This window comes from Bartonella rattaustraliani AUST/NH4 (assembly GCF_000312565.1).
GTDB classification, from domain to species: Bacteria; Pseudomonadota; Alphaproteobacteria; order Rhizobiales; family Rhizobiaceae; genus Bartonella; species Bartonella rattaustraliani.
This window is the reverse complement of sequence record NZ_CALW02000031.1, coordinates 115,343-230,685: the sequence shown is the minus strand read 5'-3', so window position 1 is coordinate 230,685 and position 115,343 is coordinate 115,343. Positions and strand designations below refer to the sequence as shown.

Genomic DNA, 115,343 nt, shown 5'->3' with positions numbered 1-115,343 from the left:
AGAGATGTTTCTTTAAAACAAGCCCGTGAAACTGCAACACGGTGGCGTTCTGTTTTACGTGAAGGACGTGATCCCATTAAAGAACGTGAGAAACAAAAGCGTGAAGCAATGCGCAATCTTCATTATCTTAAAGATATTGCTGTGGATGCTTTTGAAAGCCATAAAGCTGAATTAAAAGGGGATGGGAAGGATGGAAGCTGGTTTTTGCCTTTACAACTTCATGTACTCCCTAAATTAGGCTGTCTACCCATTTCAGAAATCATACAAACAGAGATACGCAATACCCTTGCCCCCATATGGCATACAAAAGCTACAACAGCAGAAAAAGCACTAAACCGTCTTAATCTTTGTCTCAAACATGCGGCTGCATTAGGATTGAATGTTGATTTACAAGCAACAGAGAAAGCACGCGCTCTTTTAAGAAAACAACGCCATAAAATGCAAAACTTTCCAGAAATGGATTGGAAAAATGTGCCGGCTTTTTATCAAACACTTTGCCAAACAACAACCCTCACACCATTGGCTTTGCGTTTACTTATCCTTCTGGGTGTTCGCACCAATCCTTTGCGTTATATTCGTGAAGATCAGATTGAAGGGAATATACGGACTATCCCTCCAGAAAATATGAAAGGACAACGTGATGCGACAACAGAGTTTCGCGTCCCTTTATCACCAGAAGCACTCAAAGTGATAGAACAAGCGCGTCCTCTCATACGCAATGAGTTCCTTTTTTCTACGCGCGGTCGTGATCCTCTAGAGAACACCGTAGACCCGTTGAGAACAAAGGCTTGTGTGGATAAAAGTCAGCAATAATGTGCTTCATTCCCTCATGAAGGCTGTTGCTCTTTTCACTTGCGAATTGCCACTCCAAAAGAGAACAAACCACAAGAAAATTTGTACGCTGGATACGTAAAGACCAGATTGCCTTCCCAAAAACTGCTCAAGGTGCTGACTATACTATTACTGACACAATTATCACCGAAAAATGGTTTCTATGGGATAAAAATTCGTGCCCACAGTCATTCTATTTTTTAACCCTATCACATCAATGAAGCTTTCATGAAATTAGCCAAACCCTATGCCCCTTTTTTATTGTCTTCCCGCACTCATCGCATTGAAGAAGTTATCAATGGCGTCACAAATGAATCACCTCGCGTTGTTTCAAACGAAGTTGAAAATCATTTTCATGCCTAAAAAGCAATTCTTTCCTGGTGTTTACAAAATACGTTTTTCTCTCCACAATACTCCCTTAAAATAAATCATAATAAAAGGCAAAAATATGAGCGAACAAGCCACAGATGAAACCTCTCTCAACACTCTCTATCCAAATGAAGATGATACTGTGATTCCTTTTCAAGTCGAAGAACTTGATATCCGCGGACGTGCTGTGCAACTTGGAGAAACTTTAAACTCTATTCTTACAAGGCATCAATATCCTGAACCGGTTTCTTACCTTTTAGCAGAGGCTTTAGTTTTAACTGTTTTGTTTGGAACTTCTCTAAAATTGCAAGGAAAGTTTATTTTACAAACCCATTCCGATGGACCAGTTAATATGTTGGTGTGTGATTTCTCTCCTCCTTCCAATCTCCGCGGTTATGCTCGTTTTGACAAAGAACGGTTAGAAAAAACTCTAGCCAATCATCAAACATCTTCAGAAGAACTGTTGGGAAAAGGAACTTTAGCCTTCACCATATACCAAGGTACCCACACGCAACCCTATCAAGGAATAGTAGCATTAGATGGATCAAAGTTACAAGAAGCCTCCCGTCTCTATTTTGATCAATCAGAACAAATTCCCACCGATATCCGTTTGGCGGTCGCTCTCTTAATCAACCGCGACAAAAATGGAAAACTACAGAAAAACTGGCGAGCAGGAGGACTTTTAACCCAACTCTTGCCCAAAGCATCACCTCCTCATAAAATAGATGCCCCCATTCAAAAACAAAACGAAACAAAAACCCCCGAACAACTTGAAAACCAATGGCAAGAAACCAAAGCACTGACAGCAACCATTGAAAATGTAGAATTGACTGATCCTCAAGTTAGCAGTAAACGGTTATTATTTCGTCTTTTTCATGAACAAGGTGTGAGAGTTTTTAATAGCCTTTCCCTTATGGATCAATGTTCTTGTTCACGGGAAAAAATTAAAGGAATGCTGATAGGTTTTCCCGCTGATGAACAGGACAAAATGGTTCAAGATGAATATATTTCCGTTACATGTGAATTTTGCTCAACAACTTATCGTTTTAAACCGCAAGAACTTTCTGAAAATAAAACCTAACGAACATTCCTTACAAACAATAAAGTGCCCACTGCATGCAATCCATATTTATAACACCACACTAAAAACAGCCAACACAAATCTTTAAAATATTTTGGCTATCCTACTTGAAAGTGCATTGCGTTTTCATTGTCTGCATACCTGTTCAAATCAGCCTGCACTCCATACGCTACCTCAAAAAGTGGATATTTAAACACGCTTTTTCATATAACGTATATTGCAAAACGAAACCCACGCTCTGGTTCAAAGCGTTCAACAGCTTGAGATACTCTATCCTTTTTGGCAGTATCTCTCTTTCGTTTTTGACATATCAAAGTTTGTTTCTAAAAATCGGCGCTATCATTCTCGTTGCTAGGATCCCAATTTATCTGCTCACTTTGCCTATCATAACAACTTTATATCGATGCAGTATACAAGAAACATTTTTAATCTCTTCTAAAACAAAAATAACGATCTAACGTGAAGTTTTCCTAACAAGGTGCGTACTTTCGCTGTTGCTTGTCAATCAACATCCTATCCCAACGCAGCTGCATGTTTGAAACAAAACTTAAGATGGTTCAGCACTTTCTCTGCTGTTACAGCTTTTATATACCATATGGGAGTGTATTGCGTATATATCTGTTTGCGTAATTGCTGAAATAAGAAAACAGCTTCGTTTGGCGAGTATATGAAGTTATAAAGGTAGCAAACCAGTCTCCAGCCTTACAAGCTCTTTTTAATTCGGTTTTATGATTTTCAAAAGTCTCTCAAGCAAAGTTTTAGGGATCATAGAGATTATCCATTGCCTCACATTTTTGTTTTTCATGTTCTTTAATGGAGTCACAACTCTCACGTAAAATAGAACGCCCCCTGTTGCATGTTCACGGGCTTATTTTAAAGAGATATCTCTTAGAGCCATTAAGCCCATTTCGCGGTGGTGTTTTAGTGAATTGTATAACGATAAATTCACTGCGCACCACCATATTCACGCCGATAAAGGGATAAGCTGGTACTATCATTTTCTTTATCCACTCATGGTATATTTACCAACGCATAAAGTATAATTTACTCGCCTCATGAGATTGCAACAGCTTTTGCATAAAGGCAGTTCATGAATGGTTTTTTTCTCCTTTCTTCTATAATTTTTATCCATACGCCACCCCCACTGATAGTGTGAAGCCAAGTGAATAAAATTGATTCAACAGAGAGAAGTTTGAAATAAGAGAATCTTAACAGTATTCAGAGGTATGATTCAAACTCGATAACGATAAATAATCATTATAAATCAATGTATTATCATGATATTTGCAGGATACATTTTCAAAAGTAATGCAAAAGCATGAAAGTCTTCCTCGTGATATTGGCACTCTTATTTTCAATTTTGACAAGTCGTTATCCTGTATAAGCTCTTTTATAAAGAGCTTACAGCTATCTTTAAAAAGTGTTTGTGAAATAAGACATCTGTATACAAAATGTTCAAAGCACTACAAGAGTTTTGAAAACTTCAGTTTTTAAATGGTTCAATATTTGTCTGTTCGCTTCATTTTGGGTGATTTGGTTTTATGAACAACGTGTTTGGATTTCTCACTGCTATCAGCAATGATATTATCAAAATCATTATTTTATTTTTTGCTGCAAAACATGCACAGTCATAATGGCTTGTTACCATTATTTTTTACATCTATAAAATAACGACTTAGAAGAATTATCCTATTTTAGGATTTCCAATGCTGCGTTTGTTTTCCCATTGAGATCTTCATAAGAACCCTTTTAGGTATTTTATCCTCATATTTTCTTCTTTTGTGAGAAGAAAATAAATGATTTTTTGCATTTTTAATAAGAAAAATGAGAATAAGAAATTATGACTCAAAGATCTGAGACAATGTGAACAAATCATTTATCCTTAAACACGCATCTAATTAAAAAAGAAAAAAATTTCTTAAAAATAGACTCATTAGACGTCATTCAATTGATTTATAAAAATAAGTGATTGTCCATGTTATGGTGAAAGCTTCAAAGATTGTGAGATTCTCTCATTTCAAACTTCTCTCTGTTGAATCAATTTTGTTCTCTTGGCTTTATACTATCAGCGGGATTGGCATATGAAAAAATTATAAAAGAAAAGAAGAAAAATGTCTCTCATGATCTGCCTTCATGCAAGGGGTACCACAATCTCATGAGGCGAGTAAATATACCATGGGCTGGTAAAGAGAATGGCGGTGCTAGTTTGTCTCTTGTATAAGTAAAAATGGTGGTGCGCAATGGGTTTATCTTTATACAATTCGCTAAAACACCGCCGTAAAATGGGCTGTGGAGTTCTAAGAGATATTTCTTTCAAACAAGCCCGTGAATGTGCAACAGAGGGCGTTCTATTTTGCGTAAAGGTAGCAACCCCATTAAAAACATGAGAAGCAAAAGCGTGAGGCGACAACAGAATTTCATGTTCTTTTATCATTAGAAGCATTATAAAATGATAGAATAAGCGCCCCCTCTCACGCACAATGAGTTTCTTCTTTCTGCGTACTGTCGTGGACCTCATTGCAGACAATAGCATGTCACAATACATGCAACGCAATAACGGATAAAATCAAGAGTGAAAAGATAACTCAAACAATATCATGTTCCCTTATTCGATACAAAACGGCGCAACAAAACATAAAGTGCACCTTCACCACCATGTTGGCGAGCGGCTTGCGTAAAGGCATGAATATAATATCGAAAAGCGGGAGTTGATAACCAATGGGAGACAAACTTATACAAAGCACCATCGCTTCCAGGTGAGCGACCTTTTCCTGTGATGACAAGCACATACCGCAATCCATTTTGCTGAGATAATTGTAAAAAATTCTTTAAGAAAAAATAAGCCTCTTCCTGCATACAACCATGAAGATCAAGACGCGCCTCAATAGGATAACGCCCTTTGGCAATTTTACGATGCACAGCACGATCGAAAAAATGAAGCTTATCTCCCTGTTTTCCCTTTTCTTTTTTTGCAACGGTTGATATCTTTTTGACTCCCTGAGACAAGAGAAAGCCTTGTGTTATGTGCTGTTTTTTATTGTCAGTATTTGCATTATCTGTTGTGATAGAAGAATGGAACTTATCATAAAGTGGTATTGTCGTACGACAGACCTTCTCCCATAAAAGACGATCTTGTGAAGATAATAAATCCTTTTTTTTGTCTCCATTCATTCGTGAGCGTTTCAATCTTTTATCAAATCTTATTTATACAACCTCACAGATAATAGAGATCTTAATTTTCATCTTCCGTTGCAAAAAGCTTCCAATTTGGATCTGACGATAAGCTATTGCGAACAAAAGTCCAAACATCTCTAATTTCTACAATAGCATCAGGATCCCCTTCTATACGCTCCCCTTGCTCATTATAGGTTACGGAAATCATTTCACTGATAATCCGCACAGTCACAAATTCATCCTTGTCTTGTACTGCTGCCGAAACAAACTCGATCTTACTTATCCCAATGAAAGTGAACTGAACTTTTTCATGGTTTTTTTCGCGATTTTCAATGGCAGCACAAAAGCTCTCAAAAACATTTTGAGAAAGCAATTTTTTAAGTTGATCACGATCTCCCTGAGCAAAAGCTGTTACGATCATCTCATAAGCAACCTGCGCACCCTTTATAAAAAATTGAGGAGAAAAACGGGAATCAACCTTACGAAGTGCCCGTAACCCCTCATTCAATACACTCCCTTTTGGGGCAACAGCATCAATTTCACTAAAATCACCTTTTTGCGAATTGTTTTTATGAGGGAACGAAACAATACTGTCAGCCGTTTCTGCCTCGACCTGTTTTTTAGAACGACCCGAATAAGGATCAAAGGGAGGCTTCTCAAAACCAATTCGTTTTCCTAATACATTACGTAGCTGCACAAAAATAACAACCATAATAACAAGAGCGATGACAAGTATAACGTCAAATTCCATAGGTGCTGTTAGTCTCCAAATCTTAGGATAATCTGTAATAAACATTGCAGTCAATATCATTTATCACTAAATATGTAAAATAGGGAATTGGCCATTTGAATATTTTTATAACTTTTATGCTTGTCTTTTCAAAAAGATATCATCTCTTATCATTTTTTACCATAAATCTTTAAGAAGGAAATTTTCATGTGATAAAGTCTTATTCGATAAATCCTCGTTTTTTTATCATTATCCTCCTCAGTGTGCTCTTGATTGAAATCGCTGGTTTTATCTTTGTTGGAGAAGAAATTGGAATTTTAGCAACTTTGTGCTTGATTGTTCTTACAACACTCATTGGCATTATTTTATTGCGAATTCAAGGATTGAGCCTCTTAAAAAATATACAACGCGAACTCATCCAAGGACAGGCATTAGAAAATAATGTAATCAATGATGCCTTTGTCATTCTTAGCGCAATTTTGCTTATTCTTCCTGGTTTTGTCAGTGATTTTTTAGGGCTCTTCCTCCTTATAAAGCCAATCCGTTCTCTTGCATGGCATTTCTTTTTATCCTTGAAAAACAAAAAAAATGCTCACAATAAAACCACTTCTCAACATGGTTCTGAAAAAACCATTGACCTTAAAGCAGAAGACTACAAAATCCATAACACCACAGAATCTCCACGGCGTAAAAATGATAGGCATCATTGAAATACTGAAAAAATCTGCAACATATTTTAAAAATCATGAACACAAGAGGTGCATTCCTTGCAACCTTTTGCAAGGCGTGGTAACCAGTTCGATCTTTAGATCTAAGATAGAAATAAAAATATTATAGTAATGAAAAGGTTTGTACTATGGCCGAAGGTGAAATGAATAACAGTGGTGGAGAGCCTGTTTTTGCTGTATTAACACAATATTTAAAAGATTTCTCATTCGAGAATCCAAGCGCTCCTAGTTCGCTGCGCCCACGTGAAAAAACACCACAAATTGATATTAACATTAATGTCAACGCTGATCCAATCGGAGATGATAATTATGATGTTGTTTTATCTCTTTCCGTCAAAGCCAATGATGATGCAGCAACCTTATTTCATGTAGAGCTCGTTTACGGTGGTGTTTTTCATCTCAAAAATATCCCGCAAGAGCATGTGATGCCTCTTGTTTTTATTGAATGTCCTCGTCTTTTGTTTCCATTTGCTCGGCAAATTGTCTCCGATGCAACCCAAAATGGTGGTTTCCCGCCTTTGTGGATTGATCCGATTGATTTTGCAGCGCTCTTTCAAAAGCGTCTTGCTGAAGAACAAAAGGAGAGTGAAAGTCAGCACCAACCCTCCTAAGAAATTGTTCTTTCATGATCATAAAGGCCCTGAAATCTCAGCGGCCTTTATTTTTTATATTATAACTTTTTTGCATGATAAGCGGCTAACATTGCAATATTGACAACGTCCGTATCAGTTCCACTAAACGGTACAATTTGAATGGATTTCTCCAATCCAATCAAAATAGGACCAATAATGGTTGCTTCACCAAGCTCTTGGAGCATTTTGCTCGCAATGGAAGAGGCATGATACCCAGGCATAACTAAAATATTTGCAGGTTCTGTTAACCCCATAAAGGGATATTGTTGCATCAATTTCAAATTCAGTGCCACATCAGCACTCATTTCTCCATCAAATTCAAAGCTCACCCCACGTTCATGTAAAATATGAACAGCGTCTTGAATATGTTGTGTAACCGGTCCTTTCATATAACCAAAAGTAGAAAATGCTACAAACGCCACTCGTGGTTGATATCCTAATCCGTGAACAAAAGCAGCTGTTTGTTCCGCTATATCAGCAAGTTCTTCAGCATTCGGATTCTCGTAAATAGCGGTATCTGCAATAAACACAGTTCGTCCACGGCAAATAGCCATCGAGATACCAATCAAACGTTCTTTTGGTTTCTCGCCAATCACTCGACGTATATCGATGAGGGCTGTTTCATAATTGCGCGTCACCCCTGTTACCATGGCATCTGCATCCCCTAATGCCACCATACAAGCAGCAAAATAATTGCGATCATTATTGATCCGGCGATGACAATCACGCAATAACCAGCCTTGGCGCTGCATCTTTTTGTAAAGATAATTCGCATAAGCATCCGTGCGAGAGGAAAGCTTAGCATTCATGATAGAAATACCTTCACGTTCAAGGTCAATACCAGCAACAGCCGCAGTTTCTCTCACTTGTTCTTCACGACCAACCAAAATCACTTTCCCAAGTTTTTGATGAACATAAGAAACAGCAGCACGCATGACAGGCTCCTCTTCACCTTCTGCAAAAACTATTTGTTTTGGTGCTTGACGAACATGATTATAAATTCCACGCATCATAGAAGAAATAGGGTCAAGTCTTGCATTTAAATCACGCCCATAAGCTTCTAAATCATCAATGTTCTTCTGAGCAACACCACTTTCCATCGCTGCTTTTGCGACCGCCATTGAGACAACCGTGAACAAACGCGGATCAAAAGGAACGGGAATGATATAATTTGGTCCAAACTTCAATCGCTTTCCGCGATAGGCTTCCGCAACACTGTCAGGGACTTCTTCGTGCGCCAAATTTGCAAGAGCCCTTGCAGCAGCAATTTTCATGTCTTCATTGATAACCGTCGCACGCACATCAAGTGCACCACGAAAGATATAAGGAAAACAAAGAACATTGTTAATCTGGTTTGGATAATCCGAACGACCTGTTGCTATAATAGCATCGCTACGCACTTTCCTCACCTCTTCTGGTGTAATTTCTGGATCGGGATTAGCCATAGCAAAAATGATAGGTTTAGGCGCCATTGACTTTACCATTTCAGAGGTAATAGCACCTTTAGCAGACACCCCAAAAAATATGTCAGCACCCTCCATTGCTTCAGCAAGCGTGCGCTTATCGGTTCGAACAGCATGAACCGACTTCCATTGATTCATTCCTTCTTCACGCCCTTCATAGACAACACCCTTCGTATCACATAATATGATATTTTCAGGTCGAAATCCCATTGCCTTAATCAATTCAATACATGCAATTCCCGCAGAACCAGCGCCATTACACACCAACCGCGTATTTTGCATATCCCGCCCCGTTAAATGCAAAGCATTCAACACACCAGCAGCAACAATAATTGCTGTACCATGTTGATCATCATGAAAAACAGGAATCTTCATGATCTCGCGTAAGCGCCTTTCAATAATAAAGCACTCGGGTGCTTTAATATCTTCCAAATTGATACCGCCAAAAGAAGGCTCTAAATAACGCACTAAATTGATAAAATTTTCTGTATCATTCGTATCAATTTCTAAATCGATTGAATCAATATCTGCAAAGCGCTTAAAAAGGACAGCTTTGCCTTCCATCACTGGCTTAGATGCAAGTGCACCCAAATTGCCTAAACCCAAAATAGCTGTTCCATTGGATATAACAGCCACAAGATTGCCCTTTGCTGTGTAGTCATAAGCCAACACTGGATCTTGAGCAATGGCTTTCACCGGAACAGCAACACCTGGAGAATAAGCAAGTGATAAATCATGCTGTGTTGCCATGGATTTTGTTGCAACAATTTCAAGCTTGCCAGGACGACCTCGCCTATGAAAATCAAGGGCTTCTCGCTCACTAGCACTATCAATTATTTGAGGTACTTTTTGATCCTGTTCAATTTTTTTCATTTCACTCAATTGTCTCCAAAAACGGTGTAAATTCTACCCTATAGTGTATATTACTGCCCGATTTTAAAATTTGATTCATATATCAAAAATCGCTATGCTTAACGAATAGATCTGGTTATACGTTTCAATTTAGAGATAATAAAGACAGACGTTGAAGTAAACAAAAAAGGATGTCAAAGACTCGTTTGAAGGAGACGGGCGCGTAAAAATGGATAAGAAAATCAACCACAAAAATAATTTAATTCCACAGCCTGATTCTTCATCTGCTCCCCACCAACAACGCCCCACACCTATGATGGAGCAATATATAGAGATCAAAGCAATGAACAATGATTCTCTGCTCTTTTACCGAATGGGTGATTTCTATGAATTGTTTTTTAATGATGCCATTGAAGCGGCTCAAGCTTTAGGAATCACACTCACAACACGTGGCAAACATTTGGGTGAAGATATTCCTATGTGTGGAGTCCCTGTTCATGCTGCTGATGATTATTTACAAAAACTTATTGCACGCGGTTATCGCGTTGCTGTTTGTGAACAAACAGAAGATCCAGCAGAAGCAAAAAAACGTGGATCAAAAGCAATCGTTCAGCGTGATGTCATCCGCCTTGTGACACCTGGCACAATAACAGAAGAAAAACTCCTTGATCCAACACGTGCAAATTATCTCATGACACTTGCACGCATCAAAACCAGCGACGGAGAGGAATTTTCCCTTTCCTGGATTGATATCTCAACAGGCGTATTTCGTGTAGCAGAAAGCCACTCTGAAAGGCTTTTAGCAGACATTATGCGTGTAGACCCACAAGAAATCATTGTGGCGGATTCTTTTTTTCATGATAAAACCCACAAGCCACTTTTTAATGTTTTAGACCGCATTATTTCACCTCAACCTGCTAATATTTTTGATACAATCACTGCTGAACGTGATATTTGCGGTTATTTTAAACTCTCAACCCTTGAAGGTGTTGCTGATTATTCACGCTCAGAACTTTCTGCAATTGCTGCTGCCATTCGCTATATCGAAAAAACACAAATCACACACCGCCCACCTCTCATGCGCCCTGAACGCCAAAATGAAAATGCGACCCTTTTCATTGATGCCGCAACAAGACAAAGTCTTGAGCTTGTTCGAACCACATCAGGACAGCGCGATGGAAGCCTCCTCAAAGCTATTGATCGTACCATAACGGGAGGTGGATCACGTCTTCTTGTTGATCGCCTCATCGCGCCTCTCACCACACCCTCAGTTATTGATCATCGCCTTGATTCAATTGACTTTTTTTTAAAAAATCCCTCTCTTGCAGAAGCGATAAAACTCATTTTAAAAAGGGGCCCCGATATGCCCCGCGCAGTTTCACGTTTGGCTCTTGGACGTGGAGGTCCTCGTGATATGGCGGCAATTCAACGCGGCTTTGACATCATTCATGAACTTCATCAACTTCTTAACAATGAATTACTTCCTCAAGAAATAAGTGATGTACAGCAGGTTTTCTCACATTTGCCTACTGCTTTACATTGTCATTTAGAGCAAGCATTGGCGGATGATCTTCCATTGCTTAAACGTGATGGTGGTTTTATTCGCCCTCAATATCATCAAGAACTCGATGAAATGCGTGCTTTACGTGATGAATCTCGCCGTATTATTGCTGAACTCCAAGCACAATATTCTCAAGAAACAGATATTAAGGCGCTTAAAATCAAACATAATAATATTCTAGGCTACTTTATTGAAGTCACCAATATACAAGCCTCAGCACTTATAAATAGTCCACAAGTCAAAGCCCGCTTCATTCACCGCCAAACAATGGCAAATGCTATGCGCTTTACCACAACAGAACTTGCCGACCTTGAAAGCCGTATTGCCCATGCTGCCAACCATGCCATGATGCTTGAACTGGAAATCTTTGATACTCTTGTTCATGAAATTACCGAACAAGTTGATTTCATTCGTAAAGCAGCTGAAGCGCTTGCTATTTTAGATGTATCAGTGGCATTAGCACAACTTGCTGAAGAACAAGAATATTGTCGTCCTAAAGTTGATCAATCTCTTACTTTTCATATCACCGCAGGACGTCATCCTGTCGTAGAACAAGCATTACGCAAACAAGCAGCAGAACCTTTTGTTGCCAATAACTGCGATCTCTCTATACAAGAAAATCATCAATATGCAGCCATTTGGCTTTTGACAGGTCCCAATATGGGGGGAAAATCAACTTTTTTACGGCAAAATGCTCTCATTGCTATTATGGCACAAATGGGCTCCTTTGTTCCGGCAACTTCGGCCCATATCGGCGTTGTTGATCGCTTATTTAGTCGTGTTGGTGCGTCCGATGATCTTGCACGGGGGCGCTCAACTTTTATGATGGAAATGGTTGAAACAGCAACGATTCTGAATCATGCAAGTAACCACTCCCTTGTTATTCTTGATGAAATTGGACGAGGAACCTCCACCTTTGATGGACTTTCAATCGCCTGGGCCGCTGTTGAATATCTTCATGAAGTTAATCGTTGTCGTGCAATTCTTGCGACACATTTTCATGAAATGACCGCACTGACCGAAAAACTTAACCGCCTTCATAATGTAACAATGAAAGTCAAAAATTGGGATGGTGATGTTGTTTTTCTTCACGAAGTTACACCAGGAGCTGCAGACCGCTCTTACGGTGTACAAGTTGCAAAACTTGCTGGACTTCCCAAAGCAGTTATTACACGTGCTACAGATGTTCTCCATCAATTAGAACAAGGTGAAATGGCTGGAAAAGGCAATAAATTAATTGATGACTTACCACTCTTTTCCCTTAAAGTAGAAGCGCCCGTAAATAAAAAAACACAAAAGCATTGCGCACTTCATGAAGCTTTAGAAAACATCCACCCTGATGAACTTTCCCCTAAAGAGGCGTTAGAAGCACTTTATCGCCTCAAACAACTAGAAAAAACAAAGCCCTTTAAATGAAAAAGGGCGCTCTTTTTTTATTATTCCCACCCACAGTGATTATTCATTGCACTATCAAAGCTTCTCTTAAAAAGGGCTCTAGATATAGCTCTTCTCGTCTTGCATTCAACTTTTGAGCAATGAAAAACCCGTGACATAGCCGGCAATCTTGTTTCATCTCACAATATGTTTTTACATCTTTACACAGTATGTCTTTAAAAGCATAAAAATTAATACCAATAAGGCAAATAGAGAACCTTTCCTGAAACCAATTATTTGTTTTTATACAAAAAAGAAACTTGTCACAGCCAATAATCTTATCATCACACTTTTCTTAAAAAAATAATCCCCTTCAGCCAAACTACTCTCCTCCCACAATGATGAAATCCGAGATGAAATCTGGTTTGCTTTCCTGCGTTGCATTTTTTCATTGCAAACCATTTTCCAAAACATTTTCATTGTAAAACAGCCCCGTAGAGAACTGTCACTTTCCCTGAAAAATGGGGAAATTTCATCAAAAATCAGCACCGTTACACCACTATTTTTATCATAAAGATTATGTATCAGTGTAAGATTTGGCAAATTTCTCACCAGCCTTTTCATTTTCCACAAACTAGCTGCTTCACTCGATCAAATACTACGAACTGCACCCTTTGCAGCAGAAGTTGTGAGTGCTGCATAGGCTTTAAGAGCCTTTGAAACTTTCCGCTTACGCTCTTCAACAGGTTGCCAAGCTGTTTTTCCCTTCTCTTCCATTTTTGCACGACGATGCATCATCTCAACGTCATTGACTAACATTTGAATGGTACGATTAGGAATATCTATTTCTATGATATCACCTTCTTCCACCAAAGCAATTTCTCCTCCTTCCGCAGCTTCTGGAGAAATATGCCCGATAGAAAGCCCTGAAGTTCCCCCTGAAAAACGGCCATCTGTGATAAGTGCACAAGCCTTTCCCAATCCTTTGGATTTAAGATAGCTTGTTGGATAGAGCATTTCTTGCATGCCAGGTCCACCGCGGGGACCTTCATAACGGATTAAAACAATATCACCTGATTTAATTTTATTGGATAAGATCGCTAAAACCGCAGAATCTTGGCTTTCAAAAATTCTCGCAGGACCTTTAAAAGTTAAAATTGATTGATCAACACCTGCTGTTTTCACAATACAGCCATCTTTCGCAAGATTTCCATACAAAACAGCCAATCCTCCATCTTTCGAATATGCATGTTTGCTATCACGAATCACACCCTTTTCACGATCAAGATCAAGGGTTTCATAGCGACGAAATTGGCTAAAGGCTGTTTGTGTTGAAACCCCGCCTGGCGCAGCACGATAAAATTCATGAACTGTTGATTCATGGGTTTGTTTCACGTCCCAGTGATTAAGAGCTTCTTTCATCGTTTTTGCGTGAACTGTATAAGTGGATGTATCAATGAGCCCCGCTGAATTCAATTCACCTAGAATCCCCATAATACCACCTGCCCGATGCACATCTTCCATATGCACATTCGCAACAGACGGTGCGACCTTACACAAAACAGGAACACGGCGCGAAAGGCGGTCAATATCCGTCATGGTAAAATCCACCTCACCCTCTTGCGCAGCCGCTAAAAGATGCAACACAGTATTGGTTGATCCTCCCATGGCGATATCCACCGTCATGGCATTTTCAAAAGCTTTGCGTGAAGCAATAGAACGCGGTAAAACTGTCTTATCATCTTCTTCATAATAACGTTTAACCAATGTCACGATCTGTCGTCCAGCTTTTTCAAAAAGAACTCGACGATCCGCATGGGTTGCGAGCATGGACCCATTTCCTGGAAGAGCAAGCCCTAAGGCTTCAGTCAAACAATTCATAGAATTCGCCGTAAACATTCCTGAACATGAACCACATGTTGGACAAGCAGCACGCTCTATTTCAGCAACTTCTTCTTCTGAGTTCTCATCAGACGCTGCAGCAACCATTGCATCAACCAAGTCAATAGTCAGATCTTTATCTTTCCATCTAATCTTACCGGCTTCCATAGGACCGCCTGAAACAAAGATTGTTGGAATATTCAAACGTAACGCAGCCATTAACATGCCAGGTGTAATTTTGTCACAATTAGAAATGCAGACAAGTGCATCAGCACAATGCGCATTGACCATATATTCAACAGAATCAGCAATAATTTCACGTGAAGGCAAAGAATAAAGCATTCCATCATGTCCCATTGCGATTCCATCATCCACAGCAATCGTGTTAAATTCTTTCGCAACCCCACCAGAAGAAACTATTTCTTGTGCGACCAATTGTCCAAGATCTTTTAAATGAACATGTCCTGGTACAAATTGTGTGAAAGAATTTGCAATGGCAATAATGGGTTTGCCAAAATCAGTATCTTTCATCCCTGTTGCACGCCAAAGACCACGGGCTCCTGCCATATTGCGCCCATGAGTCGATGTTCTTGAACGGTAAGAAGGCATTATTTTTTTCCCCTCAAATATTCCATTTTTTCTGTTGTGCTGCAATAACGCCCTAAAAACAAGAGCTCATGCATTAAAATAAGAAAAAGGCATCTCTTGAAACAATTAAATCACAAAAATCTGAAAATCTCTATAAGCAACATTCGACAGCTACTTTTCGTCACCCAAGAAACTTCCTTCATAACCAAATCATTTTTTTTCACGCAATGTTCTCTGAACCATTTATGGAATCGATAATAACGACTTCTTAACATTGAGATTTAAAGAAGATGAGAACAAGCGTTCACTGAGCTTATAGAAATCCTAGCTGGACACTTTAATCATATGAAGATAATCCTCATCAGTAATACCTCTTCATCCCAATCCTTTTTTATCCTTTTGTTGCATTGATTTATTTTTACTGCTTTAGAAAACCTCTAACATCGTGATCAAGCTAGAAAGCTTAAGATCCATGCTTTTTTTACTTTAAACGCGATATCATGCATTCACAATTTGTTTTCTTTGTCTCTCAGGTACTCTATTTGAACGCGAGCAACGGTATTGAGAGCATCGATCATAGAAGCAATATCACCTATTTTGAATGTTTTATTGAAAAATATGTATTGTTCCTAAGCTGTTTCACAAGCCAGCACCATCATTCACTTTACCAGCGCATGGGTGTTGCAACAACCCTTGCATGAAAGCGATTCATAAGAGGCATTTTTTCTCTTTTCCTCGCTAACTTTATCCACATACCAATCCCACTTATGGTGTAAAGCCAAGTGAATAAAATTGATTCAACATAAAATGGTTTGAGATGAGAAAATCTTACAATATTCGAGATTGTTTCTCAAAGTGAGAGACGACGAAAAAACATTATTAATCAATATGTTACTACAATATACTGCTCTAAATTCAATGAGGTTGCTTTTATTCCTGCACATCTCTTCTGCATGAAATGAACATATTGATTTCTCTCGATAAATAATTATCCATGTTATAGTGAAAACTCCAAAGATCGTAAGGCTTTCTCACTTCAAACCTTCTTTTATGACGAATCAATCAAGAGCATTCCTTTGCACATCAAAAAATAGGTATGGGAATAAAATTGCATGAGATAAAGAGAAAAATGTTTTTTATACACCGTGATAAATGCAGAAATTGTTGTAACACTCGGAAAGTGAGAAAATAAATTAGGCGCTAGAAATGAGAAAAATAGCATCAGCTTGTACTTTGCAATCAAAATGGTGACGCACGATTTTACATTATTTTCTTCACAGTTGTGTTGCAAAATAAACTTTTTGCGGAATGAAAGATATTTTTTAAAAAACGACACGGCATAAGGCATATTAAAAAGCGATATGGATGAGCAACATAACAATATTTTCTGCTTTGTGCAGCGGCGTGCCCCTCTTTAAAGAACGTGACAATAAAAAGTGGCTAACCTTTACATCATAAACAGCCCACAATTCATTTACAATATATTGATTTATAATGATAAATATTTTTTATATATCTTGAATCACCAACCAAAAATACCCGTAAGATTCTCTTATTTCAAACTTCTCTCTGTTGAATCAATTTTATTCACTTGGCTTCACACTATCAGTGGGGGTGGCGTATGGATAAAAATTATAGAAGAAAGGAGAAAAAAACCATTCATGAACTGCCTTTATGCAAAAGCTGTTGCAATCTCATGAGGCGAGTAAATTATACTTTATGCGTTGGTAAATATACCATGAGTGGATAAAAAAAATGATAGTACCAGCTTATCCCTTTATCGGCGTGAATATGGTGATGCGCAGTGAATTTATCGTTATACAATTCACTAAAACACCACCGCGAAATGGGCTTAATGGCTCTAAGAGATATCTCTTTAAAATAAGCCCGTGAACATGCAACAGGGGGCGTTCTATTTTACGTGAGAGTTGTGACTCCATTAAAGAACGTGAAAAACAAAAATGTGAGGCAATGGGTAATCTCTATGATCCCTAAAACTTTGCTTGAGAGACTTTTGAAAATCATAAAGCCGAATTAAAGGATGATGGTAAAGCTAGAGATTGGTTTTCGCCTTTACAACTTCATGTCCTCTCCAAATGAGGCTGTATTCCCATTGCATGTATTCCATATGCATTACAAAATATTGCCCGCTGCTTTCTCATTCGTTGCAGATAAAGCCTATAAATACATAAAAATGCATAGCAGATCATTGTAAACCAACGCACTGTGAAATCACTAAGATGAGAAAAATGACTGCTGAAGCAATTACTGCGAAGAACAAAACGTTTTTGGTTTTTACACAGTCGATATTTTATCTTGAAAAATCATCCTTTTGGTGGAGCTAAGCGGGATCGAACCGCTGACCTCTTGCATGCCATGCAAGCGCTCTCCCAGCTGAGCTATAGCCCCACATAAAGAAAATATCTTCTCTTAAAAAGTAAGATAATCTTAGAAAAATTTCTTAAAACGAGAAAATCCGAAGATCAAGAAGAATTTGTATTTTACAAAAAAGAACACTTTTTCGTTTCTTTTTTAAGAATCATCATCGTTAGAAACACCACCACCTCCGAGAATATCAGAAACATCATCATCATCTTCTTCTTCATCATGAGATAAAAAGGTATCATCATCACCCAGATCAACATCACCATCTTCTAAGTCAGGAAGATCATCATCTTTAGAATCATCCCCATCCTCTTCAAGAAGCATGAAAGCTGATTTTTCAAGCGCTGTATCAAGCTCTTCAGCATCAATATCTTCTTCACCATTTGCTTCAGCTGCTGCAACTTCAAAATAAGAACGTGGATAAGAAATTCCTGTATAAGGCGACACAATAGGGTCGCGGTTAAGGTCATAAAATTTCTTTCCCGTTTCTGGATCAACACGTTTAGTTCCAAGTTCTTGTTTTGCCATGAAGCGTGCCTCTTTAGTTAACTATAATTCCAACAAAAAATGAATTTCATGGTGCTTAATCAAAAAATAGTGTCTTTGTCAAAGATAAATATATCATAAACAATGGATTTCCTCATGACGCCCTCCAAAGCATGTGTTAAAGAATGCTTCATTTAATAACAATGTACGAGAGAATTAAATAGAACTTCCATGCAAAAAACAATTCCCATAACCGCCTATAAGTCTACCAGTCTTTCTGGAAGAATTAAAATCCCAGGAGATAAATCCATTTCCCATCGATCTCTTATATTAGGGGGATTAGCAAGCGGTAAAACATATATTCATGGACTGCTTGAAAGTGATGATGTTTTCAAGACAGCAGCTGCTATGCAAGCTATGGGAGCCCATATTTATAAAGAAAATAATCTCTGGATTGTTCATGGAACCGGAAATGGTTGCCTTTTAGCAGCACAAAATCCTTTAGATTTTGGCAATGCTGGAACAGGTGCCCGCCTGATCATGGGAATGGTTGGTCCTTATCATATGAAAACGACCTTTATTGGTGATGCTTCTCTCTCTAAACGCCCAATGGGACGTATCCTCGAACCATTGCGGTTAATGGGTGTTGAAGTTGAAGCAACACGTGGCGACCTTCTCCCTTTGACACTTTATGGCCCCAAAATGGCTAACCCAATTTGCTACCGTACTCCCATGGCTTCTGCTCAGGTTAAATCAGCAATCCTGCTTGCCGGACTCAATACAGCCGGCATGACAACGGTTGTTGAACCCATTCCCACGCGAGATCATACAGAAAAAATGTTACAAGCGTTTGGCGCTCAACTTGAAATAGAAACAGACGCAAAAGGAACACGTTTTATTCATCTCCATGGTCAACCGCACCTGACCGGACAAACTCTTGATATTCCAGGCGACCCCTCTTCTGCTGCTTTTCCACTTATTGCTGCCCTTCTCGTGGAAGATTCTGACATCACCATTGAAAATGTTCTCATAAACCCTTCTCGAATGGGGCTTATCGAAACATTATGGGAAATGGGAGCCAAAATTACACTTTTCAATCAATGTCAAACAGGTGGAGAAACTGTTGCTGACCTGCGGGTACAATCATCAACACTAAAAGGTGTCACAGTCCCCAAAGAACGCGCCCCCTCAATGATTGATGAATATCCCGCTTTAGCGGTCGCTGCAGCCTTTGCTGAAGGCAAAACAGTTATGCTCGGAATTGAAGAATTGCGCGTTAAAGAATCAGACCGACTCTCTGCACTTGCTCAAGGGCTCAAAGTCAATCATGTAGAATGTGAAGCGGGACAAGACTTTCTTATTGTTCATGGAAAAAGCTCTACAAAAGGATTGGGAGGTGGAAATGTCATTACACATCTTGACCATCGAATTGCCATGTGTTTTCTCGTCTTTGGATTGGTCTCAGAAAAACCTGTTACCATTGATGATAAACGAATGATCGCCACAAGCTTTCCAGAATTTATCCCTTTTGTACAACAACTTGGGGGGAAAATCTCTTGAAACCTTTTGTGATTGCCATTGACGGACCAGCCGCCTCGGGAAAAGGAACATTAGCGCGAAAAATTGCTGCGCATTATCATCTTCGTCATCTTGATACTGGTCTTACTTATCGCGGTGTAGCGCATGCGCTTTTACAAAAAAAATGGGCTCTCAATGATGAAAAAGAAGCTCTTGCTTGTGCCACAGAACTTGATTTTGATACTTTAAATCCAATTCTCCTCTCTTCCCATGAACTGGGCGAAGCCGCTTCAAAAATAGCAGTTATGCCTACTGTACGTAAAGTTCTTGTCACTAAGCAACGTAACTTTGCAAAAATTTTGCCTGGCAGTGTGCTTGACGGTCGCGATATTGGCACGATTGTCTGCCCTGAGGCCGATATTAAATTTTATGTTCTTGCGAATGTTCAAACGCGCGCAAAACGCCGTTATCAAGAAATTTTAGAAAAAGGTGCTCAAGCTGATTATCATGAAATCCTAACGCAACTTGAACAACGTGACAATCGCGATATAACCCGCAAACAAAGCCCACTAAAACCTGCCCAAAACGCCCACTTGCTTGATACGTCAGAATTGAGTATAGAAGCAACATTCGCAATTGCATGCACTTTTATTGATCCAATCATAAAAGAGCGTATAATTGGATAAAGTCGTTAAGGTGATTTCCGGCTGAGCGCTGATTTTTCTTCCTGTATTAAGGAAAAAGGCAGGAAGTTACCGTGTGTTAACACTAACCTAGCGCTTATACCTTTATACAAGGTATGTATCAGGAGTTCTTATGTCACAATACAATCCCACAACAGCGGATTTCGAAGCTCTTCTCATGGAATCCTTCCAAACCAATAACCTTAATGAAGGATCCGTTGTTAAAGGCCGTATCATTGCCATTGAAAAAGACATGGCCATTATTGATGCCGGACTTAAAGTCGAAGGACGCATTCCACTTAAGGAATTTGGAGCTAAAGGAAAAGATGGTTCCTTGCAAGTTGGAAATGAGGTTGAAGTTTATATTGAGCGCATTGAAAATGCGATGGGAGAAGCTGTTCTCTCGCGTGAGAAAGCACGCCGTGAAGAAAGCTGGATCCGTTTGGAAGAAAAATTCAATGCCGGTGTGCGCGTTGAGGGAATTATCTTTAGCCAAGTAAAAGGTGGTTTTACAGTCGATCTCGATGGTGCTGTTGCTTTTTTGCCTCGCAGCCAAGTTGATATTCGCCCTATTCGCGATGTTTCACCTCTCATGCACAATCCACAATCCTTTGAGATTTTAAAAATGGATCGTCGCCGTGGAAATATCGTTGTTTCACGTCGTACGGTCTTAGAGGAAAGCCGTGCCGAACAACGCTCAGAAATCGTACAAAATCTTGAAGAAAACCAAATTGTTGAAGGTGTTGTTAAAAACATTACTGATTATGGTGCCTTTGTTGATCTTGGTGGAATTGATGGACTCTTGCACGTCACAGATATGGCTTGGCGACGTGTGAATCATCCATCTGAAGTCCTTACAATTGGCCAAACGATTAAAGTTCAAATCATTCGCATCAATCAAGATACACACCGTATCTCTCTTGGTATGAAACAGCTTGAAAGTGATCCGTGGGAAAGCATCAGCGTTCGATATCCGATTGGTAAAAAAATTACCGGATCTGTTACCAATATCACTGATTACGGTGGTTTTGTTGAAATTGAACCAGGAATTGAAGGACTCATTCACGTTTCCGAAATGAGTTGGACGAAGAAAAATGTCCATCCAGGAAAAATCCTCTCTACATCACAAGAAGTAGAAGTGGTTGTTCTTGAAATTGACCCCTCTAAACGGCGTATTTCCCTTGGCTTAAAGCAAACATTTGAAAATCCATGGGTTGCTTTTGCTAATAAATTTCCTGTTAATTCACAAATCGAAGGAGAGGTTAAAAACAAAACAGAATTTGGTCTCTTCATTGGGCTTGAAGGCGATGTTGACGGTATGGTTCACCTCTCCGATCTTGATTGGAACCGCCCTGGTGAACAAGTCATTGATACCTATAATAAAGGTGATATCGTTAAAGCTGTGGTCCTTGATGTTGACATTGAAAAAGAACGTATCTCTCTTGGAATTAAACAACTTTCTAGTGATAAAGTTAGAGAAGCAGCAACCTCTGGTGAACTTCGCAAAGGTGCTGTTGTAACATGTGAAGTTGTCGCTGTGAATGATAATGACATTGAAGTCAAATTGATTGACCACAATCTTGAAACAACCATTCGCCGTGCTGACTTAGCACGTGATCGTGATGAGCAACGTCCTGAACGCTTCGCAATTGGTCAAAAGGTTGATGCCCGCATTACTGCTTTTGATAAGAAAACACGTAAACTTTCAGTGTCTATAAAAGCTTTAGAAATTGCAGAAGAAAAAGAAGCTGTTGCACAATATGGTTCTACAGACTCAGGTGCTTCTCTTGGTGATATTCTTGGTGCAGCCTTGAAAAAACAAGAACAAGAATAAGTGTAAATTGTTAGAATAAACACTAAAATTGAGGTCGCTTCTTTCTTGAGCGACCTTTTTTATGTTTTAAAGTGATTGCCTATTTTTTCTTCAAACAACTTTTCAAAAAGTAGCAATATTCCCCCAATAAAAACAAAAAATTTATTTTTTCCTATGAACTGCCCATGAATTAAGATAAGCTCTTCATAGTCTCTTAAATTATAAAGATACTATGGAATAAAATAACAAGAGAATTATTACGGTACTCATAACATCATTTATATGGCACTCACAACATCATTTATAAAGTATTTTTTTTCTAGAAAAATAGCAATTCCCTTTCTTACTGAACCTACCTTTCCTATTCGTTCAACTTATAAATCACAGAATGAATTCTACAAATTAGGCTATGATATAGCCTCAAGCAAAAACATCCTCCTTCCTGAATATAAAGGAGAGCAAGACTTTCATAAACGATTGAGTGAAAGTGCTCAATTTATTCTTCATGTTTTTCATGTCTGCAATGCCGCGGCTCAAAATGATGAAACGATTTCACCATCTGCTCAATGGCTTATTGATAATCATTATACCATTGATAAAACGATACAACAGCTACGGCGTAATTTATCCAAAGCCTTCATAAAGAAACTTCCTCTTTATCAACAAAAGGAAGGAATACCACGTATCTTTGCTTTAGCTTGGCTTTATATTGCGTATACAGATAGTAGGTTTTCACAAAAAACACTCACAGCGATGATCAATGGATTTCAAGAAGTTTGTGTCTTGAAAATTGGTGAGTTATGGGCTCTTCCTTCTGTCATACAAATGCTTTTAATTGAAAATGTCTATCGTCTTTCACTGCGGATTGAACAAAGACGGCATATGCGCATTCTCGCTTACCAAGCCGCTGATATAATTTCTCGCACCGATAATGAAACAAAATTACATGCTCTTTTTACTCAGTTTGAGCCTTTCACTGTTGATACAACCTTTTCAGCACGTTTATTTTATCGTCTACGTGGTGCATCTGTTTCAACCGCGGCATTAACTTGGCTTGAAAAGCAATTACAGAAACGAGACTGTAATTTAGAAACTGTCACAGCCAATGAACATGACCGCCAAGCCGCAGATGGCACAACTATGGGCAATATTATCCGTGCCTTTAACGTTATTGAAGATGTTGATTGGACGGTGTGGTTTGAAACAGTAAGCTCTGTAGACTCTATTTTACGTGAAAATAGTGATTTTTCCAAAATTGATTCTCATTCCCGCAATATCTATCGACAAGTGATTGAAAAAATTGCACGCTTTTCACCTTTCAATGAAGTAGAGATTGCGCAAAAAGCTATAGAAATGGCACACTCTTCCTCTAAAGAAAGCCCTCATCATAAAAAATCCTCTGTTGGGTGGTATCTTGTCGACGAAGGACGTAATGCTTTTGAAAAAGCCTGTTATTACAATCCACCTCTTTTCACAAAATGGGCAAAAGCTCTTTTTTGTTCAAAGATAAGAATTATCGCAATTCCTGTTTCTCTGTTAACACTTGTTTTTCTGCTTGCAGTTTATGCTCTTTTACGGACAAGCAGTATCACACCATGGATGCTTATTCTTTTCACCGCATTAGCGCTTTTTCCTGCTATGGAGGTTGCTTTTGCCTTCTTTAACACAGTTGTTTCATGGCTTATTCCATCAAAACAGCTCATTGGTTATGAATATAAAGAGGGTATTCCTAAACAGGCACGTACAATGGTTGTTGTGCCGACTTTAATCACATCACGCGATGATATTGATGAGCAAGTGCGCAATCTTGAAATCCATTATCTTTCTAATCCCAAAGGTGCTATTCATTTTGCCCTCATTACGGATTGGGTCGATGCCCCCTTGAGAGAAACGCAAGATGATCTTGATCTGTTGCATTATGCGCAAGGGTGTATTGATAAACTTAACCGCCGGTATCATCGTGATGATATCCCTCTTTTTTTCCTTTTACACCGTCAGCGTCTTTATAATGCAAACGAAAAATGCTGGATGGGATGGGAAAGAAAGCGTGGCAAACTTCACGAACTCAATCTGTTATTAAGAGGCGATAAAAATACAAGTTTTTACCCGACAAATCCACATCTTCCCATGGATTGTCGTTTTGTTATGACTCTTGATTCAGATACAAAGCTTACCCCTGATAGTGTTACAAAACTCGTTGGAAAACTTAACCACCCACTCAACCACCCCATTTTCGATCCACAAAATGAGAAAGTTGTAAAAGGCTACAGCATTTTGCAACCCCGTATCACACCTTCTCTTACAACAGAAAAAGAAACTTCAATTCTGCAACGCGTTTTTTCTACCGATCGTGGCATTGATCCTTATGTTTTTGCTGTTTCTAATACGTATCAAGATCTTTTGGGAGAAGGGACTTTCATCGGCAAAGGCCTTTATCATATTGATGCATTTGAACAAGCGCTTAATGGTAAAATTAAAGAAAACACCGTTCTTAGTCATGATCTTTTAGAGGGTGGTTATGCACGCACTGCCTTGATAAGCGATGTAGAAGTCATTGAGGATTATCCTATAGCTTATAATGTTGATGTTGCGCGTCATCATCGTTGGGTACGCGGTGACTGGCAGCTCTTGCCTTATCTCTTCTCACGCCATAAAATTAGTTCTACGACACGTTGGAAAATGCAAGATAACCTGCGTCGTTCTCTCACACCACTTATGTGGTTGATTGCAGCAATTGCAGGGTGGTTTCTTTTAACGTTACCAATAGCAATCATCTGGCAAATATTCTTGCTGTTTAGTCTTTTTGTCTCACCCATTTTAGGTGTATTACAAACCCTTATTCCATCCAGTCATGATTATTCTTTGCGCGAAAAAATCCCATTAATTGCGCACAAAATAACCACCGTAGTAGCGGATATCTTCCTCAAAACGACATTTCTTGCCCATTCCGCTTATTTTATGACTGAAGCGATTATACGCACACTCTATCGCCTGATGATTTCAAAACAACACCTCCTTGAATGGAAAACTTCCGCGGCAACAAAGGCAATTCCCAATAGTTTAAGATTCTATATTCTTACCATGTGGCCAGCATCACTTATTGGAATTATTGCCTTCACACTGCCTTTATCCTTTCATAGTCTTACGGCCTTTATTGCTTTACCCTTTGGGCTAGCGTGGTTTTTTTCACCCTTGATTGCTTGGATTGTCAGCAAAGCTTCAACATTTGAAGATATGCTTCATCTGTCTTTGGAAGATACAAAAGTACTTCGGTGCATCGCACGACGAACATGGCTTTATTATGCAACCTTTGTTAATGCTGAAAATAACCATTTGCCACCCGATAATTTCCAAGAAGATCCAGAACCTCTTGTTGCGCAACGCACATCCCCTACAAATATTGGAGTTTATCTTCTTTCCGTTATTGCTGCACGTGATTTTGGTTGGATTCATTTTAAAGAGACTCTTACACGCATCGAACACACACTCAAAACACTTACCAAAATGGAAAAATTCCGTGGTCACCTTTATAACTGGTATGAAACGAATACGCTCAAGCCTCTCTTACCGACTTATGTATCAACCGTTGATTCAGGAAATCTTGCAGGGCATTTGGTAACACTCTCCTCAGCCTTAAATGAATGGGCTGAAAAACCTGATATTTTCTTGAAAAGTGATCGAAAAGCCTTATCTGACGTCAATACTATTCTTGAAGAGGTTGTAAAAGAAATTCCAGATACTGAACCTATTTTACGTTCTTTGCGTCAACAAATCGAAGAACACATCACACATTGTCAGCGCTCCATCAATGCTTTTATAGAAAAGCCAGATGCGACCAATTGCTCCATCATAGATATTTCACTTATCGCCCGTGATCTTGTGGATTTAACAGACAAGTTTGATCAAAAAATCCAAACGGCAGAATCTGCTCATGCATTATCCTGGGCAAAATGCCTTGTAGAAACCTGTGAAGTTCACCATCACGATATAACGCATGATTATGACGATGAAAAATTACGCAAAAAACTAAACAGTTTGGCTATGAAAGCACGGCAAATAGCCTTTGATATGCAATTTGACTTTTTAGCACAGCCCGAACGACTTCTCTTGTCCATTGGATATCGTGTTCAAGAAAACAAACTCGATGAAAATTGTTACGACCTCCTTGCTTCAGAAGCACGCCTTGCAACTCTTTTTGCTATAGCAAAAGGAGATATAAAAGTGAAATATTGGTTTCACCTTGGTCGACTTCTCGTTCCTATTGGTTGGAAAGGTGCTCTCTTATCATGGTCTGGCTCCATGTTCGAATATCTTATGCCATCCCTTATCATGCGTGAACCATTGGGATCTCTCATGGACCAAACAAATCGGCTGATTATTCGTCACCAAATGGAATATGCTCGTAAACGAGGAGTGCCTTGGGGTATTTCAGAAGCTGCATTTAATGCTCGCGATCACTTAATGAATTATCAATATGCCAATTTTGGCGCCCCAAGCCTCGGACTCCAGCGTGGACTCTCACGTAATACTGTTATTGCCCCCTATGCCAATCTTTTAGCAGCACAATATGTGCCTCACCAAGCTGTCGTCAATTTAAAACGACTGCGTGATCTTGGCGCTCTAGGAACATATGGTTATTACGACTCTGTTGACTTTACTCCTTCGCGTGTGAAAATGGGAGAAAAATACGCTGTTGTGCGCAATTTTTATGCACATCATCATGGTATGTCTCTTCTTGCTGTCGACAATGTTGTTTTTCAAGGGCGGATGCGTGATCGTTTTCACCGTGATCCAGTCATTGAATCCGTACAATTGCTCTTACAGGAAAAAGCCCCACATCAAATTCCTATTATTCATACCAAAACCATTAATTCCAGAGGTTATCATTCTCGAGAATGGGATAATGTTCCTGTACGCATGATTACAAATCCGCTTCGCAAACCACGTGCCACTTTGCTCCTATCCAATGGCTTTTATTCTACACTGCTAACAGCAAACGGATCTGGATACAGCCGTTGGCACAACTATGCCATTACCCGCTTTATACCTGATGTAACAGAAGATCAACAAGGCACTTTATTCTTCCTACGTGATACGCATAATGGACATTGGTGGTCTGCAACTGGAGAGCCAACACGCATTCTCGAAGAAGAGACAACCTGTATTTTTACAGATGAGAAAGCTGAATATATAAAAACGGTTGATGGCATAAAATCAACACTTGAGTGTCTTATTACATCTGAAGGGTGCGGTGAAGGCAGACGTCTTCAACTTATGAATACAACAAACAAAGACCGCCTCATTGAAGTGACTTCTTATGGTGAATTGGCGCTCGCAACCATGGATAATGACAGTGCACATCCTGTTTTTTCTCGCATGTTTATAGAAACAGAAATCGCTGAAGAAAGAAAAACAATTTTTGCCACGAGACGGAAACGTTCTCCCAAGGACCCTGAAATCTGTATTGCCCATTTTGTTGCTGATCTCACAGGATCTCTCCAAGAAACAGAAGCGGAAACTGATCGGTCCTTGTTTATTGGTCGTGGGCGATCCATTCATCAACCAGCTGCATTTGACAAAAATGCGCGCTTTAGCAACAGTCAGGGCTGTGTTCTAGATCCGATTATCTCACTGCGGTGCCGTGTCAAAATTCCAGCACATGAAAAAGTTGAACTCATTTTTTGGACTTTTGCCGCACATACAAAAGAAACACTGCGTCATCATATTCAACATTATCGACAACCCAACATATTTCAGCAAGAACTTTCAATGGCATGGACGCGTTCACAAGTCTCATTGTACCAAAACGGTATTGATCTTAAAGCAGCGATTACTTTTCAAAAATATGCAACACCGCTTCTTTATCCTGACAAAACATGGCGTCTTCCTTCCGCAATATTGGCCAAAACTCTTGGAAAGCAATCTGATCTCTGGCCAATGTCCATTTCAGGAGACATTCCTATCCTTCTTCTTCGATTAGATAATGAAGGAGGCATCACTGTACTGCGTGAACTGCTTAAAGCGCATGAATATTGGCGTATGCGTGGGCTTATCGTTGATTTGGTCATTCTTAATGAACAAACATTTTCCTACATACAAAACACACAACGCAACATTGAATGGGTCTGTGAATCTTACCGCCACCACACTCATGAAACAAACAAACACCAACATATTTTCACGCTTCAGCGTAATCAGATAAGTGAACAAAGTTTTAAGACGCTTCTCGCAGCAGCCCGCATTATCCTCCATGCTCAAAATGGCTCTTTATCTGAACAACTTAAAGAGCTTGAAGAGAATAGATTTGAGTCAGCAATTGATAATCGTTATCAAGAATCTCGCTCTAAAATAAATGATGAAAGGCCTTATAAAGGAAGACTAGAGGCAACTCAAACCAAACAAAGCCTTTTTGCTTCCATTGGTCTTACCAGTCAACAAAAACCATCTCCTCTCTTCGTGAATGGAGACGATCTACGATATTGGAATGGTTATGGCGGATTTAATCAACACAACGCTTATGTAATACGTCTTCACGGAAACAACACGACACCACATCCATGGATTAATGTTGTTGCGAACAAAAACTTTGGCTTCCATGTCTCTGCTGAAGGAGCACTTTTTACCTGGGCAAACAATAGCCGCGATTACCAATTAACTCCTTGGAGTAACGATCCTGTTTCTAACCGTCCAGGAGAAGCACTTTATCTTGTGGACCGCTTGTCTTTAAAATGCTTCTCCCCCGTTTCTGCCGTTGAATGTGACGAAAATGTTGTTTATGAAGCTTGCCATGATTTTGGATTTTCAACCTTTAAATCCACACATTCAGAAATTGCTCTAGAGCTTACCCATACGCTTGATCAAGAAAAACCTGTTCGTTTTTCGCGTCTTATCCTTAAAAATGAGGGAAAAAAATCACGCAGTTTGCGCCTTTATTATTACGTTGAATGGATTTTAGGCAATATACGCACAAAATATGCCCCCTTTATATTGCCCTCTTATGATTCTAACCGTGGTGCACATTTTATTCAAAATCCTTATCACATCGAAAAATCTCAACAAGTCACATTTTTAGCAGCCTCTGAAATGCCAACCAGTACGACAGCTGATCGTACCGAGTTTATTGGTTTAACAGGAACGGTGATACATCCACACGCTATCCGCAAAGCTGGTACCCTTTCAAATACAGTTGAAGCTGGAGGTGATCCTTGTTCAGCATTTACCTATGATATTGATCTGTTGCCCGGACAAACGAAGGAGATCATTTTCTATCTCGGCAGTGCTGAAAACAGACAGGACGCTGAAAACCTCTTAGATCAGGTGCGTAAATGTAATTTTGAAACTCTTCTCACACAACAAAAACAACAATGGAATGATTTTGTTTCCCCATTTCAAGTAAAAACACCCGATCCCTCTTTTGATCTTATGGTCAATCATTGGCTCCCTTATCAAACCTATGCTTGCCGTATGATGGCGCGTGCCGCTTTTTATCAAGCGAGTGGCGCATTTGGCTTCCGTGACCAATTACAAGATAGTTTATCCTTGTTATCACTAAAACCAGAACTGGCACGTGAACAATTATTAAACGCTACAGAACATCAGTTTCTTGAAGGCGATGTACAGCATTGGTGGTTACCTGAGACCAATGCGGGTATTCGCACACGCATTTCTGATGACATTGTCTGGCTTGCCTATGGAACAGCCCTTTATGTCAATACAACTGGCGACTATGCACTTCTTGATACCCCAACCGCTTTTATTGAAGGAGCCTCTCTTACCGCACAACAAAACGAAGCTTACTTTCAACCCACACAGTCATTTCAAAGTGCTACCGTTTATGAGCACTGTGTTTTAGCTCTTGATCTTGCCATTAAACGCTGTGGACCACATGGACTTCCCCTTATTCTTGGCGGGGACTGGAATGATGGCATGAATTTAGTAGGCATTGAAGGAAAAGGAGAAAGTGTTTGGTTAGGATGGTTTCTGGGCACAACACTACAAGCATTTATTTCCCTTGCCCAAAAACGTGGTGATAACAATCATGTAAAAACATGGAGTGCATATCTTGAGCGTTTGAAGAAATCTCTCGAAAAAAACGGCTGGGATGGTGCTTGGTATCGTCGTGGTTATTTTGATGATGGAACGCCCCTTGGCTCTAAAATAAATGATGAATGCCAAATTGATACCATTGCTCAATCTTGGGCTGTTATTTCTCAAATGGCATCTCTCAAACGTCAAAAACAAGCAATGACCTCAATGCTTGAACATCTGTGTGATGAAACAGGCGGTCTTATCCGTCTTTTCTGGCCACCTTTCAATAAAACAACTCTCGAACCCGGTTATATAAAAGGTTATCCTCCAGGAGTTCGAGAAAATGGTGGTCAATACACCCATGGTGCTATTTGGAGCATTTTAGCACTCGCAGAAATGGATGAAAACGATAAAGCCTATGCTTTATTTTCTATGATCAATCCCATTACCCATGGATGTAATCCTGAAATTTATCGTGTTGAACCTTATGTTATGGCAGCAGATATCTATGCTATCGAACCACACCGTGGACAGGGCGGTTGGACATGGTATACAGGCTCAGCAGGTTGGTGTTACCGTGCTGCAACACAAGCCATCCTTGGAATTAAGCGTCAAGATGACCAGTTATTTTTGCATCCACATTTGCCTTCCTCATGGCCAAAATATGAAGCGAAAATGAAATTTCATGATGCTGTTTATACCATTAAAGTACAATGGGGTTCTGAAAATATGCTCAGTGTGAATGGAAAAACATATACCGAAATTCATGCAGGAATAGGGTTACAAAAAACAGGAAAACATGAAATTATACGTACCGTTAAATCTTAACAACGGAAAAGAGAAAAGGTTTTTTTATTCTTGCTCAAAACTTGAGAGTTGTTATAATTCTTCCAGCTCTCATATTGATCGTGTTGATACATAATCATTTAAATTGATACATCATCATTTTAAAGGCTGCGAGACTGAAAGAAAGAGGGTTATGAATCATCCAGATATTGCCAAACGTGTTTATAATCACACTTGGAAACTTGATCCCATTATCCGTTCACTCCTTGATACGGATTTTTATAAACTTCTTATGATACAAATGATTTGGGGACTTTATCCCAATGTCGATGTTACTTTTTCTCTCATAAACCGCACAAAAACAATCCATCTTGCTGATGAAATTGATGAAGGGGAGTTGCGTGCCCAACTTGATCACGCTCTCAGTTTGCGCTTTACGAAAAAAGAAATGATCTGGCTTGCTGGTAATACATTTTATGGACGTAAACAAATTTTCGAACCAGACTTTCTTCATTGGCTTGAGAATTTTCAACTCCCAGAATATGAACTCGCCCGCAAAGATGGACAATATATCCTCCACTTTCATGGTCCGTGGACCCATAGCTCTATGTGGGAAATCCCTGCTCTTGCCATTGTCAGTGAATTGCGTTCACGGGCTGCTATGAAAAAACTAGACCGCTTTGCTCTTGATGTGCTTTACGCACGCGCTAAAGCAAAAATGTGGAGTAAAGTTGAACGTCTTAAAAAATTACCTGGTATTAGAATATCTGACTTTGGGACAAGACGTCGTCATTCTTTCTTATGGCAACGCTGGTGTGTTGAAGCACTGAAAGAAGGAATTGGCAATTCCTTTACTGGAACTTCCAATGTTCTTCTCGCCATGGATACGGATTTAGAAGCTCTTGGTACCAATGCACATGAATTGCCCATGATCATTGCGGCTCTCGCCAAGAATGATGAAGAATTACGCAATGCGCCTTATAAGGTGCTGCAAGATTGGAACCGTTATTACAGTGGAAATCTTCTCATTGTTTTACCTGATACCTTTGGGACAGAAGCATTTTTACACAATGCTCCAGATTGGATTGCTGATTGGACCGGTTTTAGACCTGACAGTGCTCCACCTATCGAAGGCGGCGAACGCATTATCCAATGGTGGAAAGAAAAAGGAAAAGATCCACGCGAAAAACTATTGATTTTTTCCGATGCACTTGATGTTGAGACCATTGAAAAAACTTATCATCATTTCCATGGAAAAGTCCGTATGGGTTTTGGGTGGGGAACAGATCTTACAAATGATTTTGCAGGCTGTACGCCACAAGAAGCCGTAACCTTTGACACTCTTTCTCTTGTTTGTAAAGCCACCCATGCCAATGGAAAACCTGCCGTAAAACTTTCCGATAATCCTGAAAAAACAATCGGAAAACAAAAAGAAGTACAACGTTATCTCAACTTTTTTGGTAATGAAAAACGTATTGCTCGACCCGTAAAGAGTTGATTTTTAACCCATTTGCATAAAACGTAAAGATAAATGCTTATCACGTTCGTAACTGCTGATCTTCATAAACAAATACAAATTCTCTCAGATTGAATAAAAAGAATTTCTCTCCCCTCATTGTAGTCTATTATGACTCATCAAAATGATTTTACAAATATTTGCGTTAAACTGTTCGTGCAAAATATTTTCTACATGTAAAATTGTTTCAAAAACTTGCTATATCGCACCAAGATATTGATTTATAATAATTATTTGTTACTATATACCTTAAATCATAACCCCAAATATTGTAAGATTCTTTCATCTCAAACCACTTTATATTGAATCAATTTTGTTCTTTTAGCTTACCCTATCAGTGGGATTGGTATATGGATAAAATTAGTGAGGAAAGAAGGAAAAATGCCTTTCATGAACTGCCTTCATGCAAGGGTTGTTGCAGCACCCATTGAGGCGAGTAAATATACTGGGATCTGGTAAAGTGAATGATGGTGCCGGCTTGCCCCTTCATAAACGTAAAGATGGTGATGCTCAATGGATTTATCGTTATACAATTCATAGACAAACGCCTGAAAATAGGCTTAAGCGCTCTAAGAGAAATCTCTTTAAAACAAGCCTTTGAATGTGCAACACAGTGACATTCTGTTTTACGTGAGGGGCATGCGCCCATTAAAGAACGTGAGGAATAAAAGCGTGAGACAATACAACAATCTTTACTCTCTCAAAGACGTTGCTGTATAAGAGGTTTTTGAAAGCCGTAAAGCTGAATTAAAGGATGATGGTCAAGCTGTAGGTTGATTTTTTCCTTTATGCCTTTATATCCTTCCAAAATGAGGCTATCTTCCCATTTAAGAGATTACACAAACAGATAGATGCAAGACGTTTTTCCCTCCATATGGCGTACAAAAGCTGTAACAGCAGAGAGAGCACTAAACTGTCTTAATCTTCATTTAAAACATGCTGTTGCATTAGGGTTGATGTTCATTGACAAACACCAGCAAAAGCATACGCCCTCTCATAGTTCGCTCTCAAAAAGCTTATTATGGTATCTTATATACCCTAATATATGTGCGTTATTCCCCCATTTTTAGGCAACAAGCTCTTTTAACGAAAAAAGTATTGAATTTGCAAAGCCTTCAATTTTTGTCATTAGGAAGATGGACGGGTTACAATATAAAGGGCGATAAAGAGCAAAACAGTAGCAACAAACAAAGCAAACCATAAAGCAGGGCGCGCCATTACCGTAAAAGATAAAAAACCACCCGACATACTTACCACCGCAAGAACTTTAACAAATGTGGAAATAGCCCCCTTTTCTTCCCATTGCTTGATAGGCGGACCAAAAACACGGTGATTATTCAACCAACAATGAAACCGTGGTGACGAACGAGCAAAACACCATGAAGCAACCAATAAGAACGGTACGGTCGGCATAATAGGCAACATAACACCAACGATACCCAACAAAACCATTATCCATCCTACTGTAATGATAGCAATACGCCAAAAGTGAGATGTCCTAAACTCTTTTTTCATTCTCTAATACTATTTTTCCCATGAAAAAATGAACTCGCATAGCTTTTCAAACGCTTCTACGCTCAATTATTTCCCACACTGTCTTATTCGTCAGTATATTTTCGTGACTATTTCTTCTAAAGCGTAAAGCAGTTTACGAGATATGATAATCATTTAAAAATTTTCAAGAAACCAGCATAAATTTTTAGAAAAGATAAAAATAAAAAGGCTGCAGAATAAATCAATGCAGCCTTTTAATTAGAGATGCAGCTTATAGGGGGGAGAAAATACTGCACCCACTCGCTAGGCATTAGGAGGAAAATAGCCTAGCACTTTCTGTTGTTTAGTGAAAACAAATATATGAGACAACACATAAAAATGCATGGCTGCTATGCTAAATCGTATTGCACTTAAATTTCTTGAACATCCAAGCGACGAAAGAACATGGACGTAAAAATAGCGATAAAAATCAGTGTTAAAATAAGCACAATTGTGGACGCAGAATCTGAACCAATGAACAAGCTTAAATAAATTCCCAAAAAACCAGAAAAAGCCGCAACAAGCACAGCAATTACCAACATAGAAGCAAATCGTTTCGTAATGAGATAAGCAATCGCGCCAGGTGCTATCAAAAAAGAAATAACAAGAACAATCCCAACAGCTTTTAACGCTGCAACAATCGTAAGAGAAATCATCATTAAAAGGGTATAATGGAGCACAGATATACGCAACCCCATTGCACGACCTTGAATTGAGTCAAAAATATACAACATAAAATCACGCCATTTTGCTGCTAGAATAAAAGTAACAATCGCAGAAATGACCGCCGTCTGCGTAATATCAAGCCAATTAACCCCTAAGAGATTACCAAATAGAATATGGTTTAAATCTAAGCTACTATAAATAGATGTTGCCAAAACAAGCCCCAAACCAAACATTGATGAAAAAACAACACCCATCACTGTATCCTGCTTGATACGGCTATTACTCCCTAAAAAACCCGTCAAAAGAGCACAAACCATACCCGCAACAAAAGCACCACAAGCAATCAAAGCCATCGTCACATTAGCAGCGCGCATCTCTTGAAACCAAACAAATGGTAAAGAAGTTAAAATGGTTATCACCCATGGCGTTGTCATATAACCAAGAACAACACCAGGGAAAACTGCATGGGAAATTGCGTCACCTAAAAGCGCCCACCCTTTCAAAATAAGAAAACAAGACAGCATCGCCATGGGAATAGAAAGGATCATGACAATAAGCATACCCTTCAGCATAAAAGAAAATTGAAAAGGAAGTAGTAATTGATCAATCATGATAACATCGCACCTTTTTTTGCCGCATGTATACGCAAGCGTGCAGCAATAAAACCGTGTTTAGGAGCAAAAATAAAAGCTAAAATAAACAAAAACGCTTGAAAAAGCACAACAACACCACCTGTTTGTGCATTCAAAAAATAACTCACATAAACACCTAATATACTTGTGAATGTTCCAATAATAACCGCAATAATCAAAATATGTACAAAACGATCACTTAAAAGATAAGCGGTTGCTCCAGGCGTCACCACAAGGCAAATAACCAAAAATGCTCCAACTATTTGCATAGCAGCAACAGTACAAGCAGCAAGCAATGTAAAGAAAAGTATCTTCAAAAACTTTACATTTAACCCGATAGCACGTGCATGTGTTTCATCGAATAAAGAAACAAGGAGATCTTTCCATTTCAAAAGCAATATAAGCAAAGAGAAAAAACTAATAAAGGCCAATTGTAAAATATCTGATGAACTAACCGCCAAAATGTTTCCCAAAACGATCGTATCAATATTAACCGCCATCGGTTTTAATGATTTGAGAAAGAGCCCAAAAGCAAAAAAGGAAGAAAAAATAAGACCAATAATGGTATCTTCTTTTAGCTTTGTCCTGTTGTTAAAAAACAGCATCGCTGCTGCTGCAAGCCCTCCCGAAAAAAAAGCCCCGAGCGAAAAAGGTAAACCTAAAAGATAAGCGCCTGCTACACCAGGAACAATTGAATGCGAAAGCGCATCACCAATCAATGACCAGCCTTTTAACATCAAAAAAGCAGAAAGAAAGGCGCAAACACATCCAACTAATCCCGAAACCCACATCGCATTAACCATATATTGATAGCTCAATGGTTCAAGCAACCAAGAAATCATGCAACGTGCTCCATATTGTGTATATTTCTATGTGTGAGGGATTGTTTTCCCCCTGCAAAAACATCATCTTTTTTTGAACCTTGAAGATCAAAAATCTGGTGGTGCAAAGCACCACCAAAAGTTTTTTCAAGATTTTCCTTTGTAAAGACAGTTTCAGTGAGCCCAGAAGCCAAAACTGTTCCCTTTATTAAAATCGTGTGATCACAAAATTCACGAACAGAACCCAAATTGTGCGTAGAAACCAATATCACAGCGCCTTCTTTACGAAGGTCTTGTAACAAAGCAATAATTTTATCTTCTGTTGTGACATCAACTCCTGTAAATGGTTCATCTAATAAAATCGCTTTTGCCTGCTGTGCAAGAGCACGTGCTAAAAAAACACGCTTTTTCTGCCCACCAGAAAGTTCTCCAATTTGTCGCTTAGCAAATGCCAGCATATCAACACGTTCTAATGCAACACGGACAGCCTCATAATCTCGTGCCCGTGCATAGCGAAAGAAATTCATGTGACCATAGCGCCCCATCAAAACGACATCTTCAACGAGAACCGGAAAATTCCAATCAACATCTTCACTCTGAGGAACATAAGCAATCAGATTCTTTTTCAAAGCCGTATCAACAGGCAAACCCAAAATGCGAATTTTTCCTTTTGAAGGGCGTACAAACCCCATAATCGCTTTAAATAACGTTGATTTTCCTGATCCATTCACACCAACCAGCGCCGTAATGGAACCTGTCGGACTCTCAAAATTGACCTCCCGTAAAGCTGTATGTCCATTACGATAAGTAACTGTTGTTCCTTGAGAAAATATTCCAGATTTTGTCATTGGCTTTTTGCTCCCTCTAATAAGGCATCGCTAATACGCCCGCTGGTGACACGTAATAAATCAATATAGGTCGGCACCTCACCATTTTTCTCGCTCAAAGAGTCGACATAAAGAACACCACCGTATTTAGCTCCTGTTTCTCTCGCAACTTGTTTGGCTGGTGCAGGAGAAATAGTGCTTTCAGAAAAAACGACATGGATACCGTGCTTGCGAACCATATCAATAACATGCTTAACCTGCTGTGGAGTTCCTTGCTGATCAGCATTAATGGGCCATAAATAAAGTTCTTTTAAACCAAAATCATGCGCTAAATAGCTAAATGCCCCTTCACTCGTTACAAGCCAACGCTTGTCTTGAGGAACTGCCTCCAATTCAGATCTAATGGGATCAATCGTTGCACGGATCTTCTGTTTATAAATTTCGGCATTCTCTTTATAAATAGCAGCATTCTCAGGATCGTACTTTACAAAAGCATCGCGAATATTATCAATGTAAATTAAAGCGACAGTTGGCGACATCCATGCATGAGGATTTGGTTTTCCATTGAAGGGCCCCTCACCAATCATAATTGGGACAACTCCTTTTGAAACAACAACACTTGGAACATCTTTGATATTTTGAAAAAACTTTTCAAACCAAAGCTCCAACCCTAATCCATTCCATAAGACGAGGTTTGCTCCTTGCGCACGCATAAGATCACGAGGTGTCGGTTGATATTCGTGAATTTCAGCACCTGGTTTCGTGATGGATTCAACATCAGCAGCATCACCTGCAACATTCCGCGCCATATCAGCAATAATGGTAAATGTCGTAACAGCCTTAAATTTACCAGCACACAAAGCAAAATGAGGTGTTAAAAACACAACCCCCCCAAAAACTATGCTAAAAAATGTTTTTACATTCATGAATCTTCTCTTTCATTCACAGTCCCACTTATTGCTAATGATTTGCATTATCATTTACTAGTAACAATTATCTTTTCCTTTTGCAACGAGGAATTCTCACAAGAAAATAACTTTTCCTGCTATTGTTAAATTCCCTTTTTATCCTTGGAAAAACGAATGGTTTAAAAAGAATGTGTTTGGCACAATCATCCATTTCAAGAGGCTTTACAGATATTGAATGCCTCAAAAATAAAGGAGCACTCAGAAATGCTCCTTTTTCATAAAATAATTCTGTAAAAGAAATATATTTAGCAACGCAAATTTGCGCCTGTCATATGCGTGACATTTTCCACGATCTTTGAAGTGAGTTCTTCTAAATCTTCATCGGTCAAAGTCCGTTCCATAGGCTGAATAGAAATTTCAATTGCAACAGATTTTTTGTTTTCTCCAATACCTGAACCTTCGAAAATATCAAAAACCTGTACAGAATGAATAAGCTTTTTATCTGCGGCACTTGCAGCACGAACAATAAGGGAAGAGGCAACAGTTTTATCAACGATAAACGCAAAATCGCGCCGCACCAGTTGAAAAGGTGACAGTTTCAATGGAGAACGACTTTTAGTTGCTTTTTTCTTCGACTCTGGAATACGATCGAGAAAAATTTCAAAACCGCATATAGGACCACTGACATCTAACTTTTCTAATGTCGCCGGGTGAAAAACACCAAAAAAACCAAGAACAATCTTTGGTCCAAGCTTTATCAGCCCTGAACGACCAGGGTGGTACCAATCAGGTGCTCCAACTTCAACTTGCACTTTGCTGATATCCATACCGCACGCTTCTAAAACAGCCAATGCATCTGCTTTTGCATCAAACACATCAACTTCTGCCGCATGACCATTCCAAAAACGCCCCGCCCCTTCAAACTGTTCTGTTCCACGGCGAATCCCACCAGCAACAGATTGTTGTTTATCAGGTGTATCACCCTCATAGATGCTAGACACTTCAAACAATGCAAGATCTGGAAAGCCACGATCCGCATTTCTCTGCGCTGCCATAAGCAAACCAGGTAAGAGAGAAGGACGCAGCACCGACATATCAGCAGAAATCGGATTAACTAATTTAAGCTGCTCTTGCCCCCCTCCAAAAGCCAGCGCCTGATTTTCAGAAATAAAAGACCATGTCACAGCTTCTTTCATACCACGCTGAACTAAAGCCAAACGCGCAACACGGAGGCGAACTTGCGCGCTCGTTAAAACTGGACCTCTTTCCTCTGTCAAATCTGCTAACGGAATGGGCTTAATTTTATCCAGTCCATAAATTCTCATCACCTCTTCTACTAAATCAGCTTTTCCCATGATATCAGGGCGCCATGTTGGCACTTTAACCGTAAGAACAGCCCCTTCCCCTTCAATGCCAAACCCAAGCTGCGATAAAATAGTTATGACCTGTTCACGCTCTATTTCCAAATTTGTTAAACGTTTAATTTCCAAAAAAGGAAAAGCCTCTTGTTTCATTTCTGGCTGGTGATAACCAACAATCTTGGCTTTTGAATTGTCACCACCACAAAGACGCAGAGTTAATGCTGTTGCAAGTTCAAGCCCCGTTTCCATAAAAGCCGGATCAACACCCCGTTCAAAGCGATAACGGGCATCACTGATAAGCCCTAATGACCGCCCCGTTTGAGCAATACTATCTGCACTCCAAAGGGCTGATTCAATAATCACACGGCGCGTCGTTTCATCACAACTCGCTCGTTCACCCCCCATAATGCCAGCAATCGAAACAACGCCTTCTTCATCGGCAATAACACAATCTTTAACCCCCAAGTTATAAACTTTTCCATTCAAGGCCTGAAGCTGTTCACCTTCACGCGCACACCGCACATGCAAATTCCCTTTAATCTTATCTGCATCAAAAACATGCAATGGACGACCAAGATCAAAACTTATGTAATTGGTCATATCAACCAGCGCATTAATTGGTCTTAAACCTATCGCATTCAAACGCTGTTGCATCCATTGCGGCGAAGCACCATTTTGCACATTGCGTATTTCGCACCAGGCAAAACCTAAACATAACGTTGCGCTTTGCGAAAAGTCTAACGAGACATCAAGCAGTGTTTCAAAAGAAGCACCCAATTGTGGTACAGACAATTCTTTTAAACGCCCAATTCCAGCAGCAGAAAGATCACGCGCAATACCACGAATACCTGTGCAATCAGAACGATTCGGTGTCAAACCAATATCAATAATCGGATCATCTAAACCTGCATAAGCCGCAAACGAATCTCCTATAGGGGCATTCTCTGGAAGCTCTATAATTCCATCATGTTCACCTGATAGCTCAAGCTCCGCTTGTGAACACATCATTCCAAAACTTTCAACACCGCGAATTTTACCGACAGAGAGTGTCACATCAAGCCCAGGCACATAAGTCCCCGGTAAAGCAAGAACACCAACGAGCCCAGCACGTGCATTTGAAGCGCCACAAACAATTTGCTTAGGCGTATCAGCCCCCGTATCTACCGACAAAATCTGCAGTTTATCTGCATCAGGATGTTTTACAGCTGTTAAAACTTTTGCAATCACAAAACCTTTTAAAGAAGAACGATCATCAACATGATCAACTTCAAGGCCTATAGCTGTTAGTTTATCACAAATTTCATCCAAAGATGCATTTGTTTCTAAGTGATCTTTCAACCAGGACAATGTAAATTTCATTTTAAAACCTCATATGAAAACTGTGTTAAGATCACATATTGCTTAAGCTGAAAAAAAAGCCGGCATATCAAAAAAACGAAAACCATAATGATCTAACCAACGCAGATCAGCATCAAAAAAGGCACGTAAATCAGGCATTCCATATTTCAACATAGCAATACGATCAATGCCCATACCCCACGCAAAACCCTGATATTCATCGGGGTTAAAACCAACATTCTGAAGCACACGAGGATGCACCATTCCACACCCTAAAATCTCTAGCCAATCCTGCCCTTCTCCAAACCTTACTTCTGAACCAGAACGATCACACTGAATATCCACTTCCATAGACGGCTCGGTAAAAGGAAAAAAAGAAGGACGAAAACGCATCTTCACGGAAGGAACCTCAAAAAAAGCTTTACAAAAAGTTTCATGAAGCCACATCATATGTGCGATATTAGAGGTTTTATCAATGACAAGACCTTCTACCTGATGAAACATAGGTGAATGTGTTGCATCGGAATCCATACGGTACGTTTTTCCGGGAATAATGATACGTATCGGTGCTTTTTGTTTTTCCATCGTACGAATTTGTACCGGTGATGTATGGGTGCGTAATAATTTCCGCTCTCCCATTTCATCACGATCAAAAAAGAAGGTATCGTGCATTTCGCGCGCTGGGTGACCTTCAGGAAAGTTCAACGCTGTAAAATTATAATAATCTGTTTCAATGTCTGGCCCCTCTGCAAGAGAAAAACCCATTTTTGTATAAATGGCTATAATTTCCTCAATCACCTGCGAAATAGGATGAATACGCCCCCTCTCTAAAGGGGCAGAACGTACAGGCAGAGTTATATCAATCGTTTCACGAGAAAGGCGCTCATCCATTGCCTGGCGCTTGAGAAGATCACGCTTTTGCGCCCATAATTCTAAAACACGATTTTTTAACGCATTCAAAACTGGTCCAACTTTATGACGCTCTTCAGCATCCATCTTTCCTAATTCTTTTAATTTTTCAGAAATACTGCCTTTTTTGCCTAATGCCGCAATACGCACTGCTTCAAGTGCCTGTTCATCACACGCTTCTTCTAAAGCTAAACAAATTTCTTGTTCCAGACGCTCAATGTCGCTCATATTTTTGCCTATTTTTTGAATAGAAAAAAACCCGCACTAGTAGTAACCAGCACGGGATCCCGAATAAATAAATGCTTTTAAGAGAACACGACTGGCTTATTTGACAGCGCCTTCAAAAGCATTAGGCGTTGTGTCCTTTAAATATTCCAAAGCCTTCTTTGCTGAAACAATGAGAGCAGAAAATGCTTCCTTTTCGTGAATCGCTATATCTGAAAGAACTTTGCGATCAACCTCAATACCCGCTTTTGATAAACCATCAATAAAGCGCCCATAAGTCAAACCTTCTGCGCGAACAGCTGCGTTAATTCTCTGGATCCACAAAGCACGGAAAGTACGCTTTCTATTTTTGCGATCACGATAAGCGTACTGCTTTGAACGGTCAACTGCTGCTTTTGCTGCACGAATAGTATTTTTACGCCGACCGTAAAAACCCTCAGCCTGTTTTAGAACTTTTTTATGTTTAGCGTGCGCTGTCATACCTCTTTTTACACGTGCCATGTAATCTTCTCCTCAAAATCAAAAGCGTAAGGTTTAAAAACCATTTGGCAAATAATACTGGATAACTTTTTTAGCGTCCTGTTCGCTCAAAACCATCGTTCCACGTGCATCACGAATAAATTTATTCGAACGCTTAATCATACCATGACGCTTACCTGCAGCTGCTACTTTAACTTTGCCTGACGCAGTGATTTTAAACCGCTTCTTCGCGGATGATTTGGTCTTCATCTTGGGCATTTTGCTACTCCATACATTTCATTTATCTCAAATCTCATTCATGTTGTGAACTCGTTCATCCAAGCGGACCAACGCTTGAATAAGCATTTGAACAGCCACGGCATGCCCTGCCGGGCGGCTCTAAAAGATTTTTCATAAGCTAGTACACACAAAATAGCAAGAGCGTATCAAAAAAAAATGGGCGCTCCATTTCCTTGAATTTCAACCAAAGGTGCTGGAACTGCATTGGTTTTGATTGCTGCTTTACACAAATCAGCAATAATGCATTGCGTACATTGTGCTTTACGTGCTTGACAAATATAACGCCCGTGTAAAATGAGCCAATGATGTGCATGACGAAGATAGCGAACCGGTATAATATTCAGCAACTTTTCTTCAACAATTTCTGGCGTTTTGCCAGGCGCTAAACCAAGACGATTGCTTAAGCGAAAAATATGCGTATCTACCGCCAATGTAAGCTGCCCAAAAGCAACGTTTAAAACAACATTCGCTGTTTTACGCCCTACTCCAGGAAGTGTTATCAGTGCTTCACGATTATCAGGCACTTGGCCACCATAGTGCTCTATTAAAAAGTTACAAAGCGCGTAAACATTGCGTGCTTTTGCACGCCAAAGACCAATTGTACGAATATGGCGTGCAATCTCTTCTTCTCCTAATGCAACCATTTTTTCTGGTCTATCAGCAAGACGAAACAATTCCCTGGTCGCTTTATTCACGCTTACATCTGTCGCTTGGGCTGAAAGAACAACTGCAATTAAAAGAGTAAAAACATTCGTATAAATAAGATCACTCTTAGGAACTGGGCGCTGAACAGAAAAACGACGAAATATTTCTGCAATTTCCTCTTTACTATACAATGTTTCAAAAGATTTTTGCATTTTTGACAATTTTATTGTTCTTTGAGCCATTGAACTCTCTTAATCTTCTCTCTTGAAGTTATCACCCATACTCGCCATATGACAAAGATGCAGCAAACGCTTTTTTTAAATTTGGTCAAATAAAGCCGCTTTGAAGAGGATCATCACAATGACACATGTGACGCCTTTCTCCAATCCCTTTCTTTTAGGGTTTGAAACAGTAGAGAAAATATTACAACGCATTGGCAAAGCCGATGAGTCTTACCCAGCCTACAATATTGAGCGTTTACACAAAAATGACGACGCAAATCATATATGTATTACTTTGGCTGTTGCTGGATTTAAAGTCAACAACCTCAGTATCATGCTCGACGACAATCAACTGATTATTCATGGTAAACAGATGGATAATCAAAATCGTCAATATTTATATCGTGGTATAGCTGCGCGCCAATTCCAGCGTACTTTTGTGCTTGCTGAGGGAATGCACGTCACAAATGCGGAGTTGAAAAATGGTCTCTTATCAATTAATCTACAGCAACCAAAATCAAAAAAACAGATAAAGCAGATTCCTATCAAAGTGAGTAATAGTGTGTGATAAACGCTAAAACGTAAAGGAATAGTGAAATGGGAGAACATAAACAGAACTTGTTAGTACAGGATGAGTCCTACTCTGAAGTGGGACAAATTGCCTATTTAAAAAAGGTTTGTACAGATGATCTCGCTAAAAACTTTCCTGATCTTCCGCCAATGACTCCAGGTATTACAGTATGGGCTCTTTTTGGGGAAACAGGTTATCCGATCATTTTATCCGATGAGCGCTCTATTGCTCTAGCGGGAGCCAATGAACATGAACTTCAAATTGTAACTTTACACTAAATTACATTGTGCAAAAAATGGAATTATCTGTATAAATCCTATTCATTCTGCTTGAATTTTTTAAAAATATAAAAAAGATCAAGGAATTCTATGCACTAGAAGTTTAAGGAGCACATGATGTGCTTCCCAAACCGATAGGATATGATCATAGAATTTCTACCGACAAAGAAATGGGAAGGAGATCTCAGGCAGTTGAAGAGGGTCTCATGATTGTTTTTATCAAGAATATAACACCTTGATTTATAAGAATAAACTGTCGTTTCTTAGCTTGAATTACAACCCCGAATACTGTTAAGATTCTCTCATTTCAAATTTCTTTCATGTTGAATCAATTTTTTTACTTGCTTGTACACTATCAGCAGGGATTTGCATATGGATAAAAATCATGGAGGAAAGAAGGAAGAATGCCTCTCATGAATCGCCTCAAGGGCTGGCGCAACATTGGCGGCTGGTAAATATAATGGTGGCGCCAGCTTGTACTCTCACAAACGAAAAGATGGTGGTGCACAATGGCTTTATCAGTGTACAATTTACGGACAACGACGCGAAATGAGCTTAAGAAGAAACATCACTCTTAAACTTTATAACATTCCTCTTTTTGAGTGGAGGTGTTTGTTTATTCCTTTATATACTTTAGCCTTCTTAATATTACAGTGAAAATTCTTTATGAATCAGGCATTTTCACTTATTCTACTGTTTCGCTTGTATAGTGAGTTTTTACCTTTTGCTCTTGTATTTTCTTTTTAACAAAAGCCTTGAGAAAAAAACTTCCGCAAAAAATTCTTAAATCCTTAAGAAAAGTTTCTTAACTCTTCAATTTTTTCAATTCTTGTAACCAGAAAGATCAATATGGGCAGGAATCACAAAAACCCTATGTGCGCATACGCCATAAAAATCCTCCATTAAGATAACTCTTAAAACAAACGTAACCCTTGATCAGATCTTTTATACGCCCCTAACGGCGTCCACATGCTCTTAGTTGCCACTCATAGTGTTTAGCGAGATTTGCCATACGCTGTGCTGACTGTATCAGTGCACGACTTGCATACCCTCTCTTTCGTGCATACCCTCCATGACCCATACGATAATTTAAATACAGGTTATACGCATCATCAAACCGAACACCATTGCGTTGAACACTTTGGCGATGATACCAAGCAACGAAATCAGCAGCATCTGCAAAACTCGTACGCCGTGCAAAAGACTTCCCTGTAGAGCGCAAATAGGTTGTCCATGTACTATTGAGCGCTTGAGAATAACCATAAGCTGTTGATTGACGCTTCCATGGAATGAAACCAAGCAGCTTTGTGCGTGGAGGACGTGCATTATAACGAAAACCAGATTCCATATTAATGGTTGCAAGGATAATAGGCATAGGAATCCCATAGCGCATTTCTGCTCTTTTCGCCGCTTTTTCCCAATTGTCAAAAAAACCATCTTTTTGTGCTAAAATAGCACAAGCATTGTTTGTATAACGCGGTGTTGTTGTTGCACATCCCCCCAAAAAAAACACCAACATTCCTAAAAACAAAAAATTTCGCATATTCTTTTTTCCTCTCATTGGGAAATAATGAAATGAGAGTACTAAAAAATCATAACAAATCCAATAAAAGAGATGAACATACTTGTAAGTGTAAAAGTCCTCGCTTTATTCTTCATCAACCAAAGGCAATGCTTGTGGTTCAGAAGATGTTGTCACTTCCGTTGTCATAGAATTATTTTCTTTTAATTCAAAAGTTTCAATACGGTTAGCACGTTTCATAATTTTAGAAGATGATATTAAAATTCCTTCTATATCTTCATTTGCTTTGTAAAAATGCTTCTGTAATGCACGAACACGCGTATCCATTCGTCCAAAATCTTCCATAAGTTTTGTCACTTCCGACTGGATCAAATGCGCCTGTTCACGCATTCGCGCATCTTTCATAATAGTTTGTACAACCTGAACAGATAACATTAATAAAGATGGTGAAACAATAATCACATGTGCACGATTGGCTTTTTGTACTAATGGCTCAAAATCTTCATAAATTGTTGCAAAAATTGATTCCGATGGTACAAAAAGAAAAGCGGTGTCATGCGTTTCTCCAGGAATGAGATATTTTTGTGCAATATCACGAATATGCACCTCCATGTCGGTCCGAAATTGACGTTCTGCTTCTTGGCGTTCTTGCGCTGATGTTGCTTTACGCATAGCATTCCAAGCCTCTAGAGGAAATTTAGCATCAATAACAAGAGAAGGTGACTTGTTCGGCATATGAATGAGACAATCTGGCCGCTTTCCATTTGAAAGAACCGTCTGAAAAGCATAAGCATTCGCTGGTAGAGCATCGGTAATAATTGCTTCCATTCGCCCTTGACCAAAAGTGCCACGCGTTTGTTTATTGCTTAAAATAGCCTGTAACTGAACAACCTGACCCGTGAGCGATTGAATATTATTTTGTGCTGCATCAATCACCGCTAAACGCTCTTGTAAACGATTTAAATTTTCATAAGTCGATTTTGTCTGTACCTGAAGCGTTTGCCCCAAATTGGCTGTCATCCCATTGAGTTGCTCACTGAGTGATTTATTCAATTCAGCCTGTCTTTGACCGAAAATTTCTGCCATCGTTTGCATCCGCCCTTGCATTTCAGCCTGCGTTTTTAGCAATGTGGCCATCTGCATTTGTGCTTCACGAGCACGTTCAGCAATCTCATTTTCCAAAAATATTTTCTTTCTATGAGAATGTATCAAGATAAAAAGTACCAAGAAAACAAGCACAAATAAAAGTAAAGCCATCAGTTTAGCAAAAGGCTCAATCGAAAACATAAAGGAAAAAAACGAATCAAACATAAGAATAATATAACGCTCTTCCCATAAAAAAACGTAAGAATTCGTTATTCAATATTGACCCGTAACAAACCATTGATTAATCTAAGCTTATGCTAATAAAACCTTTAGTTATTTTACCTGATCCAATTTTACGGGAAGTGTCCAAACCTGTCGAACATATCGATAAGGAAGTTCAAAAGCTTGCTGACGATATGTTAGAAACCATGTATCATGCCCACGGTATTGGCCTTGCAGCTATTCAAATTGGTATCCCATTACGCATGTTGGTGGTTGATGTTTCTGGAAATGATGATCCCAAAAATCCACTTGTTATTATCAATCCTGAAATTTTATGGCATTCAGATGAACGTAATATTTATAAAGAAGGCTGTCTTTCTATTCCTGAATATTATGCAGAAGTTGAACGGCCAAAACGCCTATGTGTTCGCTATACAGACCGCGAAGGCAAACAAACAGAAATGGAAGCAGATCATCTCCTAGCAACGTGCTTGCAGCATGAGATTGATCACTTAAATGGCCGGCTTTTTATTGATCATATTTCAAAAATAAAGCGTGACATGGTAATACGGAAATTTAAAAAACGTGCCAAAGAAGAAAACACACTGGAAGCAATTTTATAATGGCATTACGATTAAGTTTTATGGGAACACCTCATTTTGCTGTCTCCATTTTACATGCTTTATTGGATGCGGGTCATGATATTGTTGCTGTTTATAGCCAACCCCCTCGACCAGCAGGACGTCGGGGGCTTCAACTGACCCCCTCACCTGTGCACAATGCAGCACAAGCAAGATCTCTTCCTGTCTTTACCCCTCAAACACTTAAAACAGCCGAACAGCAAGCTCAATTTAAAACACTTGCTGTTGATGCCGCTGTTGTTGTTGCCTATGGGCTTCTTTTACCAAAAGCCATTCTCGAAACACCGCGTTTGGGTTGCTTTAATGCCCATGCTTCACTCTTACCACGTTGGCGTGGTGCTGCCCCCATTCAGCGTGCCATCATGGCTGGTGATAAAAAAACAGGCATGATGATTATAAAAATGGATGAAGGGCTTGATACAGGACCTATTGCTCTCTCCCACTCCATTCCCATAACCGAAAATGAAACAGCCCCTGAGCTTTCAGAAAAGCTTTCACATATAGGTGCCAAACTCCTGATAGAGGCTTTGTCCGCCCTTGAGAAAGGACAATTGATACTCACTCCACAATCAGAACAAGGCATAACCTATGCCTCCAAAATCAAAAAGGAAGAGACCCATATTGATTGGACAAACCATGCAGAATTGATTCATAGACAGATCTGCGCTCTTTCTCCTGCTCCTGGTTGCTGGTGCAACATGACTATTGGTGGAAAAAAAGAGCGTGTCAAAATCTTGGAAAGCCGTTTAACAACAGGTCCTTCTCTCGAAATTGGTCGAATAGAGCCAGATTCTTTGATTGTTCATTGTGGACAAGGGCGCCTTGAAATCACCCAACTCCAAAGATCTGGTGGTAAAACTCTTGATAGCGCAACATTTTTACGAGGCGCTCATATTTCTGCTGTTTTTTAATATGCCACGTTTTAAACTCACTCTCGAATATGATGGTTCAAATTATGCTGGATGGCAACGCCAAGAAAAACTCCGCACCATACAAGGAGCCATTGAGCAGGCTATTTTTTACTTTAGCGGCCAACAATTGACCATTACAACAGCCGGGAGAACGGATGCTGGTGTCCATGCCACGGGACAAGTCGCGCATGTTGATTTTGCAAAAGACTGGTATCCCCACACTGTACGCGATGCCCTTAATGCGCATTTACGAAAAAATGGGGAAGATATTTCAATCTTGCATGTACAAAATGTTCCTGAGAGCTTTGATGCACGATTTTCTGCAACCAAACGCCATTATCTTTTTAAAATTCTTAATCGCCGCTCACCACCAGCCTTAAACGCTAAACGCGTGTGGTGGCTCCCAAAACCTCTCGATGCCAAAGCCATGCATGAAGCTGCACAAAAACTTGTAGGGAAACATGATTTTACAACTTTCCGCTCCGTGCACTGCCAAGCTAAAAGTCCTATTCGTACCCTTGAGCGTCTCGATATTGAAAGAAAAGGAGAAGAAATCTTTCTGTATGTACAAGCACGTTCTTTCCTTCAGCATCAAATCCGCTCTTTCGCAGGAAGCCTTATGAAAGTTGGTATTGGACAATGGACACCCCAAGACCTTGAGGCTGCTCTTCATGCAAAAGATCGCATACGTTGTGGTGTCGTCGCACCACCCTCGGGGCTTTATTTAACAAAAGTAGAATATTAATGATCCTTTCCTAAATTACTTTTCTCATAAGCTCTTAAGAAAGCCCGTAAAAAGAACAAATTTCTGCAAATGCTTCTGCTGCTGTATCAACAAATTTTATGAGCTTAACATCAGAAGGAGAGATTGTACCTTGCGCTGCCAAATAATCAAAATTGATAACATTTTCCCAAAATTCTTTGCCAAAGAGTAAAACCGGAATATGTTTCATACGTCCTGTCTGTATGAGAGCTAATGCTTCAAACAACTCATCCAACGTGCCAAAGCCTCCAGGAAAAATGGCTAATGCCTTCGCCCGCATTAAAAAATGCATTTTACGTACTGCTAAATAATGAAAATTAAAGCATAAATGTGGAGTTACATAAGAATTTGGCCTTTGTTCATGCGGTAAAATAACATTTAAACCAATCGTTGGTGCACCAACATCAACGGCACCACGATTTCCCGCTTCCATTATCCCCGGTCCTCCTCCTGTAACAACAACAAATTCACGATATTTGCTTATAGCAGAATAGAGTGAGCACAAACGAGAAAATTCCCTTGCCTCATCATAATAATGCGACAGTGCACGTAAGCTTTTCTGTTGCATTTCATTTTTCGCTGCCCAAGCTGCATGCCCAGGTTCAGGAATACGCGCACCACCAAATAAAACAACGGTTGAGTGAATATCACACTCTTGAAGTGTTATATCTGGTTTTAAAAGCTCAAGACCAATGCGTTGCGAACGTAATTCAGGACGCATGATAAAGTCCTTATCTAAATAAGCCAAACGATATGCAGAAGAATATCTTTGTTCTGTATCAGAAATTTCATGCCCCTGTTGGATAGGATCGTCTGCATGAGCAGAGAGTGTTAAGTTCTTCTTTTCTCTTTTTATTTCTTCTTTACAGCCTTTTTTCATACATCTGTCCTAGTTTCTTATCCTTTTATTGACTGAAGACATTTCTTCGCGTAGGTCATAAATGGTAAACCTTGAAGCTTTCAACTTGTTTAACGGAACTTTGGTCATGACTCATCTTACACAACTTGAAATGATTATTGAAAAGGCGTTTAATGAACGCGCATCCATTCATAGAACAACAAAAGGTGAAATTCGTGACAGTGTTGAATATGCATTAAATCTTCTCGATCAAGGTAAAGTCCGTGTCGCTGAACGCCAAGAAAATGGACAATGGCATGTTCATCAATGGTTGAAAAAAGCTGTTCTTTTGTCTTTTCGTCTCAATCCCATGCGCATTATTTCTGGTGGAGCACATGAATCCTATTGGTGGGATAAAGTTTCTTCGAAATTTTCTGGTTGGCAAGAAGACGATTTTAAAAAAGCTGATTTCCGTTCCGTTCCTGGAGCAATTGTACGTCATTCTGCCTATATTGCACCCAATGTTATTTTAATGCCATCCTTTGTCAATCTTGGTGCCTTTGTTGACGAGGGAACAATGGTTGATACATGGACCACCGTTGGTTCTTGTGCCCAAATTGGTAAATATGTTCATCTTTCTGGTGGTGTTGGTATTGGAGGTGTTTTGGAACCCCTGCAAGCAAACCCAACTATTATTGAAGATCATTGTTTTATCGGTGCACGCTCTGAAGTTGTTGAAGGGTGCATTATTCGTGAAGGCGCGGTTTTAGGAATGGGAGTCTTTATTGGAAAATCTACAAAGATTATTGATCGCACAACAGGAGAAACTTTTATGGGAGAAGTCCCTGCTTATTCTGTTGTTGTTCCAGGCTCTCTTCCTGGAAAACCATTACCAAACGGCGAAATAGGTCCGAGTCTCTATTGCGCTGTCATCGTGAAACGCGTTGACAAAAAAACACGAGAAAAAACATCCATTAATGATCTTTTGCGCGCGTAAAAAGTCATTTTCCAGAAACTTAGTAAAAGACAATTCATGGAAGGGCAATATGCCCTTTTTCTTTATTTATTTCATTTTGAGCGCTTGAATAAAAGCCGATTGCGGAATTTCTACCTTTCCGAATTGGCGCATACGCTTTTTTCCTTCTTTTTGCTTTTCCAAAAGTTTCCGCTTACGCGTTACATCGCCCCCATAACATTTCGCCGTTACATCTTTACGCAAAGCACGAATCGTTTCGCGTGCAATGACTTTCCCCCCAATGGCTGCTTGAACTGGAATCTGAAACATATGTTGAGGAATAAGATCTTTTAACTTCTCACACATTGAACGCCCGCGCTTTTCTGCAATTGTGCGGTGCACAAGCATTGACAATGCATCGATAGATTCTCCATTCACCAAAATAGACATTTTAACCAAATCGCCTTCAGAATAATCCGTCATCTGATAATCAAAAGAGGCATATCCCTTTGAGATTGATTTTAAACGATCATAAAAGTCAAAAACGACTTCATTGAGCGGTAAGTCATATGTCACCATGGCGCGCGTTCCAACATAAGACAAACTCACCTGCACCCCCCGTCTTTCTTGGCAAAGTTCCAAAATTGACCCAAGATAATTGTCAGGAGTCATTATGGTCGCTCGAATCCACGGTTCTTCAATGGAAGAAATTTTAACAACATCAAGCATATCTGCTGGATTATGTAATTCCTTGACAGAGCCATCATTCAGATTCATACGATAAACAACTGAAGGCGCTGTTGCAATTAAATCCAAATTAAACTCGCGCTCTAACCGCTCTTGAATAATTTCAAGGTGAAGAAGTCCTAAAAAGCCACAACGAAAACCAAAACCCAAAGCAGCTGATGTTTCCATTTCAAAGGAAAAACTCGCATCATTTAAACGCAATTTCCCCATAGCTGCACGCAAGTCATCAAAATCAGCTGCATCAATAGGAAAAAGTCCACAAAAGACAACTGGCTGAGCCGGTTTAAAGCCAGAGAGCGCTTCTTCACAAGGACGACGCTCTTCTGTAATAGTATCACCAACCCGTGTATCAGCAACCTCTTTGATAGAAGCCGTTATAAAGCCAATTTCCCCTGGTCCTAACGCCTCAACCTGAAGCATTTTTGGAGTAAAGACCCCCACCCGTTCAACTGGATATTTTGCCTCTGTCCCCATCATGCGAATGGTTTGGCCTTTTTTCAACACACCATCGATCACCCGCACCAAAACGATCACGCCAAGATATGCATCATACCAACTATCAACCAACATCGCTTTTAAAGGCTGGTTAATATCGCCTGTGTGCGGAGGTGGCAATTGTTTCACAATTGCTTCCAAAACATCAGGAACACCTAAGCCCGTTTTTGCGGATATCTCTACTGCCTCAGATGTATCAATGCCGATCACATCCTCAATTTGTTCTTTAACGCGCTCCGGCTCTGCGGCTGGAAGATCAACCTTATTGAGAACAACCACCAATTCATGAGAATTATCAATGGCTTGGTAAACATTTGCCAATGTTTGCGCTTCAACCCCCTGGCTCGCGTCTACCACCAATAATGAACCTTCACAAGCTGCTAATGAGCGCGAAACCTCATAAGCAAAATCCACATGACCAGGCGTATCCATAAGATTTAAAATATAGTTTTCACCATCTTTCGCTTTATAATGCAAACGTACTGTTTGTGCTTTAATTGTAATCCCACGTTCGCGCTCAATCTCCATAGAATCGAGCACTTGCTCTTTCATTTCACGGGTCTCAAGCCCCCCTGTCATTTGAATCAAACGATCAGCCAAAGTCGACTTTCCGTGGTCGATATGCGCCACAATGGAAAAATTACGGATATGATTACGATCTATTGTCATACAAGGCGATTTAGCAAAGAATAGCACAAAACGCAAAGACCAATTACGCTCCTTTGAAAACCTTCGAAAGAATATCCATAAAAGAGCTCACCAAAACATCGCTTTTTATAACTGAAAAAAGGCTTTTCTTCGTCATAAAAGACAAATACCTGAAGGTTTCCAAATGCTCTTCACTTCACCTATCTGTTGATCTTATCACACGCATGCCTGTATATTTATGAAAATATGCGATATTACTGCGACCTGCAATAAAATTTGCAAAAAATGCCCTTTTTTCCGTAACAAACCGGCATCATCATTCTCCGAGCTTGTGTATATTTACGAGTTCACAGCGCCGCGACAGCCCTCACGTGAAAGCGGCTCATGAGAGACATTTTTCCTTCTTTCCTTCTTTCCTCTCTCGTTACCCCCCTATATCAACCACACTTACGACATAAAGCCAAGTGAACAAAATTGATTCCAACATCGAGAGATGAGAGATTTTTACAATATTCTGGGTTTTAATTCAAGATGTATAACAATTATTTATCTTTATAAATCAATATTTGTTCGTAAATAATAACTCCTTTTTTACACAAAACAAAAATAAAAATCGGAGCAGTAAACATGTTAAACGGCCACATTGCAGAAATAGACTCTCTTAGGGCAGAAACAGGCTTTCTTGGGAAAGATTTCTTTTAAAAGACGACCTCTTCTATCAAATTCCCTGACTTTTCCTTAATGGCGAAAAAGCATTAAAAACTTCCTTTATTTTTTAAGGAAACAGAAAAAGTGCATCTCTTAAGTTAGTAAACTATTGATTTATAATCATAATCTATCGTTGTTCACCTTAAATCATAACCCCGAATATTGTAAGAGTTTCTCATTTCAAATCCATTTATGTTGAATCAACTTTGTTCACTTGGCTTTACGTCATAAGCCGGACTGGCATGTAGATAAAAATTATAGGGGAAATGAGAAAAAATGACTCCCATGCCCCGCCTTAATACAAGGTCTTTCGCAACACCATGAGTTGATAAAATATACTACGAGCTCGTAAAAAGAATAATGGTACCATCTTGTGAAACATTATGACAGATGAGGGGCAAATTAATCAATTTTTTCAATTCTTTTATCTTTTTTGCGCCATTGTGAAGGCTGTAATTCCGCCACGACAATTCCAATCAAGATAAGCCCTCCCCCCAATAAAGCTAAAGGAGATAAACGTTCACCAGCCAAACGCCCAACAATCCCTGCCCATACAGGTTCACCTGCGTAAATGAGTGTTGCACGTGTAGGAGAAATAGACTTTTGTGCCCAATTCATTGCCAGTTGAATAATCGCACTCATTAACGCCAATCCAATACCAATACTCACCCATATCCATGAAAATTCTGGAATACCCTCACCCATCAAAGGCATACAAAGAAATGAAAAAAGACCACTGAAAAATAACTGTATAATTGTTACACGCCGACTGTTTACTTTGCTGGCAAAAATTCCGATGAGTACAATTTCTGCAGCAATAGCCAAAGCACCAAACAAAGTCAGAATTTCACCTTTTGAAAACGCAATTTTCCTAGGCTCTTGTCCAGAGATAAGGACAAGACCAATAAAAGCGAAAACAATGCCAATCCAGCAAGCTAAACGCGGTGGTTTCTTAAAAAAAATCCACTGTAATATAGGAACGGTCGGAACATAAAGCGCTGTGATAAAAGCAGACTGACTGCTCATAAGCGTTTGAAGCCCTGCAGCTTGCAAAGAATATCCCAAAAACATTCCTAAACCAATGGCCATCCCTGCAAAAATCTCATAAACAGTCAAACCTTTCATAGAACGCCCAAAAATTGCGCCACAAATCAGAGAGGCAACAATAAAACGAAACCCAACAAAGAAAAAGGGACCACTATAGCGCACTGCAATGTGAATCACTAAAAATGTAATGCCCCACAATATCGTTGCAAAAAATAATGCCAATTCGGGCTTGCTTGATAAAGGATGCTTCAACTGTTTTATCATAAAAGGTCTTTCCCTCAAATTTATCCACACATCTTACGAAACAATAAGCGTTCCAGCGCCCTGTTCAGTGAACAGTTCTAGCAAGACAGAATGGGGTGTTTTGCCATTTAAAATGACAACACCTTCTACACCATTTTGAAGCGCCTTGATACAAGTCTCTACTTTTGGGATCATGCCGCCTGAAACTGTTCCATCTTTGATAAGAGTTTCAGCTTCAGAGATTGCTAATTTCTTTAAAAGTTGGCCATTTTTATCTAAAACACCCGGAACATCGGTCAGAAACAAAAGGCGTTTAGCTTCCAATGCTCCAGCAATGGCTCCAGCAAAAATATCAGCATTAATATTATAAGTTTTGCCATCGCGACCTGGAGCAACAGGTGCAAGAACTGGAATCATTTCAGAACATGCTAAAAGATCCAATAATGTACGATCAACTTCAACAGGTTCACCAACAAATCCTAAATCCAAAACACGTTCGATATGCGAATCGGGATCCATGACAGTTTTATAAGCCTTCTCAGCAAAAACCATATTGCCATCCTTACCGCATAAGCCTATTGCCCACTCACCCTCAGCATTGATGAGAGCAACAATTTCTTTGTTAATGGAGCCAGCTAAAACCATTTCAACTACTTCAACAATCCGCTCATCCGTCACACGTAAACCGTTCTCAAACCGTGACTCAATTCCCATTTTCATCAAAATTTTAGCAATTTGAGGTCCCCCACCATGAACAACAACAGGATTAATTCCTGACTGCTTTAATAAAGCAATGTCGCGCGCAAATGCACGCCCTAAAGCAGCATCACCCATTGCATGACCACCATATTTTATAACGACTGTTTCGTTTTCATATTTTTGCATATAAGGTAACGCAGACGATAAAAATGCTGCTTGTTTTTCAAAAATATCTGCCGCACCATTTTCAATATCATCCATAAAAAGGGCCTCCTCATCACTTTTTACCATTTCTTAGTGAGATTTAAGAAAAGTGAAAACAAACTTTACTCTATCTATCCTTCTGAAAATTAGCAATTTTTTAAAATTATGACAAAACCAACAACAAGATGAAACAAATGCAGCTTTCTTAAAAAAGGATAAACAGAGAAGAATTGAAAAATATAGATTTATAATACTTATGTTCTTAATGACCTTATGTATAAATTGAGAAGGATTTTTAAGCTACGCTGCACATTCAGCCCATTAACTTCACCCCATAGTAAAATCTTTAACAATGAATATAAAGATATACAACCATTGATTTTATAAGACGAAAACAAAATTGACTGATAAAGTGAACCGCTCTATCGCCAACATAAAAAATAACGAAATCACAATCCTCTTTTATTTCAGCTAAAGTTTTGACTTTAAAATTCACCCTTTTCCCAAGTGATCCGAAGTCAAAAAATATCCCATTGAACAATTGACAACAACACGAGCTATGAAAATAAAGGCATATGAAAAAAATATCATCATCTTAGGATTGCCATCTAAACAAATGACCAAACCACACGCACTCCCTTAAAGTGATCCATTCAATTGCTCTTGCATTTAATTGTTACTGGCCTTCGTCATAATGACAAATACTCATCGCTGATAAGAAAAGGACATTTCGAAAGAAACTTAATATCCTCTTCAAACAATTTCTGATTAAAAAATAAAAGTCGCTTCGCGCATAAAGAATAAAGCTCTCCTTACTTTTATGAAAAATGAGAGTTCCTTTCATTGAAAAAACAGCTACTTTATAGAGATAAAGATACAAAACCCTTCCCCAACAGGATAGAAATTAAGCCACTATAAATATTTGTTTTTAAAATTTTCACATGATGTAAATAGCATCTTTTGGTGAATGATCCCCCGCAAAGAAGTAAAATCAAAGAATGATTTTTAAACCAAAAACCAATTTCAGCTTGATCTATAAAATTAATTTCTGTCTTTTTGCTCACAAGTTATGCTTTTTCATCAATCTTGATAGACCTTCACTAATTTTGACCGGAAATATTCTCAAAAAACTCTCTCATACGTGAAAAAAAACCATGAGATTGTGGTGAATTTTCGTGATTTGAAAGTTTTTCAAATTTTTGCAACAATTCGCGTTGCTCTTGCGTTAATTTCTGCGGTGTTTCAATGGTTATATGGATATAAAGGTCACCCCTTGCTTGCTGACGACGTAACATAGGCATGCCTTTACCCTTGAGACGGAATTGGCGTCCATTTTGTGTACCTTCTGGAATCCGAACACGAGATTTCACACCTTCAAGGTCGGAAACTTCAAACTCCCCTCCTAAAGCAGCTGTCACCATTGAAATTGGAATGCGACAGTGGAGATCTGCCCCATCTCGCTGAAAAAACTCATGCGGTTTAATAGAAAGAAAAATATAAAGATCACCACTAGGACCACCACGAATACCCGCATCCCCCTCACCAGAAAGACGAATACGTGTCCCATCTTCAATACCGGTTGGAATATTTACGCTCAATGAACGGTTTTTTTCCACCCGTCTTGTCCCCTGGCATTTTGGACATGGGTCCGTAATGATTTCACCACGTCCATGACATGAAGAGCATGTTCGCTCAATGGAAAAGAAACCTTGCGCAGCACGCACACGACCAGAACCATGACAGGTGCCACAAACTTGTGGTTTAGAACCCTTTTTCGCACCTGATCCCTCACAAGCATCACAAGCAACGGAACTTAGAATATTAATTTGTGCGGTTTTTCCTGAAAATGCCTCTTCTAAGGTCACTTCCATGTTATAACTCAGGTCAGCACCGCGCTCACGTCCATCATTGCGCCTACGATGCCCCCCTCCCATCATTTCACCAAAAAAATCCTCAAAAATATCAGCAAATCCACCACTGGTAGAAAAACCACTAAAGGGATTTGCACCCTCTCGTCCATTATTCTCAAAAGCCGCATGACCAAATCGATCATAAGCAGCCCGCTTTTGAGGGTCTTTCAGAACCTCATAAGCTTCACCAATTTCTTTAAATTTCCGCTCTGCTTCTTTATCCCCCGCGTTGCGATCAGGATGATATTTCATTGCCAACTTACGAAAAGCAGACTTCAACTTCTTATCATCACATTCGCGAGTTACGCCAAGAATTTCATAATAATCAACCTTCATCATGTATTCCTGATATTTTTATCATCTATTTTCAATGTATATTCTTAGTCACAAAGTAGCAACTTATCCCAAATAACAAAGCCCAGCCTTATATTCCAAAGACCGGGTTTGTTTATTAATCTAGACATGTATCTAGATTATTTCTTCTTATCATCAACTTCTTCAAAATCAGCATCAACAACATCATCAGTCTTTGTATTATCTGTTTCAGGATCAGCTGCTGCTGCCTGTGAAGCCTCATACATAGCCTGTCCAAGCTTCATACTCACTTCTGCTAGTTTCTGCATTTTTGCTGTTACTTCTTCCGTATCAGTGCCATCAAGTGTGGACTTCAAATCAGATATTGCAGTTTCAATCTGTTCTTTCTCTTCAGAAGAAACCTTATCACCATATTCAGCCAAAGATTTTTCAGTTGAGTGAATGAGAGCTTCTGCCTGATTTCTCGCTTCAACACCTTCACGACGCTTTTTATCCTCAGCTGCATGCTCTTCAGCATCTTTTACCATTTTTTCAATGTCAGTATCACTCAAACCACCTGAAGCTTGAATACGAATCTGGTGTTCTTTACCAGTTCCTTTATCTTTTGCTGAAACATTCACAATCCCATTCGCATCAATATCAAAAGTGACCTCAATTTGAGGGATACCACGCGGCGCTGGTGGAATGCCAACAAGATCAAATTGAGCGAGTAACTTATTATCATTAGCCATTTCGCGTTCACCTTGGAAAACACGAATAGTCACAGCACTTTGATTATCATCAGCTGTTGAAAAAACTTGTGATTTTTTGGTTGGTATCGTGGTGTTGCGTTCAATGAGACGTGTAAAAACCCCACCTAATGTTTCAATACCTAACGAGAGAGGTGTTACATCCAAGAGCAATACGTCTTTTACATCGCCTTGTAATACCCCCCCTTGAATGGCAGCACCCATTGCCACAACTTCATCGGGATTAACGCCCTTGTGTGGATCTTTACCAAAGAAGCTTTGCACAACTTCTTGTATCTTGGGCATACGTGTCATACCACCCACTAAAACAACTTCGTCAATCTCACCAGCTTTCAGCCCTGCATCTTTCAATGCTGCTTTACAAGGCTCTATTGTACGTTGAACCAGATCATCAACCAAAGATTCAAATTTTGCCCGAGTTAACTTCATCGTTAAGTGTTTGGGACCCGACTGATCTGCTGTGATAAATGGCAAATTAATTTCTGTCTGTTGTGAAGAAGAAAGTTCAATCTTTGCCTTTTCCGCTGCTTCTTTCAAACGTTGCAATGCTAATTTATCACTTTTCAGGTCAATCCCTTGCTCTTTTTTGAACTCATCAGCAAAATAACCGACCAAGCGCATATCAAAATCTTCACCACCTAAAAAAGTATCTCCATTGGTCGATTTAACTTCAAAAACGCCATCACCAATTTCAAGAACAGAAATATCAAATGTACCACCACCAAGATCGTAAACAGCAATGGTTTTTCCATCTTTTTTATCCAAACCATACGCTAAAGCAGCAGCTGTTGGCTCATTGATAATCCGCAAAACCTCAAGTCCAGCAATTTTACCCGCATCTTTCGTAGCTTGACGCTGTGCATCATTGAAATAAGCCGGAACAGTAATAACCGCTTGCTCAACCTTTTCACCAAGATAAGATTCCGCAGTTTCTTTCATTTTTTGCAAAATCATGGCTGAAATTTGTGACGGAGAATACTTCTTGCCCTCTTCTTCAACCCATGCGTCACCATTATCACCCTTAACAATTTTATAAGGGACAAGGGCTTTATCTTTTTCAACCATAGGATCATCAAAACGGCGCCCAATCAGACGTTTAACTGCAAAAACCGTTCCTTCAGGATTTGTAACCGCTTGCCGTTTAGCAGGCTGCCCAACAAGCCGCTCTCCCCCATCAGTAAAGGCAACAACAGAAGGTGTTGTCCGCGCTCCTTCTGAATTTTCAATAACCTTTGCGTTTTTGCCATCCATCACAGCAACACAAGAGTTCGTTGTCCCCAAATCAATACCAATTACTTTTGCCATATTATAATCTCCATTCAGCAAGCTACCTCAACCTTCATAAAGCATCTTTCTAAGACAGCTCCTTCATAACACTTAAAGCCTGCATTTCACCGCAAGTTACATAAATCATAAACTAACAAGCCCAACAAGCCTTTCTGCTTCGTATATAAGAACGGGTTTTTATTGCTACAAGAGAATAATGAGAGAAACATCTCAAAATAAAATTTTTTTTAAAAATGAAGCATTCTACTTATACGTAGAAGCATTCTACTTATACGTAAACGCCATATTTGTTGAAGATGTGAACCTATAGCATCTCTTTATCTACAAATTCTCATAAACATATCAGATTCTAAAATCAAAAAAATAAAGAGAAAGAGAATGGCTGCACACTTTTCTTAGTTTCTCAAAATCACACGAAATGCTTGTTAAAAATAGCGTTCAGATACGCATCATTTACGTCATGAATATCACAATCTTTCTTAAACTCAACCTCTTATCATGACGCGCATAAACTTTATGCAATCAATAATCACGTTTCTTATATCATTCAATACATTGATTTATAATGATAAATCATCATTATCCAACTTGAATCATACCCCCGAATATTGTAAGATTCTCTCATCTCAAATCACTTCATGTTGAATCAATTTTATTCACTTAGTTTTACACCATAAGCGGGGTTGGCAGATGGGTAAATTATAGAGGAAAGGAGGAAAAATGCCTCTTATGAATCGCCTTAAGTGCCAAGGGCTGTCGCAACATTGGGGGCTGGTAAATATAAGATGGTGCCAGCTTGTACCTTCATAAGCGTAAAGATGGTGGCGCTCAATGGCTTTATCGTTAATCGTTATACAATTCACGGACGACGCCGTGAAATGGGCTTGGGGGCTCTAAGAGAAGTCTCTTTAAAACAAGCCCGCGAAACTGTAACACGGTGGCGTTCTGTTTTACATGAGGGTCGTGACCCCATTAAAGAACGTGAGAAACAAAAGCGTGAGGCAATGTGCAATCTTCATTATCTTAAAGATATTGCTCTAGAGACTTTTGAAAGTCGTAAAGCTGAATTAAAAGGTGATGGTAAGGCTGGAGGCTGGTTTTTGCCTTTACAACTTCACGTACTCCCCAAATTAGGCTGTTTGCCCATTTCAGAAATCACACAAACAGATATACGCAATACGCTTGCTCCTATTTGGCATACAAAAGCAAAAACAGCAGAGAAAGCCCTCATGCGTCTTAATCTTTGTTTCAAACATGCGGCTGCATTGGGATTAGATGTTGATTTACAAGTCACAACCAAAGCACGCGCCCTCTTAGGAAAACAACGCCACAAAGTGACTAATATGTCTGCAATGGATTGGAAAGAGGTGCCGGCTTTTTATCAAACACTTTGCCAAGCAACAACCCTAACACAATTGACTTTGCGTTTGCTTATCCTTACGGGCGTTCGCACCAATCCCTTTCGTCATATTCGTGAAGATCAGATTGAAGGGAACATATGGATTATACCTGCTGAAAATATGAAAGGAAGACGTGATGCGACAACAGAGTTTCGCGTCCCTTTATCACTCAACACACGAGATTAAACCCTATTGTACAAAATGTTTATATCTTTGGATATTATTTGTCTATCAACTCTCAACAGTTTATCTTTAATCATTTGTTTTTTTTATTTGAAAATCACGTTTTGAATACACCTGAACATGATCTGCTCAATTGCTTACAGACTTTTCAAATTTGCAAATAGAGTAAAGATATCTTCCTTGTTTTTCCATGTATTCTTACTTTTTATCACTTTCCTTAAAAGTAAGAAAACCCATGATCTTTATGCTCAGATTTAAATTTATACGACTCTCAAAATTCTTTCTTTTATTTTAGGCAAAAACTCTGGTAAAAGTGAAAAAATGTATTCATGAGATGAATCTAACGAAGGAGGGTAAATCAATGATGATATTTATCGTAGAAAAAACAAAGAAGCTCGCATCTCAATACACAACCCACATACAATATCCATTCAAAAAGGTTCTTTCAAATGCCATATTCGTTCTTCTCTTCGCTTGTATAGCTCTACCCGCAGCCGCTCAACAATATAAGGTTGGGAATATAGAAATTCTTCATCCTTGGACGCGTGCAACGCCTAAAGGTGTAAAAGTTAGTAGCGGTTATCTCTACATCATTAATCACAGTAATACCCCAGATCGTTTGGTTTCTGTATCCGCAAAAGGAATAAAAACAGCAGAAATCCACGCTATGACAGTCGTTAATAATATTATGAAAATGGAACACATGCAGCATGGCATTGAAATTCCAGGCAATGGTGAAGTTACACTTAAGCCTGGAAGCAATCATATTATGTTCATGGGACTTTCAAAACCCTTCAAAGCAGGTGACAAAATCACCGCAAAGTTGACATTTGAAAAAGCCGGAACGATTGACGTTGACTTTTCAGTGAACGCTATGGTGGAAAAATCACCTTCCAAACCAGATTCTGTACACTAAGTTTTTGCTTTAGTCCTTAATACACAATAGTAAAAAGCGTGGAAAAATTCTTTCACGCTTTTTTGTTTAATACCGTAAAAAAGACTTTATCTTTTGTTTGAATTAAGTGTGATTTATTTCAGGAATGCGCAACATTTGCCCGGGATAAATTTGATCAGGGGATTTCAGCATTGGTTTATTGGCTTCAAAAATAAATGTATTTTTATCGCCGTGCCCTTTTCCATACATTTCTTCAGCAATTTTCCAAAGATTGTCACCCGATTTTACTTCATAAAAGCGAGAAGCTTTTGTAGATGTGGTATTTGCAATTTTTAATTGGTCAACATCAACAGAAGAAATCCCCTGCGAATTGCCAACAACTAAAAGCGCTTTTTCAAGTGTCTCTCTATCTGGAACCTCACCACTTAAAATAGCTTTACCATTTTCAACCTGAATATTCACTTTTTCTGTGCCAAGTTGAAAGTTATCAAACGCAGCTTTAAAATCCTTTTCTTCTGGTGCATGATTCCCCATACCAAGCTTTTCACCAACTGTTTTCATAAAATTAAAAAATCCCATTATAGCCTCCTCCTTTTGTGCAATGAGAGCAATTTTTTTGCGTAAATGTCACCACACTCTTTCATTTCTCTCTTAAAAAAGATAGGCGAATTTTCTAAACTTCAACAATCAAAAATGGACCTGTTCAATTCTGAAACAGAGATGACAAGAAACTTTGGCAAAGCAAAAAAAAACTTTGACAAAAAACGTATTTATATAAATTTTCTCTCAAACGAAGGGATCTTTATGCGCATAAAAACATTATAAAATTGCAAAGATAAAACAAGCTTTTACCGTAAAGATGAAAGATTTTTTGCTTTGCAATAATTTGTATCATATTTGTTTTGCAAAAAAAATGCGAACTCCCATATAAATAAGTATGGATTGATTTGCTCATACGGCAATAGAAAGGTCTAAGAAGCCATGAAGGATACTCCAACAATCACACAAACGATTGTACTTGTTGATGATGACCGTAATATTTTGACATCTTTATCTTTTGCGCTTGAAACAGAGGGATATCGCGTTGAAAGCTATACAGATGGAGCATCTGCACTCAAAGGTCTCACACTCCATCCTCCACATTTAGCTATTTTTGACATTAAAATGCCCCGAATGGACGGGATGGAACTTTTGCGCAGACTGCGTCAAAAGTCTGATATTCCTGTCATTTTTCTCACCTCTAAAGATGACGAAATTGATGAACTGTTTGGTCTTAAAATGGGCGCTGATGATTTTATTACAAAACCTTTCTCTCAGCGTCTCCTTATTGAACGTGTAAAAGCTATCTTGCGTCGTTCTAATGCGCGCAACCAACCCCTTGCAACAGGAACCTCTCCCTCTTCTTCTCTCAAACGTGGGGATCTTGTTATGGACCAAGAACGTCACACCTGTACATGGAAAGATAAACCTGTTATTTTAACCGTTACGGAGTTTTTGATTCTGCAAACCTTAGCACAAAGACCTGGAGTTGTAAAAAGTCGTGACGCTTTGATGGATGCTGCATATAGTGATCAAGTCTATGTCGATGACCGTACCATTGATAGTCACATTAAACGTTTGCGTAAAAAGTTTAAACAAGTCGATGATGATTTTGCAATGATTGAAACACTTTATGGTGTAGGCTATCGTTTCCATGAAGTGTAAAACTATTGTAAAATTATTTTGTCGCAAGAATTTGAACGGCAATCAAATCAATGACACAAAACACTCAACAGGAAACGTTGCAAGAAACAGCACCAAATGATATCCCTCCAACATCATTTCCTAAGATTTTTCATTCGCATCTTCGAATACAGCGTCTTTTCAGACAATTGCTGTTTTCCAGCCTTACACGTCGTATTGTCATCTTAAATATTGCTGCCCTTGCCATTCTCGTGACAGGTATTTTATATCTTAATCAATTTCGCGATGGTTTGATTGAAGCAAAAATTAAAAGTTTATGCACCCAAGGAAAAATTATTGCTGGAGCTATTGCTGCTTCCGCAACAGTGGATACAAATTCTATTCTCATTGACCCTCAAAAACTTTTAGAATTACAAGCTGGAGAAAGCGTTACACCTGCACCTCAATCAACAGATTCTTGGGACTTTCCTATTAATCCTGAACAGGTTGCTCCTCTTTTACGACGGCTTATCACACCCAAAACAACAAGAGCGCGTATTTATGATCGTGATGCAACTTTACTTCTTGATTCGCGTGTTCTTTACTCTAGTGGTGAAGTTTTTAGCTATGATTTACCCCCTCTTAAAACAGAACAAACCATGTGGGAACGTTTCACTTCATGGTTTTCAAAAATCTTTTATGGCAGTGGTCTTTCTCTTGATAGAGAACAAGCACAAAACAGTGGGCTTGCTTACCCAGAAGTGTATAGAGCCTTAAATGGAGCTGTTGCGACTGCCAAAAGACGCAACAAACAAGGGCAATTAATCGTTTCTGTTGCTGTACCTGTTCAACGTTATCGTGCAGTGGTGGGCGCCCTTCTTCTTTCAACGCTCGGTTCAGATATTGATGACATTGTAAAAGGTGAAAGACTAGTCATTTTTAAAGTCTTTGCTGTGGTTGGAACTGTACTTTTGGTGCTTTCCATATTTTTAGCCCACACCATTGCCCATCCTTTGAGCAAACTATCTGCCTCCGCCGACCGTGTACGCAATGGCAATAATAAACGTGTAGAAATTCCTGATTTCTCAACGCGTGAAGATGAAATTGGTCATCTTTCAACCTCTATTCGTGATATGACCAATGCCCTTTATATGCGCATTGAAGCCATTGAACGCTTTGCTGCTGATGTAAGTCATGAGTTGAAAAATCCGCTTACCTCACTGCGTAGTGCTGTTGAAACACTCCCTTTGGCTAAAAATGAAGAAGCTCAAGAACAATTATATGAAATTATTCAACATGATGTACGTCGTCTTGACCGATTGATTACAGATATTTCTGATGCCTCAAGGCTTGATGCAGAGCTTGCTCGTGAAACTGCACAGATCGTTGATATGACACCGCTTTTGAAAAGCCTTGTTCATGCTGCTCAAGAAGTATACCGTAACACGCAAACTATTGATATAAATCTGAATATTCTTCCACACCCCCACGGAAAAACTTATCTTGTATTGGGACATGAGCTTCGTTTGGGACAAGTTATTTCTAATCTGATTGAAAATGCACGGTCCTTCATTCCCTATAATAGCGGTAAAATTCATATCACTATGAAAAGTCATGCGTCAACTCTCATCTTACTCATTGAAGATAATGGTCCTGGTATTCGTTCAGAGAATATTGAACGCATTTTTGAACGCTTCTATACTGATCGACCAAACGAAGATGCTTTTGGACAAAACTCAGGCCTCGGACTTTCTATTAGTCGGCAAATCATCGAAGCGCATAATGGAACAATTACAGCCGAAAATATTATTGACCCCAAACGTGGAAACCGTAAAACTGGTGCACGTTTTATTATTACACTTCCCTTCGCCAAATAAATCCTCTACCCAAAGCAAAAGGTATGAAAGCAACAAATGAAATATTACACGCGAATTGCCTTCAACTAGGGGGGAAAGGACTGTTGATTATAGGTCCTTCTGGTTCAGGAAAGTCAACACTTACCCTTGCTTTGATTGACCGTGCTAAGTGGTCAAAGCGTGAAGCAAAGCTTATCAGCGACGATTATACAATGCTGCGTGTGGAAAATGGAAAACTTCACGGATATGCTCCAGAAGGTTTGCATGGTGGTATAGAGATTCGTGGCGCTGGTCTTTATATGATAGAGTTTGAAAAACACACAATCGTCGATTGCGTTCTTACACTTGGTCCTGAATATGAACGTTTTTCCACAGGACAAACTTTTCAATTTGCAGATATACATGCCCCCCTTTTAAAACTCCCTAGCCTTCATGAAGCTGATTGTACAGCCATTTGTCAGGCCATTGAAGCATTCTTTTTTAGAAAAATATGGCGCAAATCTGTTTAATTTTTATCTAAAGATAAAAAAATCATTATTTTTGCCTTTTTTTGTAATTTTTTCTTGGCAGCAGGATAAAGCTTTGTAGAATATAGCTTTTACCAGTATAGTCAGATATTGAGTTAACAGGAGTTTATGTAAATGATTGGACTCGTGCTTGTAACGCACGGTGAGCTGGCTGTTGAATTTTTACATGCTGTAGAACATGTTGTTGGGACACAGGAAAAATTCGCAACAATATGCATCTACCCCGATGATGATTTGGATCAGCGCCGAAGTGATATTATGTCTGCAGTCTCCTCTACAGACACAAACAATGGTGTCATCATATTAACAGACGTATTCGGTGGAACTCCTTCAAATATAGCGATTCCTGCCATTGAAAAAGGGCGTGTTGAAATGATCGCAGGTGTCAATCTACCCATGCTCATTAAACTGATTTCTATTCGCCAATGCCCTGATATTTCATTAACAGAAGCTTTAAGAATAGCGCAAGAAGCAGGACGTAAATATATTAATGTGCCAGTATGATTTTATAGCAGGTAATTAAACATTCATGCTTTCCAAAGATCCTCTCCCCTCTCAACTAAGTCGTCATTTCAATATTTGTAATAAACGTGGGTTGCATGCACGCGCTTCCGCTAAATTTGTTCAAACTGTTGATAGTTTTAACGTTATTGTTGAAGTTGAAAAAGATGGAAAAGTCGTTGGTGGATCATCAATTATGGGGCTTATGATGTTAGCCGCTTCTCCTGGTTGTGACCTCACTATTCGCGTTTCTGGACCAGAAGCAAGTGATGCACTTGATGCTCTTGAAAAGCTCATCAATAATAAATTTGGAGAGGAAAACTGAAGTTTCTTACTTTCCAAATTATAATTTCCCCTGAAAAAACTTCTCATCATTATTATTTTAATTGGCTCTTTTTCGAAATAACACACCAAAAACACCATTCTCTTTTCCAACCCTTTATATTGCGTATAATACCTTGATTCATAATGGTTTTGTCTTTTCTCACCTTGAATCACAACCCTGAATATTGTAAGATTCTCTCATTCCAAACCACTTTATGTTGAATCAATTTTGTTCACTTGCTCGTACGCCATAAGCGGAGTTGGCACATAGATAAAAATTAGTAAGGATAAGGAGGAAAAATACAGCTCATGACCCGCTTTAATGCAAGGCTGTCGCAACACCATAAGTTGTTAAATAGAATGATGGTGCTGGCTTGTTACTTCATAAGCAGGGAACTGGAACTCCTACATTGAGACGGTTTATAAAAAGCGTTTCGTTCTTTCTTAAACAGTTTTTATTCATACACCAACTGTACTTGTGATGTACAAGCTAATCGTTTTTTGATTCAATATAAACAAATTTGAAATGAGGAAAACACATGATACTCAAAGCGCGAACATTTCATATAAAAATGATGAATTATTATTATAAATCAATGTGTTGTTTTTGAAATCATCCGTTTTCATATTCTTTACGGACCAGCATAACAATTTTTGATAGATAAACATTTTCGTTATTTATTGTAGGTGTCAATGCTTATAGCAGTTCTGTTGTGTATAATATGTCTCAATACCTTGATTTATAATGATTTTTGTCGCTATCTGGTTTGAATCACAGCTCCAAGTATTGCAAGTTTCTTTCACCTCAAACCCCTTTATCATGAAGCAATTTTTTCACTTGGCTTTACGCCATAAGCGCAGTTAGCGTGAGAGTAAAAACGAGAAAAGAAATACCTCTCATAAACCACCTTTATGCAAGGACTGTCGCAACACCATAAGTTGGTAAATATACACTATGCGTTAGCAAATATATTGGAAGTTGGTAAAGAGAGTAATGGTGCCAATCCTTCGTAAGTGTAAAGATGGTGGTGCTCAATAAAACGACACTCAACTTTTTCCTGTATATTCTTGTAATGAAGTCCACGAGAATACAGTTTTTAGTGTCATCATAACTCTCGTTTCTTGAAGTTTAATAAGCTTTATGAATTCAATCCATCAATATCGTAAAATATTTTTAGACACTCTTTTTCCACATTATTGTCTTCTTTGTAGTGGTAACTTAACTTTTTTTTAACTTATTCACCACCATATTTACGTGAGCATCTTTTCACTTTAAAGGAAATATTATGCCCCGTTTATTTAGTGCTCTTCAAATTCCCCAACAAATAACAGAAGCGCTTGTATCACTGCAGAATGGTTTACCGAATGCACAGTGAATTAATCCGCAAAACTTTCATGTCACTTTATCTTTCTTTAGTGAAGATGAAAGCTTTGTAGAAGATAAACTATACGTGCCTTTGATACGATAAAACTTCCTCCCTTTGTATTATGCACAAAAGATTTTGAAGTTTTTTGTTCAGAAAACATTCCACATTCTCTTGTTGTTCGTATTGAATCTTGTGAAACTCTTAATCTTTTACACGAAAAAATACACTATATCCGGAACGACCTGGGATTGCCCCCTAAAAAAACAATTTATTCCGCATATTACTCTTGCACGTCTGCTTAATATTAAACCTGATGATCTTCCTCTCTATCTTTCTTCTCGAAGTCATTTTTCTTTTCCTCCTTTTGAGATCGATCATTTTGTTTTATTATTATCGCCATCTCCTTTGAGCAGTGCTCCCTATATTGTGAAAGGAAGTTGGACACTTCGCAGCTAAAAGGGTGCCATCCACACCCTTTAGAACTCTCTTTTATCAAAGAACGCAATAAAATTGCGCTGTATGTGATATTATATTTTTCGCTAAGATCACTACTTGTATGTTTCAAGCAGAATCAGACGCAACAGGAGATTCTTTTATCCCCCCTTTAGCAACACCAACTATAGCAGGGCGCAAAACACGTTCACCAATAATATATCCCGCTTGAACAACTCGCTGAACAGTATTATCTGGTACGTCAGAATTAGGAATTTCAAACATTGCTTGATGGAAGTGAGGATCAAACTTTTGCCCTTCTGGATAAATTTTCTGCACTCCGTGGCGCTCTAGCGCTGCTATCATTGCACGCTCTGTCATTTCCACGCCCTCAACTAATGTTTTCAAGCCAGAATCTTTTTCCTTTTCCCCTTCTGGAATAGCCTCCAAAGCGCGATTGAGATTATCAGAAACAGATAACATGTCACGTGCAAAATTAGCGATTGAATAAGACTTTGCATCCGCCACATCACGCGCAGTGCGACGTCGAAGATTTTCCATATCTGCAGCAAGACGTAAAAGTTGATCTTTCAATTCTTTATTTTCAGCCTGCAAAGCGGTTAAAGGATCAAGAAACTCATTGCCTTCTTCTTCTACTTCTGCGCGTGCCTCTGCTTCACGTGTTTTTAAAAATTCGTCAGCAGCCTGTTTAAGCGCATCGCGATCAGCTGGATTTTTCAAATCACAATTTTCAAATGAAGCATCCGTAAATTTGTTTTTTTCGTCAGACATAAAAATTCTATTCCTTCATAAGATTTGTTATTCTCGATATTGAAATTTTACAGACAAAAATCAAGGGGTCCTTACGTATTTAATAAAATGAGTCTTTACTTATACAAATATCTACATAGTCATCTTAACGCAACAGTTGTGACACAAGTTGAGCCGTATAATCAACCATGGGAACGATTCTTGCATAATTAAGCCGCGTGGGTCCAATAACACCTAAAGCACCAATAACTCTTTGCTTTGAATCACGATAAGGGGCTACCACTAAAGAAGAACCCGAAAGCGAAAATAACTTATTTTCCGAACCAATAAAAATACGTACTCCCGAACCTTCATCTGCTAAATCAAGTAACTGCGCCATACTTTCACGCGTTTCTAGATCATCAAACAGATGTCGTAGTCGCTCTAAATCTTCTTCTGCCTTCACATCTTCAAGTAAATTGCTTCGTCCACGTACAATAAGATGTATTTTATGGTCAGCATCTTCTCCACCCCAAAGAGCTAATCCTGTTTCAACAAGATGATGAGACAAATGATCAAGTGCAGCACGCGTTTCTGAGCATAAACGTGCAATTTCTTCTTTAGCTTCACTCAATGTACGCCCCTGGATATGCGCATTAAGAAAATTCGTTGCCTCTGTCAATTGTGCATGAGTAACCCCTTCTGGTAAATGAACAATACGATTTTCAATCTCACCTTGTTGAGTCACTAAAACAGCAAGAGCATGTTCTCCATCAAGGCGTACAAATTCAATATGCTTCAATGTTCCTTCGTATTTTGTTGCTAAAACAAGCCCTGCCCCACGTGAAAGATCTGAAAGAACTCTGCTTGCCTGAATGAAAAACTGTTCAACGGATTGCGCATGGCCTGCCTCCTTGACTTGCATTGCAATATTTTCGCGCTCTTCATTTGGCAATTCACCCGCTTCCATAAATGCATCAACAAAAAATCGTAAACCTGATTGTGTAGGCATGCGCCCAGCAGACACATGAGGAGCATAAATTAAACCAAGATGTTCAAGATCACTCATGACATTACGAATTGTTGCAGGTGATAATGTCTGTCGTAAAAGCCGTGAAAGATTTCGTGACCCTACAGGTTCACCATCATTCAGATAAGCTTCAACGATATGACGAAAAATATCACGTGAACGCTTATCAAGACATTTTAGTGCATCATTAATAGGTTTATACTTCATTGTAATTATTTCACTACTTTAAAAATACTCTGTTCTTTATATAAGCTCCGCTATGGTCTCTTCAAATCATCTAAAGCAGTGTGAAAACATCTTACATATTTATCATAAAAAAATATTATCATCAAAGATAAAGGACCATTTAATTTCTTTTTTCAATCATTCTCCTTATCAAAAACAAACGATTTCATTTAAGTGAAAGTTCAATCAAGAGTATAAAAAGATTATATTGCATAAAATCCGGCAAAACGCGTATATGTGAATGTTTAAGCTGGTTTTTTAAAGCCCCCTTTCATTTCTGGAGAAATGTATATGAGAAGCATAACAGCCAAGAAACTTGTCATTGCTACACATAATATTGGTAAATTACATGAAATTGCCGTCTTGATCGCTCCGTTTGGTTTAACAATCCAATCAGCAAAAGAGCTCGGATTGCCTGAACCCAAAGAAACAGGAACAACATTTGAAGAAAATGCCTACATAAAAGCTTTTGCAGCAGCAAAAAATACAGAAATTCCTGCTCTTTCTGATGATTCAGGTCTGGAAGTCGAAGCATTAAATGGAGCACCTGGCGTTTATACCGCTGACCTTGCTCTTCAACCCGATGGAACACGTGACTTTCCAAAAGCAATGCAAAAAATAGAAGATGAACTCCAAAAAATCGGGGCTCATGAAAAAAGCCAACGAAAATGCCGTTTTATATCCGTCATCTGTATTGCATGGCCCGATGGTCACGCAGATTATTTCTGTGGCAGCGTTGATGGTACATTTGTTTGGCCTCCACGCGGAAACCAAGGTTTTGGTTTTGATCCTATTTTTTTACCAGATGGGTATGTTAATACCTTTGGTGAAATGTCAATGGAGCAGAAACATGGATGGAAACTCAATGATAAAACACCTCTCTCACATCGTGCACGCGCTTTCAAACTTTTAGCAGAAAACCTTTTGATACCGTCATGAATGAACCTTTTGGTATTTACATTCACTGGCCCTTTTGCGCGGCAAAATGTCCTTATTGTGATTTTAATTCGCACGTTCGTGTTCATGGCGTTGATCAACCACGTTTTGTCACCGCCTTTGAACGTGAAATAGAAACGCAATATTATAAAATAGGTCCACGTCATATCACGAGTATTTTTATGGGTGGGGGAACACCTTCTCTTATGACGCCTCAGACTGTTGATTCCTTGTTGCAAGCACTTGCAAAAAAGTGGACCATCGATGATAAAGTGGAAATTACCCTGGAAGCAAACCCAACAAGTGTGGAAGTAGAACGCTTTCGCGAATATCGTACAGCAGGTATTAACCGTTTGTCTCTGGGTGTACAAGCGCTTAATGACAAAGCACTGCGAAAACTTGGCCGTCTCCATGATGTAAAACAAGCTCTTCACGCTATTGCTTTAGCGCGAGAAATTTTTCCGCGTTTATCTTTTGACTTAATCTATGCCCGCCCGGAACAAACACTCGAACAATGGAAATGTGAACTTTTTCAAGCCATTGAATTGGCAGCAGACCACCTTTCTCTTTACCAACTCACCATCGAAGAAGGAACCGCTTTTAAACGGCTTTATGACGCAGGAAAACTTATTCTTCCCACTTCAGAACTCGCAGCAGACATGTATCATCTCACGCAAGAAATAACCGAACAGCGTGGTCTTCCCGCTTACGAGATCTCAAATCATGCAATTCCTGGTGCCGAATCAGCACATAATCTTCTCTATTGGCGCTATCATGAATATGCAGGTTTTGGTCCAGGAGCCCACGGTCGCTTTATTGAACACGAACAAAATCATTCCTCCGTCTCTTCAAAAACACCTTCTTCTTTGATTAGGCATCGTGAACGTTATGTCACTATAAATGAGAAATATCCTGAACATTGGCTTGAATTGGTAGAAACAACGGGGCATGGCTGTATTGAAACAGAACAATTGACCGCTGAACAACAAGCAAATGAAATGCTCCTTATGGGCTTGCGTCTTGGCGAAGGTTTAGATCTTTCGCGTTATGAAATCTTAAATCCTAAGAGCTTACCACAAGAAAATCTTATTGATTTACAAAAGCAAGGGCTCGTGGAAATGTCTGGAAATCAGCGTTTAAAAGCGACAAGCAAAGGACGGATTCTGCTGAATCACATCATCAGTCAATTAGCAAACTAAAATCTCTATGATTCTTACCTACTATCATAGTAATAATATTTACGGTCTTTCATTTACAATAAAGGTATTTTTGAAAAAATAATTGCTGCCGTTCTCATTGCAACAAATTGATTTATAATAATTATTTGTCGTTATTCACTTATGAGTCATAATCCAAAATACTGTTAAGATTCTCTCATTTCAAACCTCTTTATGTTGAACCAATTTTTCACTTGGCTTTACACTATCAGCGGGATTGATGTGAAGATAAAATGAGTGAAAAAAGCAGGAAAAATGCCTCTTATGAACCGCCTTCATGCAAAGGTTGTCGCAACAGCATGCGCTGGTAAATAGGGTTTATTTTACTTAATGAGTTCTCTATGAGAGTGATAGGGGCTACCCTTTATAAGCGAAAAGATGGTAGTGCTTAATGGCTTATCGTTATGCAATTCATAGAACGCCACCGTAAAATGGGCTTAGAAACACTGAGAGATATCTTTTTAAAACATACAGCATATTGATTTATAATGATAATCTGCCGTTATTCATATTAAATTAAGAATCTCGAATATTGTAAAACTTTCTCATTTCAAGTCTGTTCATGATGAATATGAAGCAGCCGAAATCTTCTGCCTGCACATTATAAGCATGGTTGGCATGTGGGTAAAAACGTTTGAGCAAGGGATAAAAATCCTCTCAATGCAAAAACTATCGTAACACTATGAATAGGTAAACATACCATGAGTTGGTAAAAAAATGATGATGTTGATTTATGCTTTCACAAACGTAAAGAGTGTAGTGCACAATGGTTTTACAGTATATCATTCACGGACACAGCGTCGTGAAATGGAATTAGGGCTTTGAGAAAGCTCTCTTTCAGGCAAGCATGTACAATGCAGGAGAACACAGCTACCTCTCTCTTCTTTATCTCAAACTTTATTGAAATATCTAAAAACTAGGACATGTCCTTTTTGAATTGGATATTATGAAGCTTTTTGTAAAAGCCATTTTTCTTTGCGAGCAATTCTTTTTGGGTCCCTTGTTCAATCAGTTGACCATTTTTCACGACAACAATTTTATGAGCGCGAACAATTGTTGAAAGGCGGTGCGCAATGACGATAGTTGTGCGTCCTTTGGTGAGATGATGCAGAGCTTCATTAATTTGTTCTTCATTATGGGAATCCAATGCGCTTGTTGCTTCATCAAGAATCAAGATTTCACTATCATGAAGCATTGCCCTTGCGATAGCGAGTCGTTGTTTTTGTCCGCCTGAAAGATTACAGCCATTATCACCTATCTGTGTATCATATCCATTTGGAAGATCCATAATAAAGTCATGAGCATTGGCTGCTTTTGCTGCGTTGATAATGTCATCATCGCTGGCTTCTACTTTTCCAAGCCCAATATTATACTTGACCGTTCCTTGAAAGAGAAAAGTATCTTGCCCTACATAGGCTATCAGATTTCTCAGAGAGCGAAATGTAGCATAGCGAATGTCTTGATCATTAATGAGTATGCGTCCCTCTACAGGGTCATAAAGGCGCATAATAAGGTTAATAAGAGTTGATTTTCCTGAACCAGACGGTCCTATCAACGCTGTCATTTTTCCAGGTTCTATTTCTAGATTGATGTCTTTTAACACCATTTGGTTATCTATATATGCAAAAGAAACATGTTCGAAACGGATAGGTCCTTGTGTTTTCTTCAGATCTTTAGCTTTTTCATGTTCTATCACCGTAAGAGGATGATCCAGGATTTCAAACATCGTACGGATATTAACCAAACCAGATTCAATTTTGACACGTATATTGGCTAATCTTTTTGCAGGTTCGTAAGCAAGAAGCAAAGCGACAATAAAAGACATGAATTCACCTTGAACGCCTGCTCGCTGAGTTGCAAGATAGCCAAAAAAACAGATGATACCTGCAATGGAAATACCCGTGAGTGTTTCCATGATCGGGTTTGTAATTGCTTGGAGTGTTGCAATAGTGTTTGCTTGTTTTTCGGCATCGCAAATGGCTTTGTTCATACGTTTTTTCATGAGTTCTTCTAATGAAAAAGCTTTGATAACGCGAATACCAAGAGAACTTTCTTGTACAATTTTGATAATTTCACCAAGTAAGAGGAGTTCTTTTTCCACAAGGCTGCGAACGCGTTTTAAAGCCATTCTAACCCCTAAAAAAGCCAGTGGACCGACTATTAAAGTAATGACGATTAACGTAAAACTTTGAATAAACATGACAAGCAATAGACCACTTACGGAAAGCAAATCACGCACAAAAGTTGTAATAATTGTATCAATAACATTACGTGCTACTGTAGCGTTGTGGGTGACTCGAACAAGGAGATCAGATGAAGTGTTATCATGATAAAAAGAAACACCCTGTTCCATAAGGCGAGCATAAATTTTACGCTGTTGTTCTGCAACAATACTGTTTCCTGCTTTTCTCAAAAAGTAAGTTTGTGCAAAGGCGGCAACTCCTTTGAGAATAAAAATGAAAGCAATGATGCTAGAAATTAAAACAATCATTCCAAAATTTTTTGCATCAACAATATAATTGACAACATCACGCATAATCCATGCACTGGCTGCAGTTGTGCAAGAAATAATGATCATTGAGAAAATAGCTGCACTGTACCAGCGCACGTGTTTATAAAAATTTTCTCGCAAAAGACGGATGATAAGATGTTTATCAAAAGCGGAAATTTGTTTTTTCACCATAGAGCGCTTCTATATTTTACCGTTATTTTATGCAAGACTGAAGCATTCTAATAATGAAGGACCATTCTTATAATAAAACAGAGAGCCTTTTTGACAAAAAAGCAACTTCTTAAGGTAGAGGTTTTCAGTATCTTGTATATTTTTATTCTGAAAAGACGGAACGTTCAACATGGAATCCCATCTTTATTAGAAATAGCAACCATAATAGATGTTAAGCCTGCACACATAATTTAAAAGCACTGCACCAACCCTATGCGGTACTCTTAAATCATATTTATACACATCATTCTCGATGAGTTGCACTCCATAGAATATTCCAATGGAAGAATTATTTAGCTGCTATCACCATCATCATCTGACGGCCTTCAAGTTTTGGTTCAGACTCAATTTTAGCAATTTCACTTGTGTCTTCTTTAACGCGCTGAAGAAGCTTTAATCCAAGATCTTGGTGTGCCATTTCACGACCCCGGAAGCGCAAAGTAATTTTCACCTTATCACCATTGCCAATGAAGCGATGAATAGCCTTGAGCTTTACACCATAATCATGAACATCAACATTTGGACGCATCTTAATCTCTTTGATTTCGATAACCTTTTGTTTTTTACGTGTTTCAGCTGCTTTTTTTTGGGTCTGATATTTTAATTTACCCAAATCGATGATTTTACACACAGGTGGCTCTGCATTTGGTACAATTTCAACCAAATCAAGCCCCGCATCTGCAGCCATAGCAAGTGCTTCTTGTATTGCAACAATTCCCTGATGCTGCCCTTCATCATTAATAAGTTGAACACGAGGAACCCGAATATCTTGATTTGAGCGTGGTCCATCTTTCTGAGTAGGTGTCATTTTAAACGGTTTGCGAATGGTCAATGCTCCTTAGATTTTTATGAATCTACAACGTAATTTAATATACAATTCTATACAAAAAAACAACTATGTTTCGTGCTTTTTTCATATTTGATTTATAACTTTGAGATTTAATTTGGAAGAGAGAAATTTTCCTTGTATAGTAAGGGTGTTTTATAAGGGAAAAGTATAATGGATCAAAATATTCCGTGTCAGTTTTTTTCGTTTGAAGGCACTTCTCTTGCAGTGCGTTATCGCAAAGGCAAGAATTCTCTTGGTGTTGTTTGGCTTCCTGGTTATCTCTCTGATATGTTAGGGGATAAGGCGAGTTTCGTTGATAATTTTGCTCAAAGGAATGATTTGTCCTGTTTGCGTTTTGATTATTCTGGTAACGGAGAATCTGGGGGTGATTTTTTTCAAGGGACAGTTTCACGTTGGGTTCAGGAAAGTTTAGCGGTTTTTGAAGCTTATTGTGAGGAGCCGCAAATTTTGATTGGGACCTCTATGGGGGGGTGGATTGCCTTAAAGCTTGCTCTGCTGCTAGCACAGAAGAATAAGAGACTTGCTGGCATGATTTTGATTGCCCCAGCGCCTGATTTTACAAAAACATTGATAGAATCAGGAAGGGGTGTGAAGCAGTGGAAAATTTTAGAAGAAACGGAATATCCTGAACGATCTGAGATAAGTTATACGGAGCCCGTTCCTTTTACAAGAGCGTTTATTGAAGATGGCAGAGACAACTGTGTTATGACGGGATGCATTGATGTTGGATGCCCAATTCATATTTTACAAGGAATGGAAGATGTGGAGATACCTTATCAGCACACATTGACTTTACTGAACCATTTGCCGTTACATGATGTGACACTGACACTCGTTCGTGATGCAGACCATAGTTTTTCGCGTCCGCAAGATTTGGAGTGTCTCAGAACCGCATTGAAGTCATTGATTGACCAAATTAATGCAGAATAAAAATCAAATTTACTGATAATTAAAGACATAATGTATGACAGAACAGTCTTTTATGATTTCTAATCGCGTTGTCCCCCTGCGAGTACGGGAAAATAAGTATGCGCGTCGTCTCATCTTACGGATTGAAGCAAGCGGCCAAGGAATTTGCGTGACAAAACCACCAGAGGTCAATCTTTGTGCAGTTCAAGATTTTGTTGAGAAGCACCGGTCTTGGATTGAGGCGCACCTTGCTCGTGTACAAAATTTTTGTGAAAGTTCTTATCTCAAAGATGGTGCAACGATTCCTATATTGGGCGTTAAGCATACTATCAGGCATAAAGCAGGCCGTGGAATCACAGAAATTATGACAGAAAGTGAGGACCAAGAGCCTCACATTATCGTTTATGGCCAATTAGAATATTTACCAAGACGCGTTGCTGATCTTTTAAAAAAACAGGCAGCCGCCATTATAACGCCCCTTGTGGAATATTACGCAGATAAAGTAGAACGTAAAGTAAAATTAATTTGTTATAAAGATACGAAAAGTCGTTGGGGTTCTTGCTCGATAAGAGGGCGCCTCTCTTTTTCTTGGCGTCTTATTATGGCACCAAAAGAAATTGTTGAATATGTCGTTGCGCATGAAGTTGCCCACCTTATCGAAATGAATCATGGACCAAGATTTTGGGCTCTTTGTGAAAAACTTTATCCTAACAGTCAAACGCATCGCGCTTGGTTGAAAAAAAATGGTCGTATGCTGCAGAAAATCAATTTTGATTCATATAAATTAGAAACATGAAAAAAACGCGAAAAAATAATCTTTCACGGAACTTTTTATGAAGCATTTCATTATAGATGTGCTTCATCACAGGATGAAGAGTTCATTGAAGCCTCAGCAATATTGTCTTCCCCTGCTTGATTTGCTGAGTGTCTTCAATGTTTTTTCTTTATCTTTTGTGTAATTCAGCGTAATAATCTTCAAGAGTTCTTAAATTCAAATTGGAAGAGCGCTGATGACTGTCCTTACAAATCCTATTGAATTATTACAAACGCTTATCCGCTGTCCCTCTGTTACACCGCATGAAGCAGGTGTCTTATCCGTTTTAGAACAGTTTCTAACTAAGATAGGGTTCCATGTTGAACGTCCTATTTTTTCAGATAAAAATACACAAGACATTGAAAATCTCTACGCTAAGATGGGGCAAGAAGGTCCGCATCTTATGTTTGCAGGTCATACAGATGTTGTGCCACCAGGAGCTCTGGAAGACTGGACTTATCCTCCTTTTGACGCTGTCATAAATCAGGGAAAACTGTATGGGCGAGGTGCCGTTGATATGAAGGGCGGCATCGCTTGTTTTATTGCAGCACTTGCTCGCGTTCTCGAAAAACAGCCTATGAAAGGAACAGTAAGTCTTCTAATTACCGGTGATGAAGAAGGCCCTGCTGTGAACGGTACGGTAAAACTTCTCAAATGGGCGAAACAAAAAGGCGAAAAATGGACTGCAGCTCTTGTGGGAGAACCAACGAGTGTAAAATCTGTTGGTGATGTGATCAAGATTGGTCGTCGAGGATCGCTGTCTGGTATTATTACAGTTCAAGGTTGCCAAGGGCATGTTGCTTTTCCCGAGCGGGCAGCCAATCCATTACCTTTAGTCAGTAAGCTTATTCAAGCGTTGACACAGACGGCTTTAGACCAAGGCACAGAAAATTTTCAACCAAGTAATTTGGAATTAACAACCATTGATACGGGGAATTCTGCTGTAAATGTTATTCCAGCACAGACAATCATCCGTTTTAACATACGTTACAACGATCTTTGGACAAAAGAAACACTCATGGCAGAAATCGAAAAGCGTCTTGCTTTGGTGCAACCAAAAGACAAAGGTGATCAACTTCCCTATTACCAATTGGAATGGATTCCAAGTTTGGGTGGTGTTTTTTTGACGAAAAATGATAAACTCGTTAAAACTTTATCAAATACCATTAAAACTGTGACAGGGAATACACCCGAATGCTCAACTTCGGGAGGGACTTCAGACGCAAGGTTTATTAAGGATTATTGTCCAGTTGTTGAATTTGGTTTACCAGGACAAACTATGCATATGATTGATGAATGTGTAGCCCTTGAGGCAATGGAAACTCTTACGGCTATCTATGAACGTTTCATTGTTGATTTTTTTGCATAAAAAAGCAAAACAATTTAAAATAAGCAAATCATCTGTTCTTTTGCATATTGCATTGAGCTTATTGAAGATCAGCAGATTTTCTTAATTTTAAGTTGTTTTATGTAAAAGAGTCGGAATATTCCTTATAGACGTTGAAACGTTGGTAAAAATCATTCGTGAAAGACTAAAAACGACTTTATGAACGGTTTCGAGAGTGATGAGCAACATTGGCAATGAGCAATAAGAATAATTCTACCTGTTATAATGCTATCATACGGTTCGTATTTCAACAAATCTAAAGGGCAGGATAGATTTCTATAATGCTCCCAAAAGCTTTTTAGAAAAATAAGCTTGTTGAGGAATCTTTCTTCAAAGAGACTTTTCTCAAGGTCTTCAAGCCTATTTCACGACGCTGTCCGTGAATGATATACTGTAAAACCATTGTGCACTACACTCTTTACGTTTGTGAAGGTATAAATCAACATCATCATTTTTTTACCAACTCATGGTATGTTTACCAATTTATCGTGTTACGATAGTTTTTGCATTGAGAGGATTTTTATCCCTTACTCAAACGTTTTTACCCACATGCCAACCATGCTTATAATGTGCAGGCAGAAGATATGTGCAGGCAGAAGATTTCGGCTGCTTCATATTCATCATGAACAAACTTGAAATGAGAAAGTTTTACAATATTCGAGATTCTTAATTTAATATGAATAACGGCAGATTACCATTATAAATCAATATGCTGTATGTTTTAAAAAGATATCTCTCAGTGTTCCTAAGCCCATTTTACGGTGGCGTTCTATGAATTGCATAACGATAAGCCATTAAGCACTACCATCTTTTCGCTTATAAAGCGGTAGCCCCTATCACTCTCATAGAGAACTCATTAAGTAAAATAAACCCTATTTACCAGCGCATGCTGTTGCGACAACCTTTGCATGAAGGCGGTTCATAAGAAGCATTTTTCCTGCTTTTTTCACTCATTTTATCTTCACATCAATCCCGCTGATAGTGTAAAATCAAATGAAAAAATTGGTTCAACATAAAAATGAGAGAATCTTGCGATATCCAGATAAATAATGATTAATTTATCGTTATATATCAATATATTAATGACAAAAACTGGTTTTCTTCTCTTTGATTTTGATAAATATGCGCTATATTGGATAAGTATATATGCAAGTATCGTCAATGCTACCAAAGCCATCAAGACAGTGATTTTTCAATCTTGCTTCTAATTGAAAACCTGCGCGAATAGCGACATTGGTGTTACGCGTATTTCTTTGCACCGTTTGAATCTTTAATCGTTTACAGTGTAAATAATGACAGGCAATATTTTTGACCAAAATACAAGCTTCTGTAACAATGCCTGCACCCATTGCTAAGTTTGAAATCCAACAACCTATTTCGTAAAATGAAATTTTAGGGTTTTTGATAAATAAACTTATACACCCTAGAAGACAATCTGAATGGGATTCTACCATTAAAAACCTATATTCATTTTTATCCTCCAAGAAATTTTTTGTCGCAGTTTCGAGATTTTTAGAACATAATTCAATCGAATGTTCCATATTTGCCCATAAAAGAAACTCATAATGCAGATCTAAAAATTCTGATAGAAGAGTATACATTTCCTGCGAATAAGATACATCGGGAACCAATAATCTCACTTTTCGACCAACAACAAAGTGATGAGGCAGGTCGGTAATCCTCATTTAAAAAATCCCTCCTTGAAAACACCCATATTTTAAGCTTTTTCCTGATTTAACTGAATGCATTTATTCTATCGTCATTTCCACAGGCAGAAACGTTTTATTATGAAGAACGTTATAAGTCCATGAACAATTCAAGTATTAAGATGTGATTTAAAACCATGCAATTTATGTTATTGGATCATTTCAAACGATTGCGTCTTATAGTGACTATAGAATTTATTGATGAGAACGTGTTATGAATTGTTATGGACGATTACTGCTTTTGAATGCTCATATGCATTATAATATGTGCATCATGATTTGCTTTTTATGCTTTGTTCATAGATGGCAATTGTTGATAAAAGGAAAGCACTTGAATCATGTATAAAAATGTAGACTCCCAAACGGATTCATATAAAATGAATACGTTTAATGTACTGAATTTATTACATTTTTATAATAAATCTTTCCAAAAAACGCCGTAAAATAAATGAAAGCAACAAGAAATACACACAAATATGAATGAAAAGCACAATAACATACTGTTTTTCGTAAAAAATATGACGTTATAAGAGACGATAGCAAACAAGAAACCTAATATTTCAGACTTAGCTGCTCAAAATTTAATAAAAAAGCTCTTCTTTCATGAAGTTTCTGATCGCCTCAATATGTCAATGTGTAAGAAAATTGAGAACATAAAAAACAGGAACCCTCAATAATCTTTTTCATAAAATATACCAATACTAGAATTCTTTTCGTTCCCTATAGCGCCTTTCGCTTTAAGATGACGCGAAATATCTAAATTAATTGTTCCTTTCGTCGCTCCATTCGACCCTGCTTCAAAACCTAAATAAACGTTATTATGTATATAGCGTCCAATCCGTAAGCCCGTATTTCCTTTTTCATCAACAATAACATCAAGATCATCAAGACCAATTTTAGTCCGTAAAGTATTCAATAAAGATGTATTAGAATCATTTACAAGATTAGCTGCTGCTGTCACAAGCTGAGCAATCTGAAAGGGTGATAGTTCATTAAGAGAGCGATTAAAAATCAAACGTGCTAAAATTTCATCTTGTGGCAAATTTGGTTGTGAAGAAAAATTGATATCAAGATTATCAATCGTTCCACTTACAGTTACAGTAACGTGAATATCACCACTATTATAACTTGTCACAAAAGAAACTGTAGGTTTAAGATTACCACTAAAGCTCACTTGTCCTTGATCAAAACTAAGGTGTCGTGAAAGAATATCAAAACGTCCACGAATCATCCTAAGCTCACCAACCGGATGTGCATCATTTAATGGACCCGTTAGATTAATGCGCCCTCCTAGCTCCGTATCTAACCCTCGTCCACGTACAAAAAATTGATTTTGTGCTGTAACACGCATATTTAACTGTACAGTTGATGAAGGCTTTTGAGAAACATCAGAACGTTGATTGGTGCTTTTAACCTCAGCACGTTCAAGTGTTTTTTGAATTGGTTTGGTTAAATTCTCATTCTTAATATCAAGAAATTTTGCATTTCGAAAGTGATCAGGAACCAAAACTTCCGCTTTTTCAACGGTAACATCCCCACCAATAACAAGATCATTCAAAAAATGACCAACCATTGTCATATCCCCTGACAATGTTGCCAAAATCATAGAGCCATTATTATAATTGACGTGGTCAAGATGGATAACCAAATCTGACTGTAGATCATTGAGAATACGACCTGAAGCAGAAATTGCCCCCCCTTCTGATGAAGACGCTGAAGCTTTTTCTATCAGAATGTGATCGCCATTTAATTTAGCTACAATTGTTATATTGTTCAATCCTAAATTTGTTTTTGAATCAAAAAAACTACCATTATCTATAGAAAGTTGCCCTGTTAACTGTGGTCGAGATAAATGACCTTTTAGTATCGTATCAATTCTTGCTGTACCCGTTACATATGCACCACGCTTCGCCAACAATAGATCAGCAAAAGCAAGGGGCATTGTGCCTTTAACATTTAATTTAGCATTTAAATCATTGAGAGAAATAGGCCCATCGATAGCGAGATTTAATCCTTTATCCCCTGTTGCTACTATATTTTCAACATGAAAAGTCGATTTTTTGTAAGAACCACGGGCACGCATATCTATTGAGAAAGCTCCTTTGTGGGTCATAGCAGTCATGCTTTGACTGGAAAGATCAAAATGAACAGATGGATCTTTCACTGTCCCACCAATATCGATTTTGCCTACTACCATTCCTGCAAGCGCTTGCCTTGCAATAAAACTATTGATCAAATCAGCAGACAAATTTTGTAAATCAACATGAAAATCAAGTTTGCTTTTATCCAAAGCCACACTGCCCTGTGCCCGTGCTTGTGCTCCATCACCTTTTAAATTTGCGTTTAAAGTAAGATTTTGATCTACCGTTTTACCTGTAACAGAGAGCGCAAAAGGCATTATTTGTTTCTCTTGAAAAGCGACAGTTGTAAGATTTTCCCCCTTTATATCATAAGTCACATCAGGTTTTTTGAAATTGCCACGAACCATAACCTGACCTGTTACCACACCAGTGGCTCCAAGATCAGGCTTCCATAAATTCACTAAAGCAGCAGGAAGCGCATTCATTGTGAAATGCAGGTCAATGGTCTCTTGCACACTTCCCGAAAGCACAGCTCTTCCCCCATTAATTGCAACCCCTAATTCATCTATTGTTATTCCATCTTGATTAAAAACAACCATAGCTGGTTTTGGTAGTGTTGCATGAAAATTGGACTGTTTAATATCTATAGTTTCAATTTTTACTTCTCGTTTTACGCCTTTTGAAACCTTCACCGGAATCATATGCCCAGAAAACTGTACATTTGCATTTTTAGGCAACATTGCTTGAACGGTAAAAGCCGTTTTTTCATTATTATTATGTGCACGAGCTTTGAAATGGTTAACTACCATAAAAGGTGTTTGCATATGCTCTCCATTGATAAAACCCTCAAACTGAGTCATACCAAAAAGGTCAAAGATATCTGCTTCTATTGCTAATTTTTTAATTGTATTTTCTGCAAAATTTAAATGGTCAACATGCGCTTTGAGATGCGCCTTTTGTTTGCCCTTTTCTTCATCAAAAACAAAATCTCCTTTTAATTTTCCGCTGCCTTTCTGCAAAAATAATGCAGCAAGCGATGAGATATCATCAGCATTAATATGTAAAGCGCCTTTTACAAAACCTCCAACTGCTTGAGAAAGATCACCGGTTATTTTTGCATTTCCCCCTCTTATATCAATATTTTCAAGTTTTCGAATCCGATTGGAGTCTTTAAAAGACGAATAGAGATATAAAGGTTTCTTGGCAAAAGTTCCTTCACCTTTTATAAAGCCAGATAGAGAAGTCATCAGTGATGTATTATCCACCACTGTTTTCATTGTGAGTGTTGTGTTTTGTAGTTTCTTCTCTACTAAGAATGCTTCAGCAACATGAGCACGCGTATTAAGCTTTATAAGACCGCCATGCCCTCTAGCCGTACTTTGGACCGTAAGTGCCCCTTTTATTCTCGGATCCAATTTGGAAAGATCAAATAATTGAGCATAGAAATCCATTTTAGCTCTCTCACTTGAAACATACCCATCAGCCTTTATATTGGCGTGTTGGCTTTTCAAATTCAAACGCTGCAAAATGAAATTTTTCGTATCGTAAGCAGCACCACCTGAAAGAGTAAAACTGCCTTTGAAGAAACGATCAAAAGACTCCACACCTAGCTTCATATTGTCAGCCATCCCTGATAACTCAAGATCAAAGATGCCACTCATTAAACCGATTGTTCCTTTTGCTTTAATATCTGCACTCCCGGAAAGTGCTTGTTTACTCAACAAACTAAAAGGCATCAGTGTTTGAGTTTTTAAACCAAGATCACCTTTAAAAATAAAGCGGTCCATTTTGCCTTTTAACCAAGCAGAAAAACCTTTCCCCGTAAGACTAAAATCATGAATTAAAACGGGATTTTTGGAAAAAATATCCGTATCTAAATATACATGAATTGTTTCGCCTGATTCTTCTATCAATGGACCTTCCCATTTTTCAATCCCTTTGAGTGTTCCCTTAATCTGTATACCGACATGGCGAGACGCTGCATTATCAAGATTTTCGCTCACCCCCCCCATATCAAAGATTGCATCGCGAATATGAATATTTTTATTTCTCACATGATGTGCAACAAGCCTTCCATTCCAGGATTGTTTTCCTTCGCGCCCATAATCAATATTTAAAGCAAGGTTATCGAAACGCATTGATTCTTCCGAAGCCGGTAAATGCGCAGATTCACTTTCCTTATTAAGAGCTATTTTACCATCAACAAAAAGCTGCCGCAAAAATCCATCTGCTGTTATTTGGGCATTGGCTATAACATTTATTGCTTTATTCTGAAGCGCTATATGATCAAGGTGTGTCACACCCTCTTTTGTCATTCGTGCCTGTGCCTTCAAAGTTAAATCCGATTCGAAGAGGCTACGATATTGAGGAGGCATTAAAGGACTAAGTGTCCCTACTAATTGGGTAGAAAAACTATGTCCTTCTGCTCCATTTGCAAAAATAACATTACCATCTAAAATAGGAAAGTGATCCGCTTCCAAATAAAGTCTGACAACCAAATCATTAAAAGTACCCTCACCCTTAATGGCAAGGTTTAATGCGGAACGTTTTTCGATATGAAAAATATTCGCTAAAATACCGTTTTGCGGTTCATGAGCAGAAATGTCAATCTGAGCCGTACGATTATCGTGAGATATCTTTGTTAAAACAGAAAAAGACCCTGGTGCATCTAAACGATTTGCTGCTATATTCACATCAAAATCACCACGCGCTAAAACCAAATTTCCTTTTAAGGATACATCAGCAGTAAAACAAAAAGGTTCTTCCTCAAACCTCACGTGCTCAGCTGTAAGCATTTTAATAGAAAGAGCAAGTGGCAATTTTGGTAAAGAAAACTTCCCCTTCTCAAAAGAAGTAGCAAGCAAAGAACTGCTTCTTTGTGGTTTGCGTAAAAATGTAACCTGTCCCACCGAAATTTGGTTAATATCCACGCGGCCTCTTAACAATGCTAAACGATTCCAATCCATTTTAGCATTGGTAATTTTGAGCCAAACCCCTTTTTTATCGCTGACAGTAATCGTATCAACTGATGTTTGGGAAGACAATGCCCCTTGTACATTATGTAAACGAACACGACGATTCGGTGTTGAAAGTTTGTGTTCAATCAAAGAAACAAGCCATGAAGAGCTATCTGTTTTCATCTCATGAAAAGATAAGTTGTTTCTTTGTGCAAAAACAAAAGCACTCACCAAAAGAAACAAAAGTACAAATAAGAAAGCTGATAAACGCACTTTTTTTTTCATTAAAACGCTTGCCCTATACCAACATAAAAACCAATGCGAGGATCACCTTTCTCTCGCTTAAGAGGAAAGGCTAAATCAACACGTAAAGGCCCAAGACTTGTCTTATAGCGCCCTCCTACCCCTGCTCCCCATTTCACTTTTTGAGGAAAATCAAAATCTGTCTTTTCCCCTACGAAACCTCCATCAAGAAAACTGACAAGCCCTATTTTATTGGTTAAAGAAAAACGCAATTCAGCCGCCCCCTCAACAAGTGTCCGCCCCCCGATAACAGCATCATTGTTTGTTTTAACACCAATGTTGCGATAAGCATAACCACGAACAGATCCACCACCACCAGCAAAAAAGAGCATATCTGAAGGTATTTGTACTGAATTACTTCCAAGAATTGTGCCAAGCTTTGCCCGTGCTGCAAAAACAATACGATCCTTTTCATCCAACGACAGATAAGAACGACCTTCCACGGTTATTTTTGCCACAAAATTACGAGAGCGTGTTTCATAAAAAGGTTCAACAACCACTTCACCATATAAGCCTTTTGTCGCATTAAACTTATTATTACGACTATCATAAATCAGACTACTGGGCAGCCCAATTGTAGTAAAATGACGATTTCCAAAATAGATATCACGCGAATAACCATTAGATGCTTCTATAGCAATCTGTCCCGATAAATTATTATTAAAAATATGCTCTATACCAAACTTTCCTTTAATGGCTTTTGTCATATAATTATCTAAGACATCTTGTTGTATTTTGAGTTCAGTTCTAAAATTGGTATCGGGAGTGAATACACCAGGTTTTATAAATGTGCCGCCGAACAGATAATTAAAATTTTTCATGTTATACGACTCTTTTTTATTGCTTTTATTGCTGCCAATGCCGCTTATTTTCGTTTCGATTTTAAGATGCTCTGCGTGGCCAAAAAGATTGTTATGCATCCAATAAGCTTCAAAACCAGCACCATCGAGCGTTGAATAACTACCACCTACACCGAAACGGCGTGGTTTACGTTCTTCTACAACAAGCGTAAGCGGTAAACTCCCATCAGGATTAATTGTATGCGCTTCACGTATATCCACAGCACGAAAAACATTCAGTCGTGCAAGTCGTTCACTTGCTTTTGCCAATGCATCAGAACTATATTTTTGTCCCGGCTTTAATCCTGTCATCCACGCAATATAATCTGAGTCTACACGTGGTTTCTTACTAATATTACGTACACTTAAAGAACCATAATAAGCTTCTTGTCCAGGATAAACAGCGATTCGTGCATCAATAAGACGTGCTGCATGATCAGCAACAACCTCACTCTTCATAATTTTGGCTTTTGCATAACCTTGTTGACGCCATCCTTCAATCACCCATCTTTCTGCTTTCAGAATGGTTTCAGATTTGGCAATAGCTCCGACCTTATAACCTAATTTTTCAATTGTAGGCATTTTATGGACTTTAGATTTTGCCATTGGAGCAACTTTATTGATACTTGCCACGCTCAAAACATATTGTGGGCCTGCATCAATTGTAATGACGATATGGGACTGTGCCGGGAGTTGCGTTACCGGACTTAAATCAGCAACTTCTAACCCATTAATTTTAATACTAATAACACCGCCATAACGTCCATTAGCATAAAGGGCAGAAAGAATAACGCGATAATCTGAACGGGCTTTCGCTAACAAACCAGAAGAACTGGATACGGCTTTGTCTTGATCAGCAACGAGAGAAGATACTTTCTTTACTATTTTAACACCTTCTGATGGCGTTCCGGGCGGGGCAACGACATCAATTTTATAAAATTTCTCTGTGCTATTGATATTATGAGGAGAAGAGTTTATTTTCTTTTGACCAAAGAGAGAGATACCAAAAAGCTCAAATGCTGCAAGTGGCTGCGAAAAAATAAAAATGAAGCATAAACTTATGAATATACTACGCATGGTTCCTGATTTTAACAAAAATCCCATCTGGTATACCATAAAATCAGCTACCTTCAATACAGTTTTACTCAAAATAATACCAAACAAGAAAAATAAGTATATCTACGACAGATATTTCACATATTTTATTACATTAAAGAATAGCTTTTCTTGCGAAATATAATATCATCCTCCCCTTAATATTTACGGTATTTTGCATTTCTGTGTTCATATAAATCATCTTGCTCTTTATTTTTCCTAGCATATTCGTTTGCTGCATTATAAGTGTTTTGTTTGATGGCATATAATCATAGTTAAATTTATGCAAAGAACTCTTTTACGAGAACAAAATCATTCCATATTGCACGAAAAAATCCTGCACATCTATATAGATCTCTCACTTCTAAAAACCATAGAGACACTTCTTGATTTTTATGAACAAATATGATTGTCTCTTTCAAGTCAAAAGGGGGGGGGAGCAATAAGCAAATGATCGCGCATGTCACAACTGTTGCTTTTCGCGGTCTAGAAGCAATACCTGTCGATGTACAGGTTATGATTTCTGCTGGTAAAATAGGAATGGCTATTGTTGGATTAGCCGATAAGGCAATCGCAGAAAGCCGTGAGCGTGTGCAAGCTGCTCTTCATGCTTGTGGGCTTTCCATGCCTAATAAACGCGTTACCATTAATCTTGCACCTGCTGATTTACCAAAAGAAGGGTCACATTATGATTTGCCAATTGCTGTAGGCTTAATGCTTACTATGGGCATTCTTCCTCCCGAAGTAGCACAAGACTATGTCATTTTAGGCGAATTATCACTTGATGGTTCTATTACAGCTGTTAATGGTGTTTTACCAACTGCAATAACGGCTTTATCACTCGATAAAGGACTTATTTGCCCTCATCCATGCGGACCTGAAGCAGCATGGGCAAATGCGGAAATGAATATTCTTGCTCCCGAATCTCTTCTCACAATAGTTAATCATTTTAAAGGAACTCAAATTCAAAAGCGTCCACAACCACGCCAATATACTCTTCAAACTGAACTTCCAGATCTTTGCGAAATTAAAGGACAAAAAACCGCCAAACGTGCATTAGAGGTTTGCGCAGCTGGGCGGCATAACCTTTTGTTTGTGGGGCCCCCTGGCGCAGGCAAATCTATGTTAGCTCAACGCTTACCTTCTCTTTTACCGCCTCTTGATAGTCGAGAGCTTTTGGAGGTTTCTCTAATTGCTTCTATCACAGGAGAAACAGTTCATAAGAGTCTTTCTCTTCATTGCCCATTTCGTGCTCCACATCATTCCGCTTCCATGGCAGCAATGGTCGGTGGTGGGCTTAAAGCACGACCAGGAGAAGTCACTCTCGCACATAATGGCGTTCTCTTTCTTGATGAATTGCCTGAATTTTCCCCTCAAGTTCTTGATTCCCTTCGTCAACCTTTAGAGAGTGGTGAATGTGTTATTGCCCGTGCAAATCACCATATCAGCTATCCTGCTCGCATCCAACTCATTGCTGCTATGAACCCTTGTCGATGCGGCATGGCAGGAGAAAAAGGTTATGTTTGCGCTAAAGGAATACGCTGTCAAATCGACTATCAATCCCGTATTTCTGGTCCTCTACTTGACCGAATTGACTTACGAATCGACGTTCCTGCTTTAACAGCTATGGATCTTATGCAATCAGAACAATCAGAAAAAAGTTGTGATGTCGCAAAACGTGTTGCACGGTGTCGTGCCATTCAAGCCAAACGTTTTACAAAACTGAATCTTAGCCATATTCGCACAAACGGTGATTGTCCTGCTAAAATTATTGAACAAATTGCCATTCCAGACAAAAGCGCTGCTAAACTCTTACAAGATGTGAGTGAAAAAATGCACCTTTCTGCACGCGCCTATCACCGCATTCTCAAAGTTGCACGCACTATTGCTGATCTCGAGGAAGCAGACTATCTTGCTCGTCATCATCTTGCAGAAGCCATTTCCTATCGGCTGAGGACTGAAAGACTTACGGCTCTTACCTAAAAACTTATTCATAAAAACTAATCGGAAAATAACGCAAATAAAGTTCTGCAAGTTTGCCATCGTCTTCTAAAGATTTCAGGGCATAATTGAGGATATCAATTAATTTTTCGTTCTTTTTTGCAACAGCAAGCCGCATTCCTTGTCCCAATAATTGTGGAGCCATATATGCCCCTCCAACAAAATGGCAGCAATCTTTGGATTTTTGACTATTTAACCATAAGGATAAAGCAAATCCATCATCAAAAATCAAATCAATTTTATGATCTCGTAGCGCTTGATAGAGCGTTGTCCTATCCTTAAATCCTTGCCATTGAGCTTCAGGAAAATAACTCTGAAAGAGCTTTTTATGTGCACTCTTCAACAATAACCCAGTTCTTAAATGTTCCAGTTTATCATTTATGGGAGCATCAAATTTTACAAATTGAGAGGCAACAAATCGAGCCGGAAAACGCAGATAGGATTTTGTAAAAACAATATCTTGGTACGTTTTCATTGTTTCTTTTAAACCTGCAATAATCACTTCTGCACCACCATCTTTGACATGACTTACAAGCTCTTCCCAAGGAACAACTTCTACTTCACAGCGTTTTTGAAGGTTTAATTTTGAGCAAATAGCCCGTAATAAATCGACATTATAGCCTGCAAGATACCCTGTTTGATCAAGAAAGTTAAAAGGAGGAAAATCAAAAGTTGTCACAAAACGCAATCGAATGAGATCCTCTGTATTCGGTCTTACCAAATGTTTATATGAATAAAAAAAAGAAGGCAACTTTCCAACCGTTTCGGCTTCTGTGAAAGAGAAGGACAGAAAGCTCCATGCTAAAAATAAGGTTGCAATAAAAGTAATGAATTTAGTTACAGATTTCCTGACTGTCAAAATTTTCCCCCATTTTTCAAAGCCAAAATATCATTCTTCTCAGCCATCATATCTAACGCACTTAACGGAAATATCTGCTACTTGAATGAATTAAATTTTTGCGCCCCTTTGAAATATCTAAAAACTTAACAGTTGCTATAGAGTTTTTAAAACCTATGAAAGTGTTAGAATTTTGATACCAAATCCCTCATACCAATACACAAAAAATCATTTTTGAAAAAATGATTCCTTTAGCGTGGGGTGTCAATAAAATTGCCTCTCTTGTTTTTTCTAAAAATCTTTGCTCAATCAAAAACATTGCTCGTGTTATTTTTTCATGGAAGCTCATGACCCTCACGTAAAACAAAACACCACCCACGTTGCATGTTCACAGGCTTGTTTTAAAGAGACATATCTCAGGGTTCCTAAGCTCATTTCGCAGCGATGTGGATGAATTATATAACAATAAATCCATTACGCACCACCATCTTCACGTTTATAAAGGTATAAGCCGGTACCATTATTCTATTTACAAGTTCATGGTATATTGACTAACTTATAAGATTGCGACAGTCCTTGCACGAAGGCGCTTCATGAGAGGCATTTTTCCTCCTTTTTTCGCTCATTTTTACTCCTCACGCCAATCCCGCTGATAGTGTAAAGCCAAGAGAATAAAATTGATTTAACATAAAGAAGTTTGAGGAGAGAACTTACAATATTTGGGGTTATGATTCAAACTCAACAACAACAAATTATCATTACAAATCAATATGTTGTAGTTTTTTCAACCAAGAAAAAATTAATTTTAAAGGAAATGTGTACTGATTTTTCTGCTAGAAATGACGTACATCTTTAATGTTGCTATCAAATTTCATCAAAATCATTCGTGAACCTCAAAAAGTATCATGCAAAAGCACGTTGCTGGTTTTAAAGCATTATGACAAGAATCCATCAAACATATGTCACCATTTATGAAATAAGCTCATATATTTCACAAAAAGGTTCAAAAAACACAAAAATGGATTTCCTCCATTATCATGAAAATTCTTATAATATGTTGTTCTTGCATCATTGTAAAAGCGCAAAAAATTCTCATACTCCCTCAAATATTCTCAATTGTAGAAATAAATGTTGATCAGACTCATTTCTTACATGAGAAATATGCTCTTCAGTACTTCTCTGCATACATTAAGTGCTTCTCTGTGTACAAAATGTGGGTATAACGGCACCATGCCGTTTGTATCTTTAAAAACCATTCCTGTAATTGTGTAATATATCGACCTTCTGTCTATTATATATCGACAGATATTGAATATGGATCTGATATACGGTAAATGTCTAACATGGTTATTCCATAAATAATGGGTGAGAATATTAAGTTCCAGAAAAATTGATAAAATATTGCAAATTGAACGCAGAAATGGATTAACTTATGAGTGATGAAATAACTTCACCAACACAGCATGATGACTATGGCGCTTCTTCTATCAAAGTTCTCAAAGGTCTTGATGCTGTGCGTAAACGTCCTGGCATGTATATCGGTGATACAGATGATGGTTCAGGCTTGCACCATATGGTCTATGAGGTTGTAGATAATGCTATTGACGAAGCTTTAGCCGGTCATGCGACTCTTGTAAATGTTACACTCCATGCTGATGGTTCTTGCTCTGTTCGCGATAATGGACGTGGAATCCCAACAGATATTCACCCAACAGAAGGTATTTCTGCCGCTGAAGTGATCATGACGCAACTTCACGCAGGTGGAAAGTTTGATCAAAACTCTTATAAAGTTTCAGGCGGGTTACATGGTGTTGGTGTTTCCGTTGTTAATGCATTATCGGTTTGGCTCAAGCTGCAAATCAAGCGCAATGGTAAAATTCACGAAACATCATTCACCAACGGGGTAACTGACTTTCCGCTCAAAATTGTTGGTGATTGCGGTACAGAAAGTGGAACAGAAATCAGATTTTTACCAAGTTCTGAAACCTTTACTATGGTGAAATTTGATTTTGAAACTTTAGAACGTCGTTTGCGAGAGCTCGCTTTTTTAAATTCTGGTATTCATATTCTTCTTGTTGATGAACGCCATGCTGATATCAAATCCGTCGAATTGCATTATGAGGGTGGGCTCATTGAATTTGTCAAATACATTGACCAAACAAAAAAAGCGCTTCTTGATAGTCCTATTTACATTGCAAATGAAAAGGATGGTATGAGTGTTGATGTTGCCTTGTGGTGGAATGATTCCTATCATGAAAAAGTCTTGTGTTTCACGAATAATATTCCTCAGCGTGATGGTGGAACCCACTTGGTTGGTTTCCGCAGTGCCCTGACACGCCAGATCAATGGCTATGCTGAATCTTCAGGAATTGCCAAAAAAGAAAAAGTTAACTTAACTGGTGATGACTGTCGTGAAGGGCTCACAGCTATTCTTTCCGTCAAAGTTCCCGATCCTAAATTTTCTTCACAAACAAAGGATAAATTGGTTTCTTCTGAAGTACGCCCTATCGTTGAAAATTTGGTCAATGAAGGTCTTTCAGTATGGCTAGAAGAACATCCCAATGAAGCAAAGCTTCTTATCAGTAAAGTTGTAGAAGCTGCCACAGCACGTGAAGCAGCACGCAAAGCGCGTGAGCTCACAAGAAGAAAAGGGGCTCTTGATATTACTTCTCTTCCGGGAAAACTTGCTGATTGCCAAGAACGAGATCCAACAAAATCAGAAATCTTTATTGTTGAGGGGGATTCGGCTGGTGGTTCAGCAAAAAGTGGGCGTTCACGTCAAAATCAAGCGATTTTACCCTTACGTGGTAAAATTCTCAATGTCGAACGAGCACGATTTGACCGAATGCTCTCATCCGATATGATTGGAACACTTATCACTGCTCTTGGAACTTCCATTGGTAAAGATGAGTTTTCACCAGATAAATTGCGTTATCATAAAATTATCATTATGACAGACGCAGACGTGGATGGTGCACATATTCGCACCCTTCTTCTTACATTCTTTTTTAGACAAATGCCCGAACTGATTGAACGCGGTCATCTCTATATTGCTCAACCACCCCTTTACAAAGTGACACGTGGTAAATCATCGCAATATATTAAAAATGAAACCGCATTTGAAGAATTTCTCATTGATGCTGGTCTAGAAGAAACAAGGCTAGAGCTCTCAACAGGAGAAATTCGTGCAGGTGCTGATTTGCGTCAACTTACCGAAGACGCTCGTATGTTGCGCCAACTTTTAAATGGTCTTCACACACGCTATGACCGCACGGTTGTTGAGCAAGCAGCTATTGCCGGTATTTTTGATTCTGAATCACTTTCAACACAAGAAAAGGCTCAAGAAACAGCAAATAAAGTAGCAAACCGTCTCGACCTTATCGCTGATGATATAGAGCGTGGATGGAGCGGTCGGTATACATCAGATGGAAATTTGCATTTTGAACGTATTTTACGCGGAGTGAAAGATGTGATTACCCTAGATGCAGGACTTATCAATTCTGTTGATGCGCGCCAAATTGATCGCATTTCCAAAAGTTTCGTAGAAATATATAGTCCTCCACCACTCCTACACCGTAAAGATAAATCAGAGCGCATTTTTGGACCTATGAGCCTCTTAGAAAGCATTTTTACGAGTGGTAAAAAAGGCCTCACTCTCCAACGTTATAAAGGTCTTGGAGAAATGAATGCTGAACAGCTTTGGGAAACAACTCTTAATCCTGATGCACGTGCCCTTTTACAAGTTAAAATCAATGACGCAACCAATGCAGATTCGCTCTTTTCTCGTTTAATGGGTGATGAAGTAGAACCTCGGCGAATTTTTATTCAAGACAATGCCTTAAGCGTTGCCAATCTTGATATCTAAAGGTATTTTTGTTTCTGTCTGTATAAACGTTGTGGTTTTATACGTTATTTTTTCGTATTTGAGCATTCCTTCTATACTTCATCTACGATAAAAAAATAAGGAAGGTCATGTCCATGGCATCTGAAACAGAACGCGTCGGAGCCAAAGGTGGTATGGAGAGCTCCTTTGGCTTTCGGAAAGTTGATGAAACACAAAAACAATCTATGGTTGATGGTGTATTTCATTCTGTCGCCGAAAACTATGATAAGATGAATGATATTTTATCATTCGGTCTACATCGTGTGTGGAAAAGTTCTATGGTTGCATGGCTTTCCCCACCAGTTCGTCCTAATTGGAAAGTCCTTGATGTCGCCGGTGGTACTGGTGATATCGCTTTCCGTATTCTCAATGCTTCACGTCAAAAAGCCCATGCTACAGTTCTTGATATTAATGGCTCAATGCTGAGTGTCGGTAAAAAACGTGCACAAAAAAACGGTCTTGCTCCTCTGATCGATTTTGTTGAAGCCAATGCAGAAAACCTGCCCTTTGAAGACCAAAGCTTTGACGCTTATACGATTGCTTTTGGAATCCGCAATGTCCCCCATATCAACAAAGCCCTTAGCGAAGCTTTTCGTGTTTTAAAACCAGGGGGGCGTTTCTTATGTCTAGAGTTTTCAAATGTTGAAATGCCTTTGCTTGATAAACTTTATGACCTTTGGTCTTTCCATGCTATACCAACACTTGGCCAAATCATTGCAAATGATGGTGATGCTTATCGTTATTTAGTTGAATCTATTCGAAAATTTCCTAAGCAAAATGATTTTTCCCATATGATCAGCCATGCAGATTTTTCACGGGTATCGTATCGCAATCTCACGGGTGCGATTGCAGCATTGCATTCAGGTTGGAAAATTTAAAAATGGTGCAAATTTCCCCTTACTTTCAGTTGATGCGTGCAGGATGGGTTTTAGCGCGTGAAGGTGTTTTAAGTGCTCTCCCTCACGATGGTCTTCAAGGGTTTCCAGCATTATGTCATCGTGTAGCAGGTGTGTTAGCTAGACGCAAAACGAAAAAAAAACACCGTTTCGAAAATATTTCTTATGCCATTAATAAACTTGGTCCCTCTTACATAAAACTTGGTCAGTTTCTTGCTACCAGACCCGATATTGTCGGGCGTGATATTGCCGGAGATTTGGCACAGCTACAAGATCGTGTCCAAACATTTTCCTGTACCGATGCTATTGCACAAGTTGAAAGTTCGCTTGGTTGTTCTATCAATGATTTATTCATAAACTTTCACCCACCCATTGCTGCCGCTTCTATTGCTCAAGTTCATCCTGCTGAATATGATGATGGAACCGGTCATATCAAAAAATGCGCTGTTAAAGTGATCCGCCCCAATATCAGAGCACGTTTTGCTAAAGATCTGAGAGGATTCTATCTCGTTGCCCATTTACAAGAGCGTTATGTACCAGCTTCTCGACGATTACGCCCCGTTTGTGTGGTTGATACTTTAGCACAAACCACACGTATTGAAATGGATTTACGCCTAGAAGCAGCTGCTATCTCAGAAATGGCTGAAAATATTCAATATGATGCAGGGTTTCGTGTTCCACAAATCGATTGGGAAAGAACAGGACGCAATGTTCTTACAATGGAATGGATCGATGGTATCAGAATATCTGAAATTTCTGCTCTTAAAAAAGCGGGCTTTGATTTGAAAGTGCTTGCCATTACGCTTATCCAATCCTTTCTTCGTCATACATTGCGTGATGGTTTTTTTCACGCCGATATGCATCCTGGTAATTTATTTGTAGACCCACAGGGATGTATTGTTGCTGTTGATTTAGGAATTACAGGACGACTCGGCAAAAAAGAAAAACATTTTCTTGCTGAAATCCTTTATGGCTTTATTACGCGCGATTACCATCGGGTGGCACGTGCTCATTTTGACGCAGGCTATGTTCCTCCACATCACAATATTGAAAGCTTTGCTCAAGCCAATCGTGCCATTGGGGAACCAATTCACGGACAATCAGCACAAAGTATTTCCATGGCTAAATTGCTCACACTGTTGTTTGAAGTTACTGAACTGTTTGATATGCAAACACGACCTGAGCTCTTATTATTACAAAAGACTATGGTTGTTGTTGAAGGCGTAGCGCGCACATTGGACCCTCATTTTAACATGTGGAAAGCTTCTGAACCTGTTGTCAAAGAATGGATTAGCAAAAATTTAGGGCCGGCAGGATTAGCAAAAGACTTTAGTGAAGGAGCACAAGCTCTCCTTTCTCTTGCCCGTAAAACTCCACAATTGATACAAAATTTTCAACGTATGGAAGAAGATCTCAATCAAATGAGAGAAACAGGCCTGCATCTTTCTCCCGCCACTCTTAAACAACTGGCGGCCGAGCAAAGTCGCAACAATCGTTATGGTCGTTATAGTCTCTTTATCATTGCACTTTGTTGTCTTTGTCTCACTTTTTTCTTTTTTACCTTTTCTAATTTTCCCAATATGCTAAAAATATCTATAATGAAATCATTGCAATCACTTTATTTGTTGGATATTTTTTATGGCTAGTATTACCATTCGTAATCTTTCTCCTGAAGTAAAAGAATCTTTGCGTCTACGCGCTGCGCAAAATGGCGTTTCTATGGAAGAAGAAGCGCGTCGCATTTTAAGTAATCCCACCAAGACAGCTCTACTACCTTCTCAAGCAAGCACCCTTGAAGCGCAATCATTGCAATCAAAATCTCTTCTTCTTATTATTGGTGGCAGTGTTGCAGCTTATAAAGCACTTGATCTCATTCGCCGTTTGCAAGAACGCGGAGCACATTTAAACATTATCATGACAAAAGCAGCACAAAAATTTATTTCGCCTTTAGCAGTAGAAGCTTTGAGCGGTCGCAGCGTGTATAGTGATTTATTTTCACGTGAAGAAGAACATGATATCGGACATATTCGGCTGGCACGTAATGCTGACCTTATTATTTTAGTGCCCGCCACAGCCAATCGCATTGCAAAAATAGCCAATGGCATAGGAGATGATCTTGCTGATTGTGTGCTTTTGGCAGCGCGCTGCCCACTTTTGATCGCACCTGCCATGAATCCTGCCATGTGGGCACATCCAGCAACTGTTCGCAATGTCGCACAATTGCGCACAGATGGCGTACATATAGTTGGTCCAGAAACCGGAGAAATGGCTGAGCGCGATGAAGCAGGCTGCGGACGTATGAGTGAACCTTTAACTATTGTTGCTGCAGTAGAGACCCTTTTAGGTATACATGAAAAACCACTTTCTGGACGCCATTTCATTGTGACTTCTGGTCCGACCCATGAACCAATTGATCCTGTGCGTTATCTTGCCAATCGTTCTTCAGGAAAACAAGGGCACGCTATTGCAACGGTTCTCGCCCATTTGGGTGCAAAAGTCACCCTTGTTTGTGGACCGGTTGATCTTGCCGACCCACAAGAAGTAAAAACTATTCATGTTGAAACTGCATGTCAAATGTTACAAGCTGTTCAAGCTGCATTACCTGCCGATGGTGCAATTTTTGTTGCCGCTGTTTGTGATTGGCGTAGCAAAACACAATCTTTATACAAGATAAAAAAGAGCGCTCATGAATCACCACCATCTTTGCATATGATCGAAAATCCTGATATTTTGGCCATAATTGGACATGCTGCAAACCGCCCACCATTGGTAATTGGCTTTGCGGCTGAAACCTGTGATATCATTGCAAATGCGCAGAAAAAATGTATCGAAAAAGGGGCAGATTTTATTCTTGCTAATAATGTCATTGTTCATGCTGATGGTACAAGTGTTATGGGGTCTGATACAAATCAAGTTTGTCTTGTCAGCAAAGAAAATGTTGAACAATGGTCGCAGATGAGTAAACAACATGTTGCGCAAAAATTGGCAAAGGTTATTGTATCATTCTTTGATACTTCATCTCCCTGATTATCCATGAAAAAAGTGCTTTGTTTTAAATAAAAAATTTCAAAACACCACTAGACTTCAGAAAATACAATACTTAAAAAAAGACAACACAAAATAAAAATGAACTCCACAGAACAAATCCCATAAAGTTATTTTTATTGTGCTCTTTGTTCATTAAACGAGTGTTTAATGAACAAAAGGTATGTACATCATTGGCAAAACCTTGATTCATAATATTTTTTATCGTTTCTCACCTTGAATCACAACCTCGAATACCCATAAGATTCTCTCATTTCAAATCACTTCATGTTGAATCAATTTTATTCACTTAGCTTTATGTCATAAGCGGGATTGGCAGATAGGTAAAAATTAGTAAGGATAAGGATGAAAAATGCCTTTCATGAATCGTCTTAATGCAAGAGCTGTCGCAATATTATCCGTAGGTTTCCTATCTATTTGTATATGGAGCCCAGCCCCAAGTAGACGCATAAAGTTTTCTTTATATCTTTGAACAATTGAGAACAACATTGGTTATGAATAGCAACATAAACACTATCAGAAATCGTAAGCACTGTTTTTGATATGTGATTATGCGTTTATAAATCACATATGGGTTCGAAAGCATACATTTACGTTTTGATTTTGTTATATATAAAATTAAAATGATATTGCTTTTATGCAATGATAGTGAAATCTCGAGGTTAAAATGACTGTTTCTATTCGTCCCGGTAACAAAGCCGATGCCGAGGCAGCGATCGCAGTTTTGCGCCAATCTGTAATGCAATTGTGCAAGGATGATCATCAAGACGATGAAGCTGAAATTATGAACTGGCTCTCCAATAAGACTCCTGCGTTCTGGGAAGCATGGATCAATCGCGAAGATACCACAGTTCTTGTTGCGGAAATTGCCGACAACGTTGTTGGGATCGGCATGGTAGATGCACGGGGTGAAATCCTCCTCAATTACGCTCACCCTAACGCACACTTCAAGGGAATAAGCAAGGCGATATTGCTTGCACTTGAAGACAAAGCCCGCGCACGTGGGCTAAAGATGTGCTCCTTGGAAAGCACCAAAACTGCCAAGAAATTTTATAAGGATAGGGGCTATCAAGCAGTGACTGGTGGTCCCCTCCACCTGTCAAAACAGCTATAATAACAAAGCGCATTTATCATAAGGCGAGAGTATCGCCATCTGTAGGATATTTAAGCGGGGCTTAGTTAGAACAATTGTTTACATCTTAAACATTCATTGAATCAAATTTCATTCTATATGCTTGGTATATTTATAAAGCGTACTTCGTCCAATTTTCAGAAGTTTGCATATTTCAGCTATAGGTTGGTTTTTATCAAGCATCATTTGCAATGCGAAAATCTTCTCTGGTTGCAAGGGTGGACGCCCACCCTTGCGCCCACGTGCGCGTGCTGCCTTGAGACCACCATGGGTGCGCTCAAAGATTGCTACGAACACCCGTAAAGATAAGCAAACGCAAAGCCAATTGTGTGAGGATTGTGTTTGACAAAGCATCTTATAAAAAACTGCACATCTTTCCAGTCCATTGAAGGCATATTAATCACTTTATGGCGTTGCTTTCCTAAGAAGGCCCGTACTTTCGCTGTTGCTTGTAAATCAACATCCAAGCCCAAAGCAGCAGTATGTTTGAGACAAAGATTAAAGGCGGATGAGTACTCTCTCTGCTGTTGCAGCTTTTGTATGCCATATGGGGGCTAGTGTATTGCGTATATCTACTTGTATAATTTCTGAAATGGGAAGACAGCCTTAGGGAATACATGAAGTTGTAAAAGTGAACACCACAATCTCCATCCTCACCATCATTCTTGCATTCAGCTTTACGGCTTTTAAAATACCCACAGCAATGTCTTTAAGAGAATGAAGATACCGCATTGTTTCACACTTTTGTTTTTCACGTTCTTTAATGGAATCACGTCCTTCACGTAAAACACAACGCCACCGACGTTGCACATTCACGGGCTTGTTTTAAAGAAACCTCTCTTAGAGTTCCCAAACCTATTTCGCAGCGCTATTTTAGTGAATTGTATAACGATAAAGTCTGTATACTAATAAACCTATTGAGAACCACCATTTTCACGCTTATTAAGGGATAAACCCGTATCATTATTCCCTTTACCAACTCATGGTCTATTAACCGACTTATAGTATATTTACGAGCTCATGAGATTGCGACACTCCTTGCATGAAAGCGGTTCATAAGAAACATTTTTTCTCCTTTCCTCACTCATTTTACCCACGTGCCAATCCCGCTGATAATGTAAAGCCAAGTAAACAAAGTTGATTCAACATAAAGTGGTTTGAGATGAGAGAATCTTATGGGTATTCGGGGTTGTGATTCAAGGTGACAAACGAAAAAACCATTATGAATCAATATATTGACAATGATTAAACGGCGCTCAAATTCTGCTAAGGCTGCAAATATGTGGAACACCAATCGACCTGTGGCCGAACGCATTTCAATTCTCTCTGTCGTACTTTAAAACTCAATTCCAGCAGTTTCAAGCTCAGCTACAATTTTAACTCACTCATGCAGTAAACAGCCTAAGCGGTCAAGGCGCTACACAACAAGTAGATAGCCTTTACATGCAAAGCTTAAAACTTCAGCTAATCCTAATCGAGCTAATTTTGCATCCGTAGCTGTGTCTGTAAAGATTTCTCACAACCTACGGCCATTAAAGCATCGCACTGTAAATCCATTTTTCATTAGCTGTTGAAACACATACATAATCAGTTTTCATAATTTAGTCTATTTATCCAATAAAATTCAAGGTTTATAGACTTTGTTTTATAGATAGAAGAATACACATAAAAAAGATAAATTTAAATAATAAAAATATATTCTATAAAATAGCCATTTTTGCACAAAAAATAATCTCTCTCTTAAGAGGGATATAAATCCATACTTTAGTATCTTTATAAAAGAGTGATTGGTGCTTTTCTTGGTATGTCATGTATGCTGTTTATTTTATGAACGTTATAGCAAAATCCTCTCGCTGTTTTTACAATGCTTAACTCCATTCTAAAACAGAAAAGATTCTTAACTTGCCTAATTTGCAATCATATGAATTTTTCTCACGTATATTTCATCTGCTGACCACTGATATAATGCATTTTATAAATTTTATGCGTAAAACATAATCTGAATATGCTCTTCCATTTCATACTCCCATAGTTTATTGTGATAAAAGAAAAAGTTTTACAGCACTATGGACAAAAGTACCATCTTTTGACTATTCGCACATAACACTTTGATTTATAAATATTATTTTCGTTTCTCATCTTGAATCATCACCCCAAATATTATAAGTTCTCCTTTCAAACTTTTTTATATTGAATCAATTTTATTCTCTTGGCTTTACACTATCAGCGGGATTGGTGCGAGGAATAAAAATGAGCGAAAAAAGAGGAAAAATGCCTCTCATGACCCGCCTTCGTGCAAGAGCTGTCGCAATCTCATGAGTTAGTCAATATACCATGAACTGGTAAATAGAATAATGGTGCCGGCTCGTTATGAATGTTACAGAAAAATCCTACCGCAATTTTTACAATGCTTAACTCCATTCTAAAGTAGGAAGATTTTTAACCTGCACCCATTTGCAATCATATGAATTTCTCTCACATTATTTCATCTACGAACCACTGATATGATACACTTTATAAATTCTACGAATAAAACATGATCTGAATATGCTCTTCTATTTTACACTCCCATGGTTTATTGCAACAAAAGAAAAGTAAAATTCATGAGAAATAATATTGTACTCCTCAATATATAAATGGTACAAGCGTGCCTCTTATTTTAGAAAACAATAATATATTATATTCAATAAAAAACAGCAGTTAAAACATTTCTGGATATGATAAAAATGTTTGGTACACTCTAAGAAAATAATAGTTTTAAAGTGGCTATTAAATTAGAAAGTGGTAAAAAACACATTGCGCTTTACTCACAACTCTCCTATAAAGAAAAGTTAAAATCCAAAAATAATTTTTCTTTTTTCAAGTAATAACCGAGACGAATATTCAATTAAAAAATCTTCTGTATAAGCTACGCCAATTCTCATTTAGAAACAAAATTATCAACGGAAACAATGGCAATCTTTAAACCCTCAAAAACGCTAACATCTAAAAACGTATCCTTAATTACATAAAGAACTAAAAAAGTGACAAGAAAAAAGCGCTTCTTACAAAAAAGAAAACTTTGCTGTTAAAGTAGTAGACTTTAATACAAAAATTCCAAACTCATCCTTTCATTTTTTATGCAATTCCTGAAAATGAAAAACACTTTAAATTATTCAATTCATATTTAAATAAACTAAAAAGCAATATAACAGTAGATAAAACAACTGGACACGTATCTCTTACACCTAATTTTTTTAAAGTAGCAGATAAAATAGTTAAAGATCTGTTAAAAAGAAAACTAATAAATAAAAAAGACCTTCTCATAAAATATGATAGTTTAAATTACCCCGTACAAAGCTCATTTTCTCAGTTAACAGGAAAATTAGCGGCAAAATTAAAAAAACTGAACATATAAAACTAAAAAATTATTTTCCAAAGTCCACGTTTAAATACTTTAATTTAAAATCATCTGAATTTTATGAAAGCTTCTGAAACTGTGTGGCCTCCTTATATCCTAAAAGATTGGATAAAAGAACAAGGACCATATATAAGCTGTTATCTCTATTATCTCTATCTGAAAGGCTTTAGAACAGGTGGTTTCTATTCAACAGATCCCAGAGATTGTTTATATGCTTCTTCAGAGATGATTGAAATAGCTAATAGATTATCTGAAATCGTTAATAATCACTATGCAACAACTCTATCAATAAAAGAATATCACAAAGAAATTTCAAACTTTATAAAAATTTCATGGAAAGTACCATAAAAATTTTAAGGAAAGCAAGAAATTAAAAATAATGCCTAATAAGTATAAAAATTATTATACTTTTGATTTTGAAGCTATCGTAAAAGAACCCATAACATTTTATATGGTTTCAATTTATATCATATAAATACGTTCTAGCTTACCCTACTGAAAGAAAAATTTTTACAATTATGGACAAAAATATCATCTCTTGACCATTCATGAACAAAGTTATAGCTTCTGTGAAGAAATACATCTTTAAAACACTCTCTTGTTTTCACTGTTTTTTTCTTATTTTACTTGGTTACTATGATTTTTACTGCTGCCTATCGCGCTTTGCAACGTCTTATAACGCCACAATATCGCTCTATGATATTGAAAGCTTTGGGTATTACCTTTGTTGTGCTCGCCCTTCTATGGTTAAGTATGCGGCAACTTTTTATATCTTATTTTTGGCCATGGATTGCTCATTTTCTTCCCGGATTACCAAGTTGGGCGGGATGGTTGGGATTTGGTATGCTTATCATTTTGAATCTTGGTTTAGCTTTGTTTATGGCTTTTTTCATTGCCCCAATTACCGCTATGATTGGTGGTTTGTTCATTGATTCTGCTGCTGAAATTATTGAAAAAGAAGACTATCAAAATGAGCCTGTTGGACAAGCTCTGCCGTTTGGGCGCTCTCTTATTCTTTCCTTAAAATTTGTTATTCTAAGCCTTTTGGGGAATGGCATCGCTTTTCTTTTGTTTTTCGTGCCAGGTATCAATTTGATAGCCTTTTATATTATTAATGGTTATTTGCTCGGTCGTGAATATTTTGTATTTGCTGCCTATCGGTTTCGACCTGAAAAAGAAGCACATGCTTTTTTACGAACTCATTACATAACAGTTTTTGGTGCAGGATTGTTGATCGCACTTTTCGTTTCGATTCCCATTCTTAACTTAGCAACACCGCTTTTCGCAGCTGCCTTTATGACACACTTACATAAAATGCTTTCAAAAAACACCACCGCATGTATTCCAAAAAACCAATTATAGCATTGGATTCAGCCTGTAAATATTGCCAAACATAGCATAGAAAGCCCTAACATTATCGGTGATTGGATGTGTAAAAACAACCAACAAAGAGAAGTCTTTCCTCTTAAAGAACTATTCCTCTTATCAAGAAGTCTCCTTGAAAAGGACCTTGCTCTAACATAAGCATCTCGCTAGCATAATACTGCTGCATTCATTATTTTTATAAACTGTTATAGCCTTATTGGTGTTTACCTTTATATTTCTTTGGCTTAAGGATCGCACCACTGTCATTCATAGTCCAATGTTGGTTTTTCATAAAAAAACAGATAAAGTGTTTACCAACTAGCATGGGAATCAATTTTGGTATCAAAATAAAAGAATAGATAGCATAAACATTACAATCTCTAAAAAACTTAATTGTATAAACACTTTGAATAAAGATAGCTACTATAATCTTTGGAAACGTAAAAAATGAAAAAATAGTGAAATTAGAGCTATACGTGTAATAGTAAAAGTATTAAGTAAGTCTGTTTATTTAGCCAGAAAAGTGAGTCTGACCACTTAAATCTCTATTTTTTCGAATTGTGCAAAAAGTGTATAATATTTAAAAAGAGAGGCTATAAATTTAAAGAGAGGTTATAAAGATGAACTGGATTACGAATTATGTTCGTCCTAAAATTAACTCTATATTGAGACGTTCTGAAATTCCAGATAATCTATGGATCAAGGACCCCATAAATGGTGAAATGATTTTCCATAAAGACCTAGAACTGAATCAATATGTAAGCCCTAGTTCTGGTCACCACATGCGTATCAGCGCTAAAAGTCGTCTCATAAATTTTTTTGATGATGGACTTTATACGCCTCTTGAAAATCCAAAAGTTGTCGTTGATCCTTTAAAGTTTCGCGATGAAAAGCGTTATATTGACCGATTGAAAGATTACCGTTCCAAGCTTGGGGTTGACGATAATATTTTAAGTGCACACGGTACTATTGAGGGCTTGCCCATTATAGCCACCGTTCAAGACTTCGCTTTTATGGGGGGATCACTTGGCATAGCTTCAGGAGAAGCAATCATTAAAGCTTTTGAGACTGCCATTGCTAAAAAATGTCCTTTGGTTCTTTTTGCTGCTTCTGGTGGCGCACGCATGCAAGAAGGAACACTCTCACTGATGCAAATGCCCCGTACAACAGTCGCAATTGAAATGCTGAAAGAAGCAAAGCTTCCCTATATTGTTGTTCTCACCAATCCAACCACCGGTGGTGTCACTGCTTCTTATGCTATGCTTGGCGACATTCATATTGCCGAACCCGGTGCTATGATTGGTTTTGCAGGACCACGTGTGATTCAACAAACAATACGTGAAACTTTGCCTGAGGGCTTTCAAAGTAGCGAATATCTGCTCAAACATGGCATGATTGATATGGTTGTATCACGTTTAGAAATGAAAACGACTATTGCGCGACTTTTACGCTTAATGATGAAATGTCCTGCAGCGTCTCATCCTTCCAATCCATCTCCAACAGGTTATCAAACACCATTTTCTGCAACAACAGCAGCTTAACTTCATGGAAAAAAGCCCAATACAAAAGCTGGTGGATGATTTACTGAAAAGTTATCCAAAGAAATTTGATCTTTCTTTAAAACGTATTCTTCATCTCCTAGAACGTCTTGGTAATCCGCATTTAAAGCTTGCGCCTGTTATTCATATTGCTGGAACAAATGGCAAAGGATCAGCTTCAGCCATTTGTCGTGCTCTTTTAGAAAGTGCAGGATACCGTGTGCATGTCTATAGCTCACCTCACTTGGTGAACTGGAATGAACGATGTCGGCTAGGGCAACCAGGGAATGGCCAACTTGTTACAGAAAGCCAATTAGCAGAAACAATTCGTGAAGTTATAAAAGTAAACAGTCAAGAACCAATTACTGTTTTTGAAATTTTCACAGCTGCTGCCTTCATGCTCTTTAATAGACATCCAGCTGATGCTGTGGTTTTAGAAGTTGGATTGGGGGGACGTTTTGATGCGACCAATGTAATTAATAAGCCCGCTGTATCACTGATTATGCCCATTGATTATGATCATGAAGCTTTTCTCGGCAACACAATTGCACAAATAGCTTTTCAAAAAGGAGGCATTATAAAACCGACAGTTCCAGTCGTTATCGGTAAGCAAATTCACGATGAAACTCTTTCTGTTTTAACAACCCTTGCGGATAAAAATAAAGCATCTTATTTCCTGTTCGATCAAGATTATCAAAGCTATCGAGAATATGGGCGTATGGTATTTCAAAATGCTCAAGGTCTCATGGATCTGCCACTTCCTAACCTTATTGGAAGCCACCAAATTGCCAATGCTGGCGCCTCCCTTGAAGCAGTGTATCAAGCTGGTTTTCGACTTTCAGAACAAGCAATAAGTCATGCTCTGCGTGGTATTTACTGGCCAGCACGCATGCAGCACCTTACCCATGGATATTTGGTTGACAAGTTAGCTCCTGGTATTGATTTATGGTTAGATGGCGGTCACAATCCTGCTGCAGGAAAGGCCATTGCAGCAGAACTTACCCAATGGAAAAAACAATCAAACCGTCCTCTTATTATGATCGCTGGTATGCTTAACACGAAAGACGCTGTCGGTTATTTTCGTCCGTTAGCAAACCTCATAGAGAAAATCTACACGGTCCCATTAACCAACAACACTGCTGGTATGTGTCCAACAATTTTAGCTGAATCTGCAAAAAAAGTCGGGCTCTTTGCAACCCCGCAAACGCATCTACAAGAAGCCTTACATAGAATTAACATAGAGTATAGGCAAGCAATTGTTCTTATTGGTGGCTCCCTTTACCTTGCCGGCGATATTTTACGTGACAATAAAACACCACCATGTTAGAAATTAATTATCTGTGGAGCTTTGAAAGATAGACTTTTTGATCATGCAGCTTGATTATGCACTTTATCAACATCCTAAACTTATCACTGTTTTCGGCGGCTCTGGCTTTGTGGGGCGGCATGTCGTTGAAACTTTAACCAAGCGGGGTTATCGTGTTCGCATTGCTGTTCGTCATCCGCAAAAAGCTTACTACATGCTCCAAATCGGAGAAGTAGGACAAACGCAAATGCTTAAAACCAATGTAGGGCATCGCCCCTCTGTTGCGCGTGCATTGCTTGGAGCAGATGGTGCCGTTTTTCTTCCTGGTAGCTTAACGCAAGCAAACCAATCAAACTTTCAAAAAATACAAGTTGATGGCGCACAAAATGTCTCTGAATTAACAGCAGAAGCTGGTATTCCTCTTCTCTATATGTCAGCGCTTGTAACCAATCAAAACACTTCATCTCTTTATGCACGTGTTAAATTACTATGTGAGCAGATCGTTCAGAATACACATTCACAAGCAATCATTATGCGCCCATCCGTTATCTTTGGGCCAGAGGATTGTTTCTTTAATACTTTAGCAAACTTGTCATGCTTTTTACCGATTATACCCCTTTTTGGAGGTGGACAAAACAAATTGCAGCCCGTCTATGTCGGTGATATTGCTGAATTTATTTTACGTGCTTTAGAAGGACATGTTCCTTCTGGGAAAAGCTATGATCTGGGTGGTCCTCAAATTATTACATTCCAAAACGCCCTCGAACATACCTTAAAAATCATTCGCCGTAAAAAAACAATTCTTCCTATGCCTTTTTCTGTTGGGCTCTTTATGGGAAGTCTTTTGGGAACAATTGGTAAATTGCCTCTTGTGCCCACACTCATAACCGCGCATCATATACGCTTTCTGAAAGTGGATAACATTGTTTCTCAAGAAGCTATAAAAAATGGATATACTTTAGAAGGGGTAGGCATTACTCCCAAAGCAATGGCTGCATTCTTGCCAAATTATCTTTGGCGATTTCGCCCACAAGGTCAATTTTCCAAAAAAATGCTTATCTAGTGCATATAAGACATTGACTTAGAATAAAGAATTTATCGCTTTACAGGTTGTAATATCGTTAAATCCTTTCATTGCAAATCCTTTTTATGATGAATCAATGAGAACATGTCTCCCCATGTACATCACAAACAAAATCATTACGCGGATAAAAACCGCTTTTGAGAAGAAAGTAAAAATGGCTATTATAAATCGTTTCAATATAAGAACTATGAGCAATCATTAAGAGCTAAGAAAATGATAGTGCCAACTATGATAATGATTACAGCTTGTCGTTTACGTGAATAAATGATGATATACAATGGATTTTTTTGTTACATTTTTCATGAACAGCGTTGTGAAATAGAGTTTCTGAACGATCGAATAGGTCTCGTTAAAAAATACAACACACAGACGCGTAAGATATTCCGTAGCTTCATAATTTAAAGAGCTCTTGCTTGAGAGCATTTTACGAATTGTCAAACCGAATGAGAAGAAAGGCAAAAAGTCTTAGCACCTATTTTATACTTTCATATTTTTGCCCGATAAAGCTGTCTTCTCATTTTAGCAATTAACTCAAAAAGCATTTGGAAGAGATTGGATTTCACCTAGCGTACAAAAATTGATACAAATTGATTGATTTTGATTTCAAATATGCAGAAAAGAAAGATTTATAAGATAATGTATCAAAAACTGCTAAAGCTCACGTTTTATTGTTTTTTTATCGTTGAATTTGTATTTCTTCTTTATAAAAAAGAAAAACTTTTCTTGATGAAATTTACATGTCTTGCTCTTTATTCAACAATGCATTGATTCATAAGGATTATTTGTCGTTTCTTACCTTGAACCATACCACTGAATATTATAAGATTCTCTCGTTTCAAACCACTCTATATTGAATCAATTTTATTCACTTAGCTTGGATTTCATAAGCGGAGTTAGCATATGGGAAAATTACAGAAGAAAAATGCCTCGCATGAATCACCTTAATGTAAGAGCTGTCGCAACACCCATACGCTGGGAAATAGTATGATGATGCTGGCTTGTTTTTTCGATAAAGACAATCTCATTATAGTCTTTTACCATTTTTGCTTCTTCACAATTTAAAAATCACCCCCCCATACATTTTATTTGCTTAAAAGAATCTGCATAAACTCCTATTATCCCAAATTCTTTTATATCTTGTTGATAAAACCGTTCCTTCATCTATCAATATATGCTCATTACAAAGATTTATAAAAACTTGGAAAAAATTTTCATATAGAGAAATCTTTCTACTCCCTTGCATTTTTTTTTAATTTCTCCTACCGTCCGAGAAAAAATAATGTTAAAGGAATAAAAAATGGCAACTCTAGACTATGTTGTCAAAGATATCGCACTTGCTGCTTATGGGCATAAAGAACTTGATATTGCTGAAACAGAAATGCCTGGTCTTATGGCTTGTCGTAAGGAGTTTTCCTCAAGCCAGCCTTTACGGGGAGCACGTATTTCTGGCTCATTGCACATGACGATTCAAACAGCGGTTTTGATTGAAACATTGAAAGCACTCGGAGCTGATATACGATGGAGTTCTAGCAATATTTTTTCTACACAAGATCATGCAGCAGCGGCTATTGCAGCCAATGGTACTCCTGTCTTTGCGATCAAAGGCGAGACACTTGAAGAATATTGGACTTACATAGATGCCATTTTTCAATGGACTGATGGCAATCCCTCAAATCTTATCTTGGATGATGGCGCTGATGCGACAAATTATATTTTGATGGGATGCCGTGCAGAAACAAATAAAGATATACTATCTCACCCAAAGACAGAAGAGGAAGAACTCTTTTTTAAACAAATTCAAAAGCGTATGGATGCTACACCAGGTTTTTTCACACGCCAACGTGCAGCAATCAAGGGTGTGAGTGAAGAAACCACAACAGGCGTCAACCGCCTTTACCAATTACAAAAGGAAGGGCTTTTGCCTTTTCCTGCCATTAATGTCAATGATAGTGTTACGAAATCAAAATTTGATAATAAATATGGCTGTAGGGAGTCATTGGTAGATGGTATTCGACGTGCAACAGATGTGATGATAGCTGGAAAAACCGCCATTGTTTGTGGTTATGGTGATGTAGGGAAAGGCTCAGCAGCCTCTTTTTCAAGTGCTGGTGCTCGTGTCAAAGTGACAGAAATTGATCCGATCTGCGCCCTTCAAGCAGCAATGGATGGCTATGAAGTTGTGGATTTAGATGAGGCTGCTTCCAGTGCTGATATTATCATCACAACAACGGGTAATAGAGATATTGTGCGCTTAGACCATATGCGACAAGTGAAAGACATGTGTATCCTTGGAAATATTGGCCATTTTGATAATGAAATCCAAGTAGCAGCCCTTAGAAATTTGCCATGGACAAATATTAAACCGCAAGTTGACATGATTACCTTTCCCGATGGAAAACGTATTGTTTTGCTTTCTGAAGGGCGTTTATTGAATCTTGGAAATGCTACAGGACATCCCTCTTTTGTCATGTCAGCCTCATTTACCAACCAAGTTTTAGCGCAAATTGAGCTCTTTACCCGTTCAGAACATTACAAAAATGAAGTGGCTGTTTTGCCGAAGCATCTTGATGAAAAAGTTGCGCGTCTTCACCTTGATAGGCTAGGAATCAAATTAAGCGTTTTATCAGAAGAACAAGCTGCTTATATTGGAGTTACACCTCAAGGACCTTATAAACCAGATCATTATCGTTACTAATATGTTTCCTTGGGTTAAAAGAAAAAGGAAAAGGCACTGTGCTCAGCTTTGGTGATTACACCCCCAAAGAAAAAGCTCAAAAAATAATACGAATCTGTATGCATATTTTTTGCCTTATTTTCCTTTTTTTCCCCACATGTGTTGTGGCTCAATCATGGGAAACGCATTTGCCATTTCTCTTTACTTTACCCGATGGTCCATGGCTTTTTTTAGTACTCTGTGGGGGGATTTCTTGTGCCTCCTTCCTCACGTGTATAGCAGTTATTATGCGTGCCCAAAAAACTTCATGGAGACCTCTGCAAACTATCCAAACAGATTGTTCTGAAAAACTGAAATATTATGAGTGGCTTCTAGAAGAAACAGAACAACTTCTCCTCATTTGGGAAAATCCAACCGAATCTCCTCGTGTTGTTGGTCATCTTTCCACCTTACAAAAAAGTGAAATTTCTCAGCAAAATCTTCAACATTTTGAGCGTTGGATTGCAAAAAGTTCTCTGCAAGAACTTGACCATGCATTAACGCAATTGCGTTACAAATCGTATCCTTTTGAGCTTTCTATCACTACTATACATAATACGCTTTTACAAGTTACAGGGGTCATTGCCGGAACAGTAGCCATTGCACGCTTTCAAGACATCTCATCACAGCAGAGCGAAAATACGCGTTTACAAAAAGATATTGCCAAAGTTCTTATCGAGCTGAGCATGCAGCGTAATCTTCTTGATTGTATTCAAGAACCTGTATGGATACGAGATAATGAAGGAAATATTTGTTTTGCTAATCGTGCCTTTAGAGAAATGACACGCTTTCAAGAAGGCAGCAATGAAGTTTACGATCTTTTCAATGACACTAAACTAAACAAAACAGAGAAAACAGAAACGCTTTTTCAAGAACACGTGCATATAGTGATTGATGGAGAACGACACAACTTTCATCTCACACGGATTACAACAGAAGAAGGAATGGCAGCTTTTGCCCGTGATGATAGCGCGTATGAAAATCTTACCCATGAATTGAAATATATTCTTCAAAGCCATTGTGAAACACTTGATCAAATTTCAACAGCCGTAGCAATTTTTGACACCAATCAAAAATTGAAATTCTGCAATCATGCTTTTAAAATTTTATGGCCCTTAGAAAGTTCTTTTCTAGAAAGTGAACCGAGCCATATATTGCTTCTTGAACGTTTGCGTGAAAAAGGACTCATTGCTGAACACCCTGATTGGCGCGCATGGAAAGAAGAGCTTTTTAAAGCTTATCGGCAAACAGAATCAAATCAGCAAATTTGGAATCTTCCAGATGGGCGTACACTACGTGTTATTTCTACCCCTCATCCACAAGGGGGTGTCACTTGGCTTTATGAAAATCTTACTGAAAAAATTGATCTTGAACAACGCTATAATACACTTATTAAAATACAAGGCGAAACTCTTGATAAACTTTCAGAAGGAGTGGTGGTTTTTGGCACTGATGGGCGCCTTCGTTTATCTAATCCAGCCTTGTCTAAATTATGGTCTCTCCCCTATAATTTGTTGGTAGAAGGAACCCATATTACCCAATTACAAAGTCATTGTTCAGCCTTAACTTTGAAAAAAGAATGGGATCAATTTACTCAATTTATTACAGGCTTTGCTGAAAAACGTGACACATATTCAGGTCGGATGGACCTTGTCAACGGAATGATTATTGATTACACACTCGCACCACTTCCCAATGGGCAGACAATGCTTACTTTTGTTAATGTTACAGATTCTGTGCATGTTGCACGTGCTCTTCAAGAAAAAAATGCAGCCTTAGAAAGTGCTGATCGTCTGCGAAATGAATTTGTTCAACACGTCTCCTATGAATTGCGTACACCTCTCACCAATATTATTGGATTTTCTGATATTTTGCGTGACCAAATCTTTGGCTCTATTAACGCACGCCAAAAAGAATATCTTAGATATATTCATTCAGAATCAGACACTCTTTTGAATATTGTTAATGATATTCTTGACCTTGCAACTCTTGATGCAGGTATCATGGAGCTTGATATAAAACCGGTTAATATTGCTGATGCTATGATGCAAGCAGGAGCACGTCTGGAAGAACGCCTTAACGGACGTTATATTACACTTTTACAGCAAATTTCCCCATCCTTAAATTTTATTTCTGCTGATGCAACACGTCTTCATCAAATTTTCGTTAATATTCTGAGTAATGCTATTAATTTTGCAACAGAATCAAGCATTATTGAATTTTGCGCCGACGAACAAGACGAATACATTGTTTTCAGTGTTCATAATGAAGGGTCCGATATTCCTGAAGATGTTCTCGATAGAATTTTTAAGCGTTTTTCCTCTCATTCACATCATGGTGGGCGGGCAGGAGCAGGGCTTGGTCTTTCCTTAGTGAAAAGTTTTGTTGAACTCCACAGTGGGCATGTTGAAATTCTTACTGGCACTGGACAAGGAACAACCGTGAAATGTTTTTTTCCAATTCCCAAAGGAGATAAAGTTCTTTAATCTTATCCTTTCTTATGGCAAAATCCCCTCCTTTCATGGAACCGTTAATGAATTTTAGTTTTTTTCTTGAAAATGAAGAAGCAACAAGGCTTTTTGCACAAGATTTAGCTCTCGCTTTAAAGCCAGGCGATCTTATAACATTGCAAGGTGATCTTGGAACAGGAAAATCAACTATCGCGCGCGCGATCATTCATGCCCTTGCAAATGATAACACTATGGACGTTCCAAGCCCTACTTTTACTCTTGTTCAAAGCTACCAACTTTCACAATTGGAAATTATTCATGCTGACCTTTATCGCCTTTCTATAGCAGAAGAAGTTGATGAATTAGGACTCCACGAAACACGTGAACAACGAATTTTGCTTATTGAATGGCCAGAAAAAGCTGAAAATCTTTTAGGACCTGTTACCTTTGCACTTACCTTACGGCATGAAGGCTATGGGCGTCATGTCACTCTTACATCAGCACAACATGCTATGGAACGTTTTCAGCGGTCTTTTGTAATTCGCACATTTTTAAAAAACC

78 protein-coding genes, 1 tRNA gene and 4 pseudogenes (2 of these 83 running past the window's edge) are annotated in these 115,343 nt (G+C 38.6%); 47 read left to right on the top strand and 36 right to left on the bottom strand.

Features of this window, described 5'->3' with window-relative positions; genetic code table 11:
• The 3 genes and pseudogenes from BN67_RS11675 to BN67_RS05665 all read left to right on the top strand — a co-directional run.
• Window positions 1–756 (top strand): annotated as a pseudogene (locus BN67_RS11675) (tyrosine-type recombinase/integrase) (its annotated part extends 159 nt beyond the left edge of the window); the annotation flags it as partial.
• 303 nt (window positions 757–1,059) lie between these two features.
• Entirely contained in the window at window positions 1,060–1,194 is a 135-nt protein-coding gene (locus BN67_RS14200) for a hypothetical protein (protein ID WP_019223177.1), read from the top strand.
• Between the two features lie 85 nt (window positions 1,195–1,279).
• Window positions 1,280–2,281, top strand: coding sequence for an Hsp33 family molecular chaperone (locus BN67_RS05665; protein ID WP_019223176.1), 1,002 nt, complete (start codon window positions 1,280–1,282; stop codon window positions 2,279–2,281).
• An 860-nt stretch (window positions 2,282–3,141) separates the two neighbouring features.
• On the opposite strand, the gene BN67_RS14195 is transcribed toward BN67_RS05665, so the two are convergent.
• On the bottom strand, window positions 3,142–3,279 hold the full coding sequence (locus BN67_RS14195; RefSeq protein WP_156791639.1) for a hypothetical protein: 138 nt from the start codon (window positions 3,277–3,279) through the stop codon (window positions 3,142–3,144).
• Window positions 3,280–4,521: 1,242 nt separating this feature from the next.
• Between BN67_RS14195 and BN67_RS14190 the strand changes: the two genes are divergently transcribed.
• The gene (locus BN67_RS14190; protein WP_156791638.1) at window positions 4,522–4,668 is read left to right on the top strand and encodes a hypothetical protein; all 147 of its coding nucleotides are present in this window, start codon (window positions 4,522–4,524) and stop codon (window positions 4,666–4,668) included.
• 208 nt (window positions 4,669–4,876) lie between these two features.
• Here the strand turns inward: BN67_RS14190 and BN67_RS05655 are convergent, their stop codons facing one another.
• Together BN67_RS05655 and BN67_RS05650 are read right to left on the bottom strand one after the other, a co-directional pair.
• A complete protein-coding gene (locus BN67_RS05655) occupies window positions 4,877–5,452 on the bottom strand; it encodes a Smr/MutS family protein (protein WP_019223174.1) in 576 nt (191 codons plus the stop codon).
• 61 nt (window positions 5,453–5,513) lie between these two features.
• A complete protein-coding gene (locus BN67_RS05650) occupies window positions 5,514–6,206 on the bottom strand; it encodes a Tim44/TimA family putative adaptor protein (RefSeq protein WP_019223173.1) in 693 nt (230 codons plus the stop codon).
• 188 nt (window positions 6,207–6,394) lie between these two features.
• Between BN67_RS05650 and BN67_RS05645 the strand changes: the two genes are divergently transcribed.
• Together BN67_RS05645 and secB are read left to right on the top strand one after the other, a co-directional pair.
• Entirely contained in the window at window positions 6,395–6,895 is a 501-nt protein-coding gene (locus tag BN67_RS05645; RefSeq protein ID WP_019223172.1) for an FxsA family protein, read from the top strand.
• A gap of 146 nt (window positions 6,896–7,041) precedes the next feature.
• Entirely contained in the window at window positions 7,042–7,524 is a 483-nt protein-coding gene (secB, locus tag BN67_RS05640) for a protein-export chaperone SecB (RefSeq protein WP_019223171.1), read from the top strand.
• Between the two features lie 59 nt (window positions 7,525–7,583).
• Here secB and BN67_RS05635 read toward each other — a convergent pair whose 3' ends face one another.
• Complete coding sequence (locus BN67_RS05635) at window positions 7,584–9,881, bottom strand: NADP-dependent malic enzyme (protein ID WP_019223170.1); 2,298 nt, start codon at window positions 9,879–9,881, stop codon at window positions 7,584–7,586.
• A 208-nt stretch (window positions 9,882–10,089) separates the two neighbouring features.
• On the opposite strand from BN67_RS05635, the gene mutS reads away from it, so the two are divergent.
• Window positions 10,090–12,837, top strand: a complete 2,748-nt coding sequence (gene mutS / locus BN67_RS05630) for a DNA mismatch repair protein MutS (RefSeq protein WP_019223169.1) — start codon at window positions 10,090–10,092, stop codon at window positions 12,835–12,837.
• A gap of 609 nt (window positions 12,838–13,446) precedes the next feature.
• On the opposite strand, the gene ilvD is transcribed toward mutS, so the two are convergent.
• Window positions 13,447–15,285, bottom strand: a complete 1,839-nt coding sequence (gene ilvD / locus BN67_RS05620) for a dihydroxy-acid dehydratase (RefSeq protein ID WP_019223167.1) — start codon at window positions 15,283–15,285, stop codon at window positions 13,447–13,449.
• Between the two features lie 1,734 nt (window positions 15,286–17,019).
• On the opposite strand from ilvD, the gene BN67_RS14185 reads away from it, so the two are divergent.
• A complete protein-coding gene (locus BN67_RS14185; protein ID WP_156791637.1) occupies window positions 17,020–17,157 on the top strand; it encodes a hypothetical protein in 138 nt (45 codons plus the stop codon).
• 440 nt (window positions 17,158–17,597) lie between these two features.
• On the opposite strand, the gene BN67_RS05615 is transcribed toward BN67_RS14185, so the two are convergent.
• Window positions 17,598–17,673: transfer RNA gene (locus BN67_RS05615), tRNA-Ala, on the bottom strand.
• A gap of 123 nt (window positions 17,674–17,796) precedes the next feature.
• Window positions 17,797–18,177: a TIGR02300 family protein gene (locus BN67_RS05610; RefSeq protein ID WP_019223166.1), complete on the bottom strand. Its 381-nt coding sequence runs from the start codon at window positions 18,175–18,177 to the stop codon at window positions 17,797–17,799.
• 189 nt (window positions 18,178–18,366) lie between these two features.
• Here BN67_RS05610 and aroA point away from each other — a divergent pair, with 189 nt between their 5' ends.
• The 6 genes from aroA (at window position 18,367) to BN67_RS14180 (ending at window position 33,080) form a co-directional block, all read left to right on the top strand.
• Window positions 18,367–19,695 carry a 3-phosphoshikimate 1-carboxyvinyltransferase gene (aroA, locus tag BN67_RS05605; RefSeq protein WP_019223165.1) on the top strand — a complete coding sequence of 443 codons (1,329 nt, stop codon included), beginning with the start codon at window positions 18,367–18,369 and terminating at the stop codon, window positions 19,693–19,695.
• Entirely contained in the window at window positions 19,692–20,339 is a 648-nt protein-coding gene (gene cmk, locus BN67_RS05600; RefSeq protein WP_019223164.1) for a (d)CMP kinase, read from the top strand. Before aroA ends, cmk begins: the two co-directional genes overlap by 4 nt.
• Before the next feature lie 130 nt (window positions 20,340–20,469).
• Window positions 20,470–22,170: a 30S ribosomal protein S1 gene (gene rpsA, locus BN67_RS05595; RefSeq protein ID WP_019223163.1), complete on the top strand. Its 1,701-nt coding sequence runs from the start codon at window positions 20,470–20,472 to the stop codon at window positions 22,168–22,170.
• Between the two features lie 261 nt (window positions 22,171–22,431).
• Window positions 22,432–31,005 (top strand): glycoside hydrolase family 94 protein, encoded by an 8,574-nt coding sequence (locus BN67_RS05590; RefSeq protein WP_019223162.1) that lies wholly within the window; start codon window positions 22,432–22,434, stop codon window positions 31,003–31,005.
• Between the two features lie 151 nt (window positions 31,006–31,156).
• A complete protein-coding gene (pncB, locus tag BN67_RS05585) occupies window positions 31,157–32,461 on the top strand; it encodes a nicotinate phosphoribosyltransferase (protein WP_019223161.1) in 1,305 nt (434 codons plus the stop codon).
• Window positions 32,462–32,906: 445 nt separating this feature from the next.
• Window positions 32,907–33,080, top strand: coding sequence for a DUF4102 domain-containing protein (locus BN67_RS14180; protein WP_244427035.1), 174 nt, complete (start codon window positions 32,907–32,909; stop codon window positions 33,078–33,080).
• Between the two features lie 527 nt (window positions 33,081–33,607).
• Here BN67_RS14180 and BN67_RS05575 read toward each other — a convergent pair.
• The 10 genes from BN67_RS05575 to nth form a co-directional block, all read right to left on the bottom strand.
• Window positions 33,608–33,994 carry a YbaN family protein gene (locus BN67_RS05575; RefSeq protein ID WP_019223160.1) on the bottom strand — a complete coding sequence of 129 codons (387 nt, stop codon included), beginning with the start codon at window positions 33,992–33,994 and terminating at the stop codon, window positions 33,608–33,610.
• A gap of 389 nt (window positions 33,995–34,383) precedes the next feature.
• Window positions 34,384–35,289: a metal ABC transporter permease gene (locus BN67_RS05570; RefSeq protein WP_019223159.1), complete on the bottom strand. Its 906-nt coding sequence runs from the start codon at window positions 35,287–35,289 to the stop codon at window positions 34,384–34,386.
• Window positions 35,286–36,152: a metal ABC transporter permease gene (locus BN67_RS05565; RefSeq protein ID WP_019223158.1), complete on the bottom strand. Its 867-nt coding sequence runs from the start codon at window positions 36,150–36,152 to the stop codon at window positions 35,286–35,288. Before BN67_RS05565 ends, BN67_RS05570 begins: the two co-directional genes overlap by 4 nt.
• Window positions 36,149–36,979 carry a manganese/iron ABC transporter ATP-binding protein gene (locus tag BN67_RS05560; RefSeq protein WP_019223157.1) on the bottom strand — a complete coding sequence of 277 codons (831 nt, stop codon included), beginning with the start codon at window positions 36,977–36,979 and terminating at the stop codon, window positions 36,149–36,151. Before BN67_RS05560 ends, BN67_RS05565 begins: the two co-directional genes overlap by 4 nt.
• Window positions 36,976–37,884 carry a metal ABC transporter substrate-binding protein gene (locus BN67_RS05555; protein WP_019223156.1) on the bottom strand — a complete coding sequence of 303 codons (909 nt, stop codon included), beginning with the start codon at window positions 37,882–37,884 and terminating at the stop codon, window positions 36,976–36,978. Before BN67_RS05555 ends, BN67_RS05560 begins: the two co-directional genes overlap by 4 nt.
• A gap of 287 nt (window positions 37,885–38,171) precedes the next feature.
• A complete protein-coding gene (gene pheT, locus BN67_RS05545) occupies window positions 38,172–40,586 on the bottom strand; it encodes a phenylalanine--tRNA ligase subunit beta (RefSeq protein ID WP_019223154.1) in 2,415 nt (804 codons plus the stop codon).
• 42 nt (window positions 40,587–40,628) lie between these two features.
• Window positions 40,629–41,702: a phenylalanine--tRNA ligase subunit alpha gene (pheS, locus tag BN67_RS05540; protein WP_019223153.1), complete on the bottom strand. Its 1,074-nt coding sequence runs from the start codon at window positions 41,700–41,702 to the stop codon at window positions 40,629–40,631.
• Between the two features lie 96 nt (window positions 41,703–41,798).
• Window positions 41,799–42,200, bottom strand: a complete 402-nt coding sequence (gene rplT / locus BN67_RS05535) for a 50S ribosomal protein L20 (RefSeq protein WP_019223152.1) — start codon at window positions 42,198–42,200, stop codon at window positions 41,799–41,801.
• A gap of 33 nt (window positions 42,201–42,233) precedes the next feature.
• A complete protein-coding gene (gene rpmI / locus BN67_RS05530) occupies window positions 42,234–42,437 on the bottom strand; it encodes a 50S ribosomal protein L35 (RefSeq protein WP_019223151.1) in 204 nt (67 codons plus the stop codon).
• Between the two features lie 167 nt (window positions 42,438–42,604).
• Complete coding sequence (gene nth / locus BN67_RS05525; RefSeq protein ID WP_019223150.1) at window positions 42,605–43,345, bottom strand: endonuclease III; 741 nt, start codon at window positions 43,343–43,345, stop codon at window positions 42,605–42,607.
• A 118-nt stretch (window positions 43,346–43,463) separates the two neighbouring features.
• Here nth and BN67_RS05520 point away from each other — a divergent pair, with 118 nt between their 5' ends.
• Together BN67_RS05520 and BN67_RS05515 are read left to right on the top strand one after the other, a co-directional pair.
• Complete coding sequence (locus BN67_RS05520; protein ID WP_019223149.1) at window positions 43,464–43,892, top strand: Hsp20 family protein; 429 nt, start codon at window positions 43,464–43,466, stop codon at window positions 43,890–43,892.
• A gap of 29 nt (window positions 43,893–43,921) precedes the next feature.
• Window positions 43,922–44,173 carry a BQ00720 family protein gene (locus BN67_RS05515; protein WP_019223148.1) on the top strand — a complete coding sequence of 84 codons (252 nt, stop codon included), beginning with the start codon at window positions 43,922–43,924 and terminating at the stop codon, window positions 44,171–44,173.
• 955 nt (window positions 44,174–45,128) lie between these two features.
• Here the strand turns inward: BN67_RS05515 and BN67_RS05500 are convergent.
• Together BN67_RS05500 and BN67_RS05495 are read right to left on the bottom strand one after the other, a co-directional pair.
• Window positions 45,129–45,716, bottom strand: coding sequence for a transglycosylase SLT domain-containing protein (locus tag BN67_RS05500; RefSeq protein WP_019223145.1), 588 nt, complete (start codon window positions 45,714–45,716; stop codon window positions 45,129–45,131).
• Between the two features lie 105 nt (window positions 45,717–45,821).
• Window positions 45,822–47,006, bottom strand: a complete 1,185-nt coding sequence (locus tag BN67_RS05495; RefSeq protein WP_019223144.1) for a DNA recombination protein RmuC — start codon at window positions 47,004–47,006, stop codon at window positions 45,822–45,824.
• Window positions 47,007–47,095: 89 nt separating this feature from the next.
• Here BN67_RS05495 and def point away from each other — a divergent pair, with 89 nt between their 5' ends.
• The 3 genes from def to truA are packed head-to-tail and all read left to right on the top strand — an operon-like array spanning window position 47,096 to window position 49,300.
• Window positions 47,096–47,626, top strand: coding sequence for a peptide deformylase (gene def / locus BN67_RS05490; protein ID WP_019223143.1), 531 nt, complete (start codon window positions 47,096–47,098; stop codon window positions 47,624–47,626).
• A complete protein-coding gene (gene fmt / locus BN67_RS05485; RefSeq protein WP_019223142.1) occupies window positions 47,626–48,555 on the top strand; it encodes a methionyl-tRNA formyltransferase in 930 nt (309 codons plus the stop codon). The genes def and fmt overlap by 1 nt, the downstream gene beginning before the upstream one ends.
• 1 nt (window position 48,556) lies before the next feature.
• The gene (gene truA / locus BN67_RS05480; RefSeq protein ID WP_019223141.1) at window positions 48,557–49,300 is read left to right on the top strand and encodes a tRNA pseudouridine(38-40) synthase TruA; all 744 of its coding nucleotides are present in this window, start codon (window positions 48,557–48,559) and stop codon (window positions 49,298–49,300) included.
• A gap of 34 nt (window positions 49,301–49,334) precedes the next feature.
• On the opposite strand, the gene BN67_RS05475 is transcribed toward truA, so the two are convergent.
• A complete protein-coding gene (locus BN67_RS05475) occupies window positions 49,335–50,198 on the bottom strand; it encodes an LOG family protein (RefSeq protein ID WP_019223140.1) in 864 nt (287 codons plus the stop codon).
• 106 nt (window positions 50,199–50,304) lie between these two features.
• Here BN67_RS05475 and dapD point away from each other — a divergent pair, with 106 nt between their 5' ends.
• Complete coding sequence (dapD, locus tag BN67_RS05470) at window positions 50,305–51,153, top strand: 2,3,4,5-tetrahydropyridine-2,6-dicarboxylate N-succinyltransferase (protein ID WP_019223139.1); 849 nt, start codon at window positions 50,305–50,307, stop codon at window positions 51,151–51,153.
• Window positions 51,154–51,219: 66 nt separating this feature from the next.
• On the opposite strand, the gene lepA is transcribed toward dapD, so the two are convergent.
• The 5 genes from lepA to dnaK form a co-directional block, all read right to left on the bottom strand.
• Window positions 51,220–53,022, bottom strand: coding sequence for a translation elongation factor 4 (lepA, locus tag BN67_RS05465; RefSeq protein ID WP_026088187.1), 1,803 nt, complete (start codon window positions 53,020–53,022; stop codon window positions 51,220–51,222).
• 1,089 nt (window positions 53,023–54,111) lie between these two features.
• Window positions 54,112–55,020 carry a DMT family transporter gene (locus BN67_RS05455; RefSeq protein ID WP_019223136.1) on the bottom strand — a complete coding sequence of 303 codons (909 nt, stop codon included), beginning with the start codon at window positions 55,018–55,020 and terminating at the stop codon, window positions 54,112–54,114.
• 33 nt (window positions 55,021–55,053) lie between these two features.
• A complete protein-coding gene (gene argB / locus BN67_RS05450; RefSeq protein ID WP_019223135.1) occupies window positions 55,054–55,959 on the bottom strand; it encodes an acetylglutamate kinase in 906 nt (301 codons plus the stop codon).
• A 1,043-nt stretch (window positions 55,960–57,002) separates the two neighbouring features.
• Window positions 57,003–58,148 carry a molecular chaperone DnaJ gene (gene dnaJ, locus BN67_RS05440; RefSeq protein WP_019223133.1) on the bottom strand — a complete coding sequence of 382 codons (1,146 nt, stop codon included), beginning with the start codon at window positions 58,146–58,148 and terminating at the stop codon, window positions 57,003–57,005.
• A 137-nt stretch (window positions 58,149–58,285) separates the two neighbouring features.
• Entirely contained in the window at window positions 58,286–60,181 is a 1,896-nt protein-coding gene (dnaK, locus tag BN67_RS05435; protein WP_019223132.1) for a molecular chaperone DnaK, read from the bottom strand.
• Between the two features lie 702 nt (window positions 60,182–60,883).
• Here dnaK and BN67_RS11665 point away from each other — a divergent pair.
• Window positions 60,884–61,746: pseudogene (locus BN67_RS11665) on the top strand (tyrosine-type recombinase/integrase); the annotation flags it as partial.
• Window positions 61,747–62,107: 361 nt separating this feature from the next.
• Complete coding sequence (locus tag BN67_RS05425) at window positions 62,108–62,662, top strand: copper chaperone PCu(A)C (RefSeq protein WP_019223131.1); 555 nt, start codon at window positions 62,108–62,110, stop codon at window positions 62,660–62,662.
• A 102-nt stretch (window positions 62,663–62,764) separates the two neighbouring features.
• On the opposite strand, the gene lysM is transcribed toward BN67_RS05425, so the two are convergent.
• Window positions 62,765–63,220: a peptidoglycan-binding protein LysM gene (gene lysM, locus BN67_RS05420; RefSeq protein ID WP_019223130.1), complete on the bottom strand. Its 456-nt coding sequence runs from the start codon at window positions 63,218–63,220 to the stop codon at window positions 62,765–62,767.
• Between the two features lie 402 nt (window positions 63,221–63,622).
• On the opposite strand from lysM, the gene BN67_RS05410 reads away from it, so the two are divergent.
• From BN67_RS05410 to thpR, 6 genes and pseudogenes are all read left to right on the top strand, one after another.
• Complete coding sequence (locus tag BN67_RS05410) at window positions 63,623–64,345, top strand: response regulator transcription factor (protein ID WP_019223128.1); 723 nt, start codon at window positions 63,623–63,625, stop codon at window positions 64,343–64,345.
• Window positions 64,346–64,395: 50 nt separating this feature from the next.
• Window positions 64,396–66,180, top strand: coding sequence for a sensor histidine kinase (locus BN67_RS05405; protein ID WP_019223127.1), 1,785 nt, complete (start codon window positions 64,396–64,398; stop codon window positions 66,178–66,180).
• Window positions 66,181–66,203: 23 nt separating this feature from the next.
• Complete coding sequence (locus BN67_RS05400; RefSeq protein ID WP_019223126.1) at window positions 66,204–66,668, top strand: HPr kinase/phosphatase C-terminal domain-containing protein; 465 nt, start codon at window positions 66,204–66,206, stop codon at window positions 66,666–66,668.
• A 132-nt stretch (window positions 66,669–66,800) separates the two neighbouring features.
• The gene (locus tag BN67_RS05395) at window positions 66,801–67,190 is read left to right on the top strand and encodes a PTS sugar transporter subunit IIA (protein WP_019223125.1); all 390 of its coding nucleotides are present in this window, start codon (window positions 66,801–66,803) and stop codon (window positions 67,188–67,190) included.
• Window positions 67,191–67,215: 25 nt separating this feature from the next.
• Window positions 67,216–67,512, top strand: coding sequence for an HPr family phosphocarrier protein (locus tag BN67_RS05390; RefSeq protein WP_019223124.1), 297 nt, complete (start codon window positions 67,216–67,218; stop codon window positions 67,510–67,512).
• 1,285 nt (window positions 67,513–68,797) lie between these two features.
• Window positions 68,798–69,334 (top strand): annotated as a pseudogene (gene thpR, locus BN67_RS12710) (RNA 2',3'-cyclic phosphodiesterase).
• Between the two features lie 105 nt (window positions 69,335–69,439).
• Here the strand turns inward: thpR and grpE are convergent.
• Window positions 69,440–70,102, bottom strand: coding sequence for a nucleotide exchange factor GrpE (gene grpE, locus BN67_RS05370; protein WP_019223120.1), 663 nt, complete (start codon window positions 70,100–70,102; stop codon window positions 69,440–69,442).
• 124 nt (window positions 70,103–70,226) lie between these two features.
• Complete coding sequence (gene hrcA / locus BN67_RS05365) at window positions 70,227–71,297, bottom strand: heat-inducible transcriptional repressor HrcA (RefSeq protein ID WP_019223119.1); 1,071 nt, start codon at window positions 71,295–71,297, stop codon at window positions 70,227–70,229.
• A 309-nt stretch (window positions 71,298–71,606) separates the two neighbouring features.
• Between hrcA and BN67_RS05360 the strand changes: the two genes are divergently transcribed.
• Both BN67_RS05360 and hemW read left to right on the top strand, forming a co-directional pair.
• The gene (locus BN67_RS05360) at window positions 71,607–72,254 is read left to right on the top strand and encodes a non-canonical purine NTP pyrophosphatase (protein ID WP_019223118.1); all 648 of its coding nucleotides are present in this window, start codon (window positions 71,607–71,609) and stop codon (window positions 72,252–72,254) included.
• Window positions 72,251–73,450, top strand: coding sequence for a radical SAM family heme chaperone HemW (gene hemW / locus BN67_RS05355; protein WP_019223117.1), 1,200 nt, complete (start codon window positions 72,251–72,253; stop codon window positions 73,448–73,450). Before BN67_RS05360 ends, hemW begins: the two co-directional genes overlap by 4 nt.
• Before the next feature lie 934 nt (window positions 73,451–74,384).
• Here hemW and BN67_RS05350 read toward each other — a convergent pair.
• Both BN67_RS05350 and infC read right to left on the bottom strand, forming a co-directional pair.
• Window positions 74,385–76,151: an ABC transporter ATP-binding protein gene (locus tag BN67_RS05350; protein WP_019223116.1), complete on the bottom strand. Its 1,767-nt coding sequence runs from the start codon at window positions 76,149–76,151 to the stop codon at window positions 74,385–74,387.
• A 328-nt stretch (window positions 76,152–76,479) separates the two neighbouring features.
• Window positions 76,480–76,998, bottom strand: coding sequence for a translation initiation factor IF-3 (gene infC, locus BN67_RS05345; RefSeq protein ID WP_019223115.1), 519 nt, complete (start codon window positions 76,996–76,998; stop codon window positions 76,480–76,482).
• A 192-nt stretch (window positions 76,999–77,190) separates the two neighbouring features.
• Here infC and BN67_RS05340 point away from each other — a divergent pair, with 192 nt between their 5' ends.
• From BN67_RS05340 to dapE, 3 genes are all read left to right on the top strand, one after another.
• The gene (locus tag BN67_RS05340; RefSeq protein WP_019223114.1) at window positions 77,191–77,970 is read left to right on the top strand and encodes an alpha/beta hydrolase; all 780 of its coding nucleotides are present in this window, start codon (window positions 77,191–77,193) and stop codon (window positions 77,968–77,970) included.
• Window positions 77,971–78,004: 34 nt separating this feature from the next.
• Entirely contained in the window at window positions 78,005–78,745 is a 741-nt protein-coding gene (locus tag BN67_RS05335; RefSeq protein WP_019223113.1) for a M48 family metallopeptidase, read from the top strand.
• Between the two features lie 214 nt (window positions 78,746–78,959).
• A complete protein-coding gene (dapE, locus tag BN67_RS05330; protein WP_019223112.1) occupies window positions 78,960–80,132 on the top strand; it encodes a succinyl-diaminopimelate desuccinylase in 1,173 nt (390 codons plus the stop codon).
• 1,145 nt (window positions 80,133–81,277) lie between these two features.
• Here dapE and BN67_RS05325 read toward each other — a convergent pair.
• The 3 genes from BN67_RS05325 to BN67_RS05315 form a co-directional block, all read right to left on the bottom strand.
• Entirely contained in the window at window positions 81,278–81,835 is a 558-nt protein-coding gene (locus BN67_RS05325; protein ID WP_019223111.1) for a GNAT family N-acetyltransferase, read from the bottom strand.
• A 691-nt stretch (window positions 81,836–82,526) separates the two neighbouring features.
• Window positions 82,527–87,179: a translocation/assembly module TamB domain-containing protein gene (locus BN67_RS05320; RefSeq protein WP_019223110.1), complete on the bottom strand. Its 4,653-nt coding sequence runs from the start codon at window positions 87,177–87,179 to the stop codon at window positions 82,527–82,529.
• The gene (locus tag BN67_RS05315; RefSeq protein ID WP_026088186.1) at window positions 87,179–89,152 is read right to left on the bottom strand and encodes an autotransporter assembly complex protein TamA; all 1,974 of its coding nucleotides are present in this window, start codon (window positions 89,150–89,152) and stop codon (window positions 87,179–87,181) included. The genes BN67_RS05320 and BN67_RS05315 overlap by 1 nt, the downstream gene beginning before the upstream one ends.
• 429 nt (window positions 89,153–89,581) lie before the next feature.
• On the opposite strand from BN67_RS05315, the gene BN67_RS05305 reads away from it, so the two are divergent.
• On the top strand, window positions 89,582–91,114 hold the full coding sequence (locus tag BN67_RS05305; protein WP_026088185.1) for a YifB family Mg chelatase-like AAA ATPase: 1,533 nt from the start codon (window positions 89,582–89,584) through the stop codon (window positions 91,112–91,114).
• 4 nt (window positions 91,115–91,118) lie between these two features.
• Here the strand turns inward: BN67_RS05305 and BN67_RS05300 are convergent, their stop codons facing one another.
• A complete protein-coding gene (locus tag BN67_RS05300; protein ID WP_019223106.1) occupies window positions 91,119–91,991 on the bottom strand; it encodes a transporter substrate-binding domain-containing protein in 873 nt (290 codons plus the stop codon).
• Between the two features lie 1,411 nt (window positions 91,992–93,402).
• Between BN67_RS05300 and gyrB the strand changes: the two genes are divergently transcribed.
• The 5 genes from gyrB (at window position 93,403) to BN67_RS11650 (ending at window position 100,908) form a co-directional block, all read left to right on the top strand.
• Window positions 93,403–95,835, top strand: coding sequence for a DNA topoisomerase (ATP-hydrolyzing) subunit B (gyrB, locus tag BN67_RS05285; RefSeq protein ID WP_019223103.1), 2,433 nt, complete (start codon window positions 93,403–93,405; stop codon window positions 95,833–95,835).
• A 113-nt stretch (window positions 95,836–95,948) separates the two neighbouring features.
• On the top strand, window positions 95,949–96,731 hold the full coding sequence (gene ubiE / locus BN67_RS05280; protein ID WP_019223102.1) for a bifunctional demethylmenaquinone methyltransferase/2-methoxy-6-polyprenyl-1,4-benzoquinol methylase UbiE: 783 nt from the start codon (window positions 95,949–95,951) through the stop codon (window positions 96,729–96,731).
• Window positions 96,732–96,733: 2 nt separating this feature from the next.
• Window positions 96,734–98,395 carry a 2-polyprenylphenol 6-hydroxylase gene (gene ubiB / locus BN67_RS11655; protein WP_033313161.1) on the top strand — a complete coding sequence of 554 codons (1,662 nt, stop codon included), beginning with the start codon at window positions 96,734–96,736 and terminating at the stop codon, window positions 98,393–98,395.
• Window positions 98,388–99,776, top strand: coding sequence for a bifunctional phosphopantothenoylcysteine decarboxylase/phosphopantothenate--cysteine ligase CoaBC (gene coaBC, locus BN67_RS05270; RefSeq protein WP_019223100.1), 1,389 nt, complete (start codon window positions 98,388–98,390; stop codon window positions 99,774–99,776). The genes ubiB and coaBC overlap by 8 nt, the downstream gene beginning before the upstream one ends.
• Window positions 99,777–100,461: 685 nt before the next feature.
• The gene (locus tag BN67_RS11650) at window positions 100,462–100,908 is read left to right on the top strand and encodes a GNAT family N-acetyltransferase (RefSeq protein WP_019223098.1); all 447 of its coding nucleotides are present in this window, start codon (window positions 100,462–100,464) and stop codon (window positions 100,906–100,908) included.
• A gap of 108 nt (window positions 100,909–101,016) precedes the next feature.
• Here BN67_RS11650 and BN67_RS15215 read toward each other — a convergent pair whose 3' ends face one another.
• Together BN67_RS15215 and BN67_RS14825 are read right to left on the bottom strand one after the other, a co-directional pair.
• On the bottom strand, window positions 101,017–101,223 hold the full coding sequence (locus BN67_RS15215) for a helix-turn-helix domain-containing protein (protein WP_202802735.1): 207 nt from the start codon (window positions 101,221–101,223) through the stop codon (window positions 101,017–101,019).
• A pseudogene (locus BN67_RS14825) lies at window positions 101,210–101,903 on the bottom strand (integrase arm-type DNA-binding domain-containing protein); the annotation flags it as partial. The gene BN67_RS15215 and the pseudogene BN67_RS14825, both read right to left, overlap by 14 nt.
• A gap of 2,483 nt (window positions 101,904–104,386) precedes the next feature.
• Between BN67_RS14825 and BN67_RS14175 the strand changes: the two are divergent.
• The 8 genes from BN67_RS14175 to tsaE form a co-directional block, all read left to right on the top strand.
• Window positions 104,387–104,674, top strand: a complete 288-nt coding sequence (locus tag BN67_RS14175; RefSeq protein ID WP_156791636.1) for a hypothetical protein — start codon at window positions 104,387–104,389, stop codon at window positions 104,672–104,674.
• A gap of 288 nt (window positions 104,675–104,962) precedes the next feature.
• Window positions 104,963–105,688: a sulfate transporter family protein gene (locus tag BN67_RS05245; RefSeq protein ID WP_019223096.1), complete on the top strand. Its 726-nt coding sequence runs from the start codon at window positions 104,963–104,965 to the stop codon at window positions 105,686–105,688.
• A 623-nt stretch (window positions 105,689–106,311) separates the two neighbouring features.
• The gene (accD, locus tag BN67_RS05240) at window positions 106,312–107,232 is read left to right on the top strand and encodes an acetyl-CoA carboxylase, carboxyltransferase subunit beta (protein WP_019223095.1); all 921 of its coding nucleotides are present in this window, start codon (window positions 106,312–106,314) and stop codon (window positions 107,230–107,232) included.
• Between the two features lie 4 nt (window positions 107,233–107,236).
• Window positions 107,237–108,556 carry a bifunctional folylpolyglutamate synthase/dihydrofolate synthase gene (locus BN67_RS05235; RefSeq protein ID WP_019223094.1) on the top strand — a complete coding sequence of 440 codons (1,320 nt, stop codon included), beginning with the start codon at window positions 107,237–107,239 and terminating at the stop codon, window positions 108,554–108,556.
• A 43-nt stretch (window positions 108,557–108,599) separates the two neighbouring features.
• Window positions 108,600–109,598, top strand: a complete 999-nt coding sequence (locus BN67_RS05230) for a complex I NDUFA9 subunit family protein (RefSeq protein ID WP_019223093.1) — start codon at window positions 108,600–108,602, stop codon at window positions 109,596–109,598.
• Window positions 109,599–110,916: 1,318 nt separating this feature from the next.
• Complete coding sequence (ahcY, locus tag BN67_RS05215) at window positions 110,917–112,314, top strand: adenosylhomocysteinase (RefSeq protein ID WP_019223089.1); 1,398 nt, start codon at window positions 110,917–110,919, stop codon at window positions 112,312–112,314.
• Window positions 112,315–112,352: 38 nt separating this feature from the next.
• On the top strand, window positions 112,353–114,818 hold the full coding sequence (locus BN67_RS05210) for a sensor histidine kinase (RefSeq protein ID WP_019223088.1): 2,466 nt from the start codon (window positions 112,353–112,355) through the stop codon (window positions 114,816–114,818).
• 47 nt (window positions 114,819–114,865) lie between these two features.
• Window positions 114,866–115,343, top strand: the 5' end (the start) of a protein-coding gene (gene tsaE / locus BN67_RS05205; RefSeq protein ID WP_026088183.1) for a tRNA (adenosine(37)-N6)-threonylcarbamoyltransferase complex ATPase subunit type 1 TsaE. The gene runs 1,004 nt beyond the window's last position; the window shows 478 of its 1,482 coding nt (coding positions 1–478); the start codon lies at window positions 114,866–114,868; the stop codon falls past the right edge of the window.

Excerpts from the sequence above, each read along its gene's own strand:
- BN67_RS14200 (WP_019223177.1), top strand. The coding sequence starts at position 1,060 with ATGAAATTAGCCAAACCCTATGCCCCTTTTTTATTGTCTTCCCGCACT.
- BN67_RS05665 (WP_019223176.1), top strand. The coding sequence starts at position 1,280 with ATGAGCGAACAAGCCACAGATGAAACCTCTCTCAACACTCTCTATCCA.
- BN67_RS14195 (WP_156791639.1), bottom strand. The coding sequence starts at position 3,279 with ATGATAGTACCAGCTTATCCCTTTATCGGCGTGAATATGGTGGTGCGC.
- BN67_RS14190 (WP_156791638.1), top strand. The coding sequence starts at position 4,522 with ATGGGTTTATCTTTATACAATTCGCTAAAACACCGCCGTAAAATGGGC.
- BN67_RS05655 (WP_019223174.1), bottom strand. The coding sequence starts at position 5,452 with ATGAATGGAGACAAAAAAAAGGATTTATTATCTTCACAAGATCGTCTT.
- BN67_RS05650 (WP_019223173.1), bottom strand. The coding sequence starts at position 6,206 with ATGGAATTTGACGTTATACTTGTCATCGCTCTTGTTATTATGGTTGTT.
- secB (WP_019223171.1), top strand. The coding sequence starts at position 7,042 with ATGGCCGAAGGTGAAATGAATAACAGTGGTGGAGAGCCTGTTTTTGCT.
- BN67_RS05635 (WP_019223170.1), bottom strand. The coding sequence starts at position 9,881 with ATGAAAAAAATTGAACAGGATCAAAAAGTACCTCAAATAATTGATAGT.
- mutS (WP_019223169.1), top strand. The coding sequence starts at position 10,090 with ATGGATAAGAAAATCAACCACAAAAATAATTTAATTCCACAGCCTGAT.
- ilvD (WP_019223167.1), bottom strand. The coding sequence starts at position 15,285 with ATGCCTTCTTACCGTTCAAGAACATCGACTCATGGGCGCAATATGGCA.
- BN67_RS14185 (WP_156791637.1), top strand. The coding sequence starts at position 17,020 with ATGATAGTACCAGCTTATCCCTTTATCGGCGTGAATATGGTGATGCGC.
- BN67_RS05610 (WP_019223166.1), bottom strand. The coding sequence starts at position 18,177 with ATGGCAAAACAAGAACTTGGAACTAAACGTGTTGATCCAGAAACGGGA.
- aroA (WP_019223165.1), top strand. The coding sequence starts at position 18,367 with ATGCAAAAAACAATTCCCATAACCGCCTATAAGTCTACCAGTCTTTCT.
- rpsA (WP_019223163.1), top strand. The coding sequence starts at position 20,470 with ATGTCACAATACAATCCCACAACAGCGGATTTCGAAGCTCTTCTCATG.
- BN67_RS05590 (WP_019223162.1), top strand. The coding sequence starts at position 22,432 with ATGGCACTCACAACATCATTTATAAAGTATTTTTTTTCTAGAAAAATA.
- pncB (WP_019223161.1), top strand. The coding sequence starts at position 31,157 with ATGAATCATCCAGATATTGCCAAACGTGTTTATAATCACACTTGGAAA.
- BN67_RS05575 (WP_019223160.1), bottom strand. The coding sequence starts at position 33,994 with ATGAAAAAAGAGTTTAGGACATCTCACTTTTGGCGTATTGCTATCATT.
- BN67_RS05570 (WP_019223159.1), bottom strand. The coding sequence starts at position 35,289 with ATGATTGATCAATTACTACTTCCTTTTCAATTTTCTTTTATGCTGAAG.
- BN67_RS05565 (WP_019223158.1), bottom strand. The coding sequence starts at position 36,152 with ATGATTTCTTGGTTGCTTGAACCATTGAGCTATCAATATATGGTTAAT.
- BN67_RS05560 (WP_019223157.1), bottom strand. The coding sequence starts at position 36,979 with ATGACAAAATCTGGAATATTTTCTCAAGGAACAACAGTTACTTATCGT.
- BN67_RS05555 (WP_019223156.1), bottom strand. The coding sequence starts at position 37,884 with ATGAATGTAAAAACATTTTTTAGCATAGTTTTTGGGGGGGTTGTGTTT.
- pheT (WP_019223154.1), bottom strand. The coding sequence starts at position 40,586 with ATGAAATTTACATTGTCCTGGTTGAAAGATCACTTAGAAACAAATGCA.
- pheS (WP_019223153.1), bottom strand. The coding sequence starts at position 41,702 with ATGAGCGACATTGAGCGTCTGGAACAAGAAATTTGTTTAGCTTTAGAA.
- rplT (WP_019223152.1), bottom strand. The coding sequence starts at position 42,200 with ATGGCACGTGTAAAAAGAGGTATGACAGCGCACGCTAAACATAAAAAA.
- rpmI (WP_019223151.1), bottom strand. The coding sequence starts at position 42,437 with ATGCCCAAGATGAAGACCAAATCATCCGCGAAGAAGCGGTTTAAAATC.
- nth (WP_019223150.1), bottom strand. The coding sequence starts at position 43,345 with ATGGCTCAAAGAACAATAAAATTGTCAAAAATGCAAAAATCTTTTGAA.
- BN67_RS05520 (WP_019223149.1), top strand. The coding sequence starts at position 43,464 with ATGACACATGTGACGCCTTTCTCCAATCCCTTTCTTTTAGGGTTTGAA.
- BN67_RS05515 (WP_019223148.1), top strand. The coding sequence starts at position 43,922 with ATGGGAGAACATAAACAGAACTTGTTAGTACAGGATGAGTCCTACTCT.
- BN67_RS05500 (WP_019223145.1), bottom strand. The coding sequence starts at position 45,716 with ATGCGAAATTTTTTGTTTTTAGGAATGTTGGTGTTTTTTTTGGGGGGA.
- BN67_RS05495 (WP_019223144.1), bottom strand. The coding sequence starts at position 47,006 with ATGTTTGATTCGTTTTTTTCCTTTATGTTTTCGATTGAGCCTTTTGCT.
- def (WP_019223143.1), top strand. The coding sequence starts at position 47,096 with ATGCTAATAAAACCTTTAGTTATTTTACCTGATCCAATTTTACGGGAA.
- fmt (WP_019223142.1), top strand. The coding sequence starts at position 47,626 with ATGGCATTACGATTAAGTTTTATGGGAACACCTCATTTTGCTGTCTCC.
- truA (WP_019223141.1), top strand. The coding sequence starts at position 48,557 with ATGCCACGTTTTAAACTCACTCTCGAATATGATGGTTCAAATTATGCT.
- BN67_RS05475 (WP_019223140.1), bottom strand. The coding sequence starts at position 50,198 with ATGAAAAAAGGCTGTAAAGAAGAAATAAAAAGAGAAAAGAAGAACTTA.
- dapD (WP_019223139.1), top strand. The coding sequence starts at position 50,305 with ATGACTCATCTTACACAACTTGAAATGATTATTGAAAAGGCGTTTAAT.
- lepA (WP_026088187.1), bottom strand. The coding sequence starts at position 53,022 with ATGACAATAGATCGTAATCATATCCGTAATTTTTCCATTGTGGCGCAT.
- BN67_RS05455 (WP_019223136.1), bottom strand. The coding sequence starts at position 55,020 with ATGATAAAACAGTTGAAGCATCCTTTATCAAGCAAGCCCGAATTGGCA.
- argB (WP_019223135.1), bottom strand. The coding sequence starts at position 55,959 with ATGGATGATATTGAAAATGGTGCGGCAGATATTTTTGAAAAACAAGCA.
- dnaJ (WP_019223133.1), bottom strand. The coding sequence starts at position 58,148 with ATGAAGGTTGATTATTATGAAATTCTTGGCGTAACTCGCGAATGTGAT.
- dnaK (WP_019223132.1), bottom strand. The coding sequence starts at position 60,181 with ATGGCAAAAGTAATTGGTATTGATTTGGGGACAACGAACTCTTGTGTT.
- BN67_RS05425 (WP_019223131.1), top strand. The coding sequence starts at position 62,108 with ATGATGATATTTATCGTAGAAAAAACAAAGAAGCTCGCATCTCAATAC.
- lysM (WP_019223130.1), bottom strand. The coding sequence starts at position 63,220 with ATGGGATTTTTTAATTTTATGAAAACAGTTGGTGAAAAGCTTGGTATG.
- BN67_RS05410 (WP_019223128.1), top strand. The coding sequence starts at position 63,623 with ATGAAGGATACTCCAACAATCACACAAACGATTGTACTTGTTGATGAT.
- BN67_RS05405 (WP_019223127.1), top strand. The coding sequence starts at position 64,396 with ATGACACAAAACACTCAACAGGAAACGTTGCAAGAAACAGCACCAAAT.
- BN67_RS05400 (WP_019223126.1), top strand. The coding sequence starts at position 66,204 with ATGAAAGCAACAAATGAAATATTACACGCGAATTGCCTTCAACTAGGG.
- BN67_RS05395 (WP_019223125.1), top strand. The coding sequence starts at position 66,801 with ATGATTGGACTCGTGCTTGTAACGCACGGTGAGCTGGCTGTTGAATTT.
- BN67_RS05390 (WP_019223124.1), top strand. The coding sequence starts at position 67,216 with ATGCTTTCCAAAGATCCTCTCCCCTCTCAACTAAGTCGTCATTTCAAT.
- grpE (WP_019223120.1), bottom strand. The coding sequence starts at position 70,102 with ATGTCTGACGAAAAAAACAAATTTACGGATGCTTCATTTGAAAATTGT.
- hrcA (WP_019223119.1), bottom strand. The coding sequence starts at position 71,297 with ATGAAGTATAAACCTATTAATGATGCACTAAAATGTCTTGATAAGCGT.
- BN67_RS05360 (WP_019223118.1), top strand. The coding sequence starts at position 71,607 with ATGAGAAGCATAACAGCCAAGAAACTTGTCATTGCTACACATAATATT.
- hemW (WP_019223117.1), top strand. The coding sequence starts at position 72,251 with ATGAATGAACCTTTTGGTATTTACATTCACTGGCCCTTTTGCGCGGCA.
- BN67_RS05350 (WP_019223116.1), bottom strand. The coding sequence starts at position 76,151 with ATGGTGAAAAAACAAATTTCCGCTTTTGATAAACATCTTATCATCCGT.
- infC (WP_019223115.1), bottom strand. The coding sequence starts at position 76,998 with ATGACACCTACTCAGAAAGATGGACCACGCTCAAATCAAGATATTCGG.
- BN67_RS05340 (WP_019223114.1), top strand. The coding sequence starts at position 77,191 with ATGGATCAAAATATTCCGTGTCAGTTTTTTTCGTTTGAAGGCACTTCT.
- BN67_RS05335 (WP_019223113.1), top strand. The coding sequence starts at position 78,005 with ATGACAGAACAGTCTTTTATGATTTCTAATCGCGTTGTCCCCCTGCGA.
- dapE (WP_019223112.1), top strand. The coding sequence starts at position 78,960 with ATGACTGTCCTTACAAATCCTATTGAATTATTACAAACGCTTATCCGC.
- BN67_RS05325 (WP_019223111.1), bottom strand. The coding sequence starts at position 81,835 with ATGAGGATTACCGACCTGCCTCATCACTTTGTTGTTGGTCGAAAAGTG.
- BN67_RS05320 (WP_019223110.1), bottom strand. The coding sequence starts at position 87,179 with ATGAAAAAAAAAGTGCGTTTATCAGCTTTCTTATTTGTACTTTTGTTT.
- BN67_RS05315 (WP_026088186.1), bottom strand. The coding sequence starts at position 89,152 with ATGGTATACCAGATGGGATTTTTGTTAAAATCAGGAACCATGCGTAGT.
- BN67_RS05305 (WP_026088185.1), top strand. The coding sequence starts at position 89,582 with ATGATCGCGCATGTCACAACTGTTGCTTTTCGCGGTCTAGAAGCAATA.
- gyrB (WP_019223103.1), top strand. The coding sequence starts at position 93,403 with ATGAGTGATGAAATAACTTCACCAACACAGCATGATGACTATGGCGCT.
- ubiE (WP_019223102.1), top strand. The coding sequence starts at position 95,949 with ATGGCATCTGAAACAGAACGCGTCGGAGCCAAAGGTGGTATGGAGAGC.
- ubiB (WP_033313161.1), top strand. The coding sequence starts at position 96,734 with ATGGTGCAAATTTCCCCTTACTTTCAGTTGATGCGTGCAGGATGGGTT.
- coaBC (WP_019223100.1), top strand. The coding sequence starts at position 98,388 with ATGGCTAGTATTACCATTCGTAATCTTTCTCCTGAAGTAAAAGAATCT.
- BN67_RS11650 (WP_019223098.1), top strand. The coding sequence starts at position 100,462 with ATGACTGTTTCTATTCGTCCCGGTAACAAAGCCGATGCCGAGGCAGCG.
- BN67_RS14175 (WP_156791636.1), top strand. The coding sequence starts at position 104,387 with ATGAAAGCTTCTGAAACTGTGTGGCCTCCTTATATCCTAAAAGATTGG.
- BN67_RS05245 (WP_019223096.1), top strand. The coding sequence starts at position 104,963 with ATGATTTTTACTGCTGCCTATCGCGCTTTGCAACGTCTTATAACGCCA.
- accD (WP_019223095.1), top strand. The coding sequence starts at position 106,312 with ATGAACTGGATTACGAATTATGTTCGTCCTAAAATTAACTCTATATTG.
- BN67_RS05235 (WP_019223094.1), top strand. The coding sequence starts at position 107,237 with ATGGAAAAAAGCCCAATACAAAAGCTGGTGGATGATTTACTGAAAAGT.
- BN67_RS05230 (WP_019223093.1), top strand. The coding sequence starts at position 108,600 with ATGCAGCTTGATTATGCACTTTATCAACATCCTAAACTTATCACTGTT.
- ahcY (WP_019223089.1), top strand. The coding sequence starts at position 110,917 with ATGGCAACTCTAGACTATGTTGTCAAAGATATCGCACTTGCTGCTTAT.